91 protein-coding genes, 6 tRNA genes, 9 pseudogenes and 1 riboswitch (1 of these 107 cut by a window edge) are annotated in these 115,343 nt (G+C 47.2%); of the genes and pseudogenes, 80 read left to right on the top strand and 26 right to left on the bottom strand.

The features are described from left to right. Positions 1–44, top strand: partial view of a GRP family sugar transporter gene (locus KZE55_RS08320; RefSeq protein ID WP_222258102.1) — the end only. Its footprint begins 817 nt before the window's first position; the window shows 44 of its 861 coding nt (coding positions 818–861); its start codon lies beyond the left edge, outside the window; it ends in the stop codon at positions 42–44. 127 nt (positions 45–171) lie between these two features. Here the strand turns inward: KZE55_RS08320 and KZE55_RS10340 are convergent. Then, positions 172–279: pseudogene (locus KZE55_RS10340) on the bottom strand (MFS transporter); the annotation flags it as partial. A 294-nt stretch (positions 280–573) separates the two neighbouring features. On the opposite strand from KZE55_RS10340, the gene KZE55_RS08315 reads away from it, so the two are divergent. The 5 genes and pseudogenes from KZE55_RS08315 (at position 574) to KZE55_RS08300 (ending at position 5,002) form a co-directional block, all read left to right on the top strand. After that, positions 574–1,659 carry an Ldh family oxidoreductase gene (locus KZE55_RS08315; protein ID WP_222258101.1) on the top strand — a complete coding sequence of 362 codons (1,086 nt, stop codon included), beginning with the start codon at positions 574–576 and terminating at the stop codon, positions 1,657–1,659. A gap of 98 nt (positions 1,660–1,757) precedes the next feature. Next, positions 1,758–2,799, top strand: a pseudogene (locus tag KZE55_RS08310) (zinc-binding dehydrogenase). 487 nt (positions 2,800–3,286) lie between these two features. Next, entirely contained in the window at positions 3,287–3,844 is a 558-nt protein-coding gene (efp, locus tag KZE55_RS08305; protein WP_047768285.1) for an elongation factor P, read from the top strand. Positions 3,845–3,958: 114 nt separating this feature from the next. After that, complete coding sequence (locus KZE55_RS10445; protein ID WP_315853368.1) at positions 3,959–4,243, top strand: hypothetical protein; 285 nt, start codon at positions 3,959–3,961, stop codon at positions 4,241–4,243. Between the two features lie 33 nt (positions 4,244–4,276). Next, complete coding sequence (locus tag KZE55_RS08300; RefSeq protein WP_315853367.1) at positions 4,277–5,002, top strand: hypothetical protein; 726 nt, start codon at positions 4,277–4,279, stop codon at positions 5,000–5,002. Positions 5,003–5,079: 77 nt separating this feature from the next. On the opposite strand, the gene KZE55_RS08295 is transcribed toward KZE55_RS08300, so the two are convergent. Together KZE55_RS08295 and KZE55_RS08290 are read right to left on the bottom strand one after the other, a co-directional pair. Beyond that, a complete protein-coding gene (locus KZE55_RS08295; protein WP_222258100.1) occupies positions 5,080–6,591 on the bottom strand; it encodes an ABC transporter substrate-binding protein/permease in 1,512 nt (503 codons plus the stop codon). Between the two features lie 154 nt (positions 6,592–6,745). Beyond that, a complete protein-coding gene (locus tag KZE55_RS08290; protein WP_261313235.1) occupies positions 6,746–7,243 on the bottom strand; it encodes a GNAT family N-acetyltransferase in 498 nt (165 codons plus the stop codon). 137 nt (positions 7,244–7,380) lie between these two features. On the opposite strand from KZE55_RS08290, the gene KZE55_RS08285 reads away from it, so the two are divergent. The 7 genes from KZE55_RS08285 (at position 7,381) to KZE55_RS08255 (ending at position 15,945) form a co-directional block, all read left to right on the top strand. Beyond that, positions 7,381–8,463, top strand: coding sequence for an ATP-binding protein (locus KZE55_RS08285; protein ID WP_222258098.1), 1,083 nt, complete (start codon positions 7,381–7,383; stop codon positions 8,461–8,463). A gap of 583 nt (positions 8,464–9,046) precedes the next feature. Continuing rightward, positions 9,047–10,390, top strand: a complete 1,344-nt coding sequence (locus tag KZE55_RS08280) for a TrkH family potassium uptake protein (RefSeq protein WP_222258097.1) — start codon at positions 9,047–9,049, stop codon at positions 10,388–10,390. Then, on the top strand, positions 10,383–11,054 hold the full coding sequence (locus KZE55_RS08275; protein ID WP_222258096.1) for a potassium channel family protein: 672 nt from the start codon (positions 10,383–10,385) through the stop codon (positions 11,052–11,054). Before KZE55_RS08280 ends, KZE55_RS08275 begins: the two co-directional genes overlap by 8 nt. An 11-nt stretch (positions 11,055–11,065) precedes the next feature. Further along, a complete protein-coding gene (locus KZE55_RS08270) occupies positions 11,066–11,746 on the top strand; it encodes a class I SAM-dependent methyltransferase (RefSeq protein ID WP_222258095.1) in 681 nt (226 codons plus the stop codon). A 66-nt stretch (positions 11,747–11,812) separates the two neighbouring features. Continuing rightward, the gene (recQ, locus tag KZE55_RS08265; RefSeq protein WP_222258094.1) at positions 11,813–13,603 is read left to right on the top strand and encodes a DNA helicase RecQ; all 1,791 of its coding nucleotides are present in this window, start codon (positions 11,813–11,815) and stop codon (positions 13,601–13,603) included. 168 nt (positions 13,604–13,771) lie between these two features. After that, entirely contained in the window at positions 13,772–15,229 is a 1,458-nt protein-coding gene (locus KZE55_RS08260; protein WP_222258093.1) for an amino acid permease, read from the top strand. Continuing rightward, a complete protein-coding gene (locus KZE55_RS08255) occupies positions 15,229–15,945 on the top strand; it encodes an alpha/beta hydrolase (RefSeq protein ID WP_222258092.1) in 717 nt (238 codons plus the stop codon). Before KZE55_RS08260 ends, KZE55_RS08255 begins: the two co-directional genes overlap by 1 nt. 177 nt (positions 15,946–16,122) lie before the next feature. Here KZE55_RS08255 and abc-f read toward each other — a convergent pair. Beyond that, positions 16,123–17,597: pseudogene (gene abc-f, locus KZE55_RS08250) on the bottom strand (ribosomal protection-like ABC-F family protein). Between the two features lie 246 nt (positions 17,598–17,843). After that, positions 17,844–18,790, bottom strand: a pseudogene (locus KZE55_RS08245) (Dyp-type peroxidase). Positions 18,791–18,953: 163 nt separating this feature from the next. Between KZE55_RS08245 and KZE55_RS08240 the strand changes: the two are divergent. Further along, positions 18,954–19,613, top strand: coding sequence for a putative quinol monooxygenase (locus KZE55_RS08240; RefSeq protein ID WP_222258091.1), 660 nt, complete (start codon positions 18,954–18,956; stop codon positions 19,611–19,613). A 66-nt stretch (positions 19,614–19,679) separates the two neighbouring features. On the opposite strand, the gene gtfA is transcribed toward KZE55_RS08240, so the two are convergent. Both gtfA and KZE55_RS08230 read right to left on the bottom strand, forming a co-directional pair. After that, positions 19,680–21,137 carry a sucrose phosphorylase gene (gtfA, locus tag KZE55_RS08235; protein WP_222258090.1) on the bottom strand — a complete coding sequence of 486 codons (1,458 nt, stop codon included), beginning with the start codon at positions 21,135–21,137 and terminating at the stop codon, positions 19,680–19,682. Positions 21,138–21,156: 19 nt separating this feature from the next. Next, a pseudogene (locus KZE55_RS08230) lies at positions 21,157–22,438 on the bottom strand (MFS transporter). A gap of 714 nt (positions 22,439–23,152) precedes the next feature. On the opposite strand from KZE55_RS08230, the gene ltrA (KZE55_RS08225) reads away from it, so the two are divergent. Further along, a complete protein-coding gene (ltrA, locus tag KZE55_RS08225) occupies positions 23,153–24,535 on the top strand; it encodes a group II intron reverse transcriptase/maturase (RefSeq protein WP_222258089.1) in 1,383 nt (460 codons plus the stop codon). A 92-nt stretch (positions 24,536–24,627) separates the two neighbouring features. Here ltrA (KZE55_RS08225) and KZE55_RS08220 read toward each other — a convergent pair whose 3' ends face one another. Together KZE55_RS08220 and KZE55_RS08215 are read right to left on the bottom strand one after the other, a co-directional pair. Then, positions 24,628–25,470, bottom strand: a complete 843-nt coding sequence (locus tag KZE55_RS08220) for an aldo/keto reductase (protein WP_222258088.1) — start codon at positions 25,468–25,470, stop codon at positions 24,628–24,630. Between the two features lie 49 nt (positions 25,471–25,519). Further along, positions 25,520–26,311 (bottom strand): serine hydrolase, encoded by a 792-nt coding sequence (locus KZE55_RS08215; RefSeq protein WP_222258087.1) that lies wholly within the window; start codon positions 26,309–26,311, stop codon positions 25,520–25,522. 284 nt (positions 26,312–26,595) lie between these two features. Between KZE55_RS08215 and KZE55_RS08210 the strand changes: the two genes are divergently transcribed. After that, a complete protein-coding gene (locus KZE55_RS08210) occupies positions 26,596–27,762 on the top strand; it encodes a D-alanyl-D-alanine carboxypeptidase family protein (RefSeq protein WP_222258086.1) in 1,167 nt (388 codons plus the stop codon). 228 nt (positions 27,763–27,990) lie between these two features. Here the strand turns inward: KZE55_RS08210 and KZE55_RS08205 are convergent, their stop codons facing one another. After that, on the bottom strand, positions 27,991–29,028 hold the full coding sequence (locus KZE55_RS08205; RefSeq protein WP_222258085.1) for an aldose epimerase family protein: 1,038 nt from the start codon (positions 29,026–29,028) through the stop codon (positions 27,991–27,993). A gap of 139 nt (positions 29,029–29,167) precedes the next feature. Between KZE55_RS08205 and KZE55_RS08200 the strand changes: the two genes are divergently transcribed. Further along, a complete protein-coding gene (locus KZE55_RS08200; protein ID WP_222258084.1) occupies positions 29,168–29,332 on the top strand; it encodes a hypothetical protein in 165 nt (54 codons plus the stop codon). Positions 29,333–29,531: 199 nt separating this feature from the next. Here the strand turns inward: KZE55_RS08200 and KZE55_RS08195 are convergent, their stop codons facing one another. Next, positions 29,532–30,917, bottom strand: a complete 1,386-nt coding sequence (locus KZE55_RS08195; protein ID WP_222258083.1) for a DUF2252 domain-containing protein — start codon at positions 30,915–30,917, stop codon at positions 29,532–29,534. Between the two features lie 131 nt (positions 30,918–31,048). On the opposite strand from KZE55_RS08195, the gene KZE55_RS08190 reads away from it, so the two are divergent. The 3 genes from KZE55_RS08190 (at position 31,049) to KZE55_RS08180 (ending at position 34,332) form a co-directional block, all read left to right on the top strand. After that, positions 31,049–32,599, top strand: coding sequence for a plasmid pRiA4b ORF-3 family protein (locus KZE55_RS08190; RefSeq protein ID WP_261313234.1), 1,551 nt, complete (start codon positions 31,049–31,051; stop codon positions 32,597–32,599). Positions 32,600–32,669: 70 nt separating this feature from the next. Beyond that, entirely contained in the window at positions 32,670–33,716 is a 1,047-nt protein-coding gene (locus KZE55_RS08185) for a zinc-dependent alcohol dehydrogenase family protein (RefSeq protein ID WP_222258082.1), read from the top strand. Between the two features lie 28 nt (positions 33,717–33,744). Continuing rightward, positions 33,745–34,332 (top strand): peptidylprolyl isomerase, encoded by a 588-nt coding sequence (locus KZE55_RS08180; protein WP_222258081.1) that lies wholly within the window; start codon positions 33,745–33,747, stop codon positions 34,330–34,332. 68 nt (positions 34,333–34,400) lie between these two features. On the opposite strand, the gene KZE55_RS08175 is transcribed toward KZE55_RS08180, so the two are convergent. Continuing rightward, on the bottom strand, positions 34,401–35,282 hold the full coding sequence (locus KZE55_RS08175) for a LysR substrate-binding domain-containing protein (RefSeq protein WP_222258080.1): 882 nt from the start codon (positions 35,280–35,282) through the stop codon (positions 34,401–34,403). A 129-nt stretch (positions 35,283–35,411) separates the two neighbouring features. On the opposite strand from KZE55_RS08175, the gene KZE55_RS08170 reads away from it, so the two are divergent. The 5 genes from KZE55_RS08170 (at position 35,412) to KZE55_RS08150 (ending at position 42,663) form a co-directional block, all read left to right on the top strand. After that, positions 35,412–37,040 carry a malolactic enzyme gene (locus KZE55_RS08170; protein WP_082126048.1) on the top strand — a complete coding sequence of 543 codons (1,629 nt, stop codon included), beginning with the start codon at positions 35,412–35,414 and terminating at the stop codon, positions 37,038–37,040. Positions 37,041–37,392: 352 nt separating this feature from the next. Continuing rightward, entirely contained in the window at positions 37,393–38,781 is a 1,389-nt protein-coding gene (locus tag KZE55_RS08165; RefSeq protein ID WP_222258079.1) for a class II fumarate hydratase, read from the top strand. Positions 38,782–38,806: 25 nt separating this feature from the next. Beyond that, on the top strand, positions 38,807–40,201 hold the full coding sequence (locus tag KZE55_RS08160) for a flavocytochrome c (RefSeq protein ID WP_222258078.1): 1,395 nt from the start codon (positions 38,807–38,809) through the stop codon (positions 40,199–40,201). Between the two features lie 67 nt (positions 40,202–40,268). Further along, complete coding sequence (locus KZE55_RS08155) at positions 40,269–41,204, top strand: L-lactate dehydrogenase (RefSeq protein WP_222258077.1); 936 nt, start codon at positions 40,269–40,271, stop codon at positions 41,202–41,204. A 40-nt stretch (positions 41,205–41,244) separates the two neighbouring features. Beyond that, positions 41,245–42,663, top strand: a complete 1,419-nt coding sequence (locus KZE55_RS08150; RefSeq protein ID WP_222258076.1) for a DASS family sodium-coupled anion symporter — start codon at positions 41,245–41,247, stop codon at positions 42,661–42,663. 147 nt (positions 42,664–42,810) lie between these two features. Here KZE55_RS08150 and KZE55_RS08145 read toward each other — a convergent pair whose 3' ends face one another. Both KZE55_RS08145 and KZE55_RS08140 read right to left on the bottom strand, forming a co-directional pair. After that, positions 42,811–44,421 carry an IS1182 family transposase gene (locus tag KZE55_RS08145; protein ID WP_222257689.1) on the bottom strand — a complete coding sequence of 537 codons (1,611 nt, stop codon included), beginning with the start codon at positions 44,419–44,421 and terminating at the stop codon, positions 42,811–42,813. Positions 44,422–44,569: 148 nt separating this feature from the next. Then, positions 44,570–45,517 carry a sugar-binding transcriptional regulator gene (locus KZE55_RS08140; RefSeq protein WP_222258075.1) on the bottom strand — a complete coding sequence of 316 codons (948 nt, stop codon included), beginning with the start codon at positions 45,515–45,517 and terminating at the stop codon, positions 44,570–44,572. Between the two features lie 150 nt (positions 45,518–45,667). Between KZE55_RS08140 and KZE55_RS08135 the strand changes: the two genes are divergently transcribed. The 10 genes from KZE55_RS08135 (at position 45,668) to KZE55_RS08090 (ending at position 54,295) form a co-directional block, all read left to right on the top strand. Then, positions 45,668–46,816, top strand: coding sequence for an NADP-dependent malic enzyme (locus tag KZE55_RS08135; RefSeq protein ID WP_396442458.1), 1,149 nt, complete (start codon positions 45,668–45,670; stop codon positions 46,814–46,816). 21 nt (positions 46,817–46,837) lie between these two features. Next, positions 46,838–47,881: a [citrate (pro-3S)-lyase] ligase gene (gene citC / locus KZE55_RS08130; protein ID WP_222258073.1), complete on the top strand. Its 1,044-nt coding sequence runs from the start codon at positions 46,838–46,840 to the stop codon at positions 47,879–47,881. Beyond that, entirely contained in the window at positions 47,881–48,174 is a 294-nt protein-coding gene (gene citD, locus KZE55_RS08125) for a citrate lyase acyl carrier protein (RefSeq protein ID WP_047768218.1), read from the top strand. The genes citC and citD overlap by 1 nt, the downstream gene beginning before the upstream one ends. A 2-nt stretch (positions 48,175–48,176) precedes the next feature. Continuing rightward, entirely contained in the window at positions 48,177–49,082 is a 906-nt protein-coding gene (gene citE, locus KZE55_RS08120; RefSeq protein WP_222258072.1) for a citrate (pro-3S)-lyase subunit beta, read from the top strand. Next, positions 49,072–50,610, top strand: coding sequence for a citrate lyase subunit alpha (gene citF / locus KZE55_RS08115; protein ID WP_222258071.1), 1,539 nt, complete (start codon positions 49,072–49,074; stop codon positions 50,608–50,610). The genes citE and citF overlap by 11 nt, the downstream gene beginning before the upstream one ends. Before the next feature lie 99 nt (positions 50,611–50,709). Continuing rightward, positions 50,710–52,137, top strand: coding sequence for a triphosphoribosyl-dephospho-CoA synthase CitG (gene citG, locus KZE55_RS08110; protein ID WP_222259987.1), 1,428 nt, complete (start codon positions 50,710–50,712; stop codon positions 52,135–52,137). Beyond that, positions 52,118–52,909 carry an alpha/beta fold hydrolase gene (locus KZE55_RS08105; protein ID WP_222258070.1) on the top strand — a complete coding sequence of 264 codons (792 nt, stop codon included), beginning with the start codon at positions 52,118–52,120 and terminating at the stop codon, positions 52,907–52,909. Before citG ends, KZE55_RS08105 begins: the two co-directional genes overlap by 20 nt. A 175-nt stretch (positions 52,910–53,084) precedes the next feature. After that, complete coding sequence (locus KZE55_RS08100) at positions 53,085–53,594, top strand: helix-turn-helix transcriptional regulator (RefSeq protein WP_222259985.1); 510 nt, start codon at positions 53,085–53,087, stop codon at positions 53,592–53,594. A gap of 94 nt (positions 53,595–53,688) precedes the next feature. Then, positions 53,689–53,979, top strand: coding sequence for a hypothetical protein (locus tag KZE55_RS08095; protein WP_222258069.1), 291 nt, complete (start codon positions 53,689–53,691; stop codon positions 53,977–53,979). Between the two features lie 109 nt (positions 53,980–54,088). Beyond that, positions 54,089–54,295, top strand: a complete 207-nt coding sequence (locus tag KZE55_RS08090) for a hypothetical protein (protein WP_222258068.1) — start codon at positions 54,089–54,091, stop codon at positions 54,293–54,295. A gap of 58 nt (positions 54,296–54,353) precedes the next feature. Here KZE55_RS08090 and KZE55_RS08085 read toward each other — a convergent pair whose 3' ends face one another. The 3 genes from KZE55_RS08085 to KZE55_RS08075 form a co-directional block, all read right to left on the bottom strand. Next, on the bottom strand, positions 54,354–55,358 hold the full coding sequence (locus tag KZE55_RS08085) for a LacI family DNA-binding transcriptional regulator (RefSeq protein ID WP_222258067.1): 1,005 nt from the start codon (positions 55,356–55,358) through the stop codon (positions 54,354–54,356). A gap of 43 nt (positions 55,359–55,401) precedes the next feature. After that, positions 55,402–55,608 carry a cupin domain-containing protein gene (locus KZE55_RS08080; RefSeq protein WP_222258066.1) on the bottom strand — a complete coding sequence of 69 codons (207 nt, stop codon included), beginning with the start codon at positions 55,606–55,608 and terminating at the stop codon, positions 55,402–55,404. Positions 55,609–55,704: 96 nt separating this feature from the next. Then, positions 55,705–57,054: an IS4 family transposase gene (locus KZE55_RS08075; RefSeq protein ID WP_222257956.1), complete on the bottom strand. Its 1,350-nt coding sequence runs from the start codon at positions 57,052–57,054 to the stop codon at positions 55,705–55,707. A 239-nt stretch (positions 57,055–57,293) separates the two neighbouring features. Between KZE55_RS08075 and KZE55_RS08070 the strand changes: the two genes are divergently transcribed. The 5 genes from KZE55_RS08070 (at position 57,294) to KZE55_RS08050 (ending at position 62,660) form a co-directional block, all read left to right on the top strand. Beyond that, the gene (locus KZE55_RS08070) at positions 57,294–58,172 is read left to right on the top strand and encodes a LysR family transcriptional regulator (RefSeq protein WP_222258065.1); all 879 of its coding nucleotides are present in this window, start codon (positions 57,294–57,296) and stop codon (positions 58,170–58,172) included. Between the two features lie 90 nt (positions 58,173–58,262). Continuing rightward, entirely contained in the window at positions 58,263–59,630 is a 1,368-nt protein-coding gene (locus KZE55_RS08065) for a threonine/serine exporter family protein (RefSeq protein ID WP_222258064.1), read from the top strand. A gap of 10 nt (positions 59,631–59,640) precedes the next feature. After that, complete coding sequence (locus KZE55_RS08060; protein ID WP_222258063.1) at positions 59,641–60,288, top strand: uracil-DNA glycosylase; 648 nt, start codon at positions 59,641–59,643, stop codon at positions 60,286–60,288. 130 nt (positions 60,289–60,418) lie between these two features. Beyond that, complete coding sequence (locus KZE55_RS08055) at positions 60,419–61,087, top strand: type 1 glutamine amidotransferase (RefSeq protein WP_222258062.1); 669 nt, start codon at positions 60,419–60,421, stop codon at positions 61,085–61,087. Between the two features lie 109 nt (positions 61,088–61,196). After that, positions 61,197–62,660: an MFS transporter gene (locus tag KZE55_RS08050; RefSeq protein WP_222258061.1), complete on the top strand. Its 1,464-nt coding sequence runs from the start codon at positions 61,197–61,199 to the stop codon at positions 62,658–62,660. Positions 62,661–62,713: 53 nt separating this feature from the next. Here KZE55_RS08050 and KZE55_RS08045 read toward each other — a convergent pair whose 3' ends face one another. Continuing rightward, positions 62,714–64,042: a replication-associated recombination protein A gene (locus tag KZE55_RS08045; RefSeq protein ID WP_222258060.1), complete on the bottom strand. Its 1,329-nt coding sequence runs from the start codon at positions 64,040–64,042 to the stop codon at positions 62,714–62,716. Positions 64,043–64,145: 103 nt separating this feature from the next. On the opposite strand from KZE55_RS08045, the gene KZE55_RS08040 reads away from it, so the two are divergent. Beyond that, positions 64,146–65,132 carry an alpha/beta hydrolase gene (locus KZE55_RS08040; RefSeq protein ID WP_222258059.1) on the top strand — a complete coding sequence of 329 codons (987 nt, stop codon included), beginning with the start codon at positions 64,146–64,148 and terminating at the stop codon, positions 65,130–65,132. A gap of 18 nt (positions 65,133–65,150) precedes the next feature. Continuing rightward, a complete protein-coding gene (locus tag KZE55_RS08035; protein WP_222258058.1) occupies positions 65,151–65,723 on the top strand; it encodes a DJ-1 family glyoxalase III in 573 nt (190 codons plus the stop codon). A 155-nt stretch (positions 65,724–65,878) separates the two neighbouring features. On the opposite strand, the gene mprF is transcribed toward KZE55_RS08035, so the two are convergent. Then, positions 65,879–68,464, bottom strand: coding sequence for a bifunctional lysylphosphatidylglycerol flippase/synthetase MprF (gene mprF, locus KZE55_RS08030; protein WP_222258057.1), 2,586 nt, complete (start codon positions 68,462–68,464; stop codon positions 65,879–65,881). Positions 68,465–68,649: 185 nt separating this feature from the next. On the opposite strand from mprF, the gene KZE55_RS08025 reads away from it, so the two are divergent. Both KZE55_RS08025 and KZE55_RS08020 read left to right on the top strand, forming a co-directional pair. After that, positions 68,650–68,724 (top strand) — tRNA-Asp (locus tag KZE55_RS08025). Positions 68,725–68,788: 64 nt separating this feature from the next. Continuing rightward, on the top strand, positions 68,789–69,655 hold the full coding sequence (locus KZE55_RS08020) for an RluA family pseudouridine synthase (protein WP_222258056.1): 867 nt from the start codon (positions 68,789–68,791) through the stop codon (positions 69,653–69,655). Between the two features lie 63 nt (positions 69,656–69,718). On the opposite strand, the gene KZE55_RS08015 is transcribed toward KZE55_RS08020, so the two are convergent. Both KZE55_RS08015 and KZE55_RS08010 read right to left on the bottom strand, forming a co-directional pair. Further along, complete coding sequence (locus tag KZE55_RS08015) at positions 69,719–70,438, bottom strand: DUF4811 domain-containing protein (protein ID WP_222258055.1); 720 nt, start codon at positions 70,436–70,438, stop codon at positions 69,719–69,721. A gap of 1 nt (position 70,439) precedes the next feature. Next, positions 70,440–71,879: an MDR family MFS transporter gene (locus KZE55_RS08010; RefSeq protein ID WP_222259983.1), complete on the bottom strand. Its 1,440-nt coding sequence runs from the start codon at positions 71,877–71,879 to the stop codon at positions 70,440–70,442. Between the two features lie 224 nt (positions 71,880–72,103). Here KZE55_RS08010 and KZE55_RS08005 point away from each other — a divergent pair, with 224 nt between their 5' ends. The 7 genes from KZE55_RS08005 (at position 72,104) to KZE55_RS07985 (ending at position 78,989) form a co-directional block, all read left to right on the top strand. After that, positions 72,104–72,529, top strand: coding sequence for a MerR family transcriptional regulator (locus KZE55_RS08005; RefSeq protein ID WP_047768318.1), 426 nt, complete (start codon positions 72,104–72,106; stop codon positions 72,527–72,529). A gap of 63 nt (positions 72,530–72,592) precedes the next feature. Further along, the gene (locus KZE55_RS08000; protein ID WP_261313233.1) at positions 72,593–72,931 is read left to right on the top strand and encodes a DUF3368 domain-containing protein; all 339 of its coding nucleotides are present in this window, start codon (positions 72,593–72,595) and stop codon (positions 72,929–72,931) included. Positions 72,932–73,195: 264 nt separating this feature from the next. Then, on the top strand, positions 73,196–73,282 hold the full coding sequence (locus tag KZE55_RS10335) for a KxYKxGKxW signal peptide domain-containing protein (RefSeq protein WP_261313320.1): 87 nt from the start codon (positions 73,196–73,198) through the stop codon (positions 73,280–73,282). Further along, complete coding sequence (locus tag KZE55_RS10330; protein ID WP_261313232.1) at positions 73,257–74,384, top strand: hypothetical protein; 1,128 nt, start codon at positions 73,257–73,259, stop codon at positions 74,382–74,384. The genes KZE55_RS10335 and KZE55_RS10330 overlap by 26 nt, the downstream gene beginning before the upstream one ends. Next, a complete protein-coding gene (locus tag KZE55_RS10325; RefSeq protein WP_261313231.1) occupies positions 74,299–75,558 on the top strand; it encodes a C40 family peptidase in 1,260 nt (419 codons plus the stop codon). Before KZE55_RS10330 ends, KZE55_RS10325 begins: the two co-directional genes overlap by 86 nt. A 244-nt stretch (positions 75,559–75,802) precedes the next feature. Then, entirely contained in the window at positions 75,803–77,644 is a 1,842-nt protein-coding gene (gene rnjA, locus KZE55_RS07990; protein WP_222258054.1) for a ribonuclease J1, read from the top strand. A 157-nt stretch (positions 77,645–77,801) separates the two neighbouring features. Then, the gene (locus tag KZE55_RS07985; protein WP_222258053.1) at positions 77,802–78,989 is read left to right on the top strand and encodes a CPBP family intramembrane glutamic endopeptidase; all 1,188 of its coding nucleotides are present in this window, start codon (positions 77,802–77,804) and stop codon (positions 78,987–78,989) included. 215 nt (positions 78,990–79,204) lie between these two features. Here KZE55_RS07985 and KZE55_RS07980 read toward each other — a convergent pair whose 3' ends face one another. Together KZE55_RS07980 and KZE55_RS07975 are read right to left on the bottom strand one after the other, a co-directional pair. Then, positions 79,205–80,533, bottom strand: a complete 1,329-nt coding sequence (locus KZE55_RS07980; protein WP_222258013.1) for an ISL3 family transposase — start codon at positions 80,531–80,533, stop codon at positions 79,205–79,207. A 94-nt stretch (positions 80,534–80,627) separates the two neighbouring features. Further along, positions 80,628–81,944, bottom strand: a complete 1,317-nt coding sequence (locus tag KZE55_RS07975; RefSeq protein ID WP_222258052.1) for an ISL3 family transposase — start codon at positions 81,942–81,944, stop codon at positions 80,628–80,630. Between the two features lie 301 nt (positions 81,945–82,245). Here KZE55_RS07975 and KZE55_RS07970 point away from each other — a divergent pair. From KZE55_RS07970 to KZE55_RS07960, 3 genes and pseudogenes are all read left to right on the top strand, one after another. Next, positions 82,246–83,719 (top strand): annotated as a pseudogene (locus KZE55_RS07970) (peptide MFS transporter). Positions 83,720–83,737: 18 nt separating this feature from the next. Beyond that, a complete protein-coding gene (gene pepI / locus KZE55_RS07965; RefSeq protein ID WP_222258051.1) occupies positions 83,738–84,628 on the top strand; it encodes a proline iminopeptidase in 891 nt (296 codons plus the stop codon). A gap of 87 nt (positions 84,629–84,715) precedes the next feature. Continuing rightward, a complete protein-coding gene (locus tag KZE55_RS07960; RefSeq protein WP_222258050.1) occupies positions 84,716–85,606 on the top strand; it encodes a sulfite exporter TauE/SafE family protein in 891 nt (296 codons plus the stop codon). A 47-nt stretch (positions 85,607–85,653) separates the two neighbouring features. Here KZE55_RS07960 and KZE55_RS07955 read toward each other — a convergent pair whose 3' ends face one another. Continuing rightward, on the bottom strand, positions 85,654–87,087 hold the full coding sequence (locus KZE55_RS07955; RefSeq protein WP_222258049.1) for a C69 family dipeptidase: 1,434 nt from the start codon (positions 87,085–87,087) through the stop codon (positions 85,654–85,656). Between the two features lie 267 nt (positions 87,088–87,354). Here KZE55_RS07955 and KZE55_RS07950 point away from each other — a divergent pair, with 267 nt between their 5' ends. From KZE55_RS07950 to KZE55_RS07935, 4 genes and pseudogenes are all read left to right on the top strand, one after another. Then, positions 87,355–87,831, top strand: a complete 477-nt coding sequence (locus tag KZE55_RS07950; RefSeq protein WP_222258048.1) for a universal stress protein — start codon at positions 87,355–87,357, stop codon at positions 87,829–87,831. A 504-nt stretch (positions 87,832–88,335) separates the two neighbouring features. After that, positions 88,336–89,717: pseudogene (gene ltrA, locus KZE55_RS07945) on the top strand (group II intron reverse transcriptase/maturase). A 194-nt stretch (positions 89,718–89,911) separates the two neighbouring features. Then, positions 89,912–90,595: a VIT1/CCC1 transporter family protein gene (locus tag KZE55_RS07940; RefSeq protein ID WP_222258047.1), complete on the top strand. Its 684-nt coding sequence runs from the start codon at positions 89,912–89,914 to the stop codon at positions 90,593–90,595. Positions 90,596–90,609: 14 nt separating this feature from the next. Next, complete coding sequence (locus tag KZE55_RS07935; protein ID WP_373842813.1) at positions 90,610–91,299, top strand: VIT1/CCC1 transporter family protein; 690 nt, start codon at positions 90,610–90,612, stop codon at positions 91,297–91,299. A 78-nt stretch (positions 91,300–91,377) separates the two neighbouring features. On the opposite strand, the gene KZE55_RS07930 is transcribed toward KZE55_RS07935, so the two are convergent. Beyond that, on the bottom strand, positions 91,378–92,298 hold the full coding sequence (locus KZE55_RS07930; protein WP_222258046.1) for a cation diffusion facilitator family transporter: 921 nt from the start codon (positions 92,296–92,298) through the stop codon (positions 91,378–91,380). A gap of 198 nt (positions 92,299–92,496) precedes the next feature. On the opposite strand from KZE55_RS07930, the gene KZE55_RS07925 reads away from it, so the two are divergent. The 18 genes and pseudogenes from KZE55_RS07925 to KZE55_RS07840 all read left to right on the top strand — a co-directional run bounded on the left by KZE55_RS07925 (position 92,497) and on the right by KZE55_RS07840 (position 108,874). After that, entirely contained in the window at positions 92,497–93,144 is a 648-nt protein-coding gene (locus tag KZE55_RS07925; RefSeq protein WP_222258045.1) for a metal-dependent transcriptional regulator, read from the top strand. Positions 93,145–93,270: 126 nt separating this feature from the next. After that, positions 93,271–93,945 carry a phosphatase PAP2 family protein gene (locus KZE55_RS07920; RefSeq protein WP_222258044.1) on the top strand — a complete coding sequence of 225 codons (675 nt, stop codon included), beginning with the start codon at positions 93,271–93,273 and terminating at the stop codon, positions 93,943–93,945. A gap of 61 nt (positions 93,946–94,006) precedes the next feature. After that, positions 94,007–94,480 carry a GNAT family N-acetyltransferase gene (locus KZE55_RS07915; RefSeq protein ID WP_047768735.1) on the top strand — a complete coding sequence of 158 codons (474 nt, stop codon included), beginning with the start codon at positions 94,007–94,009 and terminating at the stop codon, positions 94,478–94,480. Positions 94,481–94,497: 17 nt separating this feature from the next. Then, a riboswitch (Lysine riboswitch) is annotated at positions 94,498–94,673 on the top strand. Between the two features lie 104 nt (positions 94,674–94,777). Continuing rightward, positions 94,778–96,253: an amino acid permease gene (locus KZE55_RS07910; protein WP_222258043.1), complete on the top strand. Its 1,476-nt coding sequence runs from the start codon at positions 94,778–94,780 to the stop codon at positions 96,251–96,253. A 148-nt stretch (positions 96,254–96,401) separates the two neighbouring features. Continuing rightward, positions 96,402–97,043, top strand: coding sequence for a deoxynucleoside kinase (locus KZE55_RS07905; RefSeq protein ID WP_222258042.1), 642 nt, complete (start codon positions 96,402–96,404; stop codon positions 97,041–97,043). 68 nt (positions 97,044–97,111) lie between these two features. Then, a tRNA-Val gene (locus KZE55_RS07900) sits at positions 97,112–97,184 on the top strand. Positions 97,185–97,187: 3 nt separating this feature from the next. Then, positions 97,188–97,269: transfer RNA gene (locus tag KZE55_RS07895), tRNA-Leu, on the top strand. Positions 97,270–97,359: 90 nt separating this feature from the next. Continuing rightward, positions 97,360–97,431 (top strand) — tRNA-Gly (locus KZE55_RS07890). Between the two features lie 6 nt (positions 97,432–97,437). Continuing rightward, positions 97,438–97,511 (top strand) — tRNA-Arg (locus KZE55_RS07885). Positions 97,512–97,563: 52 nt separating this feature from the next. Continuing rightward, positions 97,564–97,637, top strand: a tRNA-Pro gene (locus KZE55_RS07880). A gap of 154 nt (positions 97,638–97,791) precedes the next feature. Then, on the top strand, positions 97,792–99,402 hold the full coding sequence (locus KZE55_RS07875; RefSeq protein ID WP_222257689.1) for an IS1182 family transposase: 1,611 nt from the start codon (positions 97,792–97,794) through the stop codon (positions 99,400–99,402). 429 nt (positions 99,403–99,831) lie between these two features. Continuing rightward, positions 99,832–101,361: a gluconokinase gene (locus KZE55_RS07870; protein ID WP_222258041.1), complete on the top strand. Its 1,530-nt coding sequence runs from the start codon at positions 99,832–99,834 to the stop codon at positions 101,359–101,361. A 12-nt stretch (positions 101,362–101,373) separates the two neighbouring features. Next, positions 101,374–102,717 carry a gluconate:H+ symporter gene (locus KZE55_RS07865; RefSeq protein ID WP_222258040.1) on the top strand — a complete coding sequence of 448 codons (1,344 nt, stop codon included), beginning with the start codon at positions 101,374–101,376 and terminating at the stop codon, positions 102,715–102,717. Between the two features lie 489 nt (positions 102,718–103,206). Continuing rightward, complete coding sequence (locus KZE55_RS07860) at positions 103,207–104,211, top strand: LacI family DNA-binding transcriptional regulator (RefSeq protein WP_222258039.1); 1,005 nt, start codon at positions 103,207–103,209, stop codon at positions 104,209–104,211. A gap of 188 nt (positions 104,212–104,399) precedes the next feature. Beyond that, positions 104,400–105,266, top strand: a complete 867-nt coding sequence (locus tag KZE55_RS07855) for a TrmH family RNA methyltransferase (protein WP_222258038.1) — start codon at positions 104,400–104,402, stop codon at positions 105,264–105,266. Positions 105,267–105,451: 185 nt separating this feature from the next. Continuing rightward, entirely contained in the window at positions 105,452–106,777 is a 1,326-nt protein-coding gene (locus KZE55_RS07850) for a dihydrolipoyl dehydrogenase family protein (RefSeq protein WP_222258037.1), read from the top strand. 28 nt (positions 106,778–106,805) lie between these two features. Continuing rightward, positions 106,806–107,597, top strand: coding sequence for an SGNH/GDSL hydrolase family protein (locus KZE55_RS07845; RefSeq protein WP_222258036.1), 792 nt, complete (start codon positions 106,806–106,808; stop codon positions 107,595–107,597). A 100-nt stretch (positions 107,598–107,697) separates the two neighbouring features. Then, positions 107,698–108,874 (top strand): annotated as a pseudogene (locus KZE55_RS07840) (glycerate kinase family protein). 224 nt (positions 108,875–109,098) lie between these two features. Here KZE55_RS07840 and KZE55_RS10540 read toward each other — a convergent pair. Then, positions 109,099–109,971, bottom strand: a pseudogene (locus KZE55_RS10540) (IS30 family transposase). A 206-nt stretch (positions 109,972–110,177) separates the two neighbouring features. On the opposite strand from KZE55_RS10540, the gene adhP reads away from it, so the two are divergent. From adhP to KZE55_RS07815, 4 genes are all read left to right on the top strand, one after another. Continuing rightward, the gene (adhP, locus tag KZE55_RS07830; RefSeq protein WP_222258035.1) at positions 110,178–111,200 is read left to right on the top strand and encodes an alcohol dehydrogenase AdhP; all 1,023 of its coding nucleotides are present in this window, start codon (positions 110,178–110,180) and stop codon (positions 111,198–111,200) included. 251 nt (positions 111,201–111,451) lie between these two features. Next, positions 111,452–111,919, top strand: a complete 468-nt coding sequence (locus KZE55_RS07825) for a CtsR family transcriptional regulator (protein ID WP_222258034.1) — start codon at positions 111,452–111,454, stop codon at positions 111,917–111,919. Positions 111,920–111,934: 15 nt separating this feature from the next. Further along, on the top strand, positions 111,935–114,436 hold the full coding sequence (locus KZE55_RS07820; protein WP_222258033.1) for an ATP-dependent Clp protease ATP-binding subunit: 2,502 nt from the start codon (positions 111,935–111,937) through the stop codon (positions 114,434–114,436). Between the two features lie 118 nt (positions 114,437–114,554). Continuing rightward, complete coding sequence (locus KZE55_RS07815; RefSeq protein ID WP_222258032.1) at positions 114,555–115,145, top strand: TetR/AcrR family transcriptional regulator; 591 nt, start codon at positions 114,555–114,557, stop codon at positions 115,143–115,145. Positions 115,146–115,343: the final 198 nt, after the last annotated feature.

Here is a 115,343-nt window from a genome sequence, read left to right as displayed (position 1 = left end):
TCCTAGTGGTCGCTGGTGGCATCATGATTGGGATTACCAAGTAAAATAGCAATTATTCTTCATAAATAGTAAGGCAAGTGGCTCATACGTTGAAAAACGGGAGCCTCTTTTTATTTATTAATCTTTTTAGGGACAGACTTCAGAACACAGGGGTAAATGATGATGGCGACAAATTGACGTCATCCACTTAACAACGTTGGTAGTGACGTTAAACTCTTCCATTAGCTTGGGAAAAGAAATATTCATTGCCGTTTCGACAATGACCCCACAAAAAGACATCAGCCTGGTTGCCACGATGGCGGTATTAACTTCGCACTGTAAAGGAAAAATGAATAAACAATAACAAACCGTTGCTTTTTATGTGAATTCGATTAGAATTGACAGTAATAAGTGAAAAAGGATGATAGCAATGGCGGATGATTTTTAGCTTTGTTGGGTACCGGTATCAAGAAGGCAACGTTAAAGTGTTGATTTTGCAACGAATTCAGCGGTGCTACGACGGCTTATCCCTTGTACCCTAAATTGCTGTTTACTCTTAGAAATTGTCTCATAAAAAGGAAAGGTGATTGCGGTATGCGTGTAAAGGCAACGGTTGAACGAACATACTTAGAAGCGGTTTTTGACAAGTTAGGCTTTTCAAAGCAAGATAGTCACTTACTTGCCGACACATTAGTTGATGCTGACCTTCGTGGAATTTCCTCCCACGGGATTCAGCGGTTAGCCTGGTACCGGCGGATGATCAAGGACGGGACAATTATCCCAACAAAGCAACCTAAGGTACTCCGGGAATTACCGGGTACTGTCCTTGTTGATGCTAACCAAAATATGGGCCAAATTGCGGCCCACCTGGCAATGAACAAGGTAATTGAGAAGGCCAAAAAGGTTGGTGTCGGCATTGGGGTCGTCCGCAATTCAAATCACTTTGGGATTGCCGGCTACTATGCTCGTCAGGCGTTGAATGCTGGATTAGTTGGGATTGCGCTCACCAATACTCGTCCCCTGGTAGTCCCGACCAACGCGACCCAAGCCTTTTTGGGTTCTAACGCCTTTGCCTTTGGTTTCCCCGCTAGTCCCCACCCGTTCATGTTTGATGGGGCCACGGCTGCCGTGGCAGGTGGTAAGATTCAGGTTGCTGACAAGAAGGGCCAGGAGTTGCCAGGTGAATGGGTCGTTGATAAGAACCGTGACGTTGTTAAGGACCCGAAGGAAGCCGAAGATATCCTAGCCACGGCAGCCTTTAGTGCGGGCCCACAAAAGGGTGGCGGCTTAGTCACCCTTGGTGGTAACAAGGAAGTTAATGCCAACTATAAGGGGATGGGTAACTCAATCGTCGTTGAACTGCTGACGGGAATTCTGGCTCAGGGTTCAATTTCGGCCGACACAGTCAAAGGCAAGCACGACTTCAGTCAATTCCTCTTTGCCTTTGACCCGGCCTTTTTCGGTGACCCGGAGACCCTGAAGAAAGACGCCACCGCAATGCTAAACCGGATTCGAGGACTGAAACACGTTCCTGGCAAGCAAACTTGGGTCCCAGGCGATCGGGAATACCGTTACTTGAAGGAAAACCAGCAAAACGGGGTGGCAGTCGACGATAAGACCTATGAAGAAATTACTGCAATCGGTAAAGAACTCAGTATTGAGGTCCCTCAATCGATCTAAGCATGCTTCTAAGGTATAGTAAGTGATTAAATGAAAGTATTACCCTTCTGTCCGTTGATTAGGTACAATTATAGGTAAACAGAAGGGAGACTTGGACAATGAAAAAAGCATTCTTTGCAAGCAAGGGTCAAATGGAACTGAAGGACGTTGATAAGCCAACGGTTCAGAAGTCTGATGACGTAATTATTAAGGTATTACGGGCATGTGTTTGTGGTTCCGACCTGTGGAACTTCCGGGGAATCAACCTGGTTGAAGCCCACTCCGAGAACTCCGGGCACGAGGCGATCGGGGTCGTTGAAGAAGTCGGTGACGACATCACTACGGTCAAGCCTGGTGACTTCGTAATTGCTCCATTTACCCACGGTTGCGGACAGTGTGCTGCCTGCCAGGCCGGCTTTGACGGTTCCTGCCAGGCACACGCTGGTAACTTTTCTTCCGGGGTACAGGCTGAATATATTCGCTTCCGACACGGTCAATGGGCGCTGGTAAAGATTCCTGGTAAGCCCGAAGACTACAGTGAAGGGATGAAGAAGTCCCTTCTGACACTGGCGGATGTTGTGGCAACTGGTTACCACGCTGCCCGGGTCGCCAATGTTGGTGCCGGTGACACAGTTGTCGTAATGGGTGATGGTGCGGTTGGCCTGTGTGCAATCATCGCTGCAAAGATGCGGGGTGCTAACAAGATCATCTCCACCAGCCGCCATGCCGACCGGCAAGCGCTTGCCAAAGAGTTCGGGGCCACCGATAACGTTGCCGTTCGTGGTGACGAGGCGGTTAAGATCATTATGGACCTGACTAACGGTGCCGGTGCTGACGCGGTCCTTGAATGTGTCGGGACCGAGCAGTCTACGGATACAGCAATGAAGGTTGGCCGTCCGGGCGCTATTGTTGGCCGGGTTGGCCTGCCACACACACCAAAGCAGGACATGACGACGCCATTCTACAAGAACACCATTGTGGCTGGGGGGCCAGCTTCCGTCACTACTTACGACAAGGAAGTCCTTCTCAAGGCCGTTCTTGACGGCGAGATCAACCCCCGGTAAGGTCTTTACGAAAGAATTTAATCTGGACCAGATTCAAGCCGCTTACGAGGCAATGGACCAGCGTCAAGCAATCAAGTCCTACCTGGTAATGGACTAAGTGAAATGGTATTTCATTTATATACCGAAAACTAAAGCTAGATTAAGGCGACGGAGCGTGTTTTCCTCAGAGAGCGGGTAAACTTTTTATTTGATATTAACTGTAATCGGTTGACAAGCTCCTTACGAAGGAATATTATTTACTTGAAAATAAATAAGTATATGTAGTAAAGAAATCATCAGGATATTTCTTATAATAGAATCGGTACTTATGACAAAGGGAAGGCAAATGTTTATTAGCAGTTGCTTTCCTTTTTGTTATCAACAATTAAATTAAAATTGGACTGAGGAAATGGGAAAATGGCCCTTAAAGAGGCAATTTTTTTGAATATTGGTGACTTTTAACGTATAGCAAAATTACGGAATGTGATACAATGGATAATGTGCTATGGCTTAGTCGGTATTAGGCCATCAATAAACGTTCTGGTAACTGCTACGGTTGCGAGCAGACCAGATGTAATAATCTATTTAATGAAGGTGTGTTTAAGATGATTCAAACAATTGATTTGAAAAAGGGCATGGTTTTTGAACGTGGCGGCAAACTGTTAAAGGTTCTGCAAATTAACCACCATAAGCCAGGTAAGGGTAACACTTTGATGCAGATGGACATCCAAGACGTTCGGACCGGTTCAATTGTCCACACAACGATGCGGCCATCTGAAAAGGTTGAACAGGTTAACGTTGACAAGCGTAACGCCCAATACCTTTACGACGAAGGCGACTCTGCCGTATTCATGGATTTGGAGAATTATAACCAATACACTTTAACCCACGACCAACTTGGTGACGACCGTAACTACCTGGTTGAAAACATGAACATCACCCTGAACTTTGTTAACGGCAACATCATCGGTGTTGAATTGCCAACCACTGTTGAAATGACTGTTGCTCAAACAGAACCAATGATCAAGGGTGCTACCATCGATGGTGGTGGTAAGCCTGCTACTATGAGCACCGGCTTAGTTGTTAACGTTCCAGCCTTCATTAAGACTGGTGACAAGCTGATCATCAACACCACTGATGGCAGTTACAAGTCCCGTGCATAATTTTTGAAAGACGATAATGAAAAGGTCCCGCTACCATTTTTGGCAGCGGGGCTTTTTACGTACCGGTGTTTAGGTGTATATTAAGAGAAAAACTAATTCTTGGGGGGAAGCACATTGGAAAATAGAAAATTAATCTTAGTTTTAATAGCGGGTGTCACACTCCTGCTCGCTGGCTGTGGTGCCCATTCTAACGGCAGCAGTCAACAGAGTTCGTCGTCCAGTTTGATTGCGGCAAAGACAAATGGCAAGGTTGATAAGGATAACCAATCGCCGCAGCAATCGGTTGCGGTAATCACTGCTTATGCTGGTAATAAGTACGGCAATAAGTGGGCTTCAACTGCCAAGTCAGCTCAACAGAAGGGCTTGCAGGTTAACCTTTTTCGGACGAATAAGTACTAGCTGAGTGACAATGGTCAGGGCGTTGCCTACAACGTGACCGTTAACGGTCAGCCGAGTGGCCTGGTATACACGTTAAAGGGAAGCAATGTCACCATTTATGAAAACGCCAATGCGGGTCAGGCCAAGAAACTGGGCACGGTTAGTCGTTCAAAGATGGTCGACTACCTGAATGATAATGGTCAGGGGCAGTTGGTTGATAACCTTGCCAAGGGGGCCAAGGTTGTTGGTAAGACCAATGGTGGTTTGACAAGCCCTAACACAGACAATGCGGGAACGAGTACGCAGACCGGTAAGTATGGTAATAAGGGGCCAGCCAGCGTGCCTAGTGATATGCAGGGTACTTGGTATACTGCTGATAATGATAATGATGGGACGGTCACCTTTGGCAGTCACACCTACCGTTATGATGGCCCCGATGGTGGTAGTACCGAATCACTGTATAAGCAGGATAACTCATTCTTGGAAGACGATAGTAATGCAACCGACGAGGCGGTGGTGGACGCTACGAAGGACTGGGCCCGGGCAATTTTTGTTAATGCTAAGGGGATGAACTGGCTTTGCATCCACGGCTGGACCCAAACGGCTGGTGCCGGAACTTACTTTGCCGTTCATAATGAAACCATTAACGGTAAGCAGGTTAAGGTTTTGGTTGAAGCTGGTGGTGCCGACCTCCACGTTGATGCGGTTTATTACCAGAGTCAAGACATGGCTAAGCAACAAGCAGATACGCAGTATGATGATTTAGACTATATGAATTAATGATGTAAAAATAAGTCTCCAGAGCTGAATCTTTGTTCAACTCTGGGGACTTATTTAAATTACCGAAAATTGCGGTGCTAATATTTCCGGTTCATTACCTTTTCAAAGTGATTGAGGAGCCGGGTTAAAGTGAAGGTTAAGACGAAGTAGATCAGCATTGTGATAAAGAGGGGCAGGACACCCTTATATGTGTCAGCCTGAACCAACTGAGTTTCGTACATCAGCTCGCTAACCCCGATAGTGGAGACCAGTGAACTATCCTTTAGCAGGGTGATAAATTCGTTTCCTAATGCTGGCCAACTATTCTTTAGGGCTTGGGGGATGATGACGTAGTGGAAGGCTTGGTGCTTCGTCATCCCCAGACTCCGGGCTGCTTCAGTCTGACCAATCGGCAGTGACTGGATCCCAGACCGGATGATTTCTGCCACATAGGCCCCCGAGTTGATTGACACGGCGATGATTCCGGCGAGCAGGGCCGGCAGCGACTGAATCAGGGCCCCAATTCCAAAGTAGACGAACATAATTTGGACCAGCATTGGGGTGCCCCGGATGAACTCAATGTAAGCAACCGCAATGCTGTGGAGGAGTTTGCTGCTGGATAACCGCATCAGGGCAAAAAGGATTCCGAGGAGGACACCAAACAGTGCCGAGATGATGGCAATCAGAAGGGTGTATTTAACCCCCTTGAGGAAGAATGACCAGTAATTGGCAACCGTATTGCTCTTATTGGTGGCCTTCATTTGCTTAGCAGCCTGGGGTAGCCACTTCTTTTGAATTAGGTGTTCTTTGTTAACCTTGTCGACCGTCTTGTTAGCGGCGTTCTCTAAGATGATGGCTCCTTTCGGGAAGGCCATGGCGACACCAGCCGTGTGGATTTTAATGTGCGAGTAGAAGGCGTATAGGTCGGGGTTGGCCGTTGCAAAAGCCTGGGCCGTTGCCGAATCCATCAGGACCCCGTCAAGTTTGTGGGACTGGAGGGCGATAACCAGTGAAGACCACTTAGCGAGTCCCTTTTCCTTAACATCGGGGATATTCCTCTTAATTAGAGAATATTCCATGGCCCCGTTTTCGGTCCCAACGGTTTTTCCCTTAAAATCGGTGTAGGTCTTGTACTTAGCCTTATCCTTCTTGTTGATCAGGAAATACTTGGTTCCCTTGTAGTACGGTTTGGAAAAATCAACGCTCTTCTTACGCTCGGGAGTGATGTTGATACCGGCAATTGCCACATCAATTTTGTGGGATTCCAAGGCCACGAGGAGTGAATCAAAGTCCATGTTCTTGATTTCCAGCTTTACCCCCAGGTCCTTAGCAAGTTGCTTTGCAAGGGACATTTCAAAACCAATGTACTCGGTCTTGCCGTTCTTCTTGGTGGTAAATTCGTATGGTGGGTAGCCCGCACTGGTGCCGACGACCAGGACACCCTTTTGCTTGATCTTTTGCAGTGAATCATCGTTCGCTGGCGCACTGCTGGTTGTTGCACTAGTCTGACTGCTGTTGGAACTGGTGGTGTCCGCCAGGGCGGTCAGCGGTGAAACAACTATTGAAGCCAGGACAATGATTGCCATTATGAGATGTTTAATGTGCTTCATAGTTAATTCTCCTTTGCGTAAGAAATTCTAGTAATTAACTATGTAATATACACTAATATGTATACTTATGCAAGTTTAAATTTAAATAACCCTTAAATATACAAAAAATCCGCAAAAGCAATGAATATTGCTTTGCGGATAAGATTAGCATTTATTATTGGATAAACCAGCCAAGGGGCCAGGCAAACCATTGAAAGATCCGGTCAATTCCCTGCTGGTTGATACGTTTTTTAGTAGCGAGAACTTGGTAAGTCATCTGGCTTTCCTCAATTCTTTTTGACGTGAGGTAGAAACCATTGCGTCGGTAGAAGGCGATGCGACGTAACCGTTGATGGTTATTTTGCGCTTGAGGGTTAGGCTGTTCAACGTCTAGGATCAGGGAGTCCTTGCGGTACAGCTTCCGCAGTTCGGCGATGATCCGGCTGCCATACCCTTGCGAACGCAGCTGGTCGTTAACGGCAAGGAAGAGGATGTAGTGAAAGCCGTGACTGTGGATGACGTAGGCAAAGCCGACAAAGCGTTGTCGATCGTAAAAGGCCATAAAGTCGGCCTCCCTAAAGTGGCTTTTGAGCATCATCCAAGGCCAAGTCTCCCGTTCATACTTCGGAAAGGCCCGCATGTATAGCTGTTTAACTGTTGAATATCCTTTCAAGCTAAACCTCACGGGCTGTATGTCTAAATCCAAAAAATATCACTCCTTATATAGTTGCCATTCTACCAGAAGCGGCGGTAAGATACCAACTAGGATAATTCAGCGATTTATGATGGCGGAAGCAAGGAGGAACAATAATGGTAGCAAACGCACTTAATTTGGTTGACGGCAAAAAGGTCGCCGTGGATTTTCTTAAGGCTCACCACTTACTGATCGTCGGACAGACGGGAAGTGGGAAAATTACTACGACCTTGTCTTTACTTGATCAGTTTCAGCATGAGAATCAGACCGCAATCGTCCTTGATCCAACAGGCGAGTATGCCCAATTACCTAACGCTGTGACCTATACTCTGGGAGAAAATGCATACCTGGAAGCGGGGAAACTCAATGCTAGTGAATTGCAGGAGGTACTGGGGGCCCCACCCTTATTAACGGAGAAATCGGTTCAGGCAATCGACCAGTACCAACAATTACTCAACCAGTTAAGCACTTGGACGAGTGAATATCAAATTGCCCAATTGCCAGACCAACTAGTTGAAGAAATGGTCATTCCCTTTCCGGATAGCCGGGCCGACTACCACCTGCTGGGTCAGGTGTATGATTACGCCACCATTAGTCGGGCATGGACGGCGATGATGAACCTTCGTGAGCGCCTGAGCACCCCTTACTTCCGCCGGATTTTTGATATGGTCCCCCACCCGGGAAGGGCAAAAACAGAGCTTTCGTTTGTCCTAAAGATGTTCCTGGCCCACCGCAGTAGTCACCGGACCCTAGTCATTGACCTCTCCATGCTGAAACAGTTTGAAAGCCGTCAGGGGGCCATTATTTCCTACCTTCTCAAGATTATTTTAAATAACCGTCTCCAGAAGCGGACCGCTTTTCCGGTGAACATCGTTCTTGACGAAGCCCACCGCTACCTGCCCGCTAACGGCCAGTCCCTTAGTCACAACGGAATTTTTCAGATCCTCCGGGAGGGACGCAAGGTTCATCTCCGGATGATTTTGACAGCCCAGTCACCGCTAGACCTGCCCGCTAAAATGCGGTCACAGTTTAATACAGTCCTTATTCACCGTCTCCTAAGTGCCGACGAATTAACCGCCCTGTCAACGACGGTACCGTTTTCTACGGTAGCAGGTTTACCAACTGGTCAGGCCTTTTTGCAAACGGCCGGCGGTGCCCAGCAAGTGGTCGTAAATACGCCGGAGTGGTGGACAGATTGAGCACCGACTGTGTGAATATTCACAATGCTTGTAGTTTTTAATGAAAGCGCTATCGTTACAGGGCGGTTTCAATGTTAAAAATAATCGCCAAACGTTAACATTTTTAAATAGTGCTTTACTTCACAATATTTTTTGCTATAATTAAAAAAGCAAATTTGATATTTGCTATTACATAATGAAAATAACGTTGCTACGATAATATTGAATTATTTTCCTTTCATCCAATTAACATCCAAACATCATATATAAGTCGTATTACTGGGTAGCAATGATTAAGACAAGTGGCTGAGAGAAAACTATGTTTTCTCACCAGCCACTTTTGCTTTACAAATATTACACGGTAATCGCGGGGAAACCAAATAGGCTTGCTCCGCGTCCATGCCCCCAGTGTCTAGCGTCGCAAAGCAAGTCCATTGATTGCAGGCAATTGCTGGCCCGAACCGTGCCAACAGTCGTCCTATATTAGCCAAAGGCACACTCTGATGTTTTTTCAGCTTCTCCTTTTCTATTTCCCGGGAAATAATTGTACAGCCCCCCATAAAAATGCTTATAATTAATTGATAAGATAATAGGGGGAAGTAACTTGATAGAGATCAATAAGCACCGCTATTCATTTCCTAAATTACTGACTTTGGGATTTTTAGTGGTGATTGCCATCGGGACAGTTTTATTGTTACTGCCATGTTCGACCGCCAGTGGCCTTCACACCAGTTTCATGACGGCCTTTTTTACGTCAACGAGTGCAACCTGCGTGACGGGGTTGACCCTGGTTAGTACGGCCACCCACTGGACCCTCTTTGGGCAGACGGTGATTGCCCTTTTGATGGAAGTAGGGGGTCTAGGATTTATGACCTTTGCCGTCATGATGTCGTTGATGATTCGCCGGCGGGTGCAGATGTCGACCCGTCTGCTGACTCAGGAGGCCCTTAACCTGGACAACTTGTCGCAGCTGAACGTTGTTTACCTGATTATTAAGCTATCGCTGTTGATCCAGGTCTGCGGGGCAGTCTTTTTGTTCTTCGACTTCTATCCCCGTTACGGGGTGGGAAAGGGAATTTGGTTCAGCATTTTCCATTCCATTTCGGCCTTCTGCAATGCCGGCTTTGACCTCTTCGGTAACAGTATGGAAAATTACCTGAATGACCCGTACATGATTTGTGTCCTGGCCGTGTTAATTGTTGCCGGGTCACTTGGTTTCTTAGTTTGGAAGGACCTCCTCAACTATCATAAGTACCACCACCTTTCCCTTCATACAACACTGGCCTTACGAACCGGTGCCGTGATCTTTGTCATTTCCTTTATCGTTTACTTTGTGACGGAACATAACTTGGCCCAGTTGAGCAGCCAGATCAGCTACCCCCAGCGGTTGTTAAATACCCTCTTCATGGCAATTACCCCGCGGACAGCCGGTTTAGTTACCTTCCCTTATACCAAGCTGAGTGCCGCGGGAATAAGTTTGACAATCATATTGATGTTTATTGGCGGTACGCCGGGATCTACGGCTGGTGGGGTCAAAACGACCACGATTGGTCTCCTAGCTACCCAGAGTATTGCGACCCTGCGTGGCCAACGTGACACGAACTTTGCCCACCGGCGTTTCACCCAGAGTAACATCAACCGGGCCCTGACCCTATTCTTTGTTGCCCTCTGTATCGTTATGCTGGCCATCCTATTGCTGGTGGAAACTCAGGACCTTCCCAAGCATGATTCCCTGGGCTACGTGACTTTCGAGGTGTTAGCGGCCTTTGGGACCACCGGGATTTCCTTGGGAATCACCCAGAGCTTGAACCTCTTTGGCCAGCTCGTGATTATGTCGTTAATGTTTATCGGCCGGGTGGGCATCTACACCGTGATGTTCTCCATTTTTAATGCCCAGCCGAACGTGAAGAGTTACCGTTATCCAGAGGAGAGTGTTTTAATTGGCTAAAAAAGAAAGCTACGCCGTTATTGGTATTGGCCAGTTTGGAGCCGCAATTTGTGAGTCACTGGTTGCGGCCGGTCAGGAGGTCTTGGCAATTGACTCCAACCCTGAAGTCGTTAATGAGCTGGCAAACACCGTGATGCGGGCAATTGTCGCCGATGCCCAGGATGAGGACGCATTGCGGGAGGTCGACATTGGTCATTTTGACCATGTTTACATTTCAATCGGAAAAAACATCGAGGCCAGCATCATGGCTACCTTGATTACCAAGGACCTAGGGGCTCCTGACGTTGTCTGCCGAGCAGAAAATGTTAACCACGCCCGTGTCCTGGAACGGGTGGGGGCGGATATGGTGGTGCGGCCCGAGCATGATTTGGCAAAGCGGCTGATCTTCCAGCAACTGAATCCGACCCTAGTTGACTACGTAAACCTCAGCAAGGAAACGACCCTGGCGGAGGTCAACGTTAATAACCCGAAGTTCTATGGAAAAACCATTGGAGAAATTGACTTCCGGAACCGTTACCGGGTTAATGTGATTATCATTGTGAGTGAAAATGACGAGATCAACCAGATGCCGCAGGCTGATGACGTTATCCAGCCCCACGACAAGATTACAGTGGTGGGCAGTACGAAGGATATCCAGCGGCTAAATGAACTTATCCAAGATTAAGGAGGAGAAGAGTGAGAAAGAGTGCTATCAGTGTTGTTACCATTGCTATTATTGCGCTAATTGCCGTATTCACCGGTCTCATTGGTGCCTTTGCTAGTCATGAATACTGGAACCTGATATGGGTGGCCTTGATTATTATTTGGGCCGGAATCTTTTGCCATACCGTTTCCCGGGGACACGAGAAAATCTGGCACCGCCTTTTACAGCAGTTGGCGGTTCCCAAAAATTCCCAGGTACTGGACTTTAGTGCTGGACGGTTGACAGACTTAATGATGATTGCCGGCCAGCTCCAGGTCCCCGGAAAGGTAACGGGAATTGCTGACTGGCAGCAGAGCCGGGAAATTGCCAAGCGGCGGGTTGCTGCCGCCAAGTTGGCGGACCGGGTAAAATTGGTTGATGGGTCAATGACAAATTTACCGTTTGCTAACCAGCTGTTTGACTACGTGGTGATTGATTCGGCTTTACATAATATCACACCCGCCATTCAACGGGGCCGGGCACTCCAGGAAACCGCCCGGGTACTGAAGGCCCACGGGACCCTCGTGATTTTAGACACGCAGGCGATGAAGGAATACCGTCAGGTCCTTAGCAACGTTGGCTTTGACGACATTCAAGTCATTAATACCGGCTTTGATGGCTGGTGGGGTGGTCCCTGGATTACAACCAAGGTTTTGATTGCCAAGCGTTCCTAAAATTTAGTGCATGGGGCTCAAGCAGCCGTACTTATAAGATAGATGAATAGAGAAGGGAATGTTGGTATGTCACCGGAGCAGGTTCTTAAAGATAATTTTGGCTTTACGAAGTTTCGCAAGGGCCAGTCAGAAGTGATTTTCCGGGTCCTTGCTAAGCAAAATGTCCTTGCTGTTATGCCAACTGGTGGTGGCAAGTCACTTTGCTACCAGATTCCTGCCCTAGTTAGTGAAGGGATTACGGTCGTTGTGTCCCCACTGATCTCCTTAATGAAGGACCAGGTGGATTCCCTGCGGCAAAACGGGATTAACGCGGCGGCCATCAATTCGACAATCCCCCAGGAGGAGGTCAACCCAATCCTGCGGGGCGCCTATGAGGGCCGGATCAAGCTAATTTATGTTACTCCCGAGCGGCTTAACATGGACTACTTTCGCTACCAGTTAAATTTTCTTCCAATTGACCTTGTTGCAATCGATGAGGCTCACTGTATATCACAGTGGGGCCACGATTTTCGGCCAGCTTACCGGCAATTAAAGGATACGGTTGACCAGCTTAAGTCCCGCCCCAACATCCTTGCCCTGACGGCGACGGCTACCCCGGCGGTTCAAGAAGACATTGGTAATCAATTAGGAATCAGCAAGGATAATTTTATCATTACGAGTTTTGCCCGACCTAACATCAGTTTCCGGGTGGCCCATCCCGAGACGTCTACCCGGCGTTACATCCGTGACTACTTAAAAGAGCACCAGGACGAGGCGGGGATAATCTACGTTAATACTCGCCGAGGGGTTGATGAACTTACCGATTATCTGGCTGGGCAGCACTTCTCCGTTGCGGGTTACCATGCCGGTATGGATTCCGCTGACCGGGCCCAGGTTCAGGATGATTTTCAGTTTGACCGGGTCAACACGATCGTAGCCACGAGCGCCTTTGGGATGGGAATTGACAAGAGCAACGTCCGCTTCGTCATTCATGCCACTAGTGCGCAGAATATTGAATCCTACTACCAAGAAGCGGGGCGTGCCGGCCGGGATGGCCTACCGAGTGAGGCAATCTTGATTTACCACCCCAATGATATTCGCCAGTACCGCTGGTTTATCGACCAGTCAACGGCGGACGATGATTATCGTGATCGCCAGTACCAGAAGCTTCAGGCCGTGGCGAATTACGCTAGCACGCCGGAATGCCTTCAGCAGTTCATCGTCCGTTACTTTGGCCAGGATTGTCCGCCTTGTGGTCACTGCAGCAACTGCACGGACCAACGGACGGTCCAGAATATTACGACGGAAAGTCAGCAGGTGATTGCCCTGGTCAAGGAACTGGGCGGCCGCTTCGGTAAGGGTGTCGTTGCCCAGGCGATAACCGGCTCGCAAAGCCAACGGATGCGAGAAATTGATGCCCAAAGTCTTGAACATTTCGGGGCCCTCAAAAAGTTAAGCAAGCAGTCGGCAGCGAGCCTGATTGATTACCTGGTCGCGACCGGTATCTTAGAAACTGCGGGAGCCCAGTACCCAGTTTTACGGATTACGCAGGCTGGGTGGAAAGTCCTGGATGGCGAAAAGAAGGTGACCCGCCGTCAAGAAGAAGCACCATCGCGGGCCCGAACCCAGCTAGCAGAGTCACCAGACGTAGCAGCCCTCTTTGAAAAACTCCGGCAAAGGCGGCGGGAGTTGGCTGATGAGCAGGGAGTGCCCCCGTTTATGGTCTTCTCTGACCGGACCCTGCATGAGATGGCCCAGTCAAAGCCCCAGACGCAGCGGGACTTTCTGCTGGTTAATGGGGTCGGTCAGCGTAAGCTCGAACAGTACGGGGAGACCATGATGGACGTCATTGGTGAGTACCTGGCGGGAAAAGAATGATATTAAGAAAGCGGCTAGGAAGAAGTTATAACGCAATACATAAAGCGGACTCTAGTGTTCGGAAAAATCCGAATATTAGAGTCCGCCTTGTGCTTTCGCAGCTTCTTTTTTGAAAGTGCGGCTTGAGAAGTGTAGAATAATTCTAGCTTACTTTAAGGGAGTGGCATAATGAGTGAACAGAGTAATCATGTGCGTCGGTTACTAAAAACCCGGCACCTAGAAATGATTGCGTTAGGTGGCTCGATTGGAACCGGGCTGTTTATCGCCAGTGGTTCAGCAATTCACACCGCTGGACCAGGCGGCGCAATCGTGGGGTATACGATCATGGGGATCATGGTCTATTTCTTGATGACAAGCCTCGGTGAAATGGCGACTTTTTTGCCGGTCAGCGGGTCCTTTGCGACCTACTGTACCCGTTTCGTTGACCCCGCATTGGGTTTTTCAATGGGGTGGATCTACTGGTTCAACTGGGCATTGACCGTTGCGGTGGATAGTACGACCGCCGGAATTGTTATGAATTTCTGGTTTCCGCACGTGCCGAGCTGGATATTTAGCCTAGTTGTCTTGATTTACATCATCACGGTCAACGCCCTAGCTGTTAGTGCCTTTGGTGAGGCAGAATACTGGTTGGCCATTATTAAGGTCCTGACCGTGGTCCTCTTCTTAATCGTCGGTCTATGCGTAATCGTTGGTATCATGGGGGGCCAAGCAATTGGCTTCCACAATCTAACTTACAAGCAGGCACCATTTGTTGGTGGGGCCCCGACAATTTTAAGCGTCTTTTTGGTGGCGGGATTTTCTTTCCAGGGGACTGAGCTAGTGGGTATTACCGCTGGTGAATCGGCAACCCCGTCAAAGAGTATTCCTAAGGCCATCCATTCGACATTCTGGCGAATCCTGCTTTTTTATATTTTGGCAATCTTTGTCATTGCTTGTGTCCTGCCGTACACCAGTAAGAACCTCTTGGGCTCCTCGGTTAAGGATATTACCATTAGTCCATTCACGCTGGTCTTTCGGCGGGCCGGTTTGGCATTTGCGGCGAGCACAATGAACGCGGTTATCCTAACGGCGGTCATCTCTGCTGCTAATTCCGGGATGTATGCTTCCACCCGGATGATCTATTCGATGGCCCATGAAGGGCAGGCATGGAAGATTTTTGGCCGGACCGATAAACGGGGGATCCCAATCTACGGCCTGATGGCATCCACTTTGGTCGCCTCTTTGACCTTCTTGACAGGAATCTTTGGCCCGGGCATCTACGAATTCCTGATTGACTCCAGTGGCCTGGCCGGTTTCCTGACCTGGATGGGGATGGCGGTTGCCTACCTCCGCTTCCGGCGGGCATACCAGGTACAGGGGTATGATATTAACGACCTCCGCTACCGGGCCTCATTTTATCCGTTTGGGCCCATTTTAGCGGTCGTCCTTTGTGCAGTGGTTATTATCGGCCAAAACCCGACAGCGATTTTGGAGGGGCAGTGGCAGCAGATCATTCTGACCTACCTCAGTGTTCCCCTCCTACTTGTCCTGTGGCTGTACTACCGCCTGCGCTACCATACCCACTTGATTCCGTTAAAGGATGTTAATCTTCGCGGTGGCCAACTCAAACATAATAAGGTGATTTGATGGATATTCGAAATGTGAAACTAAGTGAACCCTTTTCGTCAATTGATATTTACCATAGCAACACGGATGAACCCTTGCCGGGAGTTGTGATTGTCCCCGGAGGGAGCTACAACAAAATTATGGAACGCGATTCCGAGCGGGTGGCCGTAACGATGGCCACGCACGCCTTCCAGGCCTTCGTTATCCGTTACCCGGTAGTAGAACACAAGGACTACCAGGCGGCTAAACGGGCCCTGGCCCAGGCTTTCGACTACCTGGTGGATCATGCTACTGCTCTTGATCTTGAGCTACAGCGGCTAGGGGTCCTGGGCTTCTCAGCGGGTGGCCAGCTGGCTGCTGCATACAGTAACCAACTGGCAACCCGGGCCAAGTTTGTCGGCCTTGGTTACCCGGTTATCCAGCCGACAATTGACCAGCGGATGGGTGTCCAGACGGAAGACGTTGCCAAGCTGGTGACGGCCCAGACGCCGCCAACTTTTATCTGGGGATCGATTAAGGATGACCTTACCCCCTACCTGGAACACGTTGCCCACTACGCAAATGCACTGGCCAGACATGGTGTCCTGTTTGAACTTCACGAATTTAGTACTGGTGGACACGGGATTGCCCTTGCCAACCACTACACCGGAATTGTTAACTACAATCGTCAGGACCAGCACATGGCTAAGTGGTTCCCACTCTTTTTGGAATGGTTTCAGGAACTGAATCTTAAATAAAAAGCGAAGCTGAGGGAGTAAGACAGAACTAGCTTGCTAGTTCGTTTTCGAACCCCCGCAAGCACAAAGGGGCTCTAGCGTTCGGAGAATCCGAACGCTAGAGCCCCTTTGTGTACTGCGCTGTAGCATTTTCAACTATATAGGAGACTTATGTCACACCCCCTTTCAGCTTCATTTTTATTTCCCGGGCAATAATTCAACCTTCTTACTGGCAACAGCGTTGATGAAACACTGGTCGTGTTCGACAAAGAGGAGGGGTAGTCGGTAGTCGTGAATGAGTTTGATCAATTGGTCCTGGTTGTAGGTATCGAGGTAATTCAGGGGCTCGTCCCAGACGTAGAGGTTGGCGGGGGTGGCTAGCGACCTGGCCAACTCAACCTTCTTTTGCTGGCCCATGCTCATTTGCTCGATTGGGACGGTGAAGCTGGCTCTTTCCATCCCTAACTTACGCAGGATATTAAGAAACTGGTCATACTCTAGCTGGTTCTGCCGGGCAAATTCCCGCAAGGTGCCGTGGTTGGTGGCATAGTCCTGACGAACACAGCTTATCTTTATCCCGTGAGCAAGGGAAATGTTTCCCGTGATTTTCCCCGTAAACTGCCCAAAGAAGGCCTTGATTAGGCTCGACTTCCCAATTCCGGACCTGATAGCGTCACTTGTTGTCCGGCCTTGACCGTTAAGTTGACGGGTTGGAAGAGGGGCGTGGATACCCAGCTCAAGTTAACCTTATCAACACTGAGGAGGAGTTCGTGGTGGGTTGTGACCAGGTTAATAGGGAGGGGGACGATTTCTTCGACCTCCGCCATTAGTCCTTGCCGGTCCTCAATGGCGGAGGTTAACCGGTTCGTGGTGGTCACAGCTTTTTTCATCATTTTCGCGGCCTTGGCGCCAATGAAGCCCTTGTCGGCGTGCGAATTATTCTTCTTTTCGTTTTCCGCTCGTTGGGCCCACTGCGACCGTTGCTGCCGGGTCTTCTTGAGCTCCTTGATTTCGGCCTTAAGCTGGTGATTCTTGGCGGCGGCCTCCTGGTCCCGCCGCTTCTTCTGGGCAAAGTAGGTGGCGTAATTGCCCTGTTCTAGGACTAACTGGTGCACCAGGGTGTGGTCGATGACGGTGTCGAGGAAGGTCTGGTCGTGGCTGGTAAGGATAAAGCCCTGTTGCTTGGCCTGCAAGTAGGTGGCTACCTGGTTGCGCCCTACCTGGTCCAAGTGGTTAGTTGGCTCATCAAGCAGGAAGAAGGCTCCTGATAAGGCGAAGAGGGCGGCAAGTTGGACCTTAGTCTGTTCACCCCCACTGAGGGTGTTGTATGGTTGCCAGAGAATTGCTGGGTCGACCCCCATGGTGTTCAGCTCACGTTCGATTTGCCATTGGGCCAGGTTGGTGAGGCCGGGTGCCCCTAGCAGGGTATTAACTACCAGGTCGTCACTTTCGTCGGTAATTAGTGGAAAGTAGGCAAAGTTAAGGTTGCTGGTCACCGTCCCCGTATAGTCCAGCTGGTGTAAGAGAATCTTCATTAGGGTCGTTTTTCCCCGGCCGTTGCGCCCCAGTAGGCCCATCTTCCAGTCACTGTTAATATTTAAGTGACGGTTGGAAAAGAGGGGGGATTGGCCGGGGTATGCAAAGGTAAGCTTTTTAATAATAATCGGTTCCATTAGATGATCACGTTCCTTTCTGGAGCGCAAAAAAATAGCCTACCCGCGTAGAATAGGCTCTTTTTTGACGGGACTTGGCCGTCAATAATGGAACCAACTGAATGAAATTATAATTCTACCCGGGAAAGCTAATTCGCGCCGTATGCCGAACTAACAATCTTAAAATGTGTAGAATTAAAACTTCAATAGTTGATCCCTCCGTATAAATAATGATGCCAGTATAATAACTTTTCTTTTGCTTGTCAACTACTTGTTTAATTCGCCATCGGCAATCTTGTCAAGCAGTGGCCGGGATGGGATGAAGAAGAGCTGACCGGTAAGAATGTCGGAGAATGAAAGCAGGTAGTCCTCGTTCTTCAGCATGTTTTCGAGCATCGTCTTCGTAACCTTCCAGTAACGTGAGTAGCCGATGAAGTAGGTCCCGGTGATACCAGAAGCGGGGTCAGAGTAAGGAACATTCATCCGGACAATCTTTTGTTCAACCCCATTAATCTTGGCCTGGGGGCAACGTTGTGAGCGTTCTTAAACTTTTCACCATCTGGCAGTTCCAAATCGGAGAACTTCTTCCGCCCCACGGCCTTTTCCTGGTCCTCGGTGGTCAGTTTGTTCCAAATGTCCATGTGGTGGCGCCACTTTTGGGCGAAGGCGTAGGACCCGTTTTCAAAGAATGGGTCTTCATCACCGACGATAGCGTAGTCAGCAGCGTCTTCAACCTGGGGTGCCTCGGTACCGTCAATGAAACCAATGATGGCCCGGCCTTCGAAGTAACGGAAGCCCTTCGTCTCATCAACAACGGTGGTGATGTCCTTTAAGAAGAGGCGGCATTGACTGATCAGTTCGTAGACAACGGCCTCGTCATTAGCCCGAATGTGGAGGAAAATATCACCCTTCGTGGCTGGCATTGAGTACTTTTCGGTGGCAAGCGTCTCGTATGGTTCCAGTTCCTTTGGCTTGGGTGCGTCAGGGAAGAGGTAGTCCCATGCCGCACTACTGAAACCGAGTGAAGCTCTTAAATCACCCTTGTTATCACGAATTCTGAGGGAACGAACAATTGCTTGGTAGCGGTCCACAAATTCTTGGATTGCCGCTTGTTCCTTGGCCTGGTCCTGTCGATTAAGCTCGAGAACAGTGAATTGAACGTGTTCCCCTGCATCTTTCCAAATATCTTGCGCTTTACTTGGATTCATAGTCATTGGAAAAATCCCCCTTCACATTAGTTCCAATTCCACTTCTTATTATACCATTTTAAGGGTGTCATAGCCTGCTGTTGACGGGACCAAAAAGTTTCCAATTTACTTTAGATAGCGTTTTGGCTTATGATATAAGCATTATTAAATACAAGAGGATCAAATAACTATGATGAATACCGATAATTCTGTCGTGTTTAAGATGCACCTGATTAAAATCGCTCCAGACACATATGAGCAATATTTAAATGCTAACCGTGGTAGCCTGATCACGGCGGTGGCGATTGAAGACGGTACCTTTGGAATGTATGCTTCGCACCAGCCAGATGACCTCACGAGTAACTACCTGTTTGAGGTCTTTGACAACCAGGAAGCATACAAAGAACACGTTAGTTCTGGCCAGTACCAACAGTTTAAACAGGAAATGGATGGCGTGATCACTAAGCATGATGAAATTGACCTGGTACCCCAGTTTATGGGTCACCAAAACGTGGCACTAAACATTAGTACGCCGAACGACTTGTGGGTCAATATCGTACGGATGACGGTTGCCACCGACCACCAGGCCGAATATAAAAAGGCAGTGACAGCTGAATTACAGGGGGCGTTGAGCAACGACCCAGGGATGTTAGCTGTCTACGTGGGCACTGAAGAAGGGAAGCCGAATGAATGGGTAATCTACGAAGTCTTCCAGTCAGAAGATAATTACCGTCAACACGTTGCTGACCCTGCTTACCAGGCTTACAAAGATAACACCAAGCAATGGGTTGAAAATAAGGACGTCAAGCAAACGATTGGTGACGTTCTGGTTAATCAGAATAATAATTAAAAAGGATTGGCGAAATTTTTCGCCAATCCTTTTTTGTAGAAGATTTAAGAGAGTTCTGAAGAGAAATTACTTTTGTTCCATAACGATTTCGCCGTTTGCAGTGATGGTGAAGGTCTTCTTAGCAGCATCGGCATCCAAGACAGCCACGTTAGCCCCATCCTTGTCTTGACGAGTAATCTTAATGGTCGTTTCAGATGGTGTCTCCACCTTGATGGAACCATCCAGGTCAAAGGCTGCAAACTTGTTCCGCCATGACAACAGCTTCAACAGGTTAGCAACAACTGGCCGTTGAACTTCCTTGGCAACTTCTTCCTTGGTGTAGTAGTGACGGTTGATGTTTCGCCCTTCCTTCGTCTTTTCGAGCAGGTCGAGGTCGTTTGAACCAGCCAGTAAACCAACGTAGTAGATCATTGGGATACCAGGGGCAAATACTTGGAATGCCCGGGCTAACAGGTAAGCCTTGTCATCATCACCAAGGGCGGAGTAGTAAGTAGAGTTGATCTGGTAAATGTCCAGGTTGTGATATTCAGCGCTGGAGTACTTCCGCTTTACGTTGGCCCCAACTTTGTACAATTCGTTAGAAGCGTACTTGATTTCGTCATCAGTTAAGATGTCCTTAGCATCCACAACCCCGATTCCATCGTGGGTGTCCAGCGTGGTGAATTGCTTCATTGGGCACATCTTCAGCCAGTTAGCAAGCCGTTCCGTCTTGCCAGAGTACAGGGTGTACAGGGTGGTCATTGGGAGGGCAAAGTCATAAATGAAGTAACCGTGCTTGGAAATCTTTTGTGGAATGGTGTAGTGTTCGTGAATTTCTGGAAGAATTTCGGCCTTGTAAGGTGCCAAAATATCACGAACCGCGTTTAACAAGTCCCAAATTTCAGGTTCAACAAAGAAGTCGTTCGTGTCAACCTTCTTGACAGCGTAGGCGAAGGCATCTAGCCGAATCAAGTCGGCACCGTGCTTAACCATGTCAGTTAAGGTTTGCCTGAAGAATTCCTGGGCAACCTTACTCTTAACGTTGATGTCAATTTGTTCTTCACCAAACGTGTTCCAAAGGTGTTCCTTGCTACCGTCGTCAAAGTCGATTTCTTGTTCTGGCGCCTTATCCTTCCGCTTGTAGATCAGGTCGATGTCTTTTTGGGTAGGGCGACTTTTACCAGCAGCTTCCCAGAACTTTTCCCAAAGGATAAAGAAGTCGCTGTACTTGGAAGCGTCATGGTTCTTCTTGAAGTCTTGGTACATTACTGACTTCTTGGAGATGTGGTTGATCATGAAGTCAAACATCAGGTAATAGTCTTCACCCAGTGCTTCGACGTCATCCCAGTTACCAAAGGCAGAGTCAACAACATCATAACGGTAAGGGGCAAAACCACGGTCACCGGTTGATGGGAAGAATGGTAAGAGGTGGACACCACCGATGGCGTCACCAATGTATTCCTTAAGGACTTCGTGAGTTTCCTTAATGTTCTTGGCCATGGAATCAGAATAGGTGATCAACATTGCTTTGTTTTGAATTGGCATAATAAAAGACCTCCAAAAATTATTGAGCTTGTTTTATATTGTGACGAGTAGCAACAAAAATAATGACCGCAATCAGGATCAGGACGACTCCGTAAACGGGGAATGGCGCCGCCAGCCCCATCCCACTTGTTGGCTTCCCCAGCAGGTGGTTGGTCCATTCCGCAATCGATGGGGAGAAGAATGAACCAAAGTTAAAGCCAATCAGGCAAAGTGAAGTAACCAGTGGTTGCCGGTTAGCTGGTGCCAAGTCCGGCAGCAGGTTGAAAATCAGCGGTGAAACCAACTGAAGTGGGAAACCGATTAACAACAAGCCGATGACCATCATGACAAAGTTACGACCGGCAAAGCCAAACAGGAAGTTAGCAAGCGCCATCAGGCCGAGCCCCAAGTAGACCGTCCCAAAGCCCAGCCGCTTCTGGATGGCACCAAAAATGTGGTTTACGGCGTCTGCTCGATATACCAAAGCCCAGCCGCTTCTGGATGGCACCGTAAGAGATTCCGCCCAAAGTAGCCCCAATCAACATCAGTGACAAGAACATCGATGAGCCTGCATAGTGGCTCCCCTTAATCATAACAGCTAATCCAGGGAAGCGGTTCTCCATTCCTACATAATCAGTGACGAGTAGGAAGGCGAAGAGAACGAGTAGGTAAACCACCGGGCTAATCTTAGTAATCGGCGGCTGACTCTCTGTTAAGTCACCAGCTAAGTCATCCTCGTCAATGTCTTCGTCTTGTGATTGGCTATCGTCAGGAACCCGCAGTGCGAAGAAGATTAGGACTAAAAAGGCCAAAAAGTAAACCGCAAATGAGAAGTGCCAGCCGGCAAAGCTGAGAAACAAGCCAGCAATCGTTAATGTACATGCCTGACCAATCTGTTCCGCGGCGGCCCGCCAGCCAAGCATTTGGGCCCGCTCACTACCTTCATACCAAACCGAAATCATTGAGATTGCTTGTGAATTATATAAACCGTATCCAGCCCCCAAGATTAACCGCGAAATTAAAATCGTGGTGTAGTTGTCAACAAACATCGGGACAATCCCCGCAAAGTTGACAATCGTAACCCCCATCATGATGATCTTTTTATCAGAAATGTGAAACCATTCCTGAAGCAGTGGTGAGAGAACCACGAAAATCATGACGGCAAAAGAAGGAGTGGTGACCAAGTACTCAGACTGGGTCTGGGTAACGTTCAAGGCGGCCTTCAGTTGTGGAAGGGAACCTTGAATGGCGTAAGCACTAGTCACCATGAAGGAAACGGATAGAAACGCAAGCTTTGTAATAATCGAACTTTTGTTATTCATACCTCGTATTGCTCCTAAAAGATAATCTCTTGACAAACGTTTATCAATTTGATTTGTGACTATAATATACAATGCAAAATTACTATTGTCAAACGCTTATCAAAATATTTTGCAATCACTTTCATTGCTGGTGGGCCGGCGATAATTGAAAATGCCTCTGAAAGCTTATCGGTACTGAGAAAGACGGTTAACCAGAAGTGATTGTTCAATGGGTTGCAAAAGGAAAAAGCTCCGGCACCCCTATTTTAAGGGCGGTGCCGAAGCTTTTTCTAGTGCGCCCGGCATGGGTATTAGCTAGGTGGTGAAAGTCCACTATGGGCCGTAGTAGTCGGAACCATGAGCCGAGGACAAGGGTGTCCGCTGTGAGGTGGAATCTGAAGGAAGTCTAAGGCAAAGTGCTGCACCGATGAACAAGAAGTAGCTATAAGGCTGAGAGTAACTGGATAAGGTTGCTAGACAAACTAAAGTCCAATACTACTCGAAGTTGCTTTCAGTAAAGCTAACGGTGACATGGTACGAAAGTTAATATTCTTACCCGGGGAGATCTGACCTACACGTTTCCGACAAGAGGAATGAATGAAATTCCACAGAAGCAAGCATAGCAGTGATGTTGTGTTGAGTAAGCCAGAAGTCAGCCGAGGTCATAGTAGTCTAATTAATTAGATGAAGGACCGAACGATAATAACTTATAACTTATATCGGAGGTGTAATCAGGTGCGACAATCGCAGAAAACAGAACCACAAGCTGACCGCTTGTCGAGGATAGGTTTGGAAAACCAAAAGTACACAAGGGCGCGTAGTACCGATTATGGTGAAGGTAAAGGTATGAGTGTCACTATCCAAGACCAAGTCTTGGACCGCAATAACCTGAACCAGGCTTATTTGCGAGTTAAGAGAAATAAAGGAGCAGCGGGCATTGATGATATGACTGTCGATGGCCTCCTGCAATATCTTAGAGAAAATAAAACGGAGTTAATCACCAACCTACGTGAAGGCAATTATAAGCCAGTACCGGTTAAACGAGTGGAAATTCCCAAGCCCAACGGTGGAGTGAGAAAACTAGGGATACCAACGGTAGTGGACCGCATGGTCCAACAAGCAGTTGCCCAAGTGCTCACGCCAATCTTTGAGCGTATTTTCTCGGATAATAGTTTTGGTTTCCGCCCTCATCGTGGAGCCCAAGACGCAATCGCAAAGGTAGTTAAGCTATATAATCAAGGTTATCGACGGGTAGTTGATTTAGACCTTAAGGCCTATTTTGATAATGTCAACCATGATTTGATGATTAAATACCTCCAACAATATATTGATGACCCATGGACACTAAGACTTATCCGTAAGTTTTTGACTAGCGGAATCTTGGACCACGGGCTGTTCGTTAGGAGCGACAAAGGAACTCCGCAAGGAGGACCACTATCGCCACTGCTAGCGAATATCTATTTAAATGAGTTGGATAAAGAGCTGACCAGACGTGGTCACCACTTTGTGCGCTACGCGGACGATTGTAACATCTATGTTAAAAGTCAGCGGGCGGGAGAACGAGTAATGCGAAGCATTACCCAGTTTCTAGAAAAGCGCTTGAAAGTTAAAGTGAACCCAGATAAAACCAAAGTCGGTAGCCCGCTACGGTTGAAGTTTCTTGGCTTTTCGTTGGGTGTAGACCACAATGGGGCCTACGCCCGTCCAGCTAAACAATCGCAACAACGAGTAAAGAAAGCACTGAAGTTATTAACTAAACGTAATCGTGGAATATCTCTGACAAGAATGTTTGAAGAAATTCACCGAAAAATGCGTGGGTGGCTTCAGTACTACTCAATTGGGAAACTAACTAACTTTATTCAACGCCTTGACAAGTGGTTGAGGGTCCGAATAAGGCAGTATATTTGGAAGCAATGGAAAAAGTTTAAAACTAAGGTAACTAACTTACAGAAGTTGGGGCTGTTCCAGCATGATGCATATGTCTTCGCTAGTACCCGAAAGGGCTACTGGCGAACTGCACATAGTAAGACCTTGAGCTATTCTCTAACTAATAGAAAACTGGAACAACTCGGACTTATGAATATGTCCAAGACGCTCCAGTCAATTCAATGTGATTAAGTTGTCGAACCGCCGTATACGGAACCGTACGTACGGTGGTGTGAGAGGTCGGTAATTGAACTAATCAATTACCTCCTACTCGATTCTAGTAACTAGTACTGCTGGTTATATTCGTAAACCAGTTCGGGTTCGCGACCGGTGCGTTTGTATTCATTTAGGGCATCGATTTGCTGCATTTCATTATTTGTTAATTCAAAGTCGTAAATATCCGCGTTTTGAGCAATCCGGGCCTCGTGAACGGACTTCGGAATAAAGGAGACGCCGTTTTGTAGGTGCCAGCGCAGGATTACCTGGGCAGGTGACTTATGGTGGCGGTCACCAATTTCCTTGAGAACCGCTTCGTTAAGAACCGCGCCCCGACCAAGAGGACTCCAAGCTTGGGTGACGATGTGGTGGTCGTGATTAAACTTGAGAAGTGGCTTTTGGGAAAGCAGGGGGTGGAGTTCGATTTGGTCCACGACCGGCATTTCGTGTGCCTGGGTGGCCAGGTACTGGAGGTGAATCATTTCAAAGTTGCTGACCCCAATTGACTTGGCTAACCCCGCCTTCTTGAGATCTTCAAACGCGCGCCAGGTATCAAAGAAGGCACGTTGGATTGGCCAGTGGACTAGCAGGAGGTCAACGTAATCCATCTGGAGCTTCTTTAAGGATTCCTTGACGGAGGCGATTGCCCGGTCGTAGCCCTGGTTGTCTTCGCTGACCTTGGTGGTTACAAAAATATCCTTACGGGGGATGGCTAACTTTTGCAGGGCCGTTCCGACTTCAGCCTCGTTACCATACAATTGGGCGGTATCGAAGAGGCGGTAACCATCTTGGTAGGCGTTTTGAATTGATTCCGTCATTGTTTTTTGACCATCGACCTTGTACAGACCGAAGCCTTCTTGAGGCATTTTATTACCATCAGCAAGGGTTAAAAGGTTACTCTTGATATCCATTAAATACACTTCCTTACAAATTGATAGTAACACATCCAAAAATAAATGTTTATTTCATTGCGTTCTTGGTTACCCGGGCGAGCTGCTCGATGGTTTGTTGCCCCCCCGCCATTGAGGAGTTGTTATCCGTGTAAACGGCAATCGTGTAGTCCGTACCGTTATTGTTCTTCACGTAGCCAATACTGTTCACAATCCAACCAGAGCCCTCGTAGCTCAGCCAACCATTCTTAATGGCAAAGTTGTTACTGTCCGCAGAGATCCCCCAGTTTTGGTCCGCGTCAACGTTACTCATCAAGGAACGAATTGTCTGCTGTTGCTGACTAGAGAGGATGGCTGATTTATAGAAAATATTATTGAGCAACTTGATTTGGTCACGTGGCGTGGTCGTTGACAGACCCCAGTTTTCCTGGGCAGTGGAATCGGTCATCCCAAACTTATCAAAGGTTTGCTGGAGCCCTGCCTGTTTGCCTAAGTAGTTTTCAAAGAGGTCGGTCGTCGCGGTGTTATCACTTTGTTCAATCATCGCCTTGGCCAAGCTTTCCTGGTGGGCGGTGAGCCCGTTTGGCTGCTTAAGCATAATTCCTGCTAAAATAGCAACTTTGACAGTACTGGCAGCATGAAATTTATGGTTGGGCTTGTTAGCGGCGGAATACACCCGGTGCGTTCTGGGTGAATAGACCGCAATGCTCACGTTTCCATTTGAGGTGTAAATAATCTTGTTCCAGGCGCTAGTGAGACGGTTATTAAGGGAACCATAGCGGTGGACTCCCCATATTCCCAAAATAATTAGGATGATAACTAGCCAAATTCTTCTCTTACGGTGGTGCGTTCTTTGCTGCATATCATTTGTCCCCTTAATCATGAAATCCACATAAATACAATGATACCGATAATAATTGAAAAATAAAGTCAGAAGAATAATCTTAAGGATACTTTTTAACTTTTAGATTTTCAGAACCGATTTGTTAACAAAACGTTATATTAAATTGCTTGTTTTTCGGCTATGATATGAAGGTATGTAAAAAGAAATAAGCGGGAGTGATAGTAATTAAAAAATTAGTTATAAGGGTGTTGCTGATTATAATCAGTTTAAACATCAGCATTGTTAGTGGAATTACCGGCGTAATGGCTAGCGGGAAGAACCCAGCCTTCTTTAACATGAAAGCCCGGGCCGCCTATGCGATTGACGCTGAAAGTGGCCAGGTTCTTTACCAAAAGAACGCTACCAAGCGTTACCCCGTTGCTTCGGTCACCAAAATCTTGACACTGGCAGTAATCGAACAGGACATTCGTGACCACAAGATGAGCTGGAAGCAGAAGATTACAATCACGCCGGAAGTCGCTAAGGTTGCCAACGACTGGCATTTCTCAAATGTCCAGTTGAACGCTGGGGAAAAGTACAGTGTTAAGCAGCTGGTTGACTCAATGATGCTGGCTTCTGCTGATGGGAGCACGGAAGCCTTGGCATTGGCGAGTGCTGGGAGTACGGCCGCTTTCAACAAGAAGATGCAGTGCGTTGCCCACGCCGCGGGTGTCCACGATGCCAAGATTTATAACATGATTGGCTTACCTAATGGTGACTTGGGGAAAAATGCCATTAAGGGGGTCAATAAAAATGCGGAGAACCTCTTTTCCGCCCGTGATATGGCCCTGATTTCCGAGTACGTGATTGAAAAGTATCCGGAAACGCTCAATATTACTAAGGAAAAGTTTGCTGACTTTGACGTTAGTGCCGACCACAAGGAGCACATGGTAAACATCAATTCCCTGCTACCGCAGAATGGGGCGGCACCAAAGGATTGGCAGATTGACGGCCTGAAGACGGGGAATACGGATGCAGCCGGTAAGTGTATTGTTAGCACCGGGACGTACGCTGGTCGGCGGGTCATCGTTGTTGCCCTCCATACTAAGGGCGACTGGAATGACCAATCCAAGAACCAGAAGGCTTTCTATGAACAGCTGGCCGCCAGTTACCAGCCCCAAACGCTGACGAGTATCAAAGGATTACCTAAGGCCCTGCGGACACAGCGGGTGGTCCACGCTAAGAAACGTCATTCCACGAAGCTAGCCCTTATTAAGCCAGTGACGGTTTGGCTGCCTAAGAACACAACTTGGGCTCAGGCAAAGCCGTCCCTTCAAATTGATAAGCAGCACCGTTCAGTGACCGGTAAGCTTCAAGCACCTTTGAAGAAGGGAGAAAAGGTGGGGACAGTTAAACTTCACCCGGCCGGCTTGCCAACCATGAAGGTTCCGGTTAAGAGTACCCACGCAATTCAAAAGACGTTCTTTTAAAAAACAAGAGCTAGGAAAAAAGCATCAGGGTGCGCCTTTGGCTAGTACAGGACGATAGTCGGCACGGCATAGGCCGATGATCGTCCATAATCAATGGACTTGCTACGCAACGCTAGACACTGGCTTATGGTTTTCCGCGATTACTATGTAATATTCGAAAAATACAAAGAGGGTGAGAAAAATTGTAGCTTTTTCTCACCCTCTTTTAAGTATTTACGAAACATTAATTTAGTATTCAACGTGCCACTTAATAGTGTAGGTCTTTTCCTCACCAGGGTGAAGGTCGACGTTACCAAATTCAGGATGGTGTGGCGTGTCAGAAAGGGTTTGGGCTTCCATGGCAATCCCCATGTGTGGCTGGACCTTGCCGTGGTTGTAAACTGTTGGGTCGTCAGAGTTCATGGTGTACATAACCAAACCGTTCCGGTCAGAGTACAAGGTCATCTTCCGGCCGCTTTCTGGATCTTCAAGGCTAGCAACAGGCTTGTCCAGGCTTGGTTCAACTTCCCAAATGTCGTCAAAACCATTTTCCTTCGTTGCGGCCATTGGCTTTAAGGCATCAGCTAGCTTAGTAGGTGTACTAAAGTCAAACGGGGTTCCGGCATTGGCAACCTTTTCACCCGTTGGAATCTTACCATCGTCAACGGCCAAGTGGTTCTTGGAGTTAACGTAGAGTTTTAAATTATCAATCGTCTTTGCAGCAGCGTTTGATAGGTTCCAGTAAGTGTGGTTGGTTGGGTTGAAGAGGGTGTCGGCATCAGTGGTAGCGCTGAACTTCAGGCTCAGGTTATCGTTATTGTCAAGCGTATAGGTAGCGACAACGTGCATCTTACCCGGGAAAGTATCCATTTCTGGTGTTAAGGTTAAGCTGAGGGTCAATGAAACGGCATTGTCCGTCAACTTGGTACCGTCAACGTGCCAAACGTGGTTGTAGAACCCGTTCTTCCCACCGTGGAGGGTGTTCTTTCCTTCGTTTTGCTCAACGTGGTATTCTTTACCATCAATTTTAAATTCACCGTCGCCAATCCGGCCGGCAACCCGACCAATCAGACGGTTGGTGCAGAAGCCATTCCCGGTGAATTCATCTAAGTTTTCGGAAGTCAAAACCATATCGGCTTTACCGCCATCCTTGGTCGGGACCTTGAAAGATTGCAGTAAACCGGCAAAGTCCAAGATTCCGGCTTGAACGCCGTTGTCATTAGTCAATACATACTTAGTTACAGCTTGGCCATTAAATTTGCCAAATGGCACTTTAACGATATCCATAAATTAAATTCCTCCTTGAAAGTAAGCGCTTTATGTATACATAATATTCTACCACAGTTTACAAAGTGATGAACAAATGAAGGAAAGATTGTCTGTTTAATGGTGAAGGGGATAAAATAGTCATAAAGGAGATGGCAAAATGCGGCAGGATTGGTGGCCACGTTTCAAGAAGAGCTTTCAACGCAATTTCATCGACTTCTTGATGATCTTTGCGGCCGAAGACGAGTTTATTCATAAACACAAACGCAAGAGCAGTATGATTGCGGAACAGAAACGTTACGGTGAGAATGGAAAGGGTAAATAGAGGCCGGGGAAAATTGCATTTCCCCACCTCTTTTTTCTGTCTTCGAATATTACACAGTAATCGCGGAAAACTATAGACTAGCTTCACGTCGAAGCGTGCTCCTAATGTCTAGCACCACGAAGCAAGTCATTGATTACGGCCGCGCGCTAACGATCGGCCAATACTAGCAGGAGGCGCACTCTGATGCTTTTTTCCAGCTTTATCCTTTTTCAACAGCCTTTTTGAAGGCGGTATAGTCGGCAGTCACCTGGTCGACATAGCGTAGTGACCAGTCGGCGAGACCCTTATCCAAGACCTTTTGATGTTTGAGGTAACCCCGGATCATTGGTGAAGTCGGGCTCTCAGTGTGGGCCATTGCCAAGAGAAGGGCACATACCTGACAGTACAGTTGGAAGCTGTCAAAGTCGAGCTTGTTAACCTTGATGGATCCCTTCATGTCACGGAACTGACGGACGTAGTAGCTCCGTCCGCCAAAGCGTGTGCTGGCCAAGAAGGGGTCGGAGCTTGACTGAAGAACCCGCTGGGCGGTCACAATCCGGCGCCCCGCCTGAATCCCATTTTGGATGGCCTGTTGGACCTGGAGATTAAGCAGGTTGTAACGTAAAGGTAGGGCTTCCTTGACTTGGAGGACAAGGTGGCTACCATCAATTCCCGTCAGTAGAATCAAGTAACACCGGGTCCCAAAGCTACCGACACCGACGCTGTAGCGGATAATGTCCGAAATGTGGAAGTTGGCGAGGAGGACACGGACGTCCTCCCTGGCGTTTTGCCGGTAAAATTTGTAGCCAGCAACAACCTGCTGGTAGAGGATGGGTCCCAGGTGTTTAGCGCGGGGCGGGTTGTCCTTAAAGACCAGGTTACCCCGCTCATCCGCTGTTCCCATCTTTTGGATAATTTCTTCGGAGTTACTGTGCTGGCTCTTCTTCATGATTTTTTGCAGGTGGTAGTTCATCTGGACATTACCATCCCCCAACGAATCGATTGTCCGAATCATGTTATTGATCTCAAAGGAAAAGTAGAAGACATCGGAAAGCGTCATCCGGTTAGCGCGCTTGATGGCGTGACGGTAGGTCTTAGTGACTAGTTGGAGCAAGTCGTATAAGTCGGCCTTGGCAAAGCCATTTTCCTCGCCCGCCAGTTCGGCGCTGACCAGCAGCCGCTTCAGGTCACTTTCCCAGTTGCCAATCCGCGCTTCGTCAAAGTCATTAAGGCCAAATAACAGTTGCCGTTCGGGGGAGGCGTAAAAGCCGAAGTTGTTGACGTGGGCGTCCCCACTGATGACGATTGGAATATTGCTTTGGGCCTGTTTTTTGAGGTCCTGTTCCATTAGTTCGGCCGTTCCCCGGAAGAATGAGAAGCGGCTGGCAAGCATCCGCTCGTGGCGCAGGGGAAGAAGCTCAGGAATCATCTTGGACTCGGTTAGGTCAATGGCGGCGACGGGATCACGGTCAACTGGCGTGAAAGTTGCCAGTTGAGAACTCGGGATTGCTGCTTGCTGTTGCTTTCCCCCTTCCACCAGTTCGTGTTTGCTTTTGGGAATTTGTAATCGCTTCAAGTCAAAAATATCAAGCTGTGAATTGATCATGGTGAGCTTCCTTTCCGGTCACAGTTTTAATAAACCTATTTTAGTATTTTCTTTAAGTTTAGGGAACAATGTTTGTCATCAAAAGGTCAATCTGTCACAATGAAAGTGAATATAATGAAGGAGGGGTTTAAGTGATTATCGCAGTTGATAGCTCTTTTGCTCAACACCTGCATGTTAACCCGCATGAAGTTGCTGAACAGGATTTAAATGATGCTCAGGCCTGGTCGGTACACCTCATTGATGACTTTATGGTCATAATGAATAACCAGCTCGCCGTGCCAGTAATTGTCCGCCACCCGCAGCGCTTTAACGACTCCCGGTCGTTTATCACCGCCTTCAAACGTGAATTTCTACGTCTGATGGAGGCTGCCAGCCTGCCCCACGCCAAGATTCGTTTGATTCGTGATGGTCAGTTGGCCACGGTCCGGTTTACATATTTAAAGACGCACGCCATCGCGCGACAGCTCAAGAAGTGTGAGGAAATGCTCACGGGAACGGGGGCCTTGATCGACTGGGATGAACAACCTAACAATACGGAGATTGCACTTCAACTGGCGGATAAACTCCGGGTAATAGATCCCGAGCTGGAGGATACAATTCCCGTTATGGACATGTTTGAGAAGTATTCCCTCGATAGTTTTCACCTACCGGCCCACCCGACCTTTAATGAACAAAATCGTCGCTATCTTTACCATGATGAATCACTAGTTGACATTACCAGTGCTGTCGCCGTGAGCCAGCTTTTCCTGACGGATTACCAAAAGTACCTGGGAGAACGGCAAAAAAATGACCAGGTGATCGACCGGGACAAGGACATCGCAAAGGAATACTGTTCCTACTGTGAGGCCCGGGGCCTTTCACCGTTGGATGATCTGACCCTACCGTATTACTACCTCCTCCACTATGAGGAAATCACGGAGGAAAACATCTCTGATGCGGAAGCCAAGGCAATTGTAGCGGCCCTCAATGATTTTGGTCACTTTATGCACTACCAGTACTTTTTTACTGATGAGGACTTTGATAACTTTATCCAGGCGGCCGGCCAGGGTCTGGAGGATCGGCACTCACCACAGTACCTGTTCCGCCTCCAGCAGCTTTTACATAATATGCAGGAGGAATTGACCCGGCAACGGCAGAACCTGGGGCGCTCACGGTCGATGGTCAAAAAGCGGTTAAAAGTACGGGCAGTTTTGAAAGGTTACCGACCAACCATGTGGCGGGAATTTGAGGTCGGTGGGGACACCCGGCTTGATAAACTCTGCTTTCAAGTTCTTGCCAGCTTTGGGGCCACCGGAGACCACCTCTTCGAACTTCATGTTGGGAAAAACGTTTATCAACTGCCAGTCCTTAACCGGGGCAAGCAAACCGGGGAAGCATTGACGGCCCACTGGTTAGGAGAATTTAACCCGGGGGATGAATTTCTCCTGGAATATGATTTTGGGGATTCGTGGGTATTTACCATTACAATTGAAAAGGTGACTACCACACGTCCTCTGCAGAATACCCGTCACGCTTACCTATTAGATGGCTATGGTAGCGGCATTATTGAGAACATTGGAGGAACAGCGGGCTTAATGCAGGCGGCTGAGGATGACCCAACAATCAATCATGAGATTGATCTCAAGGCAAAGCAGAACCAGTGGGGCGGGCAGATTGCCCGTCTCCAGCACCGCTATGAATAAGGTGATGTTATTCACAAATTCCGGCTTAGCGTTACAATAGGAAATAAAATCAGGAAAGCGAGGACTTAAGATGTCAGGTGAAAGTGAAAACATTCCAGAAACAATGCGAGCATGGGCGGTTACTACTCCAGGACCAATTGATGGGGGAAAGGCACCCATTAAACTGGTCGAAAAGCCAGTACCCCAGCCGCAGCGGGGCGAAGTACTTGTCAAGGTTCTGACCTGTGGAGTTTGTCACACTGACCTGCACGTAACGGAGGGTGACCTGCCAGTCCACCACGAACATGTTACCCCCGGTCACGAAATTGTCGGTAAGGTGTTTGCCCAGGGCCCCGAAACACAGCGCTTCAAGCTGGGTGAACGGATTGGAATTCCGTGGTTCCGTCACGCCTGTGGGGTATGCAAATTCTGCCGATCCGGTCATGAAAACCTCTGTCCCCACTCAATCTATACGGGTTGGGACCACGATGGTGGCTACGCCGAATATGTTACTGTCCCTGAAGGATTTGCATACCGGATTCCCGACCGCTTTGACGATCTGACGGCGGCACCCCTGCTGTGTGCCGGCATTATCGGTTACCGGGCATTTGAGCGAGCTAATGTCCCCGCCGGTGGTCGTCTCGGTCTGTACGGCTTTGGTGGTTCAGCTCACATTACCGCCCAAATTGCCTTAGCCCAAGGGATTGAAGTACACGTCTTTACTCGGGGAAAGGATGCTCAGAAATTTGCCCTCCAGTTGGGGTGCGCTTCTGCTCAGGGCGCTTACGACCCATCGCCCGTACCGTTGGACTCTTCTATTATGTTCGCCCCGGTTGGTGACATGGTCCTGCCAGCCTTAAAGAGCCTGACTCCAGGGGGAACTCTGGCCCTGGCCGGAATTCACATGTCGGATATCCCAACCATGAACTACCAGGACGATATTTTCCACGAAAAGGTCCTAACCAGCGTTGAGAGTAATACCCGTCGTGATGGTGAAGAGTTTTTGACCCTTGCAGACCGGCTCAAGATTGAACCGGCCGTTACTGAATACCCGTTTGAAAAGGCGGATATGGCCCTCCGTCACGTCAAGGGTGGTAATATTAAGGGTGCGTGTGTCCTGCGGATTAATAAGGACTGATAAAGGCAATAAGAAATGAGGAAATGTTATGAACTATCCACAGTTAAACTTAGACCAGATAACTGGTCCAAAGGCAACCATCAAGACTAACCAGGGTGAGATCAAGGTCCAACTTTTCCCAAAGCAAGCTCCCAAGACAGTTGAAAACTTCACTAAGCTGGCTGAAAAGGGCTACTACGACGGGGTCATCTTCCACCGGGTTATCCCCGACTTCATGATCCAGGGCGGTGACCCGACTGGAACTGGCCGGGGTGGCGAAAGCATTTACGGCCGGGCGTTTGAAGATGAGTTCTCAACGGAACTCTTTAACTTTAACGGGGCCCTTTCGATGGCTAATGCGGGTCCCAACACGAATGGCAGCCAGTTCTTTATCGTTTCGGCAACCCGGGTGCCAAAAAACATGCTGGATGAAATGAAGGCGGTCGGTTACCCCCAAGAGGTGATTGACAATTACAAGGAGAACGGTGGAACACCGTGGCTTGACCACCGTCACACCGTCTTTGGCCAGGTGATTTCGGGGATGGATGTTGTCCAAAAGATCAGTAAGGTTGCCCGTGATCAGATGGACAAGCCAAAAGACGACGTGGTAATGGAAAAGGTTACGATTGAAAAGTAATATAAAAAGCAACCAGAACAAAAAAGCCGTTGGCGCTCAATCTTGAACGTCAGCGGCTTTTTAAATATTTACTTACCCTGCTTCACCAGCAGCTGCCAGAGCTTCTCTTCATTACTTGATAAAAGCGTGGTTTCCCGCCGGGCCAGGGATAAGCGAAAGTGGGGCTGGTCATCATCAGTAATATCTAAGGTGGTCACCTGATCGGCCGGTGAAATTGCCAGGCTGGTCAAAAAGGAAATACCGAGGTTTTCTGCCACCATTGCCTTAATGACGTGGATGTCGGGGGTCCGGAACAGGACGTGGGGACGGAAGTGGGCGTCGTGGCACATCTGCTTGAAGGCCTGCTCATGGAAAAACTCACTACCAGGGATAATGAACTGTTCGTCTTTAAGCTCGCGGAAGGTTACCGCTGTCTTGTTCGCCAGGGGATGGTCCTTACTAACGATCACCTTGAAGGGGTAGTGGGCAAACTCCTCCGTTTTTAGGCAGGGCTGGTCAAGTGACTCGAGTGAACCGAGGAGGGCAATGTCGAGTTGGCCATGCTCAAGCATCTTTAGCAGCTCCCGTGACCCGTGCTCGAAGGTGTCGAGAAGGGGCATCAAATTGGCCCGCATCAGCATGGGCGTCAGCGGTGGAAAGTAATAGTTACCAATGATTGGCGGCAAGCCAAAGCGAATCCGGGTGGACTTAGTCCGGTCAATTTCCTGGCGGGCAATGGTGAGCTCGTTCAGGATGACATTGACATGGTTGGCAAACTGCTGGCCCGCCGGGGTAACGTGGAGTTCCTTGTGGGCATGGTCCCGGATAAAGAAGGTCGTCGCAAAGTCACTTTCCAGGCGTTTAATCGACATCGTGATTGTGGGCTGGCTGACTTTAAAATCAGCCGCAACTTTCGAAAAATTTTTCTCCTGAATTAATTTTTGATAATATTCTAAATCTTTGATCTTCATAATTGATTCCTTCTGTATCAGTGATAGCAATCGGGTATATTAATTATATTTATAGCATGCATAAATTTGACTATAATTTTACGGGCCGACTATGATAGGGACAATCATTAAGCAAAGGAAAGTGACTAAGTGATGCGCAAGGGAATGCAAATTTTAAACGATCCATTTAAGAATAAGGGAACGGCCTTTACGATGGCGGAACGAAAAGAACTCGGCCTATTGGGCTTACTTCCTAACCATGTCCGGACGATTGAAGAGCAGGCGGCAGAAACCTACGCCCTCTACGAATCAAAGGATAGTGGGATTGAGAAGCGCCACCTTTTAATGGAGATCTTTAATACCAACCGGACCCTCTTCTTCTACCTGATGAAGGAGCACATCACGGAATTCATGCCGGTGGTTTACGACCCGGTAATTGCCGAATCAATCGAACAGTATGACGAACGCTACCTCCGGCCCCAGGATGCTGCCTACTTGGACATCAACCACCCCGAAGATATTAAAGAAGAATTAGCGGATGCTGCTGACGGCCGGGATATCCGCCTGATTGTGGTTACTGATGCGGAAGGAATCCTCGGTATTGGTGACTGGGGGGTTAACGGTGTTGACATTTCAGTCGGCAAGCTGATGGTTTATACCGCAGCTGCCGGAATTAATCCGGCCCAGGTCCTGCCAGTTTCTATTGATGTCGGGACCGACAACGAAAAGTTACTTAACGATCCTAACTACCTAGGTAACCGAGAGAAACGGGTCCGGGGTGACCAATACTTTGCCTTCATTGACCGCTTCGTTACCGAAGTTGAAGGCCTCTTCCCTAGGAGCCTGCTCCACTTTGAGGACTTCGGACGGGGAACCGCCGCTAAGATCCTCGATAAGTACCAGGATAAGATTCTGACCTTCAACGATGATATTCAGGGAACCGGAATCATATCCCTGGCCGGGGTCCTCGGTGCGATGAACATCTCCAAGGAAAAGATCACCGACCAGACCTTCCTGACCTTTGGTGCCGGTACCGCTGGAATGGGAATTGCCAAGATGCTCTTTGAAGAGTTGGTCCGGCAAGGCCTCTCCCCAGAAGAAGCCAAGAAGCGTTTCTACCTGGTAGATAAGCAGGGGCTACTCTTCGATGATACGGAAGGCTTGACGCCAAAGCAGAAGCCATTTACCCGCCAGCGGGTGGAATTCGATAACCCCGATGAGTTGACCGACTTGCTCGCCGTGGTAAAGGCAGTGCACCCAACGGTAATGATTGGGACATCGACCCAGCCGGGGGCATTCAACGAAGCCGTTGTCAAGGAGATGGCCAGCCACACGAAGCGGCCGGTGATCTTCCCACTCTCCAACCCAACCAAGCTGGCTGAGGCCAAGGCCGCGGACCTGTTGAAGTGGACAGATGGTCGGGCACTGGTAGCAACCGGGATTCCTGCCGGCACGATCGACTACAACGGTGTTTCCTATGACATTGGTCAGGCCAACAATGCGTTAATCTATCCTGGCGTTGGCTTCGGGGCTCTTGCTGCCCAAGCCAAGGTATTGAACAACGACATGATTGCGGCGGCAGCCCACGCCCTGAGCGGCATTGTTGACCCTGACCAGCCGGGGGCAGCGGTCTTGCCACCAGTTAATAAGCTGACAGAGTTCTCCAAGAAGGTTGCCATCACGGTTGCCCAGTCCGCAATTAACCAGGGCCTGGCCGGTGAAGGTATTAACGATGCCAAAAAAGCCGTTGAGGAAATGACCTGGGAGGCCAAATACTAAAAGACAAAATTAATTTGGCTGTTGAGAGAAATTTATTAGCGGATAACGACTTATCAGACTTTATACATTAGAAATGTATAATTGCCTTGTGATATTAACCGTGAAATGATAATCGCTTGTGATTTATTTTCAAAATTGCAAGCGATTTTTTATTTTAAAAGCACTTGTGAAACAAATTCTTACACCGGCTGAAAAGGCTATCACTTCGCCGATCTTCGTCAAGACCATAAGTGAAATTTATAGAATCTTAAAGATTTGACTATCATATTTATAATGCGTTACGATAACGGCGTAATAATGTGTAATATTTCACAAGTTGTTATTGCATGATAATACATTGGAGGTATTTATTATGTCAGATTACCGAACAGAAGAAGACACTCTCGGTCCAGTAAAAATCCCTGCAGACGCATTATGGGGACCACAGACTGAACGGAGTCGTAACAATTTCCCTACTGGTCAGTACATGCCATTAGCAATTATCCATGCACTACTGAACATTAAGAAGGCTGCTGCTCAAGCAAACATGGAAACCAAGGCCATCTCTGATGAGAAGGGTAACTTGATTGTTAAGGCAATTGATGAATTGCTCGCATTAAGTGATGAAGATTTGCGGAAGGACTTCCCATTGAAGGTTTACCAAACCGGGTCTGGTACGCAAACCAACATGAACACCAATGAAGTTGTTGCCCACAAGGCCCATCAACTTAACCCGGACATTGAAATTTTGCCTAACGACGACGTTAACAAGGGGCAAAGTTCTAATGATACCTTCCCAACAGCAATGAACGTGGTTGCCCTGGAAGCTCTCGACAAGCTGAAGCCAGCCGTTCAACACTTGATTGACGAATTAAAGGTTAAGCAGGATAAGTACTGGAAGACGGTTAAGGTCGGCCGGACCCACCTGCAAGATGCCGTTCCGTTGACGTTTGGTCAAGAAGTTTCTGGCTACGTGGCCGCTTTGGAACACGACTTAGACTACATTAAGACTTTGGAACCAACTCTGAACGAGCTGGCAATCGGTGGGACCGCTGTTGGTACTGGTCTGAACGCGGCTGAAGGTATGCCAGAAAAGATTGCTGAAAAGCTTTCTGCCGTTTACGGGTTGAACCTGACTGCCAAGAGCAATAAGTTCTACGGCCTGGCAAACCACTCTGGTTTAGACGTTGTTCACGGTGCTTTGAAGACCCTGGCCGCTGATATGTTTAAGATTGCTCAAGATATTCGGTTCTTGGCTTCTGGTCCCCGGGCTGGTTACGACGAATTAAACATTCCAGCTAACGAACCGGGTTCCTCTATCATGCCAGGTAAGGTTAACCCAACCCAAGCAGAAGCCGTTACGATGGCTGCACTGCGGGTCTTCGGTAACGATACCGTTGTTACCATGGCTTCTTCACAAGGGAACTTCGAAATGAACGTTTATAAGCCAGTTATGATTGACGCCTTCCTTGAATCGGCTGACCTGCTGGCCGGCACGATTACTGGCTTCACTGACCGTTGCGTCAAGGGCCTGACCGTCAACGAAAAGCGGATGGCTGAACTGGTTGACAACTCACTGATGACTGTCACTGCTTTGTCACCACACATTGGTTACCACGACAGTGCCAAAATTGCCCAAGCTGCTGATAAGGCCGGCAGTACCCTGAAGGAAGCGGCATTGAAGTCTGGCAAGGTTACTGAAGAACAGTACGACGAATGGATGGACATGCTCAAGATGACTAACGCGGACCGTAAGGACTAGTCATTGAGAAAGGAAGATTTTAATAATGGCAGAAAATTTTCAACCATTATCAGTTGGTGAATTAAAGGACAGCTATGATGTTGTCATCATCGGTTCTGGTGGGACTGGGTTAGCTGCCGCAATTCAGGCCAACGAACTGGGGATGAAGGTAGCCGTGTTAGAAAAGGAGGAAGAGCTTGGTGGTAACACTAACCGGGCCTCTTCCGGGATGAATGCGGCGGAAACCAACGTCCAATTAAAGCACGGGGTAATTGATAACGTCGCCGATTTCTACCACGAAACCTACAAGGACGGTGGCCGGTTGAACGACAAGGACATGCTCGGTTACTTCGTTTACCACACTGCCCCGGCTGTTGACTGGTTAGCTGACCACGACATTAAGCTGGACGACATTACCGTCACCGGGGGAATGTCGAAGAAGCGGACCCACCGTCCCGCAAGTATGGCCCCAATTGGTGGCTTCTTGGTAAAGAGCCTCCTTGGTGTAGTTGCAAAGGAGAACATTCCAGTATTCAACAACACGAAGGTTACTAAGCTCCGTCAAGCTGCTGATGGCCGGATCAACGGGGTGGAAGTTAAGTCAGGTGACCTCACTAAGAAGGTTGATGCCAAGGCGGTGATCCTGGCCACTGGTGGTTTCGGTGCCTCAAAGGAATACATCGAACGTTTCCGCCCTGACCTGAAGGACTACAAGACCACTAACCAGCCCGGCGCAACTGGTGATGGTCTGAAGCTGGCAGAAAACGTTGGCGCAGAACTGATGCAGATGAACCTGGTTCAGGTTCACCCAACGGTTCAGCAGGACCACCCGCACGTTTACCTGATTGGTGAAGCAGTTCGTGGTGAAGGGGCTATCCTGGTTAACGCCCAGGGGGAACGGTTCGTTAACGAACTGAATACCCGGAAGATTGTTTCTAACGCCATCACGGCATTACCAGAACACAGCGCCTACCTGATTTTTGACCAGGGGATCCGGGATCGGGCCAAGGCCATTGAATTTTATGACAAGACTGGTTTAGTCGTTCATGGGGACACCATTGAAGACCTTGCCCAGAACTTAAACATGGATTCAGCAACGCTGAAGGCAACGGTTAACACCTGGAACCAGGCTGTGGAGAACCATGATGATGAGCAGTTCCACCGGACAACCGGGATGGACCGGGGCATCACCAAGCCAGGCTTCTTCGCAATCCACATTGCACCCGCTATCCATTACACAATGGGGGGTATTCACATTACGCCAAAGACGCAAGTTCTCGATGGTAATGGTGACATTATCAAGGGTCTCTTTGCTGCTGGTGAAGTTGCTGGTGGATTACACGGTAACAACCGGGTTGGTGGTAACTCAATCGCTGAAACGATTGTTTTTGGTCGTCAAGCAGGTCAACAGGTTACCCTGTACGCACGTGGTCTGAAGTAAGACCTTATTTGGGGCTCAGCTGAGCCTCTAGCAATTATTTAATTCTCAATTATGGGAGGAATTTTTTATGATTAAACGTCGCCACAAGGTTCTCTTAGTTGGTGATGGTGCGGTTGGTTCATCATTTGCATATTCGTTGTTACAGACAACGCCAGAAGTTGATGAATTGGTAATCGTTGACCTTAATAAGGATAAGGCACATGGTGATGCCTTAGATTTGCAAGATATTACCCCACTGGAATCCCCAACAATTATTCGTTCTGGTGAATACAGTGACGCTAGTGATGCGGATGTTGCTGTCATCACTGCTGGTGTTCCCCGGAAACCTGGAGAAACCCGTTTGGACTTGGTTAACAAGAACGTTAAGATTTTGAAGAGCATTGTTCAACCAATCGTTGACAGTGGCTTCCACGGGATTTTCGTTGTTTCCAGCAACCCGGTTGATATCCTGACCACTTTGACGCAAAAGCTGGCGGGCTTCCCCAAGGAACGGGTCATTGGAACCGGGACTTTGTTAGATAGCGCTCGGTTGAACGTCCTTTTAGCGGAAAAACTGGATGTGTCAGTTAGTGAAATTGATGCCCACGTCATGGGCGAACACGGTGATACCTCGTTTGCTGCCTTTGATGAAGCCACCGTTAATGGTGAACCACTCAAGACGGCTACCGACTTGACCACTGATGATTACGCCGCTCTCGAAGAAGCCGTTAAGAAGCGTGGTGGCGAAATCATTGCCCATAAGGGAGCAACCTTCTACGGGGTTGCTAAGTGTCTGGCTTACATTGTTAAGGCCATCTTGGAGAACCGCAACGTGACCCTGCCAATTTCCGCACCACTTAATGGTGAATATGGTGTCAAGGACCTCTACCTCGGGGTACCGGCCGTTATTAACACCAGTGGAATTGTCAAGGTAATTGAACATGACCTTTCTGCGGAAGAGAGTAAAAAGATGATTAACTCTGCTGCTAAGATGAAGGAAGTCTTAGACGGGGTAGAGCTGTAAATAATTGATTTGATATAGGAAATTACTTAGGAGAGAAATTATGAGATTAGCAAAGGTAAATTATAAGGGCTTTATTTGGCCTCTATTAATCGGTTTAATTATCTGGTTTAGTGCCCCAATCCGTCCGGCAGGACTGAGCGTTAACTCGTGGCACTTACTAGCAATCTTCATCGCGACGATTATTGGTTGTATCGCTCGGCCGCTTCCAATTGCTGGGGTTGCTTTAATTGGCTTTACCCTAACTACGCTGTTCGGGGTCGTACCAATGAAGGAAGCAATCACTGCTTTCGGTAATACAACTCCCTGGACCATCGCGATGGCATACTTAATTGCCCGTGGTTTTATCAACACTGGTCTTGGCCATCGGGTTGCCCTGTTGTTTGTTAAGTGGTTTGGCCGTCACACCCTTGGTTTGGGTTATGCGCTGGCCGGTATTGACCTGGTAACTTCACCAGCGACGCCAAGTAATACGGCGCGTGCCGGGGGAATTGTTTACCCAATTATTGATTCATTAGCCAACACTTTTCACTCCACGCCAAAGGAAGGAACCCAGCGTAAGATTGGTTCATACCTGCTCTTCACTGAATTCCACTCCAATATCGTAACGAGTGCAATGTTCATGACGGCTATGGCACCGAACATCGTTGCCGTTGGCCTAGCTAAACAGTTAGGCGTTAATATTAGTTGGTTTACTTGGTTTCTTGCTGGAATCGTACCGGGCATTATCTGCCTGGTACTAGTTCCATGGATTATTTACAAGATGTATCCACCTGAAGTCAAGGAAACACCTAACGCCCGTGAATGGGCTGACAAGCAACTTGAGGAAATGGGCCCGATGAAAGTTTCTGAAAAGTTGATGTTACTCATCTTCGTCATCGCCATTGTTTTGTGGATGATTTCAAGCTTTGTCGGCATGGATGCGACAACCGTTGCCTTTATCGCTGTTACCCTTTTATTGCTGACCGGTATCTTAACTGTTAAAGATGTTCTTAACGAAACTGGTGCCTGGAATGTTGTTGTTTGGTTCTCCGTTTTGATCTTCTTGGCTGACCAACTGAACAAGCAAGGAATTATCCCATGGTTCTCCAAGACTATTAGCCACTCACTGAACGGGATGAGTTGGGGTGTAATCATGCTCATCTTGATTTTGATTTACTTCTACGCTCACTACTTCTTCGCCTCAGGGACAGCCCAAGTTACCGCAATGTTTGGCGCCTTCCTCAGTGTTGCCATGGCTGCTGGGGTACCATCAATGCTGGCGGCAATGTTGCTTTGCTTCACGGCGGCGGCGTACAGTTCAACGACCCACTATGCAAACGGTCCAGCATCAGCACTGTTTAGTACTGGCTACGTTACCCAAGCTGCATGGTGGAAGATGAACTTCGTACTGGGACTTTTATATCTGGTTGTCTTCTGTGGTATCGGTTCCCTCTGGATGAAGGTTATCGGCCTCTGGTAATTTGTAATTGAATAGTTTGTTTGCTACTGAATAGGATTAATTTGTAAGTTGCTTTCCAGTAGTAAAAGAAAGAGGCTGGGAATTAACTATTAATTCTTGGTTCTCTAACAGTAAAATCCGGACTATAATTTTTGATCGATTCAAAAATCATAGTCCGGATTTTAAATTATTTATAAAATTAGTCGCCAATCGACTAATTGATTGACCAAATTTCGTTAGATTTAATGCCATCAAGGCTAGCCCAATGTCATTTTCCACAGCCCGTTGTCCGCGTAGATGAGTTCGGCGTATGCCAAAATCCCTCTTCATGTGACCAAAGACTGGCTCAACGTCGAACTTTCGTCGACGATAAATTGCCTTGCCTTCGTCACTTGAGAGGGTTGCTTTTACTTTAGCCTTGTAATAATTCCACGTTGGGTTAACCTGCATATAGCGTTGCCGACCACTTGGTGTTTTTGCCAACTCATCCAATTGTTCTGACAGTTGGTGCTTATCCGCTCGATAGAGTTTGAAATCACGTTCGAAACCATATTTATCGGTTCGCCTACTATACCGATAAAAGCTAAAGCGAACTCCTAAATGATCGATGTAGTAATCATCTTCGGCATTATACTGCCAATTTTGTGATTTAGTTGGATCGTTTTTAAATTTATGTTTCTGTTCCTTTTGATAAGTTGTGTATGGAATAACAGGCTGCTTTTCAAACTGATCAAGAATCATTGTGTAATTGTACTCACTACCATAACCGGCATCGGCAACGATATGCTTAAAGAAATCTAAAGCATGAAACTGGGTAAGGAATGGCACTAAGGTCCTGGTGTCAGTTGGATTTGAAAAGAGCCCGTAATCAAGGACAAATTGCTTATGTGTAGCGATTTGCAGGTTATAGCCGGGCTTTAACTCCCGATTCATCATCGGATCTTCCTTCATACACATAAAAGTCGCATCATGATCAGTCTTGGAATAGCTATTACGACCTTGGAAGATATCTTCGGCACGTTCATACTTTTTGGCACGCGGAATTAGGTCGTTGCTTAATTGATGGCGAAGTTTTTTTAGAAAACGACGGCGCCGTTTTCTAACTGAACCACCTTTGATGATTTTTGGTTCTTGCTTAATCTCTTCATCTAACTTAGTGATTTTCTCCGCAAGTTCTTGTTCCATTACTTCCATGCCTTCGGCAGAAGTAACCAGCTCGGGTGCCATTTCTTGCACCACTTGTTTTTCTACTAGTTCCTCATAAAGCTTACTCGTCTTTTCTCTTAACTTAGCGTGATACTTTTCAACTGCCCGTCGCCAAGTAAATGAATATTTATTGGCATCGGCTTCTACCTTGGTCCCATCGATAAAAACTGCATCATTTTGAATTAGTCCGTGATCTTTCAAAGCCATGGTAAAGTAAACAAAGGCATGTTTAATTAGCTTACTAGCGTGCTGACTGCGTCGAAAGTTATTAATGGTATGGTAGCTATAAGCATAATCATGAGCTAACCAACGCATTGGCAGGTTCTCATCCAACATCATTTCAATCTTTCTTCCAGAATAAGTTTGACGTGCGTAGGCAAACAAGAGAATCTTAAGCATAATTGCTGGATGCGATGAAGGGCGGCCGGTAGCCGCTCCTGAATCTTCTAATAGCACATTTTGTGGAATCGAGTCGACAAAATCACTAATTAGCCGCGCAATATGATTTTGTGGTAAATCATAGTTATAGCTTAGTACGAATTCGGTTTGTCCTATGGTATAATTTTGATACATGAAAATCGCTCCTTTGGGTTGTTTTGTGGTAATTACATCATATCAGGAACGATTTCCTGTGTACATAAAAACCGGATGATGAATTGTTCAAAAAATTCATCATCCGGTTTTTGCTTTGGACTAGGAGTTTTTTCCCAGCCTCTTTTGTTTAAATATCTAATGCTTCGGTAATTCTAATGGCGACCGATTCAGTCATAATCATGTCGGTAAAAAACTGACCGGCCAAAGCGCCCATTGCTGCCTGGTACTTGGATTTGCGCTGGACGATGGCAATCCGGCGGGGAACTCTTTCAATTGCGGCTAAGGGAATTGAGAGGGTCTTGTCGGTTTTCCCGTTAACGAGGAAGTGACCATTAATATCAAAGGGCCGACCGAATGCCATTCCGGCAACAGCTTTAGTATTGACTCCCGGGAAAATTTCCTTGATGTGGTCATGCCAAGCCGGAATACTATTTACCGATTGAAGGGTCCCTAAACCACAAACCACCATGTCCATCTGGATAGCGGTGTGAAACGCCTCCGTAAATGCTGGTTCCTGGTAAAGAGCCTGGCGGGCCTGGTCGTTAATCACGTATAAGGGCCCGGGGATGGTACAGTAAGGGGCATCGTAACGGGCGGCGGCTTTCTGGACCATCCGCATGGAGGCGGCCGAAGAATGGTATTTCATGTTTTCCCCCATGAACTGGGTAAAGGTGAGTTGCTTAGCCGTTTGTCTGTTGAAATGGTCAAGCATGGTGTAGATTGTTTCCCCCCAAGTTAGGCCCACCGTATGACAATTGCTGATCAATGACTGGACCTGGTTAGCGGCAAAGGTCGCAATGATTTCGTCCCGGTCAAGGGGGTTGCTAGGATCCTTGATGACGGCTAAGTTCTTAACCCGGTAGTGCCGTTTCAGTGCGCGTTCCAACTTATCGTTACGATCATAGTTAGTATGAATATTAATGCTGACGACTCCGGAACTCAGTGCTTCGTCTAGGTATTTCATGATTAGGTAGCGGCTTAAGTGGTACTTTTTTGAAATGTCACTGATGGCCATCTTACTTAAGTAGTAGTCTTGCGCAAGATCGGCCAGGAGCTGGTTGTGTTCTGCATCCATTTTTCTTCCCCGCTTTACTATAAAGTCTTTGTTTTAGATTATAGCATCTTATCCACTTAAAATATTTTTAAATATTTAAAAATATAATCTAATATTTGCAATATTTTAAAAACATTGTAAGATGGTAGTAGTGATTGGAGGATGTTATTAATGGAAGATGAAGAATTACTGTCACTACACGCAAAACACCACGGTGTCCTGGCAATTTCACCAGAATTTACGGTTCACAACAAGAAAGAATTAGGTGAAGCCTACACGCCAGGTGTTGCCGTAATCTCTAAGCTGATTGAGCGTTATCCAGAATTGAAGGATAAGTACACGATGAGCGGGAAATTAGTGGCCCTGGTGACAGATGGTTCCGCAGTCCTTGGCCTAGGAAACATCGGCCCTGCCGGTGGATTGCCAATTGTTGAAGGAAAGGCTCTGCTATATAAGGACCTCTCTGGTGTGAACGCCATTCCACTGACGGTCGAGCAGGTTTCCCCAGATGAAGTTGTGGCAACTCTGAAGAATATGCAGGAATCCTTTGCCGGTTTCCACCTCGAAGATATTGCCGCGCCGCGCTGCTTTGAAATCGAGGAGAAGCTAGCCAAGGAAGTCAATATCCCGGTTTACCATGACGACCAAGAAGGGACGGCAATTGTTGTTCTGGCCGGCCTGATCAACGCCGCAAAGGTAGCTGGTAAGAAGCTCACCGACCTGAAAGTCGTTGTTAACGGGGTTGGAGCATCCGGGGTTGCAACTGCCCGTCTTCTCTTTGCTGCCGGCATTAAAAACATCACCTTTGTTGATATCAATGGTCCTGTGCACGCTGGCAGTAAGGAATATAACCACTTCCAGACGGACCTGGTTAAGCAGAGTAGTGACCAAACGGCTTATGCAAATCTGGACGAGGCGGTCAAGGGCCGGGACGTCTTCATCGGTCTGTCTGACGCCGACGTTTTAAGTGCGGAGCAGGTAAAGACAATGGCGGACAACCCAATTATCTTTTCCCTGGCTAACCCGAAGCCGGAGATTGACCCCCAAGTGGCTCATGATGCTGGGGTCAAGATCATGGCCACCGGTTCGAGTCAGTACCCGAACCAGGTTAACAATATTCTGGTCTTCCCTGGCCTCTACAAGGGCCTGCTAGCAACGGACCTCCACAAGGTTGACTATGGTCTAGAAAAGGCGATTGCCGAAGGAATTGCTAGTCTGGTTCCTAAACCAGTCGCTGACCACTTTGTTCCGGGCGTCTTTGATAAAGGTGTGGTTGACACCGTAGCCAAGGCCGTTCGCGACTACGCAGCAAGTAAATAATTAAAACGAGGAGGGACGTTGATGGAGATTCGCGAGATCAACATCCATATCAAGCGAAATTTCAATAAGTGGCGGAAGTTCCTGGAGAAGACGGGGATCACCACCTTTTCACCGAAGGAAACGGACCAGGTTGAACACACCTTTGTCTGGGAAGATGACGGGGAAATCATGGCGACCGGTTCAATTGCCGGTAACGTTTTGAAGTACATCGCGGTTTGTTCCAAGGTTAAGGGGCATGGTGAGACCTTCAACCAACTGGTTAGTAATCTAGTCAACGAGGCTGCCACGATGGGGCGCTTCCACCTCTTCGTCTTCACCAAGCCGCAGTATGTGCAAAGCTTTGGCTACGTTGGCTTTCACGTATTAGCTCAGGTGGAAGACGGGGCCATCCTCGAGGCCGGGACCCCGGATGTCCATGATTACATCAAAGGATTGCCTCATTTTACCGACCAGGACGATAGCCGAATTGCCGGGGTGGTCATGAACGCCAACCCCTTCACTAACGGTCACCGTTACCTGGTGGAACAGGCAAGTCGAGAAAACGACCATGTCTATGTTTTTGTGGTTAGCCAGGAGGCGTCACTCTTTACCTTTGACGAGCGCTTTAAGCTAGTCGAAGCGGGTTGCCACGACCTGACAAACGTCACGGTGGTGCCGGGCGACAGTTACATGGTTTCTTATGCCACCTTTCCGGCCTACTTTTTGAAGGATAACCAGGACGTCGCTCACTTTCAGGCGGCCCTCGATGCCCAGCTGTTCAAGCAGCAGGTCGCCGGTCCGCTAAATATTACCCGCCGTTACGTGGGCAGCGAGCCCTTCTCCAAAACAACTGATATTTACAACCAAGAATTAACTAGGGTTCTACCACCTGATGTTGAAGTTAAGATTATCGAGCGCGCTAGCAACGCCAACGATGATGTGATCTCGGCAACGAAGGTACGAGCAGCGATTGCTAATGATGAATTAGCGGTGGTGCAAAAATACGTTCCACAATCTACGCTCTCATTTGTTCAAAATAACTGGTCTGATCTCAGAGCACGCATTAAGGAAGGAAGTTTAGAATAATGGATATTAAGAAGACTGCATTAGCAGGAACTCTGGAATCATCCGATATCCAAATTACCCTGAGCAAGGGTGATAATGGGGTTAATATCGACCTTGATTCCTCGGTTGAAGAACTCTACGGCGATCAAATCCGCAAGGTGATCACTGATACTTTGGCAGCCTACGGGATTAAAAATGCCAACGTAAAAGCCGTTGATAAGGGCGCTTTGGACTGTGTTGTTAAGGCACGGACCATGGCTGCCGCACAACGGGCCCTAGAAACTACTGATCAACCAGACTGGGAGGTATTTTAATAATGGAAGAACGTTTACGTCGGACCATGATGTTTGTTCCGGGGAACAACGCCGGAATGGTTAAGGATGCTGGTATCTATGGTGCTGACTCCATTATGTTTGACCTGGAAGACTCCGTTTCCATGTCAGAAAAGGATGCTGCGCGGATGCTGGTTTACGAAGCCCTGCAAACCCAAGACTACGGTGACTCCGAATTAGTTGTCCGGGTCAACGGGATTGACACCCCATACTTTAAGAACGATGTTTATGCCATGGTCAAGGCCGGCATCGAAGTCGTTCGTCTGCCCAAGGTTGAATCTGCTCAAATGATGCTCGACCTGGTTAAGGTTGTTGAAGAAGCTGAAAAGAAGTTTGGTCGTAAACCAGGCTCCACTCATGTGATGGCCGCTATCGAAAGTGCCAAGGGTGTTTTGAACGCTCCGGAAATCGCCGCAAGTACCGACCGGATGATTGGTCTGGCCCTCTCTGCCGAGGACTATACTACCGACATGAAGACCCATCGTTACCCAGATGGTGCTGAACTTGAATTTGCCCGCAACATGATCCTCCATGCTGCTCGTGCCGCTGGGATTGCCGCTTTCGATACTGTCTTCACCAATATGAACGATATCGAAGGCTTCCAACGGGAAACTGAACATATCCACGAACTTGGCTTTGACGGTAAGTCCCTTGTTAACCCACGGCAAATCGACTGGGTCAACAAGGTTTACGAACCAACCAAGAAGGAAATTGAAAACGCCCTGGACGTTGAAGCAGCCATTGAGGAAGCTCACCAAAAGGGCTCTGGTGTTATTTCCATGAACGGTCAAATGGTTGACCGCCCAGTTGTATTGCGTGCACAACGGGTTATCCGCTTAGCCAAGGCTTCCAACCTGATTAATGAGGAGGGTGAATACATTGAAAAATAATGTCGGTCGTGAAATCTCAGACGAAATTCTAAACTCAACGAACTACAAGCCATTCGAAACTACTGAAATCGGCCACCCAACTGTTCACTACACCGGCCACGATGTCCGGGTCACAAAGGGTGACGATAAGCTGGTTGACTCCTTGGACCAAGTTATTAAGGACAACCTGAAGGACGGCATGACCATTTCCTTCCACCACCACTTCCGTAACGGGGACTACGTCTTCAACATGGTGATGGACAAGATTATCAAGATGGGATACAAGGACTTAACTTTAGCACCATCTTCTCTGACCGGGGTCATGAATGACAAGGTAATCGAAGCCATCAAGGCTGGGACCATCACTAACATCACCAGTTCTGGAATGCGCGGCAGCCTAGGTGAAGCCGTTTCTCATGGTTTATTGAAGAATCCGGTAATTTTCCGTTCCCACGGTAACCGGGCTCGTTCGATTGAAAACGGTAATATCAAGATTGACGTGGCCTTCCTCGGTGTACCAAATGCTGACCGGATGGGGAACGCCAACGGGATGAACGGTGAATCCGCCCTTGGTTCTCTTGGTTACGCCTTAGTTGACGCCCAATACGCTAACAAGGTAGTTCTGCTGACTGATACCATCGTTGACTACCCAAACGCGCCGGCTTCCATCAAACAGACCCAAGTCGACTACGTTGTTAAGGTCGACAAAGTCGGTGACCCTGATCGGATCGGTAGTGGTGCGACCCGGTTCACTAAGGACCCGAAGGAATTGAAGATTGCCAAGATGGTTAACGACGTCATCGTCAACTCACCATACTTCAAGAACGGCTTCTCCTTCCAAACTGGTACTGGTGGTGCTTCACTGGCCGTTACCCGTTTCCTGCGTCAATCCATGTTGGACAACGATATCAAGGCTTCCTTCACTTGTGGTGGGACGACTTCACCAATTGTCAAGCTGCTTGAAGAAGGGCTGGTCAAGAAGGTTATGGACGTGCAAGACTTTGACAAGGGTGCCGCTTCCAGCATGAAGTCCAACCCAGGTCAAACCGAAATTGACGGTTCATGGTACGCTGACCCAGACAACAAGGGTGCGATGGTCGACCAACTAGACATTGCTATTCTGTCCGCTTTGGAAATTGATACCGACTTTAACGTCAACGTGCTGACCGGTTCTAACGGTGTTATCCGTGGGGCCGTTGGTGGTCACCAAGACGCCGGTACTGCCAAGATGACGATTATCTCTGCCCCACTGACCCGTGGACGGATTGCCACGGTTGTTCCTGCCGTTAACTCCATCACCACTCCAGGTTCATCCATTGATGTCCTGGTTACCGAAGTTGGGGTTGCTGTTAACCCGGCCCGGAAGGACTTAATTGAAGCCTTCAAGAAGGCCCCAAGCATTCCGCTGGTTTCAATCGAAGAACTGCAAAAACGGGCTGAAGGCATCGTTGGTAAGCCAAAGCCAATCGAATACACCGACCGGACTGTTGCCCTGGTTGAATACCGTGACGGGACCTTGATTGACGAAGTAAAGCAAATCAAGGACTAGTTAAGGCCAACACATAAAATAAAAAAGAGGTTGGAGAAAGTGTTCCCCAACCTTTTTTATACATATAATGGAGGTAGCAAAAAAACAAAGGAGTCTATGATGAAGAACATTTTTACAAACGGGGAAAAACAGGATATTCCGGCTGTCTTAGCCAATAAGGACCACCGGGCAGCTGTCCAACGCCGCCTGGTAGCTGACTATTCAGAAATGACCGTGGTGGCGGCCAAACTTAACATTCCTGGGCCCATCAAGAATAACCCGGCCATCAAGGAGTTCTTTATTGTGGGGCTCAACCAACTTGAACGCCAGTGGCGACAAGCTGGGATCCTCTTTTACCAGAAGGGCCAGTGGCTTGATGCCGGAACCGGGCCCGAGCGCTTTTACCTGGTGAAGGCGGCCGCTCCCGTTGTTAAGACAGCGACGACAGCCTTTGAGGAGGCAGGTGCCAGTAACCGTCTCTTTGACCTTGATGTGTTGGTCAAGGAAGATGGCCAGGTTCGGCCCCTCTCCCGGGCAGACTCTGGTCAGCCGGCCCGGCGGTGCTTTGTCTGTGGGCGACCGGCTAAGGAGTGTGGACGGTCCCGTCGCCACTCAGTGGCAGAACTCCAGGCGGCAGTTAATAAGCTGATTGTCGCGGCGTTGACGGTGGCGCGCCGGTCTGTAGCCAGTGACCGTTTAGTTCAGTTTGCCCAGCGGGCCCTCATGTATGAAGTGATGGCTTGGCCCAAACCGGGCTTGGTTGACCCGGTCGAACACGGTGCCCATCCTGACATGGATGCCTTTACCTTCATTAATAGCGCTGTTTCTCTCCGCAGATACCTCCACCAGGCCGCGGAAGTGGGGATGAATGCCAATACGGCCGACTACCCACTGATGTTTAACGAACTGCGTGAATTTGGCAAGGTCGCTGAACAGGACATGTTTGCGGCCACCAAGGGGGTCAATACCCACAAGGGGGCCGTCTTTTCTCTCGGCATTCTGGTAATGGCTACCGCAGCGAGCTGGCGCAAGTTGGGGCAGGTTGACCTGGCCGATATTCAGGCGGTAGTTAAGGACGCGCTGGTTGACCTGGTTAAGGATGATTTGAAGAAGCTGCCGGATGCGGAAGATGAGACCGCCGGTGAGCAGCAGTACCGTAAGTACGGACTGACGGGGATCCGTGGGGAGGCTCAGGCCGGTTACCCGACCGTCTTTCAGTATGGCCTGCCGACGATGCTTAAGACTACCGGAAACTGGAATACGCGGATCGTGCAGGCCCTCCTGGTCCTTGCCCGCCACACTGAGGATTCGACCCTGATTAAGCGGGCCGGGGGCCCTGCCATCTTGCAGTGGAAGGATAAGCAGGTTGACGAATGCCTGGCCGTTGGAGGGACTACCACTGCAGCAGGTCGGGCATTGTTGAATGACCTGGAACAAGAATTTAGTCGTCGTCACCTTAGCCTGGGTGGAACGGCCGACTTAGTCATCTTGACGGTTTTCTTGACATTCGTAAAGGAGGAATTAGCTGATGGACTTTCAAACGAGTGATGGTATCCAACTCAATTACCAGGTCGCGGGTAGTGGACAGCCGGTCGTCCTGATCCACGGCTTTGGTGGCTACCAGCAGATTTGGTGCCTGCAGGTCCCGGAATTGGTTCAACAGGGCTACCAAGTGATTACCTATGATCAGCGGAACCACGGGGTGTCAGGGCATACCCCGGACCTGGATTCAGTTGACCGACTGATTGATGACCTCCATGAACTATTAGTGGGTTTAAAAATTGACCGGCCCTTTTTGATTGGCCACTCGATGGGGGCGGCAGAGATTTATGGCTTCCTAAAGCAGTACCCCGATTTTCCGCTTCGGGGGGCAATTGCGGTTGACCAATCACCGAAGATGATCAATACACTACAGTGGCACTATGGCTACATGGACATCACCCGCGCCTCCTACCGGTTGAAATTAAGAGAACACGGGAATGTCCGCGAAACCTTGAACGGGGTGCCAAAACAGGTGCTGGATAAGTTGGCACCTGAGAAGGCCATGTTTCCCTTCGTGCGGGCAGAAAACCTTCCCCTGTTGTATGACCACGCCAAAAGGGATCGGCGGTCGGCAATTGAAGGGGCAAAGGTTCCATTGCTACTGGTAACGGCTAATCAGAGCCCGTACTTTGACGGTCGGTTTGCGGACGTGATGCAGGCGGCCAACCCCGATTTTGTATCCCACCAGGCAATTGACCAGACCGGTCACGTGGTGATGGCCGAGCAGGCGGGCCGGTTTAATCAGGTAATGGATGAATTCTTAAAAGAAAATAAGTAGGTGGCGTTTCTTTAGGGCCGCTAGTGGACGGGTTCATGATCCCGCATACTAGCGGCCTTTTGACTTTGGCGGTTAACTGTCAGGTAGGTGGCGGCTAACTGACGGGTGATTGTCGTGTTAAACGCCCTCCTAAACTGTTACCATAGGACTGGAGATTAAGGAGGAGATGATAGTGATGGTAAAAAATAAGATTAAGGAGTTGCGGACTGCTTGCCACTTGTCTCAGGAGCAGTTAGCAGAGAAGGCTCAGGTGTCAGTGAGAACAATTCAAAGACTGGAGGCCGGGGACGATGCCAGCATCTCAACTTTGAACCTGGTGGCCGGTGCGCTGGGGGTTGAGGTGGGCGACCTCTTCCCGCACACCGATACCAGCCAGGAGCAGGAGGAAAAGATTCAGTCAGCCGATGAGCAATTGCAGTACCAGCTTCAGGCCCGTCACGAAGAGTTCCGGACCTTTAAACACCTCTACAATGCCATTTTCATCATCGTAATGATGGCGTGGGGAGCATTGTTTCCACTGGTCCACAGTGATATATACTCTTCTTTAATGGGAGTGTTTTGGATTGGTGCCTGGATCATAATGGTGCCGCTGAAGAAATGGCTGACAATCAAGAGGGTTGACCCAAAACTTGACCGTAAGTTCCCGCTAACGGCCAGCCGGGTAGACAAGAATAGGCAGGGCTAATGGACTGTGCTATACTGAATTGGATAAAAGTGCAATGGTTAAGAATGATTTCCCGGGAAATTATCATTGAATTGAGTAGGAAAAGACTGGTTGGATGCGTGAGATACCAATTAAACAGGCCAAAGCGATTCTCAAACGGACACTGAAGGGGACTACTAACCAACGAATCTACCTATTGACTAAAAAGAAGGATCGTTCCTTGACGGTTGAGGCCGGGGATGAAACCCTAATCCTGATTGAGCGGGGCTACGTGGATGCCAAGCAAACCTACTGCTTAGCCGGTGGAAAAGCTAAGCATGCGGTAACAAGTGCGTTCAAACGCGAATTCCCGCGGAGCCACCAAGTATATTTAAGCCAGACAAAGGAGAATGAGGATGCAAGTTGAGTTTTATGAGCATCTCCTTCAAGAAACACCGTCGTCAGTAAAAAAGATGTGGAAGCAATAATTAAGTGACCATCACCAGGGAGGTTACGAGAATTGCGAGGCGTTAAAAATGAGTAAGTATGATCAATTATGGAAATACATTGCAGATTGTGGCCAGGATCGCCTAATGATTCCCTTTAGTGCGGTCGAAAAGATTGCGGGCGTTCCGCTCGACCATTCTTTTCTGAGGTATAAGAAGGAACTATTAGACTACGGCTACCAGGTCGACCATCTCTTCTTGAAGAAGCAGCAGATCCAAATTAGTCGAATTAAATAAAGAGGCCTTCAGCATTCGGGAATCCGCGTGCTGAAGGCCTCTTTGGATACTACGCTACTTAAATGCTGCGACGTTCAATAAAGTTAGCCGGTAGAATTGTCTGAACGGGGACACTCCGGTGCTCAAGCAGCCGTTCCAGGGCAAGTCGAACCGCCATTTTTCCCATCTCATAGCTGTGGGGCCGAACAGAGGAAAGGGCCGGTGTTAAGCGGGTGGCCTGCTGGCTGTCATCAAAGCTGGCCACCGCCAGGGATTGTGGAATCGCAACCTGGTGCTGCTCGGTCGCCCGGTAAACGCCCGCCGCTAAAATATCACTGGCGGTCAAGACGGCGTCAAATCGGAGGGAACTCTGCAGGATTTCATCCATGGCCCGGGCCGCTTCCTCAGCGTGCCAACTGGTCTCATAAGTATGGGCCGCGAGGTGGTGAGCTTGCATCCACCTTTGGTAGGCACTGGTCCGGATATCAGTAATTTTATCACCGTGGTGGCCGTCTTTCTTCAGTGAGTACCCACTGCCGCCAATAAAGGCAATTCGCCGGTGGCCAAGCTGGTAAAGCCGGTTTAATACTGCCGCAGTGGCCGCTTCGTAATTGTTACGGACCAGGTCATAATTGGCAAAGTAACGGTGGTCATCAATGATGATTAAATTCTGGTTATACTGGTAAAGCTGCTCAAGAAAGGTCCGTTCAAAAACGCCAATCAGGACCACGGCCTGGAACTTTTGAGCGCTGCGGTATGAGAAAGCCTGGTCGGGGATGGTTAGCCACTTCCCGATGGTCAGGCCGTGCAATGCGGCCTCATCTCTAATCCCCTGGTTGATGGTAGAGAAGTAGGTGCGGGTGGGATCCTGTGGTACTTGGAGAACGAGAATTTGGCTTTGCTGCAGGTTCATTGCCGCAATCTGTGAAAGGTGCCCAGCCTGGTAGCCCAGTTGGTGGGCTGCTTGGGTGATGGACCGCCGCGTACTATTCTTGACGGCTAATTGTGGGTCGTGGTTGAGGACCCGGGAGACGGTTGCCGGAGAAAACCCCGTGATTTTGGCAATCTGCCTGATACTGGCCATGGTGGTTCCTCCCTTAGTAAGTCAGTAAACGTTTAGTTTTCCTTCATACCAAAGTAGCATGCCCCTGGTTGGCGTTAATGAGGACCATGTCAGCTGGGGCAAGCTGGTACTGGTGACCGTCAACGTTGACAATTATCTGTCCCTGAATCACCAGTAATAGCTCGATTGCGGGATGCCAGTTGTAGTGGTAGTTACCAATGGCGTAAATAAGTTGGTCAAAATAAGAACTGATTGCTTTTGAAAGACCCATGAGCGCTCCTCCTTTGTTATCTTAACTGAAACTTGAAAGCACGAAAACTAGCCGGAGCTGCGTCAGCTTCGGCTTTTCTCAGCCTAAATTAGACTTTTAGATGCCAGTATTCAATGCTTTTTGGATCGTTATTGGCAACTGAGCTATGAATCGATTAATGATGTCATCAATGTGATCAGTTAGGCTGAGCTCAGCTCGACCCAGTTCATGAAATAAGTAGACCAATGCGTCCATAAAACGAATATCTGGCAGTGCTTGATTCATAATGTAAAAGAGTCCACCAATTGTGCGATCATCAGTATTAAGTCGTTCTTGCCAAGCCAATAAGTCATAAGTAATCATGGTGACGGCAATATAACCACATTGACCGTCGTAACTTTGAATTTGTGATCGATTAAGAGCTAAATACTGCTTAGCAGCTTTGAAATAGGTCTCAATTTGCCAGCGGCGTCCGTACAATTGAATGATTTCTTCTGGCCGCATAGCTAAGTTAGTGGTCGCTAAAACTAGGTAGTCCTGACGGTGCCCCTTTTTGGATACAAAAACCACTTTTAGCGGAAACTGATGGCCATGATATTGGGCTTGAATGACACTGCTGTAAAGATAGTGATGCCGACAATTCATTTTAGAAGCTGCTAAACGTTGATAAAGACCCTTAATGCTATAGTGACGACCACGATATCGATAATAGACTTTTGCGCTGCGTTTGAGCATACCCACACCAAAAAGCTGAAGCTGAGCGAGTTGCCAAAACATCTTCGGCGAACTGTACCAAGAATCAAAAAGGACGTATTTAGCTGACACGCCTAGTGTTTGCGCTTGTCTAATCAATTCTAGAGCCACTTGGTTCATTGGGCGTTGAGCTTGAGCCCTTCTTTGACCGGCAATTTGACGTTGGTCAGTAATCTGCGCTAAGCATCCAATCAGATTAGCAGGCTGGTGAGTTGACATTAAAGCAAAATTAATAGGCAAAAAAGTATTACCATCACTCCAACCGAGAGTTAAGCCACGGTAACCATTTACATACTCGTGCTTATCGTGGTCATAGGTCTTGGCTAATAATTCAGTCTTTTGGGACCAACGACGTGCTAACAGAGTATCATCAAGCACTAATGCCAAACGACGTCGACCATCAATAAACGGGGTTAAGATGCGAATTAATTGAATCGCTACTAAACAGACTAATTTCTGCCAGTTAATACGGCCATCATTCAAAACATTCCGTGCCGTTCTTGGGGTAAAATGGCAATCTGGATGAGCACGATTGATCGAAAGACGCTCAAAATGAGCTGTCATTAACCAAGCTACGATCATTTTCAATGAACATAATGAGTGACGCTTAAAATTCACCCTGTGAGTTAGCTTAGCTAGACCAATTAGGCTTAAGAAGTGAGAAATAATGTTTTGAGAATCGTTTTCAGTACTGAAATGGTTTATAATTTGCATAGCGCAAGACTCTTTTCTACTTTGATTTTGACACTTAAAGTATAGCGTAAGAGTTCTTGCGTTTTTTATTTTTTTCGTCCAAAAGCCCTGAACCACAATGATTTCATTGCAATTCAGGGCTTTCAAGTTTCAGTTATCTTAACTACTATTATATAGCGAATCGTACCAGTTCGTCTTATCATAAGCTTTTCCTTTTTGACGGTTTTAGCGTAGTATTTAACTTAAAGGGGATGAGAACCATGAATACCCGTGACCTCCAATATTTTGTGGCCCTGGTGAAATACAAGAATTACACCCAGGTAGCAAAGCATTTCAAGGTGTCACAGCCAACAATCACCCAGTCGATTCAGCGGCTGGAGCGTGAATTTAACACGAAACTCATTCGTAAAGATAAGGTCCACCGCGACGAGATGGTCACCCGGAGTGGGATGATGCTGTTTGAAAACGCTAAGGTGATTAATAAGAAAATTTCGCTAATGCACCAGGAAATCAGCCGGGCCAACCAGCGGCAGATTCGCTTCGGCCTCCCGCCCATCATCGGTAAAATGTACATCTCAAAGATTGTCCAGCAGACTCCGGGAAACATCATGCAGCGGTTGAAAATTGTATCAGTCGGGTCCCACGAACTACTGAACCGCCTGCAAGAGGGGAAGATTGACATTGCTGTTTTAGGGTCCAACCACCTGATCAACCAGCCAGGAATCTTTGCCAGCCTGATCACGACCCGGCCTTATAACATCATTGTCAGTGACCAAAACCCCCTTGCTAAGCGCAAGGCGGTCTTCTTTAAGGAGCTGGCTAACGAGTACTTTATCAACTATGACCAGCAGTATATCCACCATGCCGCCTTGCAAGCGTATTGCGCATATGCCGGAATCAATCCCCAGATGGGTGACTACCAGGTTCCTGACATCTCCTGGGTAAAGGAACTTGTCCGCCAGGATCTCGGAATCAGCCTGATGGCTAAGGATGCCTTGCAAAACGAACCCGGGATTGTCTCTATTGCGATTAAGGACCCGCTTCCGGAAAAGTTTACAATCTCGGTTGCCACTCGTGAGGGCTATGTTTTGACCCCCGACGAGACCGCCTTTGTAGAGGAATTGAAAGGGATTAAGTGATTTTCTAAGCAATGTTGACAGGGGACGTATAATGGTAATTGTGAAATTAGATTGACATTATTACGTGATATTTTGCGGAGGAAAATTGTAATGAGTAATGACGACGAATTGCTGTCAGGCAAATTTCAGCCAACGCCTCATCTATCGAATAAGCACCACATGGCTATTCCGTGGCATGATTTCTTTACGAATGATAACTTTACGCCGGCCAGTGAAGCAAACCTGATCGAGCGGGCAGCTATTGTGGGCCGAATTGGCTTGATGATGCTCTCTTACGGGACCGGAGCGTGGCGAGTTCGTGACTCGATGAACATTGTTGCGCGGAAGTTAAAGATGACCTGTTCGGTTGATATTGGTCTGGTTTCCCTTGAGTATACCTGTATGGATGCCCACCACAGTTACACCCAGGCCCTTTCACTACCGACAACGGGGATCAATACGACGAAGCTCTCCCACATGGAACAGTTTATTCGGGACTTTGATACTCACGGGGATTCGATGACAATCGGCGACATTCACGCCCGCTTGGAAAACATTGCCCACTCCAAGGGCAACTACGCTCCATGGCAAGTCGGTTTAGCAGCGGCGCTTGCCTGCAGTGCCTTCGTTTTCCTCCTCGGTGGGGGCCCGGTTGAAATGCTTTGCAGCTTCATTGGCGCGGGACTAGGTAACTATGTCCGGCGGAAGATGAGTGATCGTCACATTACAATGTTTGCTGGGATTGGAGTCGCCGTGGCGGTTGCCTGCTTGTCCTACCTGCTTTCACTGACCATCCTGCAGATGGGCTTTGACGTCAGCTCCCGCCACGAAGCGGGTTACATCGGGGCAATGCTCTTTGTCATCCCCGGGTTCCCGTTCATCACCAGTGGTCTGGACCTCTCTAAGTTGGACATGCGGTCGGGCCTTGAACGCTTGGCCTATGCGGCCCTGATCGTGGTTGTGGCCACCGTGGTTGGCTGGGTAGTTGCCATGGCGGTAAACTTGCGGCCCGAAAACTTCCCAACAATTGCCCTGTCACCGCTGGCCTACTTGCTCCTGCGCCTGCCGGCCAGTTTTTGCGGGGTCTTTGGCTTCTCAATCATGTTTAATAGTACCCCGAAGATGGCAGCTTTGGCTGGATTGATTGGTGCGGTGGCCAACACCACCCGTTTGGAACTGGTTGACTTAACCGTTATTCCCGCCGGGGCGGCCACCTTCATCGGTGCCGTGATTGCCGGATTGCTTGCCTGGGTGGTTAAAAAGAAGGTCCGCTACCCACAAATTTCAATCACTGTCCCATCGATCGTCATCATGGTTCCGGGGCTGTACATGTACCGGGCAATGTACAACATTGGCTTAACTTCTATCAGTGTGGGGGCTTTGTGGTTCAGTAAGGCCCTGATGATTATCATCTTCTTGCCACTCGGTCTGATTACGGCCCGGATCCTTACCGACGTTAAGTGGCGTCATAACGGTTAGGGGTGGTTTAATGATAATTAAGTACCCCCAAGAACTATTAGATGAGGCGGACAAGCGGACAGCCGGTCGGAAACTTACTGGCTTTACGCCAGGGCAGGGGCCAATGCACCCGGACCTGATGCTCGTCGGTGAAGCCCCGGGTCGCCATGAAGAGCAGGTTAACATTCCATTTTCTGGTACCTCGGGACAGGAGCTAATGCGTTTCTTAGCGTCAATTGGCTACTCACGCGCGAATACCTATATCACCAGTGTTGTCCGTCGGCGGCCATATTCAATCAAACGGGTCCGGGATAAGAAGACCGGCAAGGTAGTTGAGAAAATGCCCAACCGGACCCCGACCAAGGCGGAGGTACTGGCCTTTGCCCCACTGTTTGATTGGGAACTGGCAACGGTTCAGCCGCAAATCATCGTCCCGCTCGGTAATACTGCCTTGAAACGTTTACTGGGTCCGCACGCAAACATTGGTGACCTCCATGGGCAAGAAATTGTCCAACCCATTCAGCAGGCCACCCCGGACCACACGGGCTACCAGTGGACGAAGAAAAAGTACCTGCTTGTTCCCATGTACCATCCAGCCGCGGTCCTGTACGCCCGGCGGCTGATGTCCACGGTAGAGGAAGACTGGCAAAAGCTAGGAAAGATTATTAAAAGCAACTGATTATTTTTGGTGGTCAGTTACTTTTTGTATTGGTTGTCAATGGGTGATGGACAGTGTTATAATGCTTCTATCTTAGGTATTTGCAGGCGAAACCTACACCAAACTTTGCCGTCGATGGAAAGGAAAACAGATGCGCGTTAATGTTTTGCAACACACGCCTAACGAAGGGCCGGGATCAATCCAGGACTGGGCACACTTTAACCACCATGATTTCTATGTTTACCACCCTTACCAGTTTGGTAACCTCCCGACGGCTGATGAAACGGACCTGATGATTATTCTCGGCGGACCCATGAGTCCTAACGATGATCTCCCTTGGATCAAGCAGGAGCGGGTTTTGATCCAGAAGTTGCTGGACCAGTATAAGCCAATCTTTGGGGCCTGTTACGGGGCCCAACAGATTGTTAAGACATTAGGCTATCCAATCACTAAGGCTCCCCATAAAGAAGTCGGTTGGGCACCCATCTACCGGCAAAGTGACGCTATTCCTGGTATCCCAGAAAAGTTGGTTGCCCTGCACTGGCATGAGGAAATGTTCACGGTCCCAGACCAGGCCCGGCTTATCTTCAGTAGTGACCTGGTAAAGAACCAGGGTTTTTTACTGGGTGACAACGTTATTGGCTTGCAATTCCATTTTGAGCCCCTGATTGACAACGTTCGTGAAATGGCCGTCAATGATAATGGCTACCCCTTAGACCATAACGACCTCCACCAGACGCCGGCGGAGATTATTGCCCATGGGGTTCCGGACGAAAACAAGCAGGTAATGTTCAAACTGCTTGACTTCATCACTAAGTAAGCTGGAATATTATACTTTTGTTGTTAGCTTGTTTATAATAAAAATTAGTATGAAAAGGCTGGAAAACTGCTTTCCAGCCTTTGTTTTGGTTAAAAAAGGAGGTAATCGTTTGGAAGCAAATCAGCGACGAACACTCGTTACGGGGGCGCTTCTCCTCTCTAATGTCATGGCGGGGATGGATGCAACAATCGTCAACACTGCCCTGCCGGCCATCACTAGTGACTTGCACGGCCTACAATACATGGGCTGGATTGTAGCTACTTTCCTATTGGGAATGGCCGTAGCGCCCCCCCTGTGGAGCAAGATGGGGGAGCACAAAGGAAACAAGCGGGCGTACATCACTGCCACGCTGCTCTTCCTCGTGGGGGCCGTCTTTCAGGGAATCGCGCCCAACATTCTATGGTTCATCATTGCCCGGACGGTCATGGGAATCGGTGCCGGGGGAATGAACACCATCCCCTTCATCGTTTATGCAGAAATTTACCAAAACCTGCGTAAGCGGGCAGAAGTTCTGGGTATTTCCAGTGCCTGTTTCGGGACAGCTTCAATTATCGGACCCCTACTTGGTGGGTGGATCGTTGATGCCCTCAGTTGGCACTGGGTCTTTTATGTTAATGTCCCAATTGCCCTGGTTGCTATTACCCTGGTAGGGACCTTTTATAAGAGCCCTAAAAAGCAGGCGGCCGGTAAACCGGTCGACTACCTAGGCGCTTCCCTCTTGGTGGTTAGCCTGGTGACCATTTTGGTTGCGGTGCAGTTGATTGGGAGCGCAGCTGGTTGGTTGATTGGCACCCTCTTTGTAGTTGGCCTGGCCCTGCTCTTCTGGATGGTCCGCGTTGACAGCCGGGCAGTGGACCCAATTATTCCGAGTCGCTTGTTTAAGAACCGGGAACTGGTGATTGACTTCCTCCTCTTCATCATCATTTGGGGATCCTTCATTGCTTTTGTTACCTACATTCCAATGTGGGCCCAAGGGATTCTTGGCCTAAGTGCTCTTCTTGGGGGGATGACCCAGATCCCGGGCGCAGTAACTAACTTTATTGGTTCCGAATTGGTGCCGTTTCTCCAGGATCGGTGGGGGAAGTACTGGCTGGTAACCTGTGGGGCTGCCGCTATCTTCATTGCCTTTGTCGGTATCCTCGTTTGCGGTCAAGGCGCCCCGTTCTGGATGCTTCTTTTGATGGGTGCTTTTGAAGGCTTCGGGGTTGGCCTTGTTTTCAACATCCTGCAGATTAGCGTGCAAACGGATGCTGAGTTGCGGGATGTGCCGATTGCCACTTCCCTGGGTTACCTATTGCGGATCCTCAGCCAGACCATTATGGCGGCGGTTTACGGGGTAATCTTGAACCAGGAACTGTTTAGAGGTGTTAGGATGGCCCATGGTGACATTACGATGCAGATGCTAAACAAATTATCAAATGCTGAGACCGCGAGTCGTTTGCCGCGCGAGTTGATTCCCGAAATGCGGCGGATTCTCTACCTGGGTTACAGAAACATTGTCATTGCGGCGATTGTTTTAATTGTCATTTTACTAATTATTGTGGTGCCACTGTCGTTGCGACACCGTTCTTAAGCAGTAAAAAAAGGGTATGATGCTCACAACTAGGGTGAGGCACCATATCCTTTTTATTTGCTAGGGTGGTTTTCGTGCCAATGCTTAATTTGTTCAAGCCGGGCTTTAAAACGAGGTTCGCGCCCCTGGTCGGTTGGCAGGTAGAAGTGTTCATCAGCAATCTCTGGTGGAATTGTCTTCATGGTTGTTAATTTATCTTTACTATCGTGGGCATACTGGTAGCCTTTGCCGTAGCCGAGCTTGTCCATCAACTTAGTAGGAGCGTTACGAATCTGCATTGGGACCGGTAAGTTACCGGTCTTTTTAATTACCTTCTTCGCCCGCTGACGAGCGGTGTAGACGGCGTTTGATTTCGGCGCGCAGGCCAGGTAAATAACACATTCTGTGAGGTGGACGTCACATTCGGGCATCCCCAAAAATTGACAGGCGGAGAAGGTGTTGATAGCCACGTTTAGGGCGTTGGTATCTGCCAGGCCAATATCCTCGCTGGCGAAGCGGACGAGCCGACGGGCAATGTATAGGGGATCTTCACCACCGTCCAGCATCCGTGAGCACCAATAAACTGCCGCATCAACGTCACTATTGCGCATTGACTTGTGGAGGGCCGAAATGATGTTGTAGTGCTCTTCATCGTGTTTATCATACCGGAGCGATCGGGTGTTAATCAGTTGACTGAGGTCGTCCTCTGTGATGGTAACCTTCTGACCGTTTCGTTGACCATTTAATACTGCCATTTCGAGGGTGTTTAACGCCACCCGGGCGTCGCCATTGGCAAACTGAGCAATCAAGTGGATGGCGTCCGGTTGGCAGTCAACTTGCAGGCCTGGAAAGCCGGCAGGATGGTGGATGGCCCGCTTAAGAACCTCTTCAATGTCCGCTGTTGTTAGCGACTTCAGGACGAAGACCCGGCAGCGACTAAGGAGGGCGGAGTTGATCTCAAATGATGGATTTTCAGTGGTGGCCCCGATCAGGATAATGCTTCCCCGCTCAACGAAGGGAAGAAAAGCATCCTGCTGGGCCTTATTAAAACGGTGGATTTCATCAATGAAGCAAATCGTCCGTTCCCCGTATTCGCGGTTTTGCTCGGCTTCCTGCATAATCTTGCGGATGTCTTTAATGCTGCTTGTTACCGCGGAGAAGGTAATAAAGTGGGCCTTCGTCCGGTGGGCAATGATCCGGGCAAGGGTGGTTTTGCCCACGCCGGGTGGTCCCCAAAAGATCAAAGATGAGAGCTGGTCGTTATCAATTAATTCACGCAAGACCTTGCCGGGACCAATCAGGTGCTGCTGGCCAACGAACTCATCGAGACTGGTCGGCCGAACACGGTTCGCCAGCGGGGTCGCTTGAGGGTTTCCCTGGGCAAAGAGTGATTCTTGATACATGTGAACACTTCCTTCTCTATTATTCTAAATTAAATCTTAACAAAATTGAATCGATAAGCGTGTTACGATAAAGGTGGAATTTACAAATAAAGGAGAACTGGGCATGGATCGATTAAAACTATTTCGTACTGGGATTGCGACCCGGGTAGCGGACAACTTTGAATCCAGCATTAAAGAGTTGCACCGTTGCGGGCAGAGCCGTTCCAATAAGTCCACCTTTGTGGAGATGGGCATTCAGCTCAGCGGCTTTAAACACTCATTATCGGATCCCCAGGCCTTTGATAAGCTGCTTACGACGGCCGCCAAGGAAAACGAAGAGCCTTACGTGATGCCGGACGTCGCAATGGGGGTTAGGGTACAGCAGTTTGTGCAGACGGGAATGCCGATTTACGTCCTGAATGAACAGGGAAGTAATCAGCGGGTCATTGTTTACCTGTGCGGGGGTGCCTACATCCAACAGCCAGACAAGACCCACTGGGAATATCTGAACCGTCTTGCCCAACGAACGGGCGCCAAGGTGGTTGTTCCCCTCTATTCCTTGGCCCCTAACAACACCGTCCGTTGTGCCTACCAGCAGATTGGCCAACTCTATGCCCGCTTGTACGGAAGTGCCCCGGCCAGTGATATCACCTTAATGGGAGATTCCGCTGGTGCGGGGCTGGCCCTGGGCTTTAGCGAATACTTGGGCCAACGTGGGCTTCCTCAGCCAGGGCACCTGATCCTATTTTCACCATGGCTTGACCTTGATTTAAAAAATCCATTGATTAAGAAATATGAGGACAAGGACGTAACCCTTGCCTGCTGGGGCCTAAGAAAGATTGGGAACCTCTGGGCCGGTAACATTGACCACCGTGACTTTCGGGTAAGTCCCCTCTATGGTGACATTGACCAGCTCCGGGACGTAACTGTCTTTGTAGGGACCCGGGAGATTATGTATCCAGATGTCAACACCCTGGTTAAAAAACTACGAAACGCCCGGATCCCTGTTGACTATCACGTTGGTCGGCGTCTGTTTCACATCTATCCTTTGTACCAGGTCCCTGAGGCGGAAGAAGTAATGGCAAAAGTTGTTAAAGTTGTTAATCAATAAATTCATGAGGTGATTTTTGTGAGTAAAGTAGCAGTTGTCTTTGCACCCGGTTGTGAAGAAGTTGAAGGATTAAGTATCGTTGATGTTTTACGCCGGATGGGTGTTGATACCACGATGGTGGGCCTGGAAAATAAGCAAGTTCCGGGAGCGCACGGAATTGAGCTGACCTGCGATACTACCCTTGATGACCACCTGCTGGACTATGATGTCGTTGCCTTCCCTGGCGGCCGTGGTGGTGCCGAAAAGCTTGGCGCTAACCAGCATCTGGCTGACCTGATGCAAAAGCGTAACGCTGCCGGCAAGTGGGACGCGGCAATGTGTGCAGCCCCAACGGCCCTCGCTAAGTACGGTCTTCTTGACGGCTGTGATTATACCTGCTTCCCTGGTTTTGAAAAACAGATTAGCCAAGTTGCTAAAAACGCCCACTTTAAAGAAGACATTACCGTGGTCGATGCGGGTCATAAGATTATTACGAGTCGGGGCCCGGCAACGGCATGGGCTTTTGCCTATCAAATTGCTGAGGTGCTGGGCTTAGACACCAAGCAGATCAAGCACGAGATGCTTTATGACTACTTGATGGCACAGAAATAGATATTTGAGGTTATTAATAACCTTTAAAAGTATGAAAAGGTCGTTAGCGTTCGAAAATTTCCGGACACTAACGGCCTTTTTACTTACTGTGTTGTAACATCTTTGACAGCACCTTAAAGACGACGGGATTACAATCCAATCGCCCTTATTAATATTTAATTATTAGCCCACCACATGAAGAGGTGGCGCCGCTGCTGGTCAACCCGTTGGTTAACAACGCTGACGAGGATCAGCATGTTCGCAACCAGCGAATTCTTCTTTCGGTAAGCGATGTAACGCGAGGACCAGTGTGATGCATATTTATCCTTATAGCGTCGCAGACCCTGGAAACCGTAGAGGTGGTAACCATACTCGTAGATGAAGTGGGCAATCTTTTCTTCCAGAAAACTAAATTGGTATTCACCGACGTTCGACAGGGGAGCCATCCCCAGGTCAAAGTAGGTATAGCCGTTTTCCTGACCATACTGGTACATGCTAATGAAAATTTTGTCCATGATTCCGGAAGGGGCGTCCTTGCTGTGCCGCATCAGGTCGATAGTCAAAATCTCTTTTCCACCGGTCGGCATGAAGGTCGCAAAGGCCACCAGTTTGCCGTCCTTATCCCGCACCGTGCCGACGGGGGCTTGATTGATGTAGTAGGGGTCAAAGAAGCCAAGGGAGAAGCCCTTCTCGACCTGTTCACCGAGCCAACTGTCGGACACGGCCTTCAGTTCCTTCAGCTGGTCGTCGCTAAATGGCGGGGTGATTACCGAGAATTGGTAACCCTCCCGGTCAAACTTGTGCATGAGGGCCCGCTGTGAACGCTGCTTTTTGCCGGCCAGGGTAAAGTCAGCCAGGGTAACGAGGCCGCTTTCACCGGTCTTAATAAAGTCAAAGCCAAATTCGTGGAGGAGCATGGTAAGCTTGCTCGAAACCTCGTAGAAGACGATCTCGTAGTCGTAGCGATCCGCTTCCCGGACAAACTGGCGAATGGCCTCGCGGAGGACCGCTTGGTTACCAACGGGGTCCCCCATCACAACGAGCCGGTCATACTTGCGCCGGTACATGAAGAAGAGCTGGTCTTGCCCATTCTTTTGGTAGTAGTAGAGGTTCTTGTCCCGCAGGAAGGCCAGGTGGCTGGTCTCGTTTCCCCCGAAGGTATTGATTACCTGACGGGCCCGGTCGGCATTAAAGCTTTGGACTGCACTGAAGGGGTCCCGCTTGGCCGTGAAGTACCAGATGACCAAAAGCATTAAGACCAAACCGAGGCCCAGACCAACGAGGCCGGAGAGCCAAACCCGTTCACCAGGGAAGAAGAGAAAGGCGGGTACCCGGTGCTTGCTAGCGTACTGGGGAGCATTGATGACTCCCACAATGACGTAGAGGATGCAGCTACCGGCGAAAATCAGGCTGTCAGTGGCAAACTTACCAAGGGAATACTGGAGCTTCTCCCGGTAGAGGACGTGCTTGGACATCAAAACCAGAAGGAGGACGATTACTAAGTAGATGGTCAAACTAATTGTTCCGAGGTTCCAAATGGTATTAGCAATCCCAATTAAAAGGAGGGCCAAAGTTGGCCAGTATGCCCGCTTAACTTTAGCCTGGAGACCCCGAGCACAGGCCAGCATGGCGATTGCAAAGAGGATGGTGGACATCTGGTGAATAAAGAAAAAAGTGTAGGGGTACAGATGCTGGATAATCTTATTTTCTGCTGTCAGGTCCGGGATTGAAGCGGTCAGTAGCATTAAGACGCCCGAGATGTACATGAAAGCAGTAATCAAGTAGTAGGCGGTTTTGCGGAGCAACATTAGTGGCAGGCCGTCAAAAAATTCGTTGACCTGGTGCGCAAGGTTATGGATGAAGAGTAGACCAGCCAGGATGAGGGGGACAACGTAGTAGAAGATTCGGAAAAGGAGAATCCAGATAACGATTGTTGTCTTTGGAACCCCCAAGAGGGAAAGCTCAAAGACCATCATGACGTCGAATGAGCCTAGCGCACCTGGGATCATTGAAAGAACCCCGATTACCTGGGCAACGGCATAGAGGGGCAAGACGTTGATTAAGTTATTGCGGATTCCCAGACACCAGCCGACAAAGAGAAAGAAGAGGGCGACAAAGAGCCATTCTAGAGTGGAGCTACCGACAATGAACACTTCAAGTTTAGGGGTGACCTCTTTAAAGAGGCGGTTGTTATTCACCAGGGTAAAGTAAAGGACAACCGGGAAGTACAGACCACCACCAACTAGCCAAATTGCGTATTGGTTAAAGTGGCCACCATCGTGGAAGCCAAACATCACAATCAGGGCAATCCAGCAGAGAATTGAGAGGCCTGACAGGAGGAAAACGGCGATCTTAGAGGTTGCTAGGAGGATATCTTTTTTTGTAGCACTCTTCCGGTAAAAGTAGGCCCGCAGTGTTGCACCGAGGATTCCACCAAAACCGGCGATATTTGTCAATGTATTGGTAATCCAGCCGCAGCGGATAATATAGGAACGGGAAAACTTCCCCGGTAGAAAGTGGACGATAGCAAAGTCATAACCAAGCATTGGGGCGACGGCAATGCAGCCCGTGATTAACAGAAAAATAATGCTGGCCCAAGAAAGACTTGCTAGCCCAACCCCAACCTGGTGCCATTCGACTGTTTTGAAAAAGCTACCGAGGGCGTGAATAACAAAAATTAAGACCGAAGTGATGAAAAGCAGTTTAACGTAACGTGAATACTTTTCCCACCAGGTGATAAAGTGGTTGCCCAGTGATTGCATATCAATAATCTCCTTTAGACGTAAAATTCGGATTACCGCTTTCGGCGGTTAACTAACACAGTTCTCTTGCAAATGAATAGACTAACATAACTATTATAAGCTATTGGGAAATTAATTATGGGAAAAATCAGAATTATAGTTGACGGGGGCGTAAAAGTTTCGTATACTCTTAATTGTTGTCAAATGGTCCGTTGGTCTAGTTGGTTTAGGACGCATCCCTGTCACGGATGAGATCACGAGTTCGAGTCTCGTACGGACCGCTTATATTGATTAAAGTTGAGTCGTTGCACTCAACTTTTTTTGTGCACAAAAAGGAGAAAAGTAATGCAAGCAAGTTGGGTTTACAATGGCACGGAACCAGTAAAGATCAAGAAGTTCTTACAGTCACTAGGGATGGGGCACCGCCTATTTAACGACATTAAGAAGGGGGAGGGTGAATTCCTTGTGGACCACCGCATTGTCCGGCCAACGACGAAAATTCTTCCTCACCAACCATTGACCATTAAGGTGACTCCCGAGATGGCCAATCCCCAAGTCAAGGTCAGCCATGCGCCGGTCAAGGTTGTTTATGAGGACGACAATTGGCTAGTGGTTGACAAGCCAGCCGGAGTAACGTCAATTCCGGGACCAACCATTGATAACGACACGGTTCTAAACCGGGTAACGGGGTACTTGATTGCCCAGCAGTCGCCAGACCAGCGTCCCCACCTGATTACCCGCTTAGACCGTGATACGGGCGGGTTGCTGCTGGTTGCGAAGCACCACGTGGCCTCTAGCATGATCAGCCAGCAAGTTCAACAGCACCGAATGCTTAAGGAATACACAGCAATCGTCACTGGCTCCTTTAACAAGGACCACGGAACCATTGATAAACCGATTGCCCGGCGGGAAGGGCAGGTCCGACGGGTAATCGCGGCGGATGGTCAAGCGGCGGTCACCGAGTACTGGGTCGAAAAGAGTGCGGCTGGGCTTTCACGGGTCCGGGCCCGTCTGCACACCGGACGAACGCACCAGATCCGGGTACACTTTGCGGCGATCGGCCATCCCCTGGTTGGTGACTCCTTATATGGTGGGAACACGAGTAAGTACCAAACGCAGCTTCTCCACGCTAGCAAGTTGGCGTTTACCGACCCATTTAGCCAAAAGCAATTGACATTTACTTCACCATTGCCGAATGAATTTGAGATATAAAACAAAGCGACTCCTCGTGGGCGGCGTGTCTCAGCGCCGGACACGAGGAGTCGTTTTATTTTACTATTTGAGCATTGCCTTAACTGCTTGTGACTGGAACTCTTGTTCAGCCTGCAGAGTAACGCGTTGAATTTGACTTGCGGACATCTTAGGATTCTTGGCGAGTGCCTGTTGAACCTTTGTCCCAACGGCTGACCGGCCCTGCTCAACAATACTGGCCTGGGCCTTCTTGGCTGCTGGTGAAGCGGCCTGCTTCTTTAAGCGGTTAGCCTGCTTAGTGGTAATTTTGACATAGGTCTTAGGGTACTCCAGGACGTTGGTCCGCTTGACGAGGGTCCCGTTCATCCCCGTTCCCATGTACATGATTCGGAAGAAACCGTTATTGTAGCGCCACCGCGTTTCCGTCGTAACCAGGCGGGGTGTTAACCGCTTCGTCCACCTGATTTTGCTGTGGGTATACTCGTTGGCCTGGGTATGGTCTGGCGTCTTTTGTCGTTTCTTACTGTTGTAAATGTAGACGTCGTCTTTGCCACTTGTGCCGACTGGCTGGTAGAGAGCCAGAGGAAGTGCCGAATTGGATGCAGAATAAATGGTCTTCTTGGTAGTGGTCGTTTCCTGGTGCATCCCAAAATGGTGGCTGTAGTTAAGGGTCATCATGGCGGTTGAACCCACAAAGATAATGCCCATTAGGACTGTAAGGGGGATGCGGACTTGCCGCCGGTTAATGAACATGATGCAGGCAAACAACGCGACCGCTGATGCGAACATAATAATGATGATCAAGTTATTTCTCCTCCCTTTCTTTCATATCTACCGAATCAATCCGGAGGTGGATACCGTTTCCGCTAGTAACGAAGAAGGTTAAAATCAGCCCTAAGATTGAAAAGATGATTGCAAACCAGAATGCAGCGTGGTAGCCCATTAAGGTTGCGTCAAACATCTGTGACTTGTACTGGAGTGGGGAGGCCTTTAATAGGGCGTGCCCGGGCTGGTTATTCTTGGTTACGTTGGTTAATACCGAAATCATAATCGCGGTCCCGACCGAGGTGGCGACCTGACGGAGGGTGTTGTTAACCGCGGTCCCGTGTGAAATTAAGTTAAACGGCAGTGAATTCATGCCAGCCGTAGTGACAGGCATCATCACCATGGAGATTCCGAACATCCGGACAGCGTACAGGAAGATGATGTAGATCGTCGGGGTGCCCCGGGTAATGAAAGCAAACGGAAGGGTGCCAACGGTCAGGATAAACATCCCGGTGACGGCCAGCCGCTTGGCTCCGTGCCGGTCAAAGAGGTTCCCAGTAATTGGGCTCATGATTCCCATAAACAGGGCCCCAAACAAGAGGGTCAGTCCGGAGTGAAGGGCTGACATGCCGTGGATGATTTGCAGGTAAAGGGGGATTACCAGTTCCACCCCCACCATTGCCATCATTACAATTGAGCTCAGGATGGTTGCTAGGGTAAATTCGCCGCTTTTGAACACCTTGAATTCCAGGAAGGGTTCATCCAGCTTATTCTGGCGGAGAACCAGGAAGACAACCAGGATGGCCCCAATCACGATAGTTGACAGGACAACTGGGTTAGTCCATCCCTTGTCACCAACACTTGAGAAGCCGTAGAGCATACTTCCAAAGCCCAGGGTCGAAATAATAACGGACAGCCAATCCAACTTAGGCCGCCGGTTAGGGATAACGTTTTTAACCAGGACAAAACTAGCAATGATTACGAGGGCGGCGATGGGCACAATCATCCCGAAGAGCCACCGCCAACTGTAGTTATCAATTACCCATCCGGAAAGGGTCGGGCCAATTGCGGGGGCTAGGCCAATCACCAGGCCGTTGATTCCCATGGCGGCACCCCGCTTTTCTGGTGGGTAAATCGTCAGCATAATATTTTGCATCAGGGGCATGTTGATGCCGACCCCCACGGCCTGAATTAGCCGGCCGGTTAAGAGGGCCGCAAATGAAGGGGCTAACCATGAGAGAATTGTTCCAATCTCGAAGACGGTCATGGCAATAATAAAAAGTCCCTTGGTATTGAACCGGCTACTAAGGTAGGCACTAATTGGGATCATGATCCCGTTGACCATTAAGAAACCAGTTGTCAACCACTGCACGGTAGAAGTATTGATATCAAGGGCCTTCATTAATGCCGGAAAGGCCGTTGATAAAATCGTCTGGTTAAGGATGGTACAAAAGGCCCCAATTAATAAGACCAAGACCATCAATGAACGATTATATGGTTGACCATTGATATCAGTGGTTGTTTGAACCTTATCATTCACTATCAAAGAACCTCTTTTCTCAAAAAATGTTAACGAGAACTAATAATAGGATAGTTCAACATCTTTGTCAAATAATTTGACAAAGATAACTAGTTATTTATAAAATATAGCTGAAAATATGGAAAGGCAGGGAGAGATACGTGTTAAAGGATCAGTTTCGGCGGATGCTAAGTGACGACAAGCTGCAAATCACCATGACCGAATTAGCCCAGGTCACGGGGGTGTCGACTAGCCAGATCCGTTATTGGGAACGAAAGGGCTATATTAAGTCCAGCCAGGATGAGAAGAATAAGAACCACCGCTTCAAGCTATTTACTATTTTCCGAGTATACACAATAAAGTACTTTCTGGACCAGGGCTATACACTGGCAATGGCGGTACAAAAGGAGCAGGAACGACAAAAACTTGGCAGAATCTTTCAACGCTTCATGGCTGACCAGATTGTTGATATCCATCAGGATGAAGACGAAAGCGGCGAGGTTGTCTTGGGAAAACTGGCTGAGGATCCGACGAAGGAAGTTTACGCTAAAGTTGACCAGGATGGTTCGACCCTCCACCTCCGTAGTGTGGGTCCCCGGTCGTCGCATTAACCATTTGACCACTTTTGTGTTATGGTAAAAATGAAGTACTATGATATGAAGGGAACGAGTAACGTGAGTCAAACTTATAGTGAACTTAGCGGTGACGCTAAGGAAAATGCACTGCGATCTTTTATTGGGTTTTACGTCAGTCAGTACAAGGCCGGCAGCCTGGAAATCTTGAGTTCAAAGGTTTCTAATGAAGTAATGAGTTCAATCAACGAAATTCTCAACCAAAACAGTTTTATGGGCCATGGTGAACTGGTCAACGAAAGCCTACGCCTGTGTAAGCCCTACTATGAAGCAATCTTGAATAAGCTGACGGACACCAAGTTTGATGATGATGGTGAACCGGTGGTGGCTTGGTCAGACGCTTGGGAAGACCAGGAAGAACAGTTACCAACGGAAGACTGACTTAAAGGGTCGGCAAACGATTTTGGCTTTTTGATAAAAGTAGGCTGGATGACACCAGAAACGTGCTCTGATGCTCAACCAGCCTTTTGCCTTTTCCGCGATTACTTTGAAAACTGAAAAAGTGCGGGTGGGAAAACTGCAATTTTTTCCACCCGCTACTTTTTTATGACCAAAAAGCGAGTAAACTAAAGCCGTTATGGGAAATGAGCTAGGGCGTGTCCTGATCATATCCCTAATTATTCTCAATGTCGGGGGAGTAAATATATGGAAGAGAAAAAACATTTCAAATTGTTCAAAGCCGGTAAAAACTGGTGCACGATGGCAATTGCTGTCCTCGCCACTGGTTGCTGAACCACAGACAACAGCTACTGTTCAAACCGACCAGGCAGCAGCTACGGCAACGAACACCACTACGACCAACGCCACTAATAACCAACAAAGTAACGTTGACTATCGAACACCGGTAAATAATGGTTGCCTTGATGGTGCGGCTAGTGATGGTCAAAACAACGTTGTCTTCACTGGTTGGCACGCCACTAACCAGTACCAGCAGGGAATGAACCACTTTGTAATCGTCTTAGACGGTAATAACCACGAGTTATACCGGACAACGGTTAACGAACAGGACCGTCCGGACGTCCAAAGGGTTTACCCTAACGCCCCAATCTCCGGGAAAGGTGGCTTTTCAGTTAAGGTTCCAGAAAGCCGACTGTTCAACACGAACACTCTGCAACTGGTTTCTCGTTACACCAATGATAAGAATGGTGAGCCCAATGGCGGTGCTGACTTCTGGTTCCCAAAAATTCAGACAAAGGCCGGCTGGCTTGATCAGTTTAAAGCCACGGGTAACCAAATTACGGTTGCTGGCTGGCACGCAGACGACGCCAGTGCCAAGGAAGGTACCCACTACCTAATCCTGTTCGACCGCACTAAGAATCGGGAAATTGCCCGTCAAGTCGTTAAGAACGTTGCCAGTGACGACGTTGCTAAAGTTTATCCACGGATTGCTAACGCCAACAAGGCCCGCTTTACGGCCAGCTTTGCAATCAACCCAAGCATGCTCAACAATGACGACCTAGTTTTGATTAGTCGTTACAGTGACCCGCAAAATGTTAATACTGCCGGCCGCTATTCCGATTACTGGCTTAACAACGTTGTCCGGCTGAATAACAATAAGGCCGGCTACCTTGATAACTTCTATGTTGACGGTACTAACAACCGGGTTGTTGTTTCTGGCTGGCATGCAGACGGACGGTCGACCCTCGACACTAACCACTTCCTGATTCTCTTTGACCAAACTGCTAACCGGGAAGTTGGCCGGCAGAAGGTCAACGTTACAGCAAGTAACGATGTTGCTGTAAACGGTTATGGCAACATCAGTAATGCTGACCATTGCCGGTGTAACCTTCAACGTTACACCGGCAATGGTCGGTCACCGTTTTGTTGTTATTAGCCGTTACAGTAATGACAAGAACAATGGTGAAGGTGACCGTAGTGACATTTGGTTCGGTAACCAGATCAACCTGAACGGTAACCAAGCTTGGTTGGATAACTTCAGCCAAAACGGCACGACGATTAACGTTTCTGGTTGGCACGCGGATGATTACGCCAACGCTTATAAGCACCACTTCATCCTCCTTTACGACTGGACGAAGGGGAGTGAAATCACCAGAAAAGAAGTTACCAATGTTACTAGTCCGGACATTCAAAAAGCATACGGGAACATCTTAGGGTCTAACCAGGCCCGCTTCAGCACGAACTTTACCATTAACCCGGCAGACGTTCACGACGCCTTCCAAATCATCAGCCGGTACAGTAACCGGGCCGATGGTGAAGGCTATGTTGCAGACAGCCAAAACTACATTGGCAACCGCCTTTTAAATGTTTACCAAAACCCGGGCTGGATGTATCAGATTAACTACACCCAGATTCAAGCTAACCCGGCCGAAGTTGGTCACAACATCGGCCCCGGCTACGAAGGGGTTAAGACTTACCTGATCAAGAGCAAGCTCGGTGACGCTAACATTCACAACCAGTACACTTATGGTGACGGTTATGCCATTGCTAACTTCCAACGTAGTCACGGCCTGCCAGCTACCGGTTGGGTTGACCTGAACACCTGGAAGGCTCTTGGCTATTCTGCCGACTTATGGTACGGGATTGATAGTTATATTTCGCCAACCCTTACCAATCCTGCAGCAACTCGGCAACAACGGATTGATGCCATGATAGATGCTGCCTACAAGTACATGGGCAAGCCATGGTGGGCTGGTTGTTCATCGATGCCGGCTTACGGGGTTGACTGTTCTGGCCTAGTTATGCAGGCGCTTTACGCGGGTGGTATTAACCCAACTTCGGCAAGTTCTACCCACCATGGGTACCCTGGTAACGAGTGGAACTCACAACAGCTCTTCGCCGACCCCCACTTTATGAACGTTGGCTGGAATAACCGGCAACGCGGGGACTTGGTATTCTACTACGCTCCAGGCACCCGGACAATTTGGCACGTCGCCATCTTGATTGAACCGAATACGGTTATTGAGAGTTGGCCACCATGTGTTATGGTTCAGCCAATTGTCAACGGTCAAAGAAATATTATCGCTGGTATTCGGCGGGCCTTTGCATAATTGAATAATTACCTAAGGCGTTAGCTGCTCATTATGAACGGCCAACGTCTTTTTCGAATTACTACCTTCTGGTAACTAGATGTGGTAAAATAACAATAGTTTTATGTACGGATTTTAAATGATAGTAAACAGCTGAATATTTATTGCCGACCTTGTATTAACAAAGCGGCTCTTTTAGCTTACTTACTTTTCCGTTATGACGGTTGTTTTGTCAATTTAAGTAAATCTAGTAAAGGAAGGTATTATGGCAAAATTAAAAATTAAGAATAATGAAGTTGCCTTTTACGCCATGGGGGGCCTTGGCGAAATTGGTAAGAACATGTACTGTGTTCAGTTCCAAGACGAGATTGTCATCATTGACTGTGGGGTCCTTTTCCCAGAAGACGAGCTGTTAGGGGTCGACTACGTTATCCAAAATTACGACTACCTGATTGAAAACAAGGATAAGATTAAAGGAATCTTCATCACCCACGGTCACGAAGACCACATTGGGGGATTACCGTTCTTCTTGCAAAAGGTAAACGTGCCGATCTACGCTGGCCCGTTTGCAATGTCATTGATTAAGGGGAAGTTGGACGAAAAGCACCTCTTACGAAATGCGGAACTTCACGAGATTAACGAATTCGATGAAGCTCACTTCAAGAAACTCTGGGTCAGCTTCTTCCGGACGACCCACTCAATTCCGGATACCCTCGGGGTTGCGGTTCACACTCCCCAGGGAACGATCATTCAAACCGGGGACTTTAAATTTGACTTAACTCCGGTTGGCCACTTACCGGGTCCTAACCTTCAGCAGATGGCTAAGCTCGGTGACGAAGGCGTCCTTTTGCTGACATCTGATAGTACGAATGCCGAACGTCCCCAGTTTACTAAGTCGGAAAGGTGGGTTGATATCCACATCCGACGGATCTTCGAACGAATCAAGGGGCGGATTATCTTTGCCTCGTTTGCTTCAAATGTTTACCGGCTGCGGGAAGCATCGGATGCAGCCATTGCTCAGGGTCGAAAGATTGCCGTCTTTGGACGGAGCATGGAAAATGCAATCGCGGCGGGCCAGGAGCTTGGTTACCTCAATATTCCTGAGGACTCCCTGATTGATCAAAATGAGATTAACAACTACCCACCGGAGAAGGTTCTGATTATGTGTACTGGATCCCAGGGTGAACCAATGGCGGCACTGAGCCGAATTGCTAAGGGTACCCACCGACAAATCAGTATCCAACAGGGGGACACGGTTGTCTTTTCCAGTAACCCAATTCCGGGGAACACCACTAGTGTTAATTCCCTGATCAATAAATTGGAAGAAGACGGTGCTAATGTTATCCACGGTTACGTTAACAACATCCACACCTCTGGTCACGGTGGCCAAATTGATGAAGAATTTATGCTGCGGTTGATGAAGCCAAAGTTTTTCGCTCCAGTTCATGGCGAATACCGGATGCAGAAAATTCACACTAAGCTGGCAGAAATGACCGGAGTGCCGAAGAAGAATACCTTCATCTTGGCAAATGGTGACGTCTTGGCCTTGACAAAGGATAGTTGCCGATTGGCTGACCACATTGACAGTGTCAGCGATGTATACATCGATGGTCGTGACGCGGGTGATACAGTTGGTAACCCAGAAATCCGTGAACGGCGCCTACTTTCGGAAGAAGGGGTGGTCACGGCAATTGCGGTTGTTGACTTAAAGGACTACCAGATTGTTGCTGGTCCGGACATTGTTTCCCGAGGCTTCGTTTACATGCATGAATCTCAAGAATTGATTAAGGCTGCTAATCATGAAGTCTTCTGGGCTATCCTTAACACCTTTAAGAACCATAAGCATGTTGACCAACGGGCCCTCAACCGGATAATCGTTAGTCGGCTACAGAAGTTACTCTTTGAAAGGACCGGACGGCGACCAGTAATTATTCCGATGATTACGATTCTTAACGGTGACAATCGGGCAGAAAACCGCCACTACCGTCACCCTAACCATCGTAATAACAATAAGCAAAACAAGGAAAAACGCTCCCAACAACATAGTGAAAAGGGAAAGCAACATAACAAGCAGGACCACCATAAAAAGGAAACTGTAAAAGCTTAGGCGGTTCGGTGTTACAAAAGCTCCTGATAGTCGGTATCGTTATCGGCTGTCAGGAGCTATTTTAATACTTTTGTAATTGACCACTTAAAACTACTTGAAAACTCTGGTATTATCAATATTAGCAATTATTTTAGTTATTTAGAGAGGAAGAAACCAAATGACCGGAAGAGATTATTTACGAATCTGGTATCGGGTTCAAATTGGGGCGACATTACTGATTCTAGCGATGATGATGGTCCGGAATTTTGAACTTGGCCGTCACATAGTGGTAGCACACCTCTTGCCGACCGTGATTATTTTGGCAATCGGCCTGGCAGTGGAATTATTGCCTAACTTGCCGGAAGTTGTTAAACGCCTGAATAGTTGGCTCCAGGGTTTGACCCAGCCCCTTATTCAGGTCGTTGCATGGGACGTTATTACCCGGGAAATTATTACCCTCCTGCGACTACCTTCACGGGGAGTTGTTTCCCTAATGATCTTATACTATTTAGTAATGTTTGCCCCGTTCGCCAGTGTGATTGGTGGGCAGTTGAAGACGAGCATTGAGCGCTTTATCTTTGCAATTTCAACTTTTCAGGTAGTTTTTATCGCCTTGGCAGCCTTTCCAGATGCCCTAATCGACAACCATTTCTTGTATCTACTGCTTGCCAGTGGAGCCGTCGGAGCGGTTGCCTACTTCGTGTTGATTACGACGGTAATGCGAGCCTGGAAACTATCTTGGCCGGGCCTAAAGCCGCAGTGGTCAGGAGACTTTAACTGGTGGATTATTGGTGGGTTGGTATTAATCGACCTGGCCTTTACCTACCTAAACGTTGGTGGAAATATTGACATCACTAAGTCCGACTGGCGGTATTTTCTGACCGCTGTTGAGGCTGGCGTGGCGGAAGAAACTCTGTTCCGCTTTGCCATCTTGGGGGTACTTTTTTATGCATGGCGTCACTGGCAAAAGCGTTTGCCCCTGGTCCTGGCCACAAGCAGTATTTTGTTTGGACTTGCCCATCTGGTGAACGTTTTCGCGCAAAACTGGGGAAACACTCTGTTTCAGGTGATTGGCGCAGCCGGAATTGGTCTCTTTTTTGCGGTGGTGTATGTTTATACTGGGCAGCTCTGGTTGACAATGTTGATGCACGGCTTACTAGACTGGACGAGTTTTGTTGCATCTGAATCCACCACCATATCGGGAAAGCTGACCCTTGATGATTGGGTTACCACCCTGGTTGAGGTTGCCTTTTTTGTCCTAATTGCGGTTTGGATGATGTACGGCCAGCGGCGTCACGTGATGAACCGGCATGTTGCCCGTTTAACCGGTGATGAACAGCATTTCGATTTTCAAATTCACTATTAATTAAACGAAGCTGAGAAAGCATGCTCCTAGTATCAAGTGCCGCGGAGCAAGTCCATTGATTACGATCAATGGCGCGCTCTTATTTTGGCTCTTCGTCAAGAAGTACTGATAAGATAAATTGAATAATTTCTAAGCAGCTCTTGCCTGACCCTGGACATGAGCTGTTTTATTAGGCTCTTCGTCAAGAAGTACTGATAAGATAAATTGAATAATTTCTAAGCAGCTCTTGCCTGACCCTGGACATGAGCTGTTTTATTATGCCAATTAATGGCGATATAAGAATTCGGCAGGGAAATCAGGATACGAACGCGGAAGTGGAAGAAGTTACGAAAGCCATAGGCAGTCCGTTTGATAACTTTAATCTTATTGTTTGTACCCTCAACGGGACCATTCGTGTAATGATCATATTTGAAGCTGGCGATGATTTCTTGACGATGGGTTCGCAGAGTGCGTTGGACCTTCTGAAACGCTTGGGGAAGCGCGGTCCATTTGATAGCTAATAGTTGGTTGAGAGCTGACTTACTCCGATGATTAACTGCTAAAATCAGGTCTTGGTAATATTGATAGGCCTGCTTAAGCTCGTCGTCGAAAGCTAATAAACGATGAATAACCTCAATATCAGTTAGCTGGGCGTAACCAAAATTGCGGCGGCGCCAAAAGTTATCATACTTGAGGAGTGCACTAGGGGTTAAGAGCAGTTTCCAAAAATGTTTGAGAGCTCGCCATTGCCGGGAACTTTTTCCGGCACGGTTCATTACTTTAATCCTAGTTTGGTTCAGGGCACGGTAAGCTTGAGCTACGACATGGAAGTGGTCCGCGATAATTAAAGCATGCGGAAATAGCTCTTGAATCAAGCGGCGGTAAGGAGTATAGAGATCGACCGTAACAGTTTGAACCGCTAAACGAGCGCGGTGACTATAACGCAGGAAGTAATTGCGAAGAAAGCTACTCCGGCGTGAAAGAATGATATCGAGCGTTCGATGGTTCTCAATGTTTACGAGAATCATGCTCATTCCGCTGGGCGCAAAGCGACCAGAATGAAAGTCATCGAAGGCAATATGACGGGGAAGCCAATGGTAGTTAGGCTTAAAGACATGATCAAGGTGATTAATTACGCGCCTGACGGTCCAGCCCGAAACAGAAAAATCATCGGCGATATCAGTTTGGGATTCATTCTTAACCAGTTGCATCATAATGCGTTGCTTAATACTCGTGGCGATATGGTGACGATATTGGACATCCTCGACCGGAGCTAATTTCGTCACTGTTTGTGGACATTGAGGAGAAGCTGGGCAAATATACTTCTGCTTTTTAATCGACCAAACAGTCGGCTTGTAATGAAGGTCTGCCCCATGATAGTTAACGATTTTAATGCCATTCTTGTACATTAGCCGGCCACAATGAGGACAATGCATGGGGTAGGATTGAACAAGATGGACCACAATATAATCGCCGTGATCGGCAATCGAGTCTTCTTTAGTATTGGTATCAAGTTCAAGATGAGTGTCTTTAATTCCGAGAGCAGTTCTGATAGAATTATCCATGAAAGATGGTCCTTTCTTAAACGAAGACGGGGGTCAGCCATCTTTCGTTTTTTATTTTAAATTTAAACCAAAATAAGCACTGATGTTAAATCCATCAGTACTTAAAATTGTAGAACCTTTTATTATGCCAATTAATGGCGATATAAGAATTCGGCAGGGAAATCAGGATACGAACGCGGAAGTGGAAGAAGTTACGAAAGCCATAGGCAGTCCGTTTGATAACTTTAATCTTATTGTTTGTACCCTCAACGGGACCATTCGTGTAATGATCATATTTGAAGCTGGCGATGATTTCTTGACGATGGGTTCGCAGAGTGCGTTGGACCTTCTGAAACGCTTGGGGAAGCGCGGTCCATTTGATAGCTAATAGTTGGTTGAGAGCTGACTTACTCCGATGATTAACTGCTAAAATCAGGTCTTGGTAATATTGATAGGCCTGCTTAAGCTCGTCGTCGAAAGCTAATAAACGATGAATAACCTCAATATCAGTTAGCTGGGCGTAACCAAAATTGCGGCGGCGCCAAAAGTTATCATACTTGAGGAGTGCACTAGGGGTTAAGAGCAGTTTCCAAAAATGTTTGAGAGCTCGCCATTGCCGGGAACTTTTTCCGGCACGGTTCATTACTTTAATCCTAGTTTGGTTCAGGGCACGGTAAGCTTGAGCTACGACATGGAAGTGGTCCGCGATAATTAAAGCATGCGGAAATAGCTCTTGAATCAAGCGGCGGTAAGGAGTATAGAGATCGACCGTAACAGTTTGAACCGCTAAACGAGCGCGGTGACTATAACGCAGGAAGTAATTGCGAAGAAAGCTACTCCGGCGTGAAAGAATGATATCGAGCGTTCGATGGTTCTCAATGTTTACGAGAATCATGCTCATTCCGCTGGGCGCAAAGCGACCAGAATGAAAGTCATCGAAGGCAATATGACGGGGAAGCCAATGGTAGTTAGGCTTAAAGACATGATCAAGGTGATTAATTACGCGCCTGACGGTCCAGCCCGAAACAGAAAAATCATCGGCGATATCAGTTTGGGATTCATTCTTAACCAGTTGCATCATAATGCGTTGCTTAATACTCGTGGCGATATGGTGACGATATTGGACATCCTCGACCGGAGCTAATTTCGTCACTGTTTGTGGACATTGAGGAGAAGCTGGGCAAATATACTTCTGCTTTTTAATCGACCAAACAGTCGGCTTGTAATGAAGGTCTGCCCCATGATAGTTAACGATTTTAATGCCATTCTTGTACATTAGCCGGCCACAATGAGGACAATGCATGGGGTAGGATTGAACAAGATGGACCACAATATAATCGCCGTGATCGGCAATCGAGTCTTCTTTAGTATTGGTATCAAGTTCAAGATGAGTGTCTTTAATTCCGAGAGCAGTTCTGATAGAATTATCCATGAAAGATGGTCCTTTCTTAAACGAAGACGGGGGTCAGCCATCTTTCGTTTTTTATTTTAAATTTAAACCAAAATAAGCACTGATGTTAAATCCATCAGTACTTAAAATTGTAGAACCCTTATTTTTCCCAGCTTCGCTTTTTTGAACAAAATATTGGAAACGTTTTCTAAAGAAACATTTGGCCTAAGATACAACTGCTTTATGCATAAAGAAAGACTATAATTATTATATAACTTACATTTTTAACATTATTGACTAGCTCTTTAATGTTATTGGATGTTATTGAAAGGAATGCACAAGTATGATTAGAAGAGGGACGAAGACGGAGGATACAGCCTTCTTTGGCCATCCACATGGACTATCGACCCTGTTTTTCACTGAAATGTGGGAAAGATTTAGTTACTATAGTATGCACGCCATCCTATTGTTCTACCTGATTGATAGTTTCCAAAAGGGTGGTCTGGGGATGGATACCCCGATTGCCACCTCAATTGTTGCCATTTATGGGGCCCTGATTTATATGTCAAGTGTGATTGGTGGCTTTGTCAGTGATCGCTTGCTGGGAGCCCAGCAAACCGTCTTTTGGGGCGGGGTGCTGATTGCCTTGGGGAAACTTTATTCTAGTACTCCCACTCCGTTTTGTGGGTCTTTACGTTTCTATTGTCATCATTGTTTTAGGAACCGGTTTTCTGAAGTCCAATATCTCTGACATGATTGGGGGACTATATAGTAAGGATGATACCCGGCGGGATGCCGGTTTTAATATTTACTACATGGGAATCAACCTCGGTTCTCTTTTGGCGCCATTCATTGTTGGTTGGGTCGGCCAAACATACAGTTACCATGCCGGCTTTGCCCTCTCGACAATTGGGATGATTTTTGGCTTGATCCAATACAGCATGGGGAAGAGAAAGTACCTGGCTAAGGATGGCCTAGAGCCTAGTGACCCCATCAAGCCGGAAGAGAAGACAAAGGTTATTAAGCAGGTTTCCTGGGTCATTGCCCTGGTTGTTATCGTCCTGGTAGGTATGCAGTTAACTCACCTGCTTAACATCAACAACATCATCTTTATCATCACGATTCTCGGGATTCTACTCCCGGCCGCGTATTTTTTCAATATCTTACGCAGCCCGAAGATTACCAGTAAGGACCGCCACAATGTCTTGGCATACATCGTGATCTTCATTGCTAGCGTGTTGTTCTGGTCAATTTATGAGCAGACAATGACGATTTTTCCGTTGGTGGCCCAACAGATGACTGACCTGCGTTTGTTTGGCTTCCATATCAAGCCAAGCCAGTTTACCGGCTTCAACGCACTGTTCGTCTTGATTTATTCACCAGTAGTAGCTGCTGCCTGGACAAAATTGGGTAAGCACCAGCCATCATCGACGACTAAGTTTACGGTTGGCCTGTTAGCTTCGGCTTGTTCGTTCCTGGTTCTCCTGATTCCAATCAACACCCACGTGGCAGGGGCTAAGTTCTCTGGCTGGTGGCTAATTTTGAGTCTAGCCATTATTGAAGTTGGGGAAGCCTTCTTGTCACCATCCGGCCTGTCTTTAACCAACAAACTGGCTCCAAAAGCCTTTGCTGCGCAGATGATGAGTATCTGGTTCTTGGGGGATGCTGCCGCCCAGTCCTTTAATGCCCAGCTGGTTAAGCTTTATAGTGTCCCAAACGCTGGAATGTATTTTGGAATCGTCGGTGCCTTTGCCGTTGTTGGGGCGCCGGTTCTGTTCTCAATGCGGGGGCTGTTATCCCGTTTAGTCAATGTCTAGGCCTGAGGAGGAAAAATAATGGTTAGAGTTCAAGAAGGATACATGCCCTTTGGCAAATACCAGACTTACTACCGGATTGTGGGGGAGAAGAGCACTAAAGCGCCCCTCCTTCTCCTTCATGGTGGGCCGGGTTCAACCCATAACTACTTTGAGGTCCTAGACGACCTTGCAAAAAAGGACCACCGTCAGTTGGTCATGTATGACCAGATTGGCTGTGGGAAATCTTCGATGCCTGATGACCAGGCCGACCAAGTCTATAATCAAGAAACCTGGGTAAAGGAACTCATCGCCCTGCGCGACTATCTTAGTCTTGATCAAGTCCACTTGCTAGGCCAGTCGTGGGGTGGGATGCTAGAAATTATCTACCTTTGTGACCACGCTCCCAAAGGTGTCAAATCGGGAATTTTAGCCAGTACTCTCCCGGCCTCTTGGATGTGGGGCAAGGAGTTGCACCGCCTGATTAAACTGATGGCGCCGGCTGACCAGGCGGCAATTGCCAGGGCGGAGGCGAGCGGCGACTACTCTGCTCCGGATTACCAGCGCGCTAATGCCAAGTTCATGGAACAGCACTGCAGTGCAGCCCCAGCGGCGGACAATCCAGAACCGTTACGGCGTAAGAAAAGGGCGGGAACTGTTGCCTACCTGACTGGATGGGGACCCAACGAATATAATCCGGAGGGGAATCTCAAGGACTATGACTACCTTGACCAACTTAAGGAACTTACGACCCCGATGCTGATTACTAGTGGGACCGATGACCTCTGCACACCCTACATTGCCAAAACGATGGCCGACCGCATCCCGCACTCTCAGTGGCAGCTCTTCGAATACTGTCGGCACATGTCGTTTGTGGAGCGTCACGACGATTACGAGCGGGTCATAATCAAGTGGTTGAACGCAAACGATTAACAATCTTTAGCAAAAAAGAAAAGCTTATGGTAGAATTAATTTTTGCCATAAGCTTTTTATTAATAAGTAACTTGAGGAGAAAGAGAAATGGATGCAACACTGCTGACCCGGCTGATCTTAGGGGCACTTTTACTTTACCAGGTATATAACTACGGTCATGACCTCTTCGTCAATCGGAAACGAATCAATGACGGTAACATGTTGGTTACGGGGCCCATTGGCTTTACGACTAACTTCTTTGATACATTAGGGATTGGGTCCTTTGCCCCAACGACGATGCTACTAAAGTTGACCAAATCTTTGAAGAATGACCGCTTGCTCCCGGGAACTTTGAATGCCGCCTGTGCCATCCCGGTGATGACCGAGGCCTTTTCCTACATCAAGATGGTTAAGGTTAGTGGCCTGACGCTATTAACGATGATGTTGTCAGCAATGTTGGGGGCGTTCATTGGTTCCCGAATCGTGGTTCGCTTCGATGAAAAGAAGGTGCAGGTAACGGTGGGGTGTGCGTTAGCCGTCACGGCCGTTTTGATGGTTCTCTCTGTTACGGGGGTAACCACTAAACTAGGGGCCCACAACGTTGCTACGGGCCTATATGGGTGGAAACTAGTTGTTGCCTGTGCTGTCAACTTTATCTTAGGCTCTTTGATGAATGTTGGTATTGGTCTCTACGCACCGTGCATGGCCCTCGTGTACTTACTTGGCCTGAGTCCGTTGGTTGCTTTTCCTATTATGATGTCCTCGTGCGCGTCTGTAATGCCGATTGCTGCTGGTGTGTTTATTAGACGTGATGACTATGCCCGCGCCCCGGCAATCTCAATCACGGCCTGTGGCTGCCTAGGAGTGTTCGTTGCTATTCATTTCGTCAAGCACTTGAACGTGACGTTCATAATGTGGTTGGTGATCTTGGTAATGGTTTACACCTCAGCCCTAATGCTGATTGAGGGAAGCCGGAAATTTAAATTGGCGGCAGAATAAAAGAAGTCAGCGTAAAGCGAACGCTTTTACGCTGACTTCTTTTAATTTTATAGGTTGTCACCACGTTCGAATTGGAACTTGGAGTTTAATAGTGTTTGCCGAACTAAACTGGTGGTTAGCTTGCGGCCTTCTTCAGTAACGTGCTTGGCACTTTCCATGTTGGCCTGCGTCAGGTAGTTAATCAGGTCATCGCCACGTTTGCCCTTGGCACCCGCGGTGATTTTGTCTACCCGGCCAACACCGTAGCTTTGGGCGTCGTCGCGAAAGGCGTTTACTTCGTTGATGAATTCGTGGTAGCGTGGTTCAACGATTACCTCAAGCATCTTGTACATCCAGTAGGCACTCTTTTCCGGTTGGACATCCTGGGTTGCGTAAGCGTAGTTGGCAGGGGTGTCATTGATATTGGTAAAGAATGGGACATACGGGCTGTAGCAGTAGAAGCCAAAGTTGATCCACTGAATTGCTGCGTACTCGGCCGGGACATCATTCCGAATTTGCATGATGCACGAACTCTGGTTCCGGTCTAAAGCGATGGAACGGAACCGCTTTTGCTCGTCAGGCGTACCACTGGAGTAGGTGCCCATTGGGTCAAATGGGGTTTGGTTATAGTGGGAAGAAAGGAAGTATTCAACGTCTTCGATTGCAATCTTCTTCTCCGGCTTCCGAATGAACGGCATGTCTTGACTAGTTGGCTCCTGATCAATAGAAGGGTTGAACAGCTTCTGCCCATACCAGGTCCGTGGGGTATTGTAGTAAGCATCCGCTTCGTTTTCCGTAGCAAAAATCTTCCGGAAGTTGAACTTGCCGGGATATGGGTTCAAGTGGTGGTCCTCAACAAACTTTTCAATTCCCTTGGCGTACATGAAGTTATTGGGATCATCGAAGCTGATTTCCTGGATACACATGTTGTTCGGGGCAATTGCATAACAGTCGTCTGGAATCCGTTGGGCAACCCATTGGTGCCCACCAGCTGTTTCAAAGTACCAAACTTCGTCCTTGTCAGAGAAAGCAATTCCGTTAGTCTCCCCCGTTCCATACTTTTCAATTAAACTGCCTAAGCGCTTAACCCCTTCACGGGCGGACTTGATAAATGGCAGGACGAGGTAGAGCATTGAGTCCTCATTTACCCCATTCTTAACAAGTGGGTCGTGGCCAAGAACACGGGGGTTCGTGTTCTCCGTTTCTGTTGAACTCATTGCAACATTGAATTCATTGATTCCTTGTTCATCCCACCGGCCAATTGCGGGGTCTCCATTTGGGGTCGCGGTGAAGCGGCAGCCCTTGCCACTCATCGTTACCTTTAGGCCGTTATAAGCGGATGTATATTCTTCGCCGGTGTAATCCTTAGCGGGAAAGACCCGAAACGTCTTGGGGTTAACCCCGTCTTCACCATCTTCATCACGGGCAATAATTGTTGAGCCATCGATTGTGGCGTTCTTACCAACGAGCATGGCTGTACAGCTGGATAACTCTTTTTTCATCTTGGTCACAATTCCTTTCATAAATAATAACAATTCACTTACCATTAATAATAACACTTTAAATTAAGTGGATAACTAGTTGATAAAAAATGCTATTTAGGAAAGTAGTGAATTTAGAAAGATTAAATCCTTCTTTTTTGACTTTTGTTTTAGGATAGCCAAAATAATTATTTACAAATTAAAGATTAGTAGTAACATAGTTATTGGAAGTTAATAGCAAATTGGCATACTGTTTGCTGTTAAGAGAACCTAGAGAGGGGAATACTAATGTTTGAAATTAAGCCAAAGAAGTTCAAGAAGATCCTCGTTGGTGTCGATGATGCACCAGATGCCCGGGCAGCTTTTTCATATGCTGTTGATAAGGCTAAGCGGGACGGTTCCGAATTAGGAATTGTTTCTATTTTGGAAACTGGTCACATTAATGTTTACCAAATTCTCGATAAGGACTATGTTCATAGTAGTGAATCTGAATTAAAAAAGCGGGTTAACGAATACGTTCAAGCTGCCATTAATTACGGTGTTGACCCGAAGAAGATTACGGGAATTGTTGACCATGGTGAACGTCCAGCTGAACGGATTTGCAACCATGTTATTCCTGCTTTCCAACCGGACCTGTTGATTATTGGTTCAATTGGTAAGTGGGGGAACCGGAAAGCGGTTGGATCTCAAGCTTCGTACATGACACGTTATGCGGGAACTTCAGTATTCGTTATTCGGACAACTGCAGTACAAACTTATGAATAAACCCAATAAGGGCTCATGATTAAGAAAAGCGATAGTCAATTGGCTATCGCTTTTTACATCTAGTGCGCCCGGCATGGGTATTAGCTAGGTGGTGAAAGTCCACTATGGGCCGTAGTAGTCGGAACCATGAGCCGAGGACAAGGGTGTCCGCTGTGAGGTGGAATCTGAAGGAAGTCTAAGGCAAAGTGCTGCACCGATGAACAAGAAGTAGCTATAAGGCTGAGAGTAACTGGATAAGGTTGCTAGACAAACTAAAGTCCAATACTACTCGAAGTTGCTTTCAGTAAAGCTAACGGTGACATGGTACGAAAGTTAATATTCTTACCCGGGGAGATCTGACCTACACGTTTCCGACAAGAGGAATGAATGAAATTCCACAGAAGCAAGCATAGCAGTGATGTTGTGTTGAGTAAGCCAGAAGTCAGCCGAGGTCATAGTAGTCTAATTAATTAGATGAAGGACCGAACGACAATAACTTATAACTTATATCGGAGGTGTAATCAGGTGCGACAATCGCAGAAAACAGAACCACAAGCTGACCGCTTGTCGAGGATAGGTTTGGAAAACCGAAAGTACACAAGGGCGCGTAGTACCGATTATGGTGAAGGTAAAGGTATGAGTGTCACTATCCAAGACCAAGTCTTGGACCGCAATAACCTGAACCAGGCTTATTTGCGAGTTAAGAGAAATAAAGGAGCAGCGGGCATTGATGATATGACTGTCGATGGCCTCCTGCAATATCTTAGAGAAAATAAAACGGAGTTAATCACCAACCTACGTGAAGGCAATTATAAGCCAGTACCGGTTAAACGAGTGGAAATTCCCAAGCCCAACGGTGGAGTGAGAAAACTAGGGATACCAACGGTAGTGGACCGCATGGTCCAACAAGCAGTTGCCCAAGTGCTCACGCCAATCTTTGAGCGTATTTTCTCGGATAATAGTTTTGGCTTTCGCCCTCATCGTGGAGCCCAAGACGCAATCGCAAAGGTAGTTAAACTATATAATCAGGGATATCGAAGAGTAGTCGACTTAGACCTGAAGGCCTATTTCGATAACGTCAACCATGATTTGATGATTAAGTACCTCCAACAATATATTAATGACCCATGGACGCTAAGACTTATCCGCAAGTTTTTGACTAGCGGGGTCTTAGATCATGGGCTTTTCGCTAGGAGTGACAAAGGAACGCCGCAAGGTGGACCATTATCACCATTACTGGCGAATATTTACCTAAATGAGTTGGATAAAGAGTTGACCAGACGTGGCCATCACTTTGTACGCTATGCGGATGATTGTAATATTTATGTTAAAAGTCAACGGGCGGGAGAACGAGTAATGCGCAGTATTACCCATTTTCTCGAAAAGCAATTGAAGGTTAAAGTTAATCCAGATAAAACTAAAGTTGGTAGTCCCCTAAGATTGAAGTTTCTTGGCTTTTCACTAGGTGTAGACCGTAACGGTGCCTATGCCCGACCGGCCAAGCAATCACAAAAGCGAGTTAAGCAAGCACTAAAGCTGTTAACAAAGCGCAATCGGGGAGTATCCATTGAGCAAATGTTTGAGGAAATTCATCGCAAAATGCGGGGTTGGCTTCAATATTACTCAATTGGGAAACTGACTGGCTTTATTCAACGACTTGACCAGTGGTTAAGGGCGCGAATAAGGCAATATATCTGGAAGCAATGGAAGAAATTCAAAACTAAGATTACTAACTTACAAAGGCTCGGATTGTCTTATCGTGATGCATATGTCTTCGCTAGTACCCGTAAGGGCTACTGGCGAACGCACACAGTAAGACTTTGAGTTATTCTCTAACAAATAGAAAACTGGAGCACCTTGGACTAATAAATATGTCCAAGACGCTCCAGTCAATTCAAAGTGATTAAGTTGTCGAACCGCCGTATACGGAACCGTACGTACGGTGGTGTGAGAGGTCGGTAATTGAACTAATCAATTACCTCCTACTCGATTATTTGACTTTTAACGATTCTAATCTGCAAAGCATAAATTCAATAAAACATTTGAAGATATCAATTATTATGTTATAATGATTCTAAACTGGCACGAAGGAGGAAGAAATATGCCAAAGAAAAAGATGTCATTAGCTCAGAAGGTCAATGTCCTCCGTGCAAGTGTAATGGGAGCTAATGATGGCATTATTTCAGTTGCCGGAATTGTTATCGGTGTTGCTGCAGCGACGAGTAATGCCTATTCAATTTTGATTTCTGGACTATCGGGTAGTCTTGCGGGGATGATTTCCATGTGTATGGGAGAATACGTTTCTGTGTCCACCCAAAAGGATTCACAAAAGATGGCGTTAATTAGCGAACGGCAACGGCTTGACGACCAGTACCAACAAGAATTTAATTATGTTCAAAAAAAGTATGAAGCGCAAGATATTGATCCAAAGCTAGCTCACCAAGCAACCACTGAATTAATGAAAAAAGATTCGCTTGGGACGGCTGTTCAAGAACGGTATGGCTTTAATCCCCAGGACTTTACTAGCCCATATGCAGCAGCCATTGCTTCTTTCATATCGTTTCCAACCGGGTCGATTCTACCAATGGTGGCGGTAACGATGGCGCCTGCCAATGTCCGGATAATTGCTACCATGGTGGCGGTTTTAATTGCGTTGCTGATTACCGGTTACTTTGCGGCAGTCCTCGGAAAGTCGAACCGCGTTAAGTCAATGATTAGAAACGCCGCTGCTGGCCTGCTCACGATGGGTGTTACTTTCGTGATTGGTCAGTTATTTGCACGTTAGGGGGATGATTTTTGATGGAAATGTGGAAAAAGCGTCAAAAGCAAACGATGGAAGAAAAACTGAATACCCTCCGTGCCGGTGTTTTAGGTTCTAATGACGGTATTTTAACGGTTGTTGGGGTCCTGGTTTCCGTGGCCGCCGCAACGACAGACCGTTTTACAATTTTCATTGCTGGTTTATCAGATCTGCTTGCCTGTGCCTTTTCGATGGCCTCTGGGGAATATGCCTCCGTTTCTACCCAAAAGGATACCGAAAAATCTGCGGTTGCCCATGAAGAAAAATTATTGAAGACCGATTTTGAAGGCGAACTGGCCGCCGTTCAAAAGTACTACGTTGATAAAGGAGTTAGTCCCGAAACCTCAATGGCCATTGCTCGTGATCTATTAAAGAAGAAGCCGCTTGAAACAGTTGTCCGGGTTAAGTATGATATCGAGTTAGGGCACTACCTGAACCCGTGGGACGCCGCTTTTTCGTCTTTATTCTCGGCTGCTGCGGGGGGACTTTTCCCGCTGATGGCAATGACTTTTGCCCCCGAAGCCGACAAGTGGATTGCCGTTATTCTGGCGGTTATTTTAACAAGTGCTCTAACAGCGTTTATCAGTTCAAAGCTCGGTAACGGTTTAGTCAAGATTGCGGTTATTCGAAACATTATCATTGGGTTGATTACAATTACCATCCACTACGGTGTCGGTAAGTTGTTCTAAAATAAATTAGTATTTATACCTATACAAAAAAGCTGGGAGAAAACAATGGTTTCTCGCCAGCTTCTTTTGTAATTAGATTTATTTGTTAATGTGATGATCATTGATCATTTCCCGTTCGTCAGCAACGGTGTTAAAGAGCTCTTCGCCTTTGCCACGGCTACACTCTGCTTGGAGAGTGATGTGGCAAATTCCATACTTTTCGCGTAAAAGCTTTTCCACCTGGGAGTAAATCTGTTCAATCTGACTGAGGGGCTTATCCTCGCAGTTGAGGTGGGCAGAAAAGATGATGTGGTGTTCATCAATCATCCACGCATGGACGTGGTGAACGGCATCGACGCCGTCAATGCTTGTCAGGTCTTTAGCAATCGCCTCGTAGTCGAGGTCGGGCGACGACTGCATCAGAATCCGAATGGTCTGGTTGATAATTGGCAGTGATTCGTAAGCAATGTAAATAGCAACCGCAATAGTTAGGAGTGGGTCTAACCACGGAACGTTGACAAAGATCAAGATGATTCCGCCGATGATAACGGCAACCGACGAAAGGGCGTCACTCAGAACGTGGAGGTAGGTTGCCTTGACGTTTAAATTGTCATGACTGCCGGAATGAAGGAGGGCGGCGGATAGGAAGTTGGCGACAAGCCCGACAATGGCGACAACCATCATAATTGTCCCGTTAATGTGTTGGGGATGACTTAACCGTTGGATGGCCTCACCAATTAAGAAGATGACAATAATTACCAATAAGAGACTGTTGGTAAGGGCTGAGAGGATTTCCGCCCGCCGGTAACCATACGTACTTTTCCGGGTTTCTGGCCGGCCACCGATTTGCTGCGCAAAATAACCTAAAATGATGGAAAAGGAATCGCCCATATTGTGGAAGGCGTCGGAAAGCAGGGCTAGACTACCAGAAATCAGCCCCCCGATAATTTCAACGACTGTGATTAAGACATTTAGCAGGGTAACGGCTAGGAAACGTTGCCCCGTGATTCTCTCTTTCATTATTACTGAATGCTCCTCTGCATATTGATTGCAATTTTTAATAATATTGTATTAAAATGAATGATTGTAGCTAACGAAAAAGTTAGGCAATCCAAACTACTCGGTTTTATATTATGCTATAATCGTAATATATTCAATATCGAGTTATTGTGTTATGACCGTTCGAAGGCCAAAAAATTTATTGAGAGGTGAACTAGATTGACTCCAATGAAGGAAGATTACTTGAAAATCATCTTTGAGCTCGGCGGTAGTCATAAGAAAGTTTCCAACAAGGAAATTTCATTAGGATTAGGAATTGCTGCTGGTTCAGTGACCGAAATGATTTCCAAGTTGGCCGACGAGGGGCTCGTTGTTCACGAACCATACGCCGGAATTTCATTGACAGCAAAGGGCCAAAAGTATGCGGCAGAATTAGTGCGAAAGCACCGGCTATGGGAAACATTCTTAGTGGATAAGTTAAATTACAACTTTGCGGATGTTCACTCAGAAGCAGAAATTCTGGAGCACCAGACGAGCGATCGATTGGCAACCGCCTTAGATGACTATTTACAGCACCCCAAACACTGCCCCCACGGTGGGGTTATTCCTTCAGCTAACGGCAAGTTCCCTGACGTCAGTCACCGCTTATTAGCTGATGCCGAGGATGGTGAAGAGGTCGAATTAGAGCGCTTCTTAGATAATCACGAGCTGTTGACTTACCTAGAAGAACTGCAACTGCGTCCTTCCGAAACAGTCAAGGTTATCCGTCACGAACCGTTCGAGGGACCAATTGTCATTGAAAAGGATGGCAGTGACAAGGAAATCAACGTGTCCTACAAGGCGGCCCATAATATTTTTATTAAATAAGGAGAATTCAAGCGAGGGAGGCAATTGTCTTTCCCGCTTGTTTTTTTAACAAAGCGCTGCGCGAGTAAATTGACTTGTGGTATACTCAAAATAATTGCTAAAAATTAAAATTAGGAGTAATCATATATGTTTATTGAACGCGATAATCATCGCTGGCGTCGATTTGCATTTAGTGGAGGCTTCTTTATCATCTTATTGCTATTGATCAAGTTTAATTCTTCGGTAGCAACGATGATGGACGCCGTCCTGCAATCACTTTTCACCAGCCAGCGCCTTGAAGGCATCGGCTGGTTCCACGCCTTGATGACCTTCTTGTCGTTTATTGCTAGCCCGAAGATGGATATCATCTGGGTGATCATCATTGCCGTTTTTCTATGGTTGAGGCAATGTAAGATTCCCGCAATTTGGTCGGTCTGCACGTTGATCGGTGGGGACTTCTTTGGCGGGGTCTTTAAGCACATTGTTAAGCGGGCCCGACCTGCGCAGCATCTCCCAACTGATGACGGTTATAGTTTCCCAAGTGGTCATACTTTAGGAATCTTTTTGATTGCGGCAATTCTCTTATTAGTGGTTTTGCCGTTGATCCAGCGGCGGTCGGTGCGGACTATTTGCCAGATCTTATTAGTATTTGCTATTTTCTTCTTGGCAATTTCGCGAGTTTACCTGTACGCCCACTGGCCTTTCGATACGATTGGGGCAATGTTGCTGGCGTATGCATGGCTCCAGGTTGCTGAATGGCTGTACGTTGCTTGGGCGCCGCGCCTGCAACGGATTCCAATGTTAGAAGATTCGATTATTTAATGAAACAAGAAAAGAGCTGTGACCTAGTTACAACTCCTTTTTTATTGCCCGGGAAATATTCATGATAGAGACAAAGAGACTAATAGTTAAACCACTGATTACCGATAATGACCACCAGGTTGCCCAGGTGCTGGCTGATCCAGAGTTATTGGACGCTGCCCATATCAGCTTCACGTCATTACCGGCAAGCAGCTTTGAGATTAAAATGTTTTTACAAGCGGTCCAAGTGTTTGGTATTTATCAGAAGGAGGACCCAACTAAATTGTTAGGCCTCATTACCGCCGACCAGACTAACCCGACGCTTTTAACCAATGAATGTGAGATTGGTTACCTTGAACGTCGGTCCGTATGGGGGCAGGGGGTCATGACCGAGGCCTTGCGGGGTTTCTTGGATGGGACCCCACTGGCAATCGTGGCCACCACCGATGAAGACAATGAGCGCTCCCAGCACGTCTTGAAAAATTCTGGTTTTCGGCTAACTGGCCGGGAAGGTAAGCGGTTAATCTGGCGAAGGCCCGCTTGCACTCGGAGTTAATCAGAGTATAATATTTTACAAAATGGAGAGGTTGCGTTTTTCAATAGTAGCCGCTGTGAGGTGAATAAGCACTGGACCAGTGAGTGGAAGGGAAAAACGCCGAAACAGGCTGGAACTTATTTTTCAGTTTGTTGGGTCATGGCTTAAGAGGTCATGGACTGTCGCGGATTTACCGCGGGGCGCTTCCGACGAGTGATTCAATAATTAAGAAGTTAATTGAGTCTGCTAACGGGATGAGCCGTTAGCAGACTTTTTAATTACCCTCTTCAAAATCTGTTTGTTTGGAGGATTTATTTAATGGCAGAAGAGACACAGAACCAGCATTCGACTGGCCACATTAAACGAACATTAAAGACTCGGCACCTGTCAATGATTGCCCTTGGGGGAACCATTGGGACCGGGCTATTTATCACTAGTGGTTCGGCAATTTCGACGGCCGGACCTGGTGGAGCTCTAACGGCTTATGTCATCATGGGAATCATGGTTTTCTTCTTGATGACTAGTCTTGGTGAGATGGCAACCTATATGCCGCTAACGGGATCGTTCTCTGCATACTCAACGAAGTTTGTGGACCCAGCTCTCGGTTTTGCGATGGGGTGGAATTACTGGTTTAACTGGGCGATTACCATCCCGGTTGACGTCACCAGTGCCGGAATTGTGATGAATTTCTGGCTACCCCACGTTCCTAGCTGGGTATTCAGCACCATCGTCTTAGCCCTGATCTTTTTGATTAACTGGTTGTCGGTTCGTTCCTATGGAGAAACGGAATACTGGCTGGCCCTTGTAAAGGTCATTACCGTTATTTTCTTCCTGGTTGTTGGAATTGCAATTATTTTTGGAATCATGGGCGGTAAGCCAGTGGGCCTTTCAAACTTCCATTACAAGCAGGCCCCATTTGTTGGTGGGGTTCCCGCCATTATTAGCGTGTTCCTGGTTGCCGGGTTCTCTTTCCAGGGGACGGAACTGGTCGGTATTACGGCCGGGGAAGCGGCAACGCCTGAGAAGTCGATTTCTAAGGCCATCCATTCTACCTTCTGGCGGATCCTGCTATTCTACATCTTGGCAATCTTTGTCATTGCCTGTGTATTGCCGTACACTAACAAGAACCTGATGAACTCAAACGTTCAAAATATTACGATGAGTCCGTTCACGATTATCTTCAAGCGGGCTGGTTTAGCAGTAGCGGCCAGCATCATGAACGCGGTTATCTTAACCGCCGTTATTTCTGCCGCCAACTCAGGGCTCTATGCCTCAACCCGGATGCTGTATTCTCAGGCCCGGGAGGGATACGCATGGCGCTTTCTTGGCTACGTTAACCGGCGGGGAATCCCAATTTATGCCTTGGTATTTACCATGGTTATTTCAACCTTGGCCTTTGCTACCCAGTTCATTGTTCCCCAGGCCTACGTATACCTGACGGACGCCTCTGGTTTGTGTGGCTTTATTGCCTGGCTGGGAATCGCCATCTCGCACTTCCGCTTCCGCCGGGCTTACATTGCCCAGGGTCACTCGGTTAACGAACTGAAGTACCACGCCACCCTGTACCCATTTGGGCCGATCTTCGCTTTTATCCTGTGCATCATCGTTATTTGTGGGCAAAACGTTGATGCCTTTGCGAAGCTTGATTGGTCCAATATCCTGATTACCTACATGAGTGTGCCACTGTTCTTGATCTTGTTCTTCTACTACAAGATTCGTTACCGGACACACATTATCCCGTTAGATAAGATGGACCTGAGCAAGAGCACCAAGGGTGAAAAGTATGAAGGTTAGTCGATAATATTGTTTTAAGGTCTTCCCGAAGTTTCCCGGGGAGATTTTTTTTTACGAGAAATTAGTTCTTAATCCTGTTGTCGATTTCTTATCGATGGTAGAATAGTAAGCGTGTCTTTTAACAGATCATAACGAAAGGAACAGGATAATGATTGCTTTAGCAGGAACAATTGGTGCTGGTAAGACCAGCCTGACACAGTTACTGGCGGACCACTTACACAGCCAGGCCTTTTACGAGTCAGTCGACGACAACAAGATTTTGCCACTTTTCTATAAGAACCCCAAGAAATACGGCTTTCTGTTACAGATTTACTTTTTAAACAAGCGGATTGATGAGATTAAGGAATCTTATAGCAACAACCTCAACGTCTTGGACCGGTCAATCTTTGAGGATGCCCTATTGTTTAAGCTGAACGCTGATATGGGACGGGCAACGCAAACTGAGTCGGACATTTATAGCTCACTGTTGGCTAACATGATGGAAGAACTTCCTGAGCAGCCCCACCAAAAGGCGCCTAACCTGTTGATCACGATTCAGGTTTCTTTTGATACGATGCTCAAGCGGATTAAGAAACGGGGACGGTCTTATGAGCAGATTGCTAACGATCCGTCGCTCTATAACTACTACAAGAACTTAAATGAGCGCTACCAAGAATGGTATAAACAGTATGATCAGAGCCCTAAGATGTTGATTGATGGGGACAAGTACGACTTTGTGGAGAACCCGCACGCAGCCAAGAAAGTGCTCCAGATGATTGATCAAAAGTTGGTAGACTTAAATTTAAAATAAATGTTTGACAATTATCAGAATGGATGATATATTAATTAAGCTGGCTTGTTCGGTTAGCTTGATTTTTTGGAGGATTAGCTCAGTTGGGAGAGCATCTGCCTTACAAGCAGAGGGTCACAGGTTCGAGCCCTGTATCCTCCATATGCGGATGTGGCGGAATTGGCAGACGCGCAAGATTTAGGATCTTGTATCTTTTGATGTAAGGGTTCAAGTCCCTTCATCCGCATTAATATTATTTGAAAAAAGGTGTTGACATTCTTCACCGGTTCATGTAGTATTAATAATCGTTGATAGCAATTAAATAGCTCATAATTATGCGGAAGTAGTTCAGTGGTAGAACATCACCTTGCCATGGTGGGGGTCGCGGGTTCGAATCCCGTCTTCCGCTTTTCTTGCACCCATAGCGCAATTGGATAGAGTGTCTGACTACGAATCAGAAGGTTGAAGGTTCGACTCCTTCTGGGTGCATAAAGGTTAAGCGTAACGGCTACCAACGGGGTAGGTGTTGCGCTTATTTTTTCGGAAATTAGCTCAGTTTGGTAGAGCGCTGCGTTCGGGACGCAGAGGTCGCAAGTTCGAATCTTGTATTTCCGACTACTAAGATAAGAGGCTGGGAAAAAACTCCTAGTCCAAAGCAAAAACCGGATGATGAATTTTTTGAACAATTCATCATCCGGTTTTTATGTACACAGGAAATCGTTCCTGATATGATGTAATTACCACAAAACAACCCAAAGGAGCGATTTTCATGTATCAAAATTATACCATAGGACAAACCGAATTCGTACTAAGCTATAACTATGATTTACCACAAAATCATATTGCGCGGCTAATTAGTGATTTTGTCGACTCGATTCCACAAAATGTGCTATTAGAAGATTCAGGAGCGGCTACCGGCCGCCCTTCATCGCATCCAGCAATTATGCTTAAGATTCTCTTGTTTGCCTACGCACGTCAAACTTATTCTGGAAGAAAGATTGAAATGATGTTGGATGAGAACCTGCCAATGCGTTGGTTAGCTCATGATTATGCTTATAGCTACCATACCATTAATAACTTTCGACGCAGTCAGCACGCTAGTAAGCTAATTAAACATGCCTTTGTTTACTTTACCATGGCTTTGAAAGATCACGGACTAATTCAAAATGATGCAGTTTTTATCGATGGGACCAAGGTAGAAGCCGATGCCAATAAATATTCATTTACTTGGCGACGGGCAGTTGAAAAGTATCACGCTAAGTTAAGAGAAAAGACGAGTAAGCTTTATGAGGAACTAGTAGAAAAACAAGTGGTGCAAGAAATGGCACCCGAGCTGGTTACTTCTGCCGAAGGCATGGAAGTAATGGAACAAGAACTTGCGGAGAAAATCACTAAGTTAGATGAAGAGATTAAGCAAGAACCAAAAATCATCAAAGGTGGTTCAGTTAGAAAACGGCGCCGTCGTTTTCTAAAAAAACTTCGCCATCAATTAAGCAACGACCTAATTCCGCGTGCCAAAAAGTATGAACGTGCCGAAGATATCTTCCAAGGTCGTAATAGCTATTCCAAGACTGATCATGATGCGACTTTTATGTGTATGAAGGAAGATCCGATGATGAATCGGGAGTTAAAGCCCGGCTATAACCTGCAAATCGCTACACATAAGCAATTTGTCCTTGATTACGGGCTCTTTTCAAATCCAACTGACACCAGGACCTTAGTGCCATTCCTTACCCAGTTTCATGCTTTAGATTTCTTTAAGCATATCGTTGCCGATGCCGGTTATGGTAGTGAGTACAATTACACAATGATTCTTGATCAGTTTGAAAAGCAGCCTGTTATTCCATACACAACTTATCAAAAGGAACAGAAACATAAATTTAAAAACGATCCAACTAAATCACAAAATTGGCAGTATAATGCCGAAGATGATTACTACATCGATCATTTAGGAGTTCGCTTTAGCTTTTATCGGTATAGTAGGCGAACCGATAAATATGGTTTCGAACGTGATTTCAAACTCTACCGAGCGGATAAGCACCAACTGTCAGAACAATTGGATGAGTTGGCAAAAACACCAAGTGGTCGGCAACGCTATATGCAGGTTAACCCAACGTGGAATTATTACAAGGCTAAAGTAAAAGCAACCCTCTCAAGTGACGAAGGCAAGGCAATTTATCGTCGACGAAAGTTCGACGTTGAGCCAGTCTTTGGTCACATGAAGAGGGATTTTGGCATACGCCGAACTCATCTACGCGGACAACGGGCTGTGGAAAATGACATTGGGCTAGCCTTGATGGCATTAAATCTAACGAAATTTGGTCAATCAATTAGTCGATTGGCGACTAATTTTATAAATAATTTAAAATCCGGACTATGATTTTTGAATCGATCAAAAATTATAGTCCGGATTTTACTGTTAGAGAACCAAGAATTAATAGTTAATTCCCAGCCTCTTATTTTACTTTTCAAACGTTATAAAGTAATCGCGGGGCAAAACTGCCCGATGGCTTGTATCATGCCATACAATGCTTGGTTCTATAAAGGCGCTCTTAAATTTTTTAATAACGTATCAGATAACATTTAATAAGTAACTGGGATGAGGAAATGAGACTGTTTTTCCATCCTTTTTTAATTGGGTAAAGATTATACAGATAAAATAATTAGCTTCTTATATTTTTAGGAAAACGATACACTTATTAATAATTATGGCTTGACATCGCTTACATAAGATAATATATTATTTGGTGTAACGATAAACCAATTTTCCTAATATTTTGATAAATAATGTAAAAAGGATGTTATGCAAATGAACTACTTTATTGGCGTTGATGTTGGAACAACTTCAACCAAGGCTGTTCTTTATGATGAACATGCAAGAGTATTAGACCATTTTAATGAAAGTTATTCACTTTATCGGGATAGCAGTGGAATGGCCGAACAAGATCCTGAAGCAATACTTAATGCTGTTGAAAAGGTCATTCACGATGCTGGAGCAAAGATTGATTTTGTAAACGATAAATTGTTAGCGGTTTCTTTCTCTAGCGCTAACCAAAGTGTCATCTTGCTCGATCAACATTTTCGACCACTCTCGCGTGTAATTACGTGGGCGGATACCCGAGCACAAGCAGTTGCCAATCACCTTAAACGTAGTCCGGAGGGACAGCAGTTATATATAAAGACCGGAACACCAATTCATCCAATGTCACCACTAACCAAAATAATGTGGCTTAACCAAGCGCAACCAGAAAAAGTCGCAAACACCGCCTATTTTGGTGATATTAAGTCTTATCTTTTCTATCAATTCTTTGGCTCATTTAAGGTTGATGTTTCAATTGCCTCCTGTACAGGGATGATGAATATCAATACCATGAGCTGGGATGAGCAGGCACTAGCCCTTACTAAGGTTAAAGAAAGCCAGTTGCCAGCCATTGTTAACGGGACAACCCAGGTATCTGGTTTAACAGATAAGGCCCAAGAAAAGATGGGAATTCCATCAGATACCCCATTTGTTTATGGTGCTTTTGACGGGGCCCTTTCAAATTTGGGAGTTGGGGCAATTAGAAAAGACACCGTTGCAATTACTATTGGAACATCGGCTGGGGTTCGCGTTGTTACTAATCATCCCGTAATCGATCCCCAGCAACGCCTCTTTTGCTATGCAGTCGATAATGACCTTTGGGTGGTCGGTGGTCCCCTTAACAACGGCGGCGATGTTTACCAATGGGCTGTTGAGCATTTGGTTGATGCTAATGCCGTTAAAAATGAGAATGTTGATCCCTACACCCTCGCTAATCATGTTATTGAAGGGGTTCCGGCTGGCGCACATGGACTTATTTTTCATCCTTTCCTTGGTGGCGAACGGGCACCATTGTGGAACGCAAATGCACGAGGGAGCTTCTTCGGCCTTTCACAACTACACACCCGTGCTGATATGCTACGGTCTGTAATGGAGGGGATCTGCATGAATATTGCAACTGTATTTCAAGCCGTTCGTGACCTTGTTGGTGAACCAGCCAGCGTTACTGCTACTGGCGGCTTTGCCCGGGCAGAAGTTTGGCGGCAAATGCTTGCAGATGTCCTTAATTGTCCAGTTAATATTCCTAATTCATTTGAATCTGGCTGCTTAGGAGCAATCACCATGGCAATGAAGAGTCTCGGAATCGTTAATAGTCTTAACGTTGTTCAAAACTTTGTCGGTGATATTAGTTCGTACCAACCTCAGGAAAGTGCCGTTCACGTTTATCAACAATACCTACCACTATTTCAACAGGTTGAAGGATTATTGACTCCAGCCTATTCAACAATTGCTGAGCTTCAACAAGAATCTACCCACTAGGAGGGTTAACTTATGCCATTACTAATTGTCTTGATCGGTGTTGCCTTATTAATTTTTATGATTGTTAAATTAAAACTCAACACTTTTGTTTCTTTAGTTATCACTTCATTTATCGTTGCCCTTTTACTCGGGTTGCCACTTGCTAAGATTCCGGCAACTATCGAAACCGGAATCGGTGGTCAACTTGGTCACCTTGCCATTATTTTTGGCTTTGGGTCGATGCTTGGGAAACTTGTTTCTGATGCTGGTGGCGGTTACCGGATTGCAACAACCCTTATTGATAAGTTTGGCCGGCGGTGGATTCAGGTTGCTGTTATCCTTGCTTCATTCATCATCGGGTTGGCGCTGTTCTTTGAGGTTGGCTTAGTGGTTGTTCTTCCAATTATCTTTATTATTGCCCGTGAGCTTGATATGCCACTGATGTACCTTGGAATCCCGATGGCTGCGACCTTGAACGTTACTCACGCCTTCTTACCACCACACCCGGCACCAACAGCAATCTCTGGTATTCTTGGCGCTAATCTTGGCCATGTTCTTTTGCTGGGGATCATTGCCGCAATTCCGACAATTATAATTGCTGGACCAGTATTTAACTGGTTTCTTCATAAGGCCTATCCTAAAGTTTATCGAAAGGATATCGATATTTCGGTTATTGGTGAATATAAAGAATTCAATATTGATGAGACTCCTAAATTCGGAATCTCTGTTTTAACAGCGATGATGCCCGTTATCTTAATTGCTGTTGCCACTATTTGTTCATTTATTTTTCCAAAGAGCAACTCAATCAATGAATTCATTCAATTCATCGGTGCTCCAGACCTTGCCATGCTTCTTTCACTGATTTTTGCAATTTTTACAATGGGGCTTTGGCGAAACAAGGGCATGAGTGAAATCTCTAATTCCATGGTTACGTCAATTAAGCAAATTTCTGTAATGCTCTTGATTATCGGTGGTGGTGGTGCCTTTAAACAAGTCCTTGTCGACGGGGGGATTTCTAAATATATTTCAACCCTTTTTGCACAAACAAATATTTCGCCAATCCTTGCAGCATGGCTCATTACTGCAATCCTTCGGGTATCGTTAGGATCATCTACAGTTGCTGCGATGACTGCCGCCGGTTTAGTCGCTCCAATGGCACATCAGTTTGGCTCTAATTCCGCGATGGCTGCTCTGATGGTCCTAGCTGTTGGTGCTGGTTCCGTCTTTTGTGATCATGTTAATGATGCTGGCTTTTGGATGATCAAAGAATACTTTGGTCTCTCACTAAAGGAAACCCTTCTTTCTTGGTCAACTTTAACTTCTGTCTTAGCGCTTGCTGGATTAGCTGCTGTATACACAATTTCACTATTTGTTTAATACTTTAAGTATATACTTACGTAGGTCTTGAGAGGGCTAGAAATAGTTTTATAAAGAAATCCTTCGCAAGGAAAAGATGCTGTAAGAATTGTATTTCGGGGTAATTCCTTAAACCGTAAAAGATTATTTCTACTTTCGTTATTTTAAATCTTCTATTAGCGTATAATATGAATATAATGACCCTTTACAGTTGAAATGAGGGTGAGAAAAGACTTTATTTTCTCACCCTCATTATTAGTTCTCGAATGGTTATACAATAATTGTGATGGAAAATTAGGTTAACGCACTTCATATATCCATTTTGTGAATATTTACTGGCTTTCGTTTGAGACTCATTCGGATGATAGCGAATAACCATTTTGTCATCCATCCTTTACTTACTTTTTTCGAGAAATCAATGACTTTATTACTACAGTGTGAATAAATCGATAGTAAAATGATAAGAAGTCACAAAGGTCTAAATATCAAGCGCAACTAAGGAAGATGACAATGACACAACATATTACAATTACAGAAGTCGCTAAAGCTGCTGGCGTTTCAGTAACTACCGTTTCGCGGATTCTTAATGGTCACTATGAAAAGATGCGGCCAGCAACTCGAAGACGAGTTGAGAAAACAATTCGAAACCTTAATTTTGTTCCCACAGCATCAGCCCAGCGTCTTCGGCAGACACAAAGTTATGTAATTGGTATCCTGGTTGGAGATATTTCCAATCCCTTTTCATCCCTTCTTGCCAAGGGAATTGATGATGTGTTGCAGGGGGCAGGGTATGATATCTTGTTAATGAATACTAGCAACTCAATTGATACTGAAGCACGAGCATTAGAACGACTATATCAGCAACGGGTTGATGGAATCATTGTCCAACCAGATTCACGCCAGTTTTCGCAGTATGAATTAGCGATAAAGAATAAGCTGCCGCTTGTTGTTGTTGACCGGGAAGTTGATGACCAACCCCAAACTATTGGGAAGGTGACCAGTGCTAACCGAGATGCTTGTTACCGATTAGGGAGAATTCTTAGTCAGCGTGGCTATAATAATATCTTGACTATTAGCGCCCACTATGCTGAAGCATCAGGCCAAATCCCGCGAATTGCTGGCCTTAAACTAGCGGCGGAAGATAATGGTTTAAGTTATCATAATATTGAAACACGTGGTCATAACAGGCGATGGTTAGCTAAAACATTCTTTAAACAATTTAATGCTTTGGGTGGTCGTACAGCTGTTGTATCACTAATGGGCCCTGTCCTTTTCGACCTACTCAGTATTTTTAAGGACCTTAATCTGACATTTCCCACAGATTTAGGCCTCGTTAGCTTTGATGATTGGGAATGGTCACAGTATGTCGGTGATGGGATTTTCCTTCTAAAGCAAGATATGGAGCTGATGGGGAACATTGCCGCTAATAAACTCCTTACCCAAATAAAAAAAGGGGATAATACCAGTTCAACCACTTTTCTTCCTGTTGAGATTGTTGCACGTCATTCACTTTAGGGTATAAATATACTTTGCTTAGGCAATTAGGTATTAAGGAACGCTAACTAGGTTTATTGGCTCTTTATTCAACATTAATAAAAAAGGACATTCAGTGGTGCTACTTTTTTAATTTGACAACAGAATGTTGATTTAAGAACTTCAAGTTTATAGTGACGGCGGATTATTATAAATAAGGTAGATTCAACATGCATAACTTAATTTTTCTTACAGATTTAACAGGAACTAACTTAGACCCCTATGTGCGGCTCAATGAAGCGCAGCTTTTTCACGCTCGGGAACCTCAACCGGGCTTATTCATTGCGGAAAGCCCTAAAGTAATTGAGCGTGCCTTGCGGGCCGGCTACCGGCCGGCTTCGCTTTTGGTGGAAAAAAAGGATTTGACACGTGATTTAGCCGACTTGGACCATGAAATGGCGGTCAATAAAACAACGGGACTCGGTCAGACACCAATTTATGTCGCTAGCAGTGACCTTCTTCGTCAGTTGTCCGGCTATAATCTTTTGCGGGGTGCGCTTGCAGCAATGTATCGGGTAAAACGGCCTTGTCTAGCCGAGTTTTTGACCAAGATGCCACCCATTCATCCCCGGATTGCGGTTCTTGAAAGCGTGGTTAATCCAACCAATATTGGGGCAATCTTTCGTTCAGCAGCGGCACTGGGGATAGATGGAGTAATTGTAACTAGTGATTCTGCCGATCCGTTTTATCGGCGTGCTTCTCGCGTAGCAATGGGAACTGTTTTCCAAGTACCGTGGACCTATATAGATGCTAAGTCCTGGCAAGCCGAAAGGGTTAGCATCCTTCATCACTTTGGCTACCAAACGGCTGCGATGGCATTACGTCATAATACTGTTAGTATTGATGATCCCCAGCTGGCTAAGGTAGATAAACTTGCAATCGTTCTTGGTTCGGAAGGCCCCGGATTAAGAGAGAAGACAATTATGCAGAGTGATTTTACAATTAAAATTCCGATGGCTCCGGGGGTCGACTCTTTAAATGTTGCCGCTGCCTCAGCCTTAGCTTTCTGGGAGCTGGGGAATCAAAAGGCCCGGTAGTTGCTATATTGAGTAGACCGGTGATGTGGTCCTAAGTCTTTCGTACGTTAGAATTAAAAAGCGTTCGAATTGAAATAAAAGCGGGATTCTGTATTCTATGTCGGCCACCAATTAAGTAAGCAAATCTTTGTACCCAGCAAATAATATAAGATACACTAGGCCTAATTAATTGAGGAGGGATTAGTATGAAGAAGTATGACGAAATCTTAATTGGCTCTGGCCCCGCTGCTTATAAAATGGCCAACCTATTGGCAAGAACTAGTCATAAGGTATTAGTGATTGAGGGCTTTGAATATGGGGGGACTTGCCCTAACTATGGTTGTGAACCGAAGATTTTCCTTGAAGGAGCAGTCCGAACTGTCCTGCAATCTCAACAGCTTCTTAATCATGGTATCGGTCAGCCGGCACAGCTAGATTGGCAAGCGCTGATGCGGACTAAACTGGCACGTTTTAATCCGTGGCCAGCTGAGACGCGGGAAATTATTAAGCGTAATCACGATATTGAGGATGGCTATGCCCACTTTGTTGATGACCATACCATTATGGTCAATGGTTACCAATATCAGGCTAATCACATTATTATTGCTACAGGGCAAGCACCGAATATTCTCGACATCCCTGGGAAGAAATATTTGCACACGAGTTACGACCTGCTATCCCTTAAGCAACTTCCCAAGCGCATTGCTGTTATTGGAGCAGGTTTTGTCGGCCTTGAATTAGCAACCCTGGTCGCTGCAGCTGGAGCTGATGTAACCGTGATTGTTCATTCTGACCGGGTTCTCCGTGAATTTACTGCGGTTGAGGATCGGGCACTGGTTGAAGCAATGCAAGACCGGGGAATCCAATTTAGATTTAATACTGTCACTAAAGCGGTTAGTCAAACCGCGGCTGGCTTGAAAATTGTCACCAACCAGGGGTCCGTTAAAACTGACTATATTCTTGATGCCACGGGACGGCACCCAAATGTTGAAAGACTAGCGTTAGCAAACACCGGAATTGAACATGATCGCCACGGGATTAAAGTTGATGAGCACTTGATGACGAGTGTCGATGGCGTTTACGCCATTGGGGATGTCGTGAGCCGTAAGCAGCCGAAGTTAACCCCAGTAGCTGAATTTGAGGGTCACTACCTCTTTGACTACTTAACTGGTAAGACTAGCCAGGAAATAGTTTACCCAACAATTGGGCAGGCAGCCTTTACCTTTCCCGAAGTTGCCCGGGTGGGAGTTAATGCTGATGATGTCGCTGATAATGCTGACTATCGGGTCAAAATGGTTCCCCTCAAATACGGGAGCTTATACGCCGGACAAAATGACCAGGTTAGCACCTTAACACTGGTATTTAAGGGCCAGCAACTAGTGGGTGTAAGCGAAATTGGCGATTATGCGGCCGATGATATTAATAACTTTTTGCCAATTATCGGCTTGAAAATCAGCGGGGAAGAATACCGGAAGAGAATACTAGCAATTTATCCGACCCTTGGCGACAAGGTGGCGGGACTATTACCCTAGTTTGTGATATGAAAAAAAGAGGTTAAACATGCAAGACATCTTAGTAAAATTAAAAACAGAAAATGACTTATCGAGGTATGCTCTTGACGAGGTCAAAGACGAGATTGCTAAGTTTGGCAGCATAAGTCCTCAATTTGTTCACACCCTTGATGGCCTAAGACGTCTTTCTGGAAACGCTGCCCAGTATGGTGTCAACGCTACTAAAACGGTGCCGTCAGTTTTAAAAGGCAAGCGGATTGCTTTTCTGGGGAGCTCCGTGACCTTTGGCTATGGTGCCCTTGGCGAATCCTTCGTCGATTATTTAGCCAAAAGGGATGGCATACTGGCGATTAAGGAGGCGGTCTCTGGAACAACGTTAGTAGACCAAAACACCTTCTTCCCCCATGATTCCTATGTTGCCCGTCTGCGCAGTATCGACAAGGCAGCAAAACTGGATGCCTTCGTCTTACAGCTATCTACAAATGACGCTAAAAAGGCCCCTAATCTGCTTGGTAAGATTAGTTGTAGTGATCAGTACGATGTTAAAACAATTACAGGAGCCATTGAATATATTCTCAATTATGTAAGAGTATGTTGGCACGTCCCAGTATTTATATACACTAATCCCTGCTTTGATAACGAACTTTATGCGCAAATGGTTAACCGTCTCTTTGAGCTGCAGGCCAAATGGCATTTTACAATCATTGACCTTTACCATAATGAGGAAGTACCGCATGGTGAGGCTTCACTATACATGGCTGATTCAATTCATCCAACCCGCGCCGGTTACCAGCAAAAATGGTTACCAATTTTTGAAGAAGCGTTAGGGAGAATTTGCTAATTCGAAAAGAAAGGGTGGATAATGATTGACAGCGATGCGGTAGCGCTGGACGACTTCATAGATTTAATGTAGAAGGAAGAAGGAATATGCCACGAAATTTATAATTGCTCCAGACTCTTTTAAAGGCGGCCTGACCGCTAAAGAAGCCGCCAAGGCAATGGCTAGGGGGATCAAAAGAGTTTATCCAGATGCTGAATACGTTTTAGTCCCTATGGCTGATGGTGGTGAAGGGACGGTCCAGTCCCTGGTTGACGCTACTGCAGGAAAACTGGTTACCGCAAAAGTTCATAACCCCCTTAATCATTTAGTTGATGCGGACTATGGATTACTTGGGGATGGCGAGACAGCGGTTATTGAAATGGCGGCCGCGAGCGGGATTCAGTTTATCAATGCTAAAACAGCGAATCCCCTTGTTACAACCACCTATGGTACGGGTGAACTGATCCTTAATGCTATTAAACGGGGAGCCAAGAAAATTATTATTGGAATTGGTGGGAGCGCAACCGTCGATGGTGGTGCCGGGATGGCCCAGGCTCTTGGTGCCCGACTCCTGAAAGCTGACGGACAACCAATTGGGTTTGGTGGTGGGGCGCTAGCTGAACTAGCGCAGATCGATACTTCACAGGTTGATCCACGTATCGCTAAAGCAACAATTGCGATTGCCTCAGACGTCACGAACCCATTGACTGGTCCCAAGGGCACCGCGCCTATTTTCGGCCCCCAAAAAGGAGCAACTCCGGAAATGGTAAAAATTCTTGATCGAAACCTTCACCACTATGCCGAAGTGATTACCAGAAGGACCGGTCAATCAGTTGAGAAGCTCGCCGGGGCCGGAGCAGCTGGTGGACTTGGGGCAGGACTGTTAGTGTTTACCAATGCTCAGATGCAGCATGGCGTAGATTTGGTAATTGCCGCTACAAAATTAAAAGAAAAAAGCTGCTGATGCTGATTTTGTTTTTACCGGTGAAGGGGGGATTGACTTCCAGACCAAATTTGGCAAGACCCCCTATGGCGTTGCAAAGGCATGCAAGAGTGTTGCCCCCAAAGCACCGGTGATTGTCTTAGCTGGTAATATCGGTAGGGGGGGTAATAGCCTTTATACGACAGGTGCAATTGATGCGATTTTTGCAACTCCTGCTGGCGCGAAGTCATTAAAACAGGCTCTTTGTGATGCCCCTAATGATATTGCCCAAACTGCGGAAAACGTTGCGCGTTTGATTAGGGTAAGTAATTGGCATACACCAATTGAGATCTTCTTGCTTAATCTACGTCACTAAATTCGTTCAAGTTATTTCTTGCAATCTGCCAGATAAATAAAAAGTCCCTTAGTAACCTATCAATTACAGAAATTGAAAAAATTAGGTTACTAAGGGACTTTTAAGCGCTCTGTCAATTAGAGCGACCGCCTTAGAATGACTTCAGTATATCATGTTTTTAAATAACTAGAGCTATTTTCTTAGTTGATTTGTAAACCCGAATTGTCAACTCAAGTGCAACATGGCTATGAAGCTAAATATTGATGAAAACATTGTTGAGCGGTGTGGTAGTGAAGAAGCTTGCGGGGCTTGGACTGCTTGGTAGAGGTAGAGAAGGGATTGCTTAATGGGTTGGCCCTTGGGATAGAATTGACGAAGCAGTCCATTATTGTTTTCATTGCTTCCGCGTTCCCAAGGTGAGTACGGGTGAGCGAAGTAAATCTTGGCATGTCTAATTTTAGCCAATGTAGAGAATTCGGCACCATTATCAAAAGTGATCGAGTTAAACCAGTTTGGATGGTAATTAATCACCTTCTGAAGCTCTTGACGACAGGTTCCTGCTCGGTAATTGGGAATCTTAATGACAATCTCAAAGCGCGTTAAGCGTTCTGTTAGGGTCATCAGGGCTGGTTGATTCTTCCGCCGAACCCCCTTGACTAAATCCCCCCTCCCAATCAAAAGGACGTTGGCGCTGATTAATCTTTTGCGGGCGTTTTTCAATTGAAACTCCCAGCCGCTTCACTGCTTGCCGAGAGTGGGAACGATGGTGCTTTTTTAGATGCCGACTTAGCTTCTGTGGTAAATCAAGATTCTTAATGGCTAACCGTCCCTGGTCAATATAGCGGTAAACAGTTGGCGTTGACGGACAAAACTGGTCAGGAAACTTTAACTTGAACTGGCCAATAAACTCGTCCACACTCATCGCGTTAAATTGGCTGCCCAGCTGTTTGGTTAGGAGCTTAAAGAAGAAATGGCCCCGTCGTTGACCGATGACAGTGAAGCTTTCTGGCGATTGCGGCATTAGGCCAGTTCAGATCATGTAGTGCCTCAATCTGTCTACGCTGCTCACTAGTTAGTTGATGGTAGTGACGAGGAATGTTAGAATCAATCTGAGTCATGAAGATCACCTTTCTTATTTTTTGGTCAATTTAAGTTTAGGTCTTCATGGCCTTTTTGTTTAATTTATGATGTTGCACTTAGATTGTAAATCCGGCTAACTAAAATTAATAAAATTATTCAAAACGGGCTTTAAAAAATAAACTAGTTCTGATATCATAATAATTGTGAAAAGTATAACATGTCTTTGAGAAGGAGATTTTAGCTTATGAAAGCTGCTGTTATTAATGATCCAGTAGATGGGTACGTTACTGTTAAGGATGTCAAGCTTCGTGATTTGAAGCCTGGCGAAGCTTTAGTTGATATGGAATACTGTGGCCTTTGCCACACTGACCTGCACTGTGCTGCCGGTGACTTCGGTAAGAAGCCAGGCCGGATTATTGGCCACGAAGGTGTTGGCCGTGTATCAAAGGTTGCTCCTGGCGTTACTAGTTTGAAGGTTGGGGACCGGGTATCAATCGCTTGGTTCTTCAAGGGCTGTGGCCACTGTGAATACTGCCTGACCGGTCGTGAAACCCTTTGCCGTAACGTCCTGAATGCTGGTTACACAGCTGATGGTGCAATGGCACAACAATGTATCGTTCCAGCTGACTACGCTGTCAAGGTTCCAGAAGGATTAGATCCTGTTGAAGCTACCTCGCTGACTTGTGCCGGTGTTACTATGTACAAGGCACTGAAGGTTGCTGACATCAAACCTGGTCAATGGGTATCAATCGTTGGTGCTGGTGGCCTTGGTAACCTCGGTATCCAATTTGCCCACAACGTCTTTGGTGCTCACGTTATTGCCGTTGATGGTAACCCAGACAAGCTGAAGGCTGCTAAGGAAAATGGTGCTGAAATTTGCATCAACCGTCACGATAACAATGTTGATGAACAAATCCAAGAAAAGGTTGGCGGTGTCCACGCCGCAGTTGTTACTGCTGTTACTACCGCTGCTTTTGACCAAGCTATTAACTCCCTTCGTCCAGACGGCCGCTTAGTTGCGGTTGCCCTTCCACAAGGTGACATGAAGTTGAACATTGCTAAGACGGTTCTCGATGGGATTATCGTCGCTGGTTCCTTAGTTGGTACCCGTCAAGACTTGGCTGAATGTTTCCAATTCGGTGCTGAAGGTAAGGTTCACCCAATCGTTCACACCCGGAAGCTTTCTGAAATCAACGATATGATTCAAGAACTGAAGGACAACAAGGTTGTTGGTCGGAATGTTGTTGACTTCTCTCTCGAAAAGTAAGCATCACACTTAACATTGATTAATTTATGATAAGAAAGCGCATAACAACTGAGTGGATTAGACTTAGAACAATGATTGACAGGGCACGGCTCGGTTATTGTTCATATCAGGCTATGAGAGTTGTTATGCGTGACCTTCAAAAGAGACTGGCATTGCCGGTCTCTTTTTGTTTCAAGTGTTTTAAATGGGAAAAAAAGGTGACTTATGATAAAATAATGGTCAAGATTAGTCAATAAATGGAGGGCGGACAAATGGAAAATAAGAGCATTTCGGATGTGATTGAAGCATATTTAAAAGAAATTCTCGGCAACTCTGCACAGATTGAGATTCGGCGGTCAGAGATTGCTAACCATTTTGACGTGGTTCCCTCGCAGATTAACTATGTAATTAAGACTCGGTTTACTATTCAGAACGGTTACCTGGTGAAGAGTAAGCGTGGAGGTGGCGGCTATATCCGGATTGAGCGGGTTAATTTACTTGATAACGTTGACGTGTTAAACTCATTAACCCAAGCAATTGGTGACTCAATCCGGGAACGGGACGCCTTTGCCATTGTCCAGACGCTCTACGACGAAAAAGTAATTACGCGGCGGGAAGGAGACCTGATGTTGGTAGCTCTTTCTAAGCAGACCTTGGACGTTGGTAACACGACAGTTGAGGCTCAACTGAGAGCGAGAGTATTGGTTTCACTGTTAAACCGGTTACGGTATGAAAGTTAGAAGGGATGATTGCTAATGGATAACATGTTTACCTCAAGTGCCAAACATGTTTTAATGATTGCTCATGAGCAGGCTAAATACTTTAAACACCAAGCGGTAGGAACAGAACACCTTCTATTAGCCCTTGCAATGAACAAGGATGGTATTGCGAACAAAATTTTTGAACAATTTTCAATTACCAGCGACGATATCCGTGAAGAAATTGAACGTTTGATTGGTTATGGTACCCTTGACCAGTTGGGTCCGGCGGATTACCTGCCGTACTCACCGAAGGCCAAGCAGGTTTTAAGTCTTGCTGGTCAAGAGGCTCAGCAGATGCACGCCCTAAAGATTGGGACCGAACATATTTTGCTGGCGCTGATTGCGGACGAGAGTGTCCTTTCATCACGGATCCTGTATAGCCTTGATGTTTTGCCACGCCAGGTTCGTAAGGTTACCCTTCGGCGGCTAGGCATAGCGGAGAGTCAGCTCCATCAAGCCAGCCGGGGGCGGGCAGTAACTGCCAACCGTAAGAGTGGAACGCCAACCCTTGATAAGCTGGCTCGGGACCTGACGGCCATGGCCCGTGAAGATAAGCTCGACCCCGTTGTTGGCCGAAACAAAGAAATTAAGCGCACTGAGCAGATTCTTAGCCGACGGACAAAGAACAATCCGGTTCTGATAGGTGAACCGGGGGTTGGTAAGACCGCCATTGCGGAAGGCCTTGCTCAGCGGATGGTTAAGGGCCTGGTCCCGTCTGAACTGGCTAATAAGCGGTTGATGGTCTTGGATATGGGCTCACTGGTTGCTGGAACCAAGTACCGTGGTGAATTCGAAAACCGTCTTAAAAAGGTTATTGATGAAATTCAGGCAGACGGCCACGTTATCCTCTTTATTGATGAATTACATACCCTTATCGGGGCCGGTGGTGCCGAGGGGGCCATTGATGCTTCCAACATCCTTAAACCGGCACTGGCCCGGGGGCAACTCCAAACAATTGGGGCCACGACCCTTGATGAGTACCAGAAGTATATTGAATCTGATGCGGCGTTGGAACGGCGGTTTGCGACCGTCCAAATTGATGAACCGACACCTGAAGAGTCCTTGGCAATTCTGAAGGGCTTGCGGCCCCGCTATGAGGCTCACCACCATGCCAATATTACTGATGATGCGCTCGAACAGGCCGTTAAGCTTTCCGACCGTTACATCTCTGACCGCTTTTTACCAGACAAGGCAATTGACCTGATGGATGAATCGGCAGCCATGGTGCGGATTAACGCAGAGGAAAATAAGCAGCATCAGCCATCTCTAGCAGACCGGATCACTGACCTCCAGGCACAAAAGGAGGACGCAATCGAGGAACAGGACTTTGATAAGGCTGCGGCCTTGCGGGAAAACGAGCTTGCTCTCCGTGCCAAGTTAAACCAGCAAGAGGAGCGAGAAGACAGTCGACAGAGTAATGGTCAGCAACATTACCGCCTCAAGGTCACGGGTGAAGATGTTGCAAAAATAGTTGCTGAATGGACCGGTGTTCCACTGACACAGCTTAAGCGGAGTGAAAGTGACCGCTTAATTAATCTCGAAAAGGTCCTTCACAAGCGGGTTATTGGCCAAGATGAGGCTGTTGATGCCGTTGCCAAGGCCATTCGGCGAGCGCGGAGTGGCTTGAAGAACCCTAACCGGCCAATTGGCTCCTTCATGTTCCTAGGGCCAACTGGGGTGGGGAAGACTGAACTAGCCAAAGCCCTTGCTGAGGCAATGTTTGGTTCCGAAGATAACATGATCCGGATTGACATGTCCGAGTACATGGAAAAGTACAGTACCAGCCGGTTGATTGGGGCTGCCCCTGGTTACGTGGGTTATGACGAGGGCGGCCAGTTAACCGAAAAGGTTCGTCAACACCCGTATTCCGTTGTCCTGCTCGATGAAGCAGAAAAAGCTCACCCTGATGTCTTCAACCTCCTCCTCCAAGTTCTAGACGATGGTTACCTGACGGATTCAAAGGGACGACGGATTGACTTCCGCAACACCATCATTATTATGACTTCTAACCTGGGGGCCACCCAGCTCCAGGATGAGAAGGAGGTTGGCTTTGGCGCCAAAGACATCAGTCAGGACTACAACGCAATGGCGGCAGCAATTCGTCAGCAGTTGAAGCTTCACTTCCGGCCAGAATTCTTGAACCGGATTGACGAGACGATTATCTTCCACTCCTTAAATAAAGGTGAGTTACACCAAATCGTCAAGTTAATGACCAATGAGCTTCGTGACCGGGTTGCCGAACAGGGAATCAAGCTCCGGGTTACTCCCGCAGCAGTTGATTTGATTGCGACCGTTGGCTATGATCCCGAATATGGGGCCCGACCATTACGACGGGCCATCCAGGATAAGATTGAAGACGACCTCAGTACGGCGCTGATTGACGGCCAAATTACCAGCGGTGACACCGTTACCGTGGGTGCACATCGGGGTCAGATCACGATTAAGGTTAAGAATAAGCAGTCCACTACCCCTAAATTAGTAAAAATTAGTCACTAAGATATTGCCTAAAATCCTTTAATAACAGGGATTTTAGGCATTTTTTGTTCAAAAATAGTTGTCAGATGATAAATATTAGTTCTATAATAGTTAGTAGCTAATTTGAGGAGGCAATTTGATGAAAAGGGCAGAGCAATTAGAAAAGACCCGTCAAGCGATTTTAAAAACGGCAACGAAGTTATTCTTGCAAAATGGCTTTGGAGAAACATCAACAAGGAATATCGCTAAGCAGATTGGGATTACCCAACCGGCACTTTACCACCACTTTAGTGATAAGGAGGTTCTATACCTGGATGTCATGACAAAATTATCGGGGAAAATTCGTCAAGAGATTAACAAGGTCATGCGTAAACACAAGTTGACGCCGGAAGAACAACTCTTTGAAATTGTCCGGGTCCTGAAGAAGCACCACCCACTGAGTATCTATGATCAATACAACCAAGCAATGCAGCTCCTTTCTAAAAGTGCACAGCAGAAGTTGAATATGATTTTCACCATGGATTACCTGGAGCCAATTGGAGACTATTTTAAGCAACCAGCAGTAAAGCTTCGACCAGACCTTTTACCAAAGGAAGCCGCCGAGTTGTTCCTGGCTAGTCTTTCTCCAATTTTTGGTACATATCAGCAAATCGGTGGTCATTCCATTACGGTGGAGCAACGGGATAAGCTGATTTTAGACTGCATCATTAACGGTTTAGCTAAGTGTTAATATTTTTAGACCAAATCATTGACAGGTGACGGGGCAGTTAGTATACTATTAGAGTATGTAATTGTGAGTTCATCTAATCGCGGTGATCTATTGTCCATCGGGATTGGCAATAAAACCAAAGACAGTTTTTAAACTGTTTTTGGATTTTTTTTGCCCAAAAGTTGGATTTTGACCCAATTGTAATCAAAATGTAACATT

This window comes from Limosilactobacillus panis (genome assembly GCF_019797825.1).
Taxonomy (GTDB): Bacteria; Bacillota; Bacilli; order Lactobacillales; family Lactobacillaceae; genus Limosilactobacillus; species Limosilactobacillus panis_A.
This window is presented reverse-complemented; position numbering and strand designations above follow the sequence as displayed.

Bases quoted from the DNA above. Each gene is read 5' to 3' on its own strand.
- KZE55_RS08315 (WP_222258101.1), top strand. From the start codon at position 574: ATGCGTGTAAAGGCAACGGTTGAACGAACATACTTAGAAGCGGTTTTT.
- efp (WP_047768285.1), top strand. From the start codon at position 3,287: ATGATTCAAACAATTGATTTGAAAAAGGGCATGGTTTTTGAACGTGGC.
- KZE55_RS08295 (WP_222258100.1), bottom strand. From the start codon at position 6,591: ATGAAGCACATTAAACATCTCATAATGGCAATCATTGTCCTGGCTTCA.
- KZE55_RS08285 (WP_222258098.1), top strand. From the start codon at position 7,381: ATGGTAGCAAACGCACTTAATTTGGTTGACGGCAAAAAGGTCGCCGTG.
- recQ (WP_222258094.1), top strand. From the start codon at position 11,813: ATGTCACCGGAGCAGGTTCTTAAAGATAATTTTGGCTTTACGAAGTTT.
- KZE55_RS08260 (WP_222258093.1), top strand. From the start codon at position 13,772: ATGAGTGAACAGAGTAATCATGTGCGTCGGTTACTAAAAACCCGGCAC.
- KZE55_RS08255 (WP_222258092.1), top strand. From the start codon at position 15,229: ATGGATATTCGAAATGTGAAACTAAGTGAACCCTTTTCGTCAATTGAT.
- KZE55_RS08240 (WP_222258091.1), top strand. From the start codon at position 18,954: ATGATGAATACCGATAATTCTGTCGTGTTTAAGATGCACCTGATTAAA.
- gtfA (WP_222258090.1), bottom strand. From the start codon at position 21,137: ATGCCAATTCAAAACAAAGCAATGTTGATCACCTATTCTGATTCCATG.
- KZE55_RS08220 (WP_222258088.1), bottom strand. From the start codon at position 25,470: ATGGATATCAAGAGTAACCTTTTAACCCTTGCTGATGGTAATAAAATG.
- KZE55_RS08215 (WP_222258087.1), bottom strand. From the start codon at position 26,311: ATGCAGCAAAGAACGCACCACCGTAAGAGAAGAATTTGGCTAGTTATC.
- KZE55_RS08210 (WP_222258086.1), top strand. From the start codon at position 26,596: ATGGCTAGCGGGAAGAACCCAGCCTTCTTTAACATGAAAGCCCGGGCC.
- KZE55_RS08205 (WP_222258085.1), bottom strand. From the start codon at position 29,028: ATGGATATCGTTAAAGTGCCATTTGGCAAATTTAATGGCCAAGCTGTA.
- KZE55_RS08200 (WP_222258084.1), top strand. From the start codon at position 29,168: ATGCGGCAGGATTGGTGGCCACGTTTCAAGAAGAGCTTTCAACGCAAT.
- KZE55_RS08195 (WP_222258083.1), bottom strand. From the start codon at position 30,917: ATGATCAATTCACAGCTTGATATTTTTGACTTGAAGCGATTACAAATT.
- KZE55_RS08185 (WP_222258082.1), top strand. From the start codon at position 32,670: ATGTCAGGTGAAAGTGAAAACATTCCAGAAACAATGCGAGCATGGGCG.
- KZE55_RS08180 (WP_222258081.1), top strand. From the start codon at position 33,745: ATGAACTATCCACAGTTAAACTTAGACCAGATAACTGGTCCAAAGGCA.
- KZE55_RS08175 (WP_222258080.1), bottom strand. From the start codon at position 35,282: ATGAAGATCAAAGATTTAGAATATTATCAAAAATTAATTCAGGAGAAA.
- KZE55_RS08165 (WP_222258079.1), top strand. From the start codon at position 37,393: ATGTCAGATTACCGAACAGAAGAAGACACTCTCGGTCCAGTAAAAATC.
- KZE55_RS08160 (WP_222258078.1), top strand. From the start codon at position 38,807: ATGGCAGAAAATTTTCAACCATTATCAGTTGGTGAATTAAAGGACAGC.
- KZE55_RS08155 (WP_222258077.1), top strand. From the start codon at position 40,269: ATGATTAAACGTCGCCACAAGGTTCTCTTAGTTGGTGATGGTGCGGTT.
- KZE55_RS08150 (WP_222258076.1), top strand. From the start codon at position 41,245: ATGAGATTAGCAAAGGTAAATTATAAGGGCTTTATTTGGCCTCTATTA.
- KZE55_RS08145 (WP_222257689.1), bottom strand. From the start codon at position 44,421: ATGTATCAAAATTATACCATAGGACAAACCGAATTCGTACTAAGCTAT.
- KZE55_RS08140 (WP_222258075.1), bottom strand. From the start codon at position 45,517: ATGGATGCAGAACACAACCAGCTCCTGGCCGATCTTGCGCAAGACTAC.
- KZE55_RS08135 (WP_396442458.1), top strand. From the start codon at position 45,668: ATGGAAGATGAAGAATTACTGTCACTACACGCAAAACACCACGGTGTC.
- citC (WP_222258073.1), top strand. From the start codon at position 46,838: ATGGAGATTCGCGAGATCAACATCCATATCAAGCGAAATTTCAATAAG.
- citD (WP_047768218.1), top strand. From the start codon at position 47,881: ATGGATATTAAGAAGACTGCATTAGCAGGAACTCTGGAATCATCCGAT.
- citE (WP_222258072.1), top strand. From the start codon at position 48,177: ATGGAAGAACGTTTACGTCGGACCATGATGTTTGTTCCGGGGAACAAC.
- citG (WP_222259987.1), top strand. From the start codon at position 50,710: ATGAAGAACATTTTTACAAACGGGGAAAAACAGGATATTCCGGCTGTC.
- KZE55_RS08105 (WP_222258070.1), top strand. From the start codon at position 52,118: ATGGACTTTCAAACGAGTGATGGTATCCAACTCAATTACCAGGTCGCG.
- KZE55_RS08100 (WP_222259985.1), top strand. From the start codon at position 53,085: ATGGTAAAAAATAAGATTAAGGAGTTGCGGACTGCTTGCCACTTGTCT.
- KZE55_RS08095 (WP_222258069.1), top strand. From the start codon at position 53,689: ATGCGTGAGATACCAATTAAACAGGCCAAAGCGATTCTCAAACGGACA.
- KZE55_RS08090 (WP_222258068.1), top strand. From the start codon at position 54,089: ATGAGTAAGTATGATCAATTATGGAAATACATTGCAGATTGTGGCCAG.
- KZE55_RS08085 (WP_222258067.1), bottom strand. From the start codon at position 55,358: ATGGCCAGTATCAGGCAGATTGCCAAAATCACGGGGTTTTCTCCGGCA.
- KZE55_RS08080 (WP_222258066.1), bottom strand. From the start codon at position 55,608: ATGGGTCTTTCAAAAGCAATCAGTTCTTATTTTGACCAACTTATTTAC.
- KZE55_RS08075 (WP_222257956.1), bottom strand. From the start codon at position 57,054: ATGCAAATTATAAACCATTTCAGTACTGAAAACGATTCTCAAAACATT.
- KZE55_RS08070 (WP_222258065.1), top strand. From the start codon at position 57,294: ATGAATACCCGTGACCTCCAATATTTTGTGGCCCTGGTGAAATACAAG.
- KZE55_RS08065 (WP_222258064.1), top strand. From the start codon at position 58,263: ATGAGTAATGACGACGAATTGCTGTCAGGCAAATTTCAGCCAACGCCT.
- KZE55_RS08060 (WP_222258063.1), top strand. From the start codon at position 59,641: ATGATAATTAAGTACCCCCAAGAACTATTAGATGAGGCGGACAAGCGG.
- KZE55_RS08055 (WP_222258062.1), top strand. From the start codon at position 60,419: ATGCGCGTTAATGTTTTGCAACACACGCCTAACGAAGGGCCGGGATCA.
- KZE55_RS08045 (WP_222258060.1), bottom strand. From the start codon at position 64,042: ATGTATCAAGAATCACTCTTTGCCCAGGGAAACCCTCAAGCGACCCCG.
- KZE55_RS08040 (WP_222258059.1), top strand. From the start codon at position 64,146: ATGGATCGATTAAAACTATTTCGTACTGGGATTGCGACCCGGGTAGCG.
- mprF (WP_222258057.1), bottom strand. From the start codon at position 68,464: ATGCAATCACTGGGCAACCACTTTATCACCTGGTGGGAAAAGTATTCA.
- KZE55_RS08020 (WP_222258056.1), top strand. From the start codon at position 68,789: ATGCAAGCAAGTTGGGTTTACAATGGCACGGAACCAGTAAAGATCAAG.
- KZE55_RS08010 (WP_222259983.1), bottom strand. From the start codon at position 71,879: ATGGTCTTGGTCTTATTAATTGGGGCCTTTTGTACCATCCTTAACCAG.
- KZE55_RS08005 (WP_047768318.1), top strand. From the start codon at position 72,104: ATGCTAAGTGACGACAAGCTGCAAATCACCATGACCGAATTAGCCCAG.
- KZE55_RS10335 (WP_261313320.1), top strand. From the start codon at position 73,196: ATGGAAGAGAAAAAACATTTCAAATTGTTCAAAGCCGGTAAAAACTGG.
- KZE55_RS10325 (WP_261313231.1), top strand. From the start codon at position 74,299: ATGGCAACATCAGTAATGCTGACCATTGCCGGTGTAACCTTCAACGTT.
- rnjA (WP_222258054.1), top strand. From the start codon at position 75,803: ATGGCAAAATTAAAAATTAAGAATAATGAAGTTGCCTTTTACGCCATG.
- KZE55_RS07985 (WP_222258053.1), top strand. From the start codon at position 77,802: ATGACCGGAAGAGATTATTTACGAATCTGGTATCGGGTTCAAATTGGG.
- KZE55_RS07980 (WP_222258013.1), bottom strand. From the start codon at position 80,533: ATGGATAATTCTATCAGAACTGCTCTCGGAATTAAAGACACTCATCTT.
- KZE55_RS07975 (WP_222258052.1), bottom strand. From the start codon at position 81,944: ATGGATAATTCTATCAGAACTGCTCTCGGAATTAAAGACACTCATCTT.
- pepI (WP_222258051.1), top strand. From the start codon at position 83,738: ATGGTTAGAGTTCAAGAAGGATACATGCCCTTTGGCAAATACCAGACT.
- KZE55_RS07960 (WP_222258050.1), top strand. From the start codon at position 84,716: ATGGATGCAACACTGCTGACCCGGCTGATCTTAGGGGCACTTTTACTT.
- KZE55_RS07955 (WP_222258049.1), bottom strand. From the start codon at position 87,087: ATGAAAAAAGAGTTATCCAGCTGTACAGCCATGCTCGTTGGTAAGAAC.
- KZE55_RS07950 (WP_222258048.1), top strand. From the start codon at position 87,355: ATGTTTGAAATTAAGCCAAAGAAGTTCAAGAAGATCCTCGTTGGTGTC.
- KZE55_RS07940 (WP_222258047.1), top strand. From the start codon at position 89,912: ATGCCAAAGAAAAAGATGTCATTAGCTCAGAAGGTCAATGTCCTCCGT.
- KZE55_RS07935 (WP_373842813.1), top strand. From the start codon at position 90,610: ATGGAAATGTGGAAAAAGCGTCAAAAGCAAACGATGGAAGAAAAACTG.
- KZE55_RS07930 (WP_222258046.1), bottom strand. From the start codon at position 92,298: ATGAAAGAGAGAATCACGGGGCAACGTTTCCTAGCCGTTACCCTGCTA.
- KZE55_RS07920 (WP_222258044.1), top strand. From the start codon at position 93,271: ATGTTTATTGAACGCGATAATCATCGCTGGCGTCGATTTGCATTTAGT.
- KZE55_RS07915 (WP_047768735.1), top strand. From the start codon at position 94,007: ATGATAGAGACAAAGAGACTAATAGTTAAACCACTGATTACCGATAAT.
- KZE55_RS07910 (WP_222258043.1), top strand. From the start codon at position 94,778: ATGGCAGAAGAGACACAGAACCAGCATTCGACTGGCCACATTAAACGA.
- KZE55_RS07905 (WP_222258042.1), top strand. From the start codon at position 96,402: ATGATTGCTTTAGCAGGAACAATTGGTGCTGGTAAGACCAGCCTGACA.
- KZE55_RS07875 (WP_222257689.1), top strand. From the start codon at position 97,792: ATGTATCAAAATTATACCATAGGACAAACCGAATTCGTACTAAGCTAT.
- KZE55_RS07870 (WP_222258041.1), top strand. From the start codon at position 99,832: ATGAACTACTTTATTGGCGTTGATGTTGGAACAACTTCAACCAAGGCT.
- KZE55_RS07865 (WP_222258040.1), top strand. From the start codon at position 101,374: ATGCCATTACTAATTGTCTTGATCGGTGTTGCCTTATTAATTTTTATG.
- KZE55_RS07860 (WP_222258039.1), top strand. From the start codon at position 103,207: ATGACACAACATATTACAATTACAGAAGTCGCTAAAGCTGCTGGCGTT.
- KZE55_RS07855 (WP_222258038.1), top strand. From the start codon at position 104,400: ATGCATAACTTAATTTTTCTTACAGATTTAACAGGAACTAACTTAGAC.
- KZE55_RS07850 (WP_222258037.1), top strand. From the start codon at position 105,452: ATGAAGAAGTATGACGAAATCTTAATTGGCTCTGGCCCCGCTGCTTAT.
- KZE55_RS07845 (WP_222258036.1), top strand. From the start codon at position 106,806: ATGCAAGACATCTTAGTAAAATTAAAAACAGAAAATGACTTATCGAGG.
- adhP (WP_222258035.1), top strand. From the start codon at position 110,178: ATGAAAGCTGCTGTTATTAATGATCCAGTAGATGGGTACGTTACTGTT.
- KZE55_RS07825 (WP_222258034.1), top strand. From the start codon at position 111,452: ATGGAAAATAAGAGCATTTCGGATGTGATTGAAGCATATTTAAAAGAA.
- KZE55_RS07820 (WP_222258033.1), top strand. From the start codon at position 111,935: ATGGATAACATGTTTACCTCAAGTGCCAAACATGTTTTAATGATTGCT.
- KZE55_RS07815 (WP_222258032.1), top strand. From the start codon at position 114,555: ATGAAAAGGGCAGAGCAATTAGAAAAGACCCGTCAAGCGATTTTAAAA.